Annotated in this window: 108 protein-coding genes and 1 riboswitch (2 of these 109 cut by a window edge); of the genes, 43 read left to right on the plus strand and 65 right to left on the minus strand. The window is 63.4% G+C overall.

What is annotated here, in order from left to right; genetic code table 11:
• Window positions 1-378, plus strand: partial view of an RNA polymerase sigma factor RpoH gene (gene rpoH, locus C0606_17145; protein ID PLX35823.1) — the 3' end only. The gene continues 528 nt to the left of window position 1, outside the view; only the last 378 of its 906 coding nucleotides appear in the window; its start codon lies off the left edge, out of view; its stop codon occupies window positions 376-378.
• A 292-nt stretch (window positions 379-670) separates the two neighbouring features.
• Here rpoH and C0606_17150 read toward each other — a convergent pair whose 3' ends face one another.
• From C0606_17150 to C0606_17160, 3 genes are all read right to left on the minus strand, one after another.
• Window positions 671-1,615 carry an ABC transporter ATP-binding protein gene (locus tag C0606_17150; GenBank protein PLX35824.1) on the minus strand — a complete coding sequence of 315 codons (945 nt, stop codon included), beginning with the start codon at window positions 1,613-1,615 and terminating at the stop codon, window positions 671-673.
• 35 nt (window positions 1,616-1,650) lie between these two features.
• Entirely contained in the window at window positions 1,651-2,418 is a 768-nt protein-coding gene (locus C0606_17155) for an ABC transporter permease (protein ID PLX35825.1), read from the minus strand.
• A 133-nt stretch (window positions 2,419-2,551) separates the two neighbouring features.
• Window positions 2,552-2,673: riboswitch (TPP riboswitch) on the minus strand.
• Between the two features lie 42 nt (window positions 2,674-2,715).
• Window positions 2,716-3,198, minus strand: coding sequence for an AsnC family transcriptional regulator (locus C0606_17160; GenBank protein ID PLX35826.1), 483 nt, complete (start codon window positions 3,196-3,198; stop codon window positions 2,716-2,718).
• Window positions 3,199-3,327: 129 nt separating this feature from the next.
• Between C0606_17160 and C0606_17165 the strand changes: the two genes are divergently transcribed.
• The gene (locus tag C0606_17165) at window positions 3,328-3,747 is read left to right on the plus strand and encodes a DUF2000 domain-containing protein (GenBank protein PLX35827.1); all 420 of its coding nucleotides are present in this window, start codon (window positions 3,328-3,330) and stop codon (window positions 3,745-3,747) included.
• Window positions 3,748-3,780: 33 nt separating this feature from the next.
• Here the strand turns inward: C0606_17165 and C0606_17170 are convergent, their stop codons facing one another.
• The 3 genes from C0606_17170 to C0606_17180 all read right to left on the minus strand — a co-directional run bounded on the left by C0606_17170 (window position 3,781) and on the right by C0606_17180 (window position 8,912).
• Window positions 3,781-5,637, minus strand: coding sequence for a hypothetical protein (locus C0606_17170; protein ID PLX35828.1), 1,857 nt, complete (start codon window positions 5,635-5,637; stop codon window positions 3,781-3,783).
• 43 nt (window positions 5,638-5,680) lie between these two features.
• The gene (locus C0606_17175) at window positions 5,681-6,973 is read right to left on the minus strand and encodes an adenylosuccinate synthase (GenBank protein ID PLX35829.1); all 1,293 of its coding nucleotides are present in this window, start codon (window positions 6,971-6,973) and stop codon (window positions 5,681-5,683) included.
• Between the two features lie 193 nt (window positions 6,974-7,166).
• Window positions 7,167-8,912 (minus strand): hypothetical protein, encoded by a 1,746-nt coding sequence (locus C0606_17180; GenBank protein PLX35830.1) that lies wholly within the window; start codon window positions 8,910-8,912, stop codon window positions 7,167-7,169.
• A 128-nt stretch (window positions 8,913-9,040) separates the two neighbouring features.
• Here C0606_17180 and C0606_17185 point away from each other — a divergent pair, with 128 nt between their 5' ends.
• Window positions 9,041-9,946, plus strand: a complete 906-nt coding sequence (locus C0606_17185; GenBank protein PLX35831.1) for an EamA family transporter — start codon at window positions 9,041-9,043, stop codon at window positions 9,944-9,946.
• Between the two features lie 35 nt (window positions 9,947-9,981).
• On the opposite strand, the gene C0606_17190 is transcribed toward C0606_17185, so the two are convergent.
• The 7 genes from C0606_17190 to C0606_17220 all read right to left on the minus strand — a co-directional run bounded on the left by C0606_17190 (window position 9,982) and on the right by C0606_17220 (window position 19,006).
• A complete protein-coding gene (locus C0606_17190) occupies window positions 9,982-11,349 on the minus strand; it encodes a cation diffusion facilitator family transporter (GenBank protein ID PLX35832.1) in 1,368 nt (455 codons plus the stop codon).
• 159 nt (window positions 11,350-11,508) lie between these two features.
• Window positions 11,509-12,819 carry a hypothetical protein gene (locus C0606_17195; protein PLX35833.1) on the minus strand — a complete coding sequence of 437 codons (1,311 nt, stop codon included), beginning with the start codon at window positions 12,817-12,819 and terminating at the stop codon, window positions 11,509-11,511.
• A complete protein-coding gene (locus tag C0606_17200) occupies window positions 12,794-13,318 on the minus strand; it encodes a chemotaxis protein (protein ID PLX36010.1) in 525 nt (174 codons plus the stop codon). Before C0606_17200 ends, C0606_17195 begins: the two co-directional genes overlap by 26 nt.
• A gap of 376 nt (window positions 13,319-13,694) precedes the next feature.
• On the minus strand, window positions 13,695-15,281 hold the full coding sequence (locus tag C0606_17205; GenBank protein PLX35834.1) for a phosphoglycerate dehydrogenase: 1,587 nt from the start codon (window positions 15,279-15,281) through the stop codon (window positions 13,695-13,697).
• 102 nt (window positions 15,282-15,383) lie between these two features.
• The gene (locus C0606_17210) at window positions 15,384-16,559 is read right to left on the minus strand and encodes a phosphoserine transaminase (GenBank protein PLX35835.1); all 1,176 of its coding nucleotides are present in this window, start codon (window positions 16,557-16,559) and stop codon (window positions 15,384-15,386) included.
• Window positions 16,560-16,714: 155 nt separating this feature from the next.
• Window positions 16,715-17,257, minus strand: coding sequence for a hypothetical protein (locus C0606_17215; protein PLX35836.1), 543 nt, complete (start codon window positions 17,255-17,257; stop codon window positions 16,715-16,717).
• Between the two features lie 339 nt (window positions 17,258-17,596).
• Complete coding sequence (locus tag C0606_17220) at window positions 17,597-19,006, minus strand: hypothetical protein (GenBank protein ID PLX35837.1); 1,410 nt, start codon at window positions 19,004-19,006, stop codon at window positions 17,597-17,599.
• A gap of 365 nt (window positions 19,007-19,371) precedes the next feature.
• Here C0606_17220 and C0606_17225 point away from each other — a divergent pair, with 365 nt between their 5' ends.
• Window positions 19,372-20,715 (plus strand): phosphoglucosamine mutase, encoded by a 1,344-nt coding sequence (locus C0606_17225; GenBank protein ID PLX35838.1) that lies wholly within the window; start codon window positions 19,372-19,374, stop codon window positions 20,713-20,715.
• A gap of 3 nt (window positions 20,716-20,718) precedes the next feature.
• On the opposite strand, the gene C0606_17230 is transcribed toward C0606_17225, so the two are convergent.
• The gene (locus C0606_17230) at window positions 20,719-21,636 is read right to left on the minus strand and encodes an EamA family transporter (GenBank protein ID PLX35839.1); all 918 of its coding nucleotides are present in this window, start codon (window positions 21,634-21,636) and stop codon (window positions 20,719-20,721) included.
• Between the two features lie 337 nt (window positions 21,637-21,973).
• Here C0606_17230 and C0606_17235 point away from each other — a divergent pair, with 337 nt between their 5' ends.
• On the plus strand, window positions 21,974-22,729 hold the full coding sequence (locus tag C0606_17235; protein ID PLX35840.1) for a porin family protein: 756 nt from the start codon (window positions 21,974-21,976) through the stop codon (window positions 22,727-22,729).
• A 249-nt stretch (window positions 22,730-22,978) separates the two neighbouring features.
• Here C0606_17235 and C0606_17240 read toward each other — a convergent pair whose 3' ends face one another.
• The 13 genes from C0606_17240 to C0606_17300 form a co-directional block, all read right to left on the minus strand.
• Window positions 22,979-24,913, minus strand: coding sequence for a cell division protein FtsH (locus C0606_17240; GenBank protein PLX35841.1), 1,935 nt, complete (start codon window positions 24,911-24,913; stop codon window positions 22,979-22,981).
• Window positions 24,914-25,051: 138 nt separating this feature from the next.
• Entirely contained in the window at window positions 25,052-26,383 is a 1,332-nt protein-coding gene (gene tilS / locus C0606_17245; GenBank protein ID PLX35842.1) for a tRNA lysidine(34) synthetase TilS, read from the minus strand.
• A gap of 4 nt (window positions 26,384-26,387) precedes the next feature.
• Entirely contained in the window at window positions 26,388-27,410 is a 1,023-nt protein-coding gene (gene ygbF / locus C0606_17250) for a tol-pal system protein YbgF (GenBank protein PLX35843.1), read from the minus strand.
• 263 nt (window positions 27,411-27,673) lie between these two features.
• Window positions 27,674-28,162 carry a peptidoglycan-associated lipoprotein gene (pal, locus tag C0606_17255; protein ID PLX35844.1) on the minus strand — a complete coding sequence of 163 codons (489 nt, stop codon included), beginning with the start codon at window positions 28,160-28,162 and terminating at the stop codon, window positions 27,674-27,676.
• A gap of 146 nt (window positions 28,163-28,308) precedes the next feature.
• On the minus strand, window positions 28,309-29,646 hold the full coding sequence (gene tolB, locus C0606_17260) for a Tol-Pal system beta propeller repeat protein TolB (protein PLX35845.1): 1,338 nt from the start codon (window positions 29,644-29,646) through the stop codon (window positions 28,309-28,311).
• A gap of 70 nt (window positions 29,647-29,716) precedes the next feature.
• Entirely contained in the window at window positions 29,717-30,730 is a 1,014-nt protein-coding gene (locus C0606_17265; GenBank protein PLX35846.1) for a cell envelope biogenesis protein TolA, read from the minus strand.
• Between the two features lie 2 nt (window positions 30,731-30,732).
• Window positions 30,733-31,185, minus strand: coding sequence for a protein TolR (tolR, locus tag C0606_17270; GenBank protein PLX35847.1), 453 nt, complete (start codon window positions 31,183-31,185; stop codon window positions 30,733-30,735).
• 3 nt (window positions 31,186-31,188) lie between these two features.
• Entirely contained in the window at window positions 31,189-31,902 is a 714-nt protein-coding gene (tolQ, locus tag C0606_17275; GenBank protein PLX35848.1) for a protein TolQ, read from the minus strand.
• 238 nt (window positions 31,903-32,140) lie between these two features.
• Entirely contained in the window at window positions 32,141-32,623 is a 483-nt protein-coding gene (gene ybgC / locus C0606_17280; GenBank protein ID PLX36011.1) for a tol-pal system-associated acyl-CoA thioesterase, read from the minus strand.
• A gap of 20 nt (window positions 32,624-32,643) precedes the next feature.
• Window positions 32,644-33,024, minus strand: coding sequence for a hypothetical protein (locus C0606_17285; GenBank protein ID PLX35849.1), 381 nt, complete (start codon window positions 33,022-33,024; stop codon window positions 32,644-32,646).
• Window positions 33,021-34,073: a Holliday junction branch migration DNA helicase RuvB gene (locus C0606_17290; protein PLX35850.1), complete on the minus strand. Its 1,053-nt coding sequence runs from the start codon at window positions 34,071-34,073 to the stop codon at window positions 33,021-33,023. The genes C0606_17285 and C0606_17290 overlap by 4 nt, the downstream gene beginning before the upstream one ends.
• Window positions 34,070-34,552 (minus strand): hypothetical protein, encoded by a 483-nt coding sequence (locus tag C0606_17295; GenBank protein PLX35851.1) that lies wholly within the window; start codon window positions 34,550-34,552, stop codon window positions 34,070-34,072. Before C0606_17295 ends, C0606_17290 begins: the two co-directional genes overlap by 4 nt.
• Entirely contained in the window at window positions 34,549-35,166 is a 618-nt protein-coding gene (locus C0606_17300) for a Holliday junction branch migration protein RuvA (GenBank protein ID PLX35852.1), read from the minus strand. Before C0606_17300 ends, C0606_17295 begins: the two co-directional genes overlap by 4 nt.
• 242 nt (window positions 35,167-35,408) lie before the next feature.
• Here C0606_17300 and C0606_17305 point away from each other — a divergent pair, with 242 nt between their 5' ends.
• Entirely contained in the window at window positions 35,409-35,915 is a 507-nt protein-coding gene (locus C0606_17305; protein PLX35853.1) for a hypothetical protein, read from the plus strand.
• A gap of 27 nt (window positions 35,916-35,942) precedes the next feature.
• On the opposite strand, the gene C0606_17310 is transcribed toward C0606_17305, so the two are convergent.
• Complete coding sequence (locus C0606_17310) at window positions 35,943-36,440, minus strand: crossover junction endodeoxyribonuclease RuvC (GenBank protein ID PLX35854.1); 498 nt, start codon at window positions 36,438-36,440, stop codon at window positions 35,943-35,945.
• A 197-nt stretch (window positions 36,441-36,637) separates the two neighbouring features.
• On the opposite strand from C0606_17310, the gene C0606_17315 reads away from it, so the two are divergent.
• Window positions 36,638-37,168, plus strand: a complete 531-nt coding sequence (locus C0606_17315; GenBank protein PLX36012.1) for an HPP family protein — start codon at window positions 36,638-36,640, stop codon at window positions 37,166-37,168.
• Window positions 37,169-37,286: 118 nt separating this feature from the next.
• Complete coding sequence (locus C0606_17320) at window positions 37,287-38,033, plus strand: sulfite exporter TauE/SafE family protein (protein ID PLX35855.1); 747 nt, start codon at window positions 37,287-37,289, stop codon at window positions 38,031-38,033.
• Window positions 38,034-38,036: 3 nt separating this feature from the next.
• Here C0606_17320 and C0606_17325 read toward each other — a convergent pair whose 3' ends face one another.
• The 6 genes from C0606_17325 to C0606_17350 all read right to left on the minus strand — a co-directional run bounded on the left by C0606_17325 (window position 38,037) and on the right by C0606_17350 (window position 43,483).
• Window positions 38,037-39,773 carry a hypothetical protein gene (locus C0606_17325; protein PLX35856.1) on the minus strand — a complete coding sequence of 579 codons (1,737 nt, stop codon included), beginning with the start codon at window positions 39,771-39,773 and terminating at the stop codon, window positions 38,037-38,039.
• Between the two features lie 279 nt (window positions 39,774-40,052).
• Window positions 40,053-40,799 carry a YebC/PmpR family DNA-binding transcriptional regulator gene (locus C0606_17330; GenBank protein PLX35857.1) on the minus strand — a complete coding sequence of 249 codons (747 nt, stop codon included), beginning with the start codon at window positions 40,797-40,799 and terminating at the stop codon, window positions 40,053-40,055.
• Window positions 40,800-41,001: 202 nt separating this feature from the next.
• Window positions 41,002-41,823, minus strand: a complete 822-nt coding sequence (locus tag C0606_17335) for a TIGR00282 family metallophosphoesterase (GenBank protein ID PLX35858.1) — start codon at window positions 41,821-41,823, stop codon at window positions 41,002-41,004.
• 12 nt (window positions 41,824-41,835) lie between these two features.
• Window positions 41,836-42,399 (minus strand): 5-formyltetrahydrofolate cyclo-ligase, encoded by a 564-nt coding sequence (locus C0606_17340; protein ID PLX36013.1) that lies wholly within the window; start codon window positions 42,397-42,399, stop codon window positions 41,836-41,838.
• Between the two features lie 379 nt (window positions 42,400-42,778).
• Entirely contained in the window at window positions 42,779-43,156 is a 378-nt protein-coding gene (locus C0606_17345) for a cell division protein ZapA (protein ID PLX35859.1), read from the minus strand.
• Window positions 43,157-43,201: 45 nt separating this feature from the next.
• Window positions 43,202-43,483: a hypothetical protein gene (locus tag C0606_17350; protein ID PLX35860.1), complete on the minus strand. Its 282-nt coding sequence runs from the start codon at window positions 43,481-43,483 to the stop codon at window positions 43,202-43,204.
• A gap of 378 nt (window positions 43,484-43,861) precedes the next feature.
• Here C0606_17350 and tkt point away from each other — a divergent pair, with 378 nt between their 5' ends.
• The 9 genes from tkt (at window position 43,862) to C0606_17395 (ending at window position 55,957) form a co-directional block, all read left to right on the plus strand.
• On the plus strand, window positions 43,862-45,856 hold the full coding sequence (gene tkt / locus C0606_17355) for a transketolase (protein PLX35861.1): 1,995 nt from the start codon (window positions 43,862-43,864) through the stop codon (window positions 45,854-45,856).
• Window positions 45,857-45,974: 118 nt separating this feature from the next.
• Complete coding sequence (gene gap / locus C0606_17360; GenBank protein ID PLX36014.1) at window positions 45,975-46,982, plus strand: type I glyceraldehyde-3-phosphate dehydrogenase; 1,008 nt, start codon at window positions 45,975-45,977, stop codon at window positions 46,980-46,982.
• Window positions 46,983-47,161: 179 nt separating this feature from the next.
• Entirely contained in the window at window positions 47,162-48,355 is a 1,194-nt protein-coding gene (gene pgk, locus C0606_17365) for a phosphoglycerate kinase (GenBank protein PLX35862.1), read from the plus strand.
• Window positions 48,356-48,692: 337 nt separating this feature from the next.
• Entirely contained in the window at window positions 48,693-49,850 is a 1,158-nt protein-coding gene (glf, locus tag C0606_17370) for a UDP-galactopyranose mutase (protein ID PLX35863.1), read from the plus strand.
• Window positions 49,810-51,567, plus strand: a complete 1,758-nt coding sequence (locus C0606_17375) for a hypothetical protein (GenBank protein ID PLX35864.1) — start codon at window positions 49,810-49,812, stop codon at window positions 51,565-51,567. The genes glf and C0606_17375 overlap by 41 nt, the downstream gene beginning before the upstream one ends.
• Window positions 51,568-51,581: 14 nt before the next feature.
• On the plus strand, window positions 51,582-52,478 hold the full coding sequence (locus C0606_17380; GenBank protein ID PLX35865.1) for a glycosyl transferase: 897 nt from the start codon (window positions 51,582-51,584) through the stop codon (window positions 52,476-52,478).
• A gap of 3 nt (window positions 52,479-52,481) precedes the next feature.
• Entirely contained in the window at window positions 52,482-53,273 is a 792-nt protein-coding gene (locus C0606_17385) for a hypothetical protein (protein PLX35866.1), read from the plus strand.
• A 301-nt stretch (window positions 53,274-53,574) separates the two neighbouring features.
• Complete coding sequence (locus C0606_17390; protein ID PLX35867.1) at window positions 53,575-54,804, plus strand: hypothetical protein; 1,230 nt, start codon at window positions 53,575-53,577, stop codon at window positions 54,802-54,804.
• Between the two features lie 175 nt (window positions 54,805-54,979).
• Entirely contained in the window at window positions 54,980-55,957 is a 978-nt protein-coding gene (locus C0606_17395; protein ID PLX35868.1) for a hypothetical protein, read from the plus strand.
• 100 nt (window positions 55,958-56,057) lie between these two features.
• On the opposite strand, the gene C0606_17400 is transcribed toward C0606_17395, so the two are convergent.
• Window positions 56,058-56,732 (minus strand): hypothetical protein, encoded by a 675-nt coding sequence (locus C0606_17400; protein ID PLX35869.1) that lies wholly within the window; start codon window positions 56,730-56,732, stop codon window positions 56,058-56,060.
• Window positions 56,733-57,010: 278 nt separating this feature from the next.
• Window positions 57,011-58,111, minus strand: a complete 1,101-nt coding sequence (locus C0606_17405) for a hypothetical protein (GenBank protein ID PLX35870.1) — start codon at window positions 58,109-58,111, stop codon at window positions 57,011-57,013.
• Window positions 58,112-58,497: 386 nt separating this feature from the next.
• Here C0606_17405 and C0606_17410 point away from each other — a divergent pair, with 386 nt between their 5' ends.
• The 7 genes from C0606_17410 to C0606_17440 all read left to right on the plus strand — a co-directional run bounded on the left by C0606_17410 (window position 58,498) and on the right by C0606_17440 (window position 64,651).
• Window positions 58,498-59,142 carry a thiamine phosphate synthase gene (locus tag C0606_17410; protein ID PLX35871.1) on the plus strand — a complete coding sequence of 215 codons (645 nt, stop codon included), beginning with the start codon at window positions 58,498-58,500 and terminating at the stop codon, window positions 59,140-59,142.
• Window positions 59,139-60,119, plus strand: coding sequence for a hypothetical protein (locus tag C0606_17415; protein PLX35872.1), 981 nt, complete (start codon window positions 59,139-59,141; stop codon window positions 60,117-60,119). Before C0606_17410 ends, C0606_17415 begins: the two co-directional genes overlap by 4 nt.
• A 156-nt stretch (window positions 60,120-60,275) precedes the next feature.
• Window positions 60,276-60,839, plus strand: a complete 564-nt coding sequence (gene efp / locus C0606_17420; GenBank protein PLX36015.1) for an elongation factor P — start codon at window positions 60,276-60,278, stop codon at window positions 60,837-60,839.
• A 99-nt stretch (window positions 60,840-60,938) separates the two neighbouring features.
• Window positions 60,939-61,733 carry an inositol monophosphatase gene (locus C0606_17425; GenBank protein ID PLX35873.1) on the plus strand — a complete coding sequence of 265 codons (795 nt, stop codon included), beginning with the start codon at window positions 60,939-60,941 and terminating at the stop codon, window positions 61,731-61,733.
• A 100-nt stretch (window positions 61,734-61,833) separates the two neighbouring features.
• Window positions 61,834-62,829: a flagellar motor protein MotA gene (locus C0606_17430; GenBank protein PLX35874.1), complete on the plus strand. Its 996-nt coding sequence runs from the start codon at window positions 61,834-61,836 to the stop codon at window positions 62,827-62,829.
• Window positions 62,830-62,832: 3 nt separating this feature from the next.
• On the plus strand, window positions 62,833-63,861 hold the full coding sequence (locus C0606_17435; protein ID PLX35875.1) for a hypothetical protein: 1,029 nt from the start codon (window positions 62,833-62,835) through the stop codon (window positions 63,859-63,861).
• Window positions 63,862-64,000: 139 nt separating this feature from the next.
• Window positions 64,001-64,651 carry an acetyltransferase gene (locus C0606_17440; protein ID PLX35876.1) on the plus strand — a complete coding sequence of 217 codons (651 nt, stop codon included), beginning with the start codon at window positions 64,001-64,003 and terminating at the stop codon, window positions 64,649-64,651.
• 42 nt (window positions 64,652-64,693) lie between these two features.
• Here C0606_17440 and C0606_17445 read toward each other — a convergent pair whose 3' ends face one another.
• A complete protein-coding gene (locus tag C0606_17445) occupies window positions 64,694-66,610 on the minus strand; it encodes an ABC transporter (protein ID PLX35877.1) in 1,917 nt (638 codons plus the stop codon).
• Window positions 66,611-66,940: 330 nt separating this feature from the next.
• On the opposite strand from C0606_17445, the gene C0606_17450 reads away from it, so the two are divergent.
• On the plus strand, window positions 66,941-67,162 hold the full coding sequence (locus tag C0606_17450; GenBank protein ID PLX35878.1) for a 50S ribosomal protein L31: 222 nt from the start codon (window positions 66,941-66,943) through the stop codon (window positions 67,160-67,162).
• 126 nt (window positions 67,163-67,288) lie between these two features.
• Here the strand turns inward: C0606_17450 and C0606_17455 are convergent, their stop codons facing one another.
• Together C0606_17455 and C0606_17460 are read right to left on the minus strand one after the other, a co-directional pair.
• Window positions 67,289-67,837, minus strand: coding sequence for a DUF1465 domain-containing protein (locus C0606_17455; protein ID PLX35879.1), 549 nt, complete (start codon window positions 67,835-67,837; stop codon window positions 67,289-67,291).
• A 484-nt stretch (window positions 67,838-68,321) separates the two neighbouring features.
• Window positions 68,322-68,516, minus strand: coding sequence for a DUF1192 domain-containing protein (locus C0606_17460; protein PLX35880.1), 195 nt, complete (start codon window positions 68,514-68,516; stop codon window positions 68,322-68,324).
• 158 nt (window positions 68,517-68,674) lie between these two features.
• Here C0606_17460 and C0606_17465 point away from each other — a divergent pair, with 158 nt between their 5' ends.
• The 3 genes from C0606_17465 to C0606_17475 all read left to right on the plus strand — a co-directional run bounded on the left by C0606_17465 (window position 68,675) and on the right by C0606_17475 (window position 71,106).
• Window positions 68,675-69,682, plus strand: coding sequence for an NAD(P)H-quinone oxidoreductase (locus C0606_17465; protein PLX35881.1), 1,008 nt, complete (start codon window positions 68,675-68,677; stop codon window positions 69,680-69,682).
• 256 nt (window positions 69,683-69,938) lie between these two features.
• Window positions 69,939-70,160, plus strand: coding sequence for a hypothetical protein (locus C0606_17470; protein ID PLX35882.1), 222 nt, complete (start codon window positions 69,939-69,941; stop codon window positions 70,158-70,160).
• Between the two features lie 238 nt (window positions 70,161-70,398).
• A complete protein-coding gene (locus C0606_17475) occupies window positions 70,399-71,106 on the plus strand; it encodes a DUF1013 domain-containing protein (protein ID PLX35883.1) in 708 nt (235 codons plus the stop codon).
• 144 nt (window positions 71,107-71,250) lie between these two features.
• Here the strand turns inward: C0606_17475 and C0606_17480 are convergent, their stop codons facing one another.
• A complete protein-coding gene (locus tag C0606_17480; GenBank protein ID PLX35884.1) occupies window positions 71,251-72,039 on the minus strand; it encodes a dehydrogenase in 789 nt (262 codons plus the stop codon).
• Window positions 72,040-72,225: 186 nt separating this feature from the next.
• On the minus strand, window positions 72,226-74,133 hold the full coding sequence (gene prpE / locus C0606_17485) for a propionyl-CoA synthetase (protein PLX35885.1): 1,908 nt from the start codon (window positions 74,131-74,133) through the stop codon (window positions 72,226-72,228).
• Between the two features lie 299 nt (window positions 74,134-74,432).
• Here prpE and C0606_17490 point away from each other — a divergent pair, with 299 nt between their 5' ends.
• Window positions 74,433-75,188 (plus strand): hypothetical protein, encoded by a 756-nt coding sequence (locus C0606_17490; GenBank protein PLX35886.1) that lies wholly within the window; start codon window positions 74,433-74,435, stop codon window positions 75,186-75,188.
• A 1,334-nt stretch (window positions 75,189-76,522) separates the two neighbouring features.
• Here the strand turns inward: C0606_17490 and C0606_17495 are convergent.
• On the minus strand, window positions 76,523-78,445 hold the full coding sequence (locus tag C0606_17495) for a phenol 2-monooxygenase (protein PLX36016.1): 1,923 nt from the start codon (window positions 78,443-78,445) through the stop codon (window positions 76,523-76,525).
• A gap of 190 nt (window positions 78,446-78,635) precedes the next feature.
• On the opposite strand from C0606_17495, the gene C0606_17500 reads away from it, so the two are divergent.
• Together C0606_17500 and C0606_17505 are read left to right on the plus strand one after the other, a co-directional pair.
• A complete protein-coding gene (locus C0606_17500) occupies window positions 78,636-79,100 on the plus strand; it encodes a MarR family transcriptional regulator (GenBank protein ID PLX36017.1) in 465 nt (154 codons plus the stop codon).
• Window positions 79,101-79,204: 104 nt separating this feature from the next.
• Window positions 79,205-80,845, plus strand: a complete 1,641-nt coding sequence (locus tag C0606_17505) for an acyl-CoA synthetase (protein PLX35887.1) — start codon at window positions 79,205-79,207, stop codon at window positions 80,843-80,845.
• 202 nt (window positions 80,846-81,047) lie between these two features.
• Here the strand turns inward: C0606_17505 and C0606_17510 are convergent, their stop codons facing one another.
• A complete protein-coding gene (locus C0606_17510) occupies window positions 81,048-81,215 on the minus strand; it encodes a DUF465 domain-containing protein (GenBank protein PLX36018.1) in 168 nt (55 codons plus the stop codon).
• Between the two features lie 247 nt (window positions 81,216-81,462).
• On the opposite strand from C0606_17510, the gene C0606_17515 reads away from it, so the two are divergent.
• The 5 genes from C0606_17515 (at window position 81,463) to C0606_17535 (ending at window position 85,014) form a co-directional block, all read left to right on the plus strand.
• Window positions 81,463-81,669 (plus strand): hypothetical protein, encoded by a 207-nt coding sequence (locus C0606_17515; protein PLX35888.1) that lies wholly within the window; start codon window positions 81,463-81,465, stop codon window positions 81,667-81,669.
• 96 nt (window positions 81,670-81,765) lie between these two features.
• On the plus strand, window positions 81,766-82,266 hold the full coding sequence (gene purE, locus C0606_17520; GenBank protein PLX35889.1) for a 5-(carboxyamino)imidazole ribonucleotide mutase: 501 nt from the start codon (window positions 81,766-81,768) through the stop codon (window positions 82,264-82,266).
• Window positions 82,267-82,276: 10 nt separating this feature from the next.
• The gene (locus C0606_17525) at window positions 82,277-83,377 is read left to right on the plus strand and encodes a 5-(carboxyamino)imidazole ribonucleotide synthase (GenBank protein PLX35890.1); all 1,101 of its coding nucleotides are present in this window, start codon (window positions 82,277-82,279) and stop codon (window positions 83,375-83,377) included.
• A gap of 192 nt (window positions 83,378-83,569) precedes the next feature.
• Entirely contained in the window at window positions 83,570-83,794 is a 225-nt protein-coding gene (rpsU, locus tag C0606_17530) for a 30S ribosomal protein S21 (protein PLX35891.1), read from the plus strand.
• 353 nt (window positions 83,795-84,147) lie between these two features.
• Entirely contained in the window at window positions 84,148-85,014 is an 867-nt protein-coding gene (locus C0606_17535) for a GlcNAc transferase (protein PLX35892.1), read from the plus strand.
• Between the two features lie 23 nt (window positions 85,015-85,037).
• On the opposite strand, the gene C0606_17540 is transcribed toward C0606_17535, so the two are convergent.
• The 8 genes from C0606_17540 to C0606_17575 form a co-directional block, all read right to left on the minus strand.
• Window positions 85,038-85,460, minus strand: a complete 423-nt coding sequence (locus C0606_17540) for a hypothetical protein (protein ID PLX35893.1) — start codon at window positions 85,458-85,460, stop codon at window positions 85,038-85,040.
• Window positions 85,461-85,549: 89 nt separating this feature from the next.
• Window positions 85,550-86,941, minus strand: coding sequence for an NAD synthetase (locus C0606_17545; protein PLX35894.1), 1,392 nt, complete (start codon window positions 86,939-86,941; stop codon window positions 85,550-85,552).
• 12 nt (window positions 86,942-86,953) lie between these two features.
• Entirely contained in the window at window positions 86,954-87,418 is a 465-nt protein-coding gene (locus C0606_17550) for an NAD synthetase (protein PLX35895.1), read from the minus strand.
• A gap of 2 nt (window positions 87,419-87,420) precedes the next feature.
• Window positions 87,421-88,560, minus strand: coding sequence for an NAD(P)(+) transhydrogenase (Re/Si-specific) subunit alpha (locus C0606_17555; GenBank protein ID PLX35896.1), 1,140 nt, complete (start codon window positions 88,558-88,560; stop codon window positions 87,421-87,423).
• A gap of 12 nt (window positions 88,561-88,572) precedes the next feature.
• The gene (locus tag C0606_17560) at window positions 88,573-88,833 is read right to left on the minus strand and encodes an aa3-type cytochrome c oxidase subunit IV (GenBank protein ID PLX36019.1); all 261 of its coding nucleotides are present in this window, start codon (window positions 88,831-88,833) and stop codon (window positions 88,573-88,575) included.
• Between the two features lie 287 nt (window positions 88,834-89,120).
• Window positions 89,121-90,479 carry an ABC transporter ATP-binding protein gene (locus C0606_17565; GenBank protein ID PLX35897.1) on the minus strand — a complete coding sequence of 453 codons (1,359 nt, stop codon included), beginning with the start codon at window positions 90,477-90,479 and terminating at the stop codon, window positions 89,121-89,123.
• 104 nt (window positions 90,480-90,583) lie between these two features.
• Entirely contained in the window at window positions 90,584-91,168 is a 585-nt protein-coding gene (locus C0606_17570; GenBank protein ID PLX35898.1) for an oxidoreductase, read from the minus strand.
• Window positions 91,169-91,377: 209 nt separating this feature from the next.
• A complete protein-coding gene (locus C0606_17575) occupies window positions 91,378-91,815 on the minus strand; it encodes a 4-oxalocrotonate tautomerase (GenBank protein ID PLX35899.1) in 438 nt (145 codons plus the stop codon).
• Window positions 91,816-91,941: 126 nt separating this feature from the next.
• Here C0606_17575 and C0606_17580 point away from each other — a divergent pair, with 126 nt between their 5' ends.
• On the plus strand, window positions 91,942-92,832 hold the full coding sequence (locus C0606_17580) for a LysR family transcriptional regulator (GenBank protein PLX35900.1): 891 nt from the start codon (window positions 91,942-91,944) through the stop codon (window positions 92,830-92,832).
• 7 nt (window positions 92,833-92,839) lie between these two features.
• On the opposite strand, the gene C0606_17585 is transcribed toward C0606_17580, so the two are convergent.
• Window positions 92,840-94,687, minus strand: coding sequence for an oligoendopeptidase F (locus C0606_17585; GenBank protein PLX36020.1), 1,848 nt, complete (start codon window positions 94,685-94,687; stop codon window positions 92,840-92,842).
• A 228-nt stretch (window positions 94,688-94,915) separates the two neighbouring features.
• Here C0606_17585 and C0606_17590 point away from each other — a divergent pair, with 228 nt between their 5' ends.
• From C0606_17590 to C0606_17600, 3 genes are all read left to right on the plus strand, one after another.
• Entirely contained in the window at window positions 94,916-96,406 is a 1,491-nt protein-coding gene (locus C0606_17590) for a sigma-54-dependent Fis family transcriptional regulator (GenBank protein PLX35901.1), read from the plus strand.
• Window positions 96,407-96,455: 49 nt separating this feature from the next.
• Complete coding sequence (locus C0606_17595; GenBank protein PLX35902.1) at window positions 96,456-98,234, plus strand: peptidoglycan-binding protein; 1,779 nt, start codon at window positions 96,456-96,458, stop codon at window positions 98,232-98,234.
• Between the two features lie 421 nt (window positions 98,235-98,655).
• Complete coding sequence (locus tag C0606_17600) at window positions 98,656-100,272, plus strand: ATP/GTP-binding protein (GenBank protein PLX35903.1); 1,617 nt, start codon at window positions 98,656-98,658, stop codon at window positions 100,270-100,272.
• Window positions 100,273-100,374: 102 nt separating this feature from the next.
• On the opposite strand, the gene C0606_17605 is transcribed toward C0606_17600, so the two are convergent.
• The 3 genes from C0606_17605 to C0606_17615 form a co-directional block, all read right to left on the minus strand.
• Entirely contained in the window at window positions 100,375-100,635 is a 261-nt protein-coding gene (locus C0606_17605) for a DUF2312 domain-containing protein (protein PLX35904.1), read from the minus strand.
• 167 nt (window positions 100,636-100,802) lie between these two features.
• On the minus strand, window positions 100,803-101,111 hold the full coding sequence (locus C0606_17610; GenBank protein PLX35905.1) for a DUF1244 domain-containing protein: 309 nt from the start codon (window positions 101,109-101,111) through the stop codon (window positions 100,803-100,805).
• Between the two features lie 74 nt (window positions 101,112-101,185).
• Entirely contained in the window at window positions 101,186-102,013 is an 828-nt protein-coding gene (locus C0606_17615; GenBank protein PLX35906.1) for an N-formylglutamate amidohydrolase, read from the minus strand.
• A 98-nt stretch (window positions 102,014-102,111) separates the two neighbouring features.
• Here C0606_17615 and C0606_17620 point away from each other — a divergent pair, with 98 nt between their 5' ends.
• From C0606_17620 to pyk, 3 genes are all read left to right on the plus strand, one after another.
• On the plus strand, window positions 102,112-103,020 hold the full coding sequence (locus C0606_17620; protein ID PLX35907.1) for an EamA/RhaT family transporter: 909 nt from the start codon (window positions 102,112-102,114) through the stop codon (window positions 103,018-103,020).
• A 239-nt stretch (window positions 103,021-103,259) separates the two neighbouring features.
• Window positions 103,260-103,709 (plus strand): hypothetical protein, encoded by a 450-nt coding sequence (locus tag C0606_17625; protein PLX36021.1) that lies wholly within the window; start codon window positions 103,260-103,262, stop codon window positions 103,707-103,709.
• Window positions 103,706-105,142: a pyruvate kinase gene (pyk, locus tag C0606_17630; GenBank protein PLX35908.1), complete on the plus strand. Its 1,437-nt coding sequence runs from the start codon at window positions 103,706-103,708 to the stop codon at window positions 105,140-105,142. The genes C0606_17625 and pyk overlap by 4 nt, the downstream gene beginning before the upstream one ends.
• 82 nt (window positions 105,143-105,224) lie before the next feature.
• On the opposite strand, the gene C0606_17635 is transcribed toward pyk, so the two are convergent.
• The 10 genes from C0606_17635 to C0606_17680 form a co-directional block, all read right to left on the minus strand.
• Window positions 105,225-106,214 (minus strand): alpha/beta hydrolase, encoded by a 990-nt coding sequence (locus tag C0606_17635; GenBank protein ID PLX35909.1) that lies wholly within the window; start codon window positions 106,212-106,214, stop codon window positions 105,225-105,227.
• A gap of 87 nt (window positions 106,215-106,301) precedes the next feature.
• A complete protein-coding gene (locus C0606_17640) occupies window positions 106,302-106,937 on the minus strand; it encodes a hypothetical protein (protein ID PLX35910.1) in 636 nt (211 codons plus the stop codon).
• A gap of 52 nt (window positions 106,938-106,989) precedes the next feature.
• On the minus strand, window positions 106,990-107,115 hold the full coding sequence (locus C0606_17645) for a 50S ribosomal protein L36 (protein ID PLX35911.1): 126 nt from the start codon (window positions 107,113-107,115) through the stop codon (window positions 106,990-106,992).
• A gap of 192 nt (window positions 107,116-107,307) precedes the next feature.
• Window positions 107,308-108,618, minus strand: a complete 1,311-nt coding sequence (locus C0606_17650; protein PLX35912.1) for an HlyD family type I secretion periplasmic adaptor subunit — start codon at window positions 108,616-108,618, stop codon at window positions 107,308-107,310.
• A 3-nt stretch (window positions 108,619-108,621) separates the two neighbouring features.
• Window positions 108,622-110,331: a type I secretion system permease/ATPase gene (locus C0606_17655; protein ID PLX35913.1), complete on the minus strand. Its 1,710-nt coding sequence runs from the start codon at window positions 110,329-110,331 to the stop codon at window positions 108,622-108,624.
• Between the two features lie 275 nt (window positions 110,332-110,606).
• Entirely contained in the window at window positions 110,607-111,353 is a 747-nt protein-coding gene (gene fabG, locus C0606_17660; GenBank protein ID PLX35914.1) for a 3-oxoacyl-ACP reductase, read from the minus strand.
• A gap of 81 nt (window positions 111,354-111,434) precedes the next feature.
• Window positions 111,435-112,868, minus strand: a complete 1,434-nt coding sequence (locus C0606_17665; GenBank protein ID PLX35915.1) for an aldehyde dehydrogenase — start codon at window positions 112,866-112,868, stop codon at window positions 111,435-111,437.
• Entirely contained in the window at window positions 112,865-113,887 is a 1,023-nt protein-coding gene (locus tag C0606_17670; GenBank protein PLX35916.1) for a peptide ABC transporter ATP-binding protein, read from the minus strand. Before C0606_17670 ends, C0606_17665 begins: the two co-directional genes overlap by 4 nt.
• Window positions 113,884-114,870 carry an ABC transporter ATP-binding protein gene (locus C0606_17675; protein PLX35917.1) on the minus strand — a complete coding sequence of 329 codons (987 nt, stop codon included), beginning with the start codon at window positions 114,868-114,870 and terminating at the stop codon, window positions 113,884-113,886. The genes C0606_17670 and C0606_17675 overlap by 4 nt, the downstream gene beginning before the upstream one ends.
• A gap of 2 nt (window positions 114,871-114,872) precedes the next feature.
• Window positions 114,873-115,343: the 3' portion of a peptide ABC transporter permease gene (locus C0606_17680; protein ID PLX35918.1), read on the minus strand. Its footprint extends 381 nt past the window's final position; 471 of the gene's 852 nt are visible here — the last part of the coding sequence; its start codon lies off the right edge, out of view — the gene reads right to left on this strand; it ends in the stop codon at window positions 114,873-114,875.

Below are 115,343 nucleotides of genomic sequence, written 5' to 3' on the forward strand. Positions count from 1 at the left end.
AACCGCCGCCTCGGTGGCGACGCCTCGCTCAACGCCCCGATCCGCCAGGAATCGGAAGGCGGCGAATGGCAGGACTGGCTCGTCGACGAAAGCGAAAGCCAGGAGAAGATCCTCGCCGATCAGGAAGAACTCGACATCCGCCGCACCATGCTGCGTGAGGCGATGGACGTGCTCAACGATCGCGAACGCCGCATCTTCGAGGCCCGCCGCCTGTCGGAGGACCCGCTGACGCTGGAAACCCTGTCCGAAGAGTTCGGGGTCAGCCGCGAGCGTGTCCGCCAGATCGATGTCCGCGCCTTCGAGAAGGTGCAGAAGAACATGCAGGCGCAGGCCGCCGCCATGAACAAGCGCGCCGTCGAGGCCCGCCCGTCGGCCTGACCGGGCGGCGCCCCGCCGCCCTGCCTGCCCCTCTTCTCGGATCACTCCCGGGTCATTGTTGCTTGCGTCATCCTCCGGCTTGACCGGAGGATCGGCCAGCGATGAGCACAGCCCTGGTGATCTGGCGCCGTAGACATGGCGGTTCCCCAAAGTGCTCTCACTCGGACGCTGTGCACATTGAGAGCGATCCTCCGGTCAAGCCGGAGGATGACGGGGAGTGAATGGTGCAACGCCACTCCCCACAAAAAAGGCCGGCTCTTCAGCCGGCCTTTTCGTTTGTCGTGCGGTAGCCTTATTTCGGCATCACCGAATAGGACGACACCGGCAGCGCTTCCGGGATCAGCCCGGCATCCTTCATGAAGGTCGCAAAGCGCGCATAGCGGGCGGCATCGAACGCCGCCGGGCTCTTCGAGAAACGCGGCAGCGTATCGGTGAAGGCCTGACGGTTGAGCTCGTCGTCGAGGTCCGGATGCGCCGCGATAAAGAGCTTCCAGGCCTCTTCCGGATGATTGGTAAGGAAGATCGTCGCCCGCTCCACAGCCGACAGGAACGCGGCAAGCTTCGGATCGTCGAGCCGGTCCTCACGGGCGATGAAGATCAGCTCGTCATAGGGCGGCACGCCATGCTCCTCGAGGAAGAAGGCCTTGCCCTCGTGCCCCTCGATCCTGAGCTGGGTGATCTCGAAATTGCGGAACGCGCCGATTACCGCGTCGACATTGCCGGAGATCAGCGACGGCGACAGCGAGAAATTGATGTTGACCCGCTCCACGTCGTCGAGCGTCAGCCCTTCGGTCTTCAACACGGCGGCAAGCAGCGCATCCTCAAAGCCGGCGACCGAAAAGCCCACCTTGCGGCCCTTCAGATCGGCGATCGACTTGACCGGCCCATCGGCCAGCAAAACGAGCGAGTTGAGCGGCGTCGCGACGATGGTGCCGAAGCGCTTCAAGGGAAGACCTTCGGCGACCTGCTGATAAAGGTTTGGCTGGTAGGAGATGGCCACATCGCCCTCACCGGCAGCCACGAGGCGCGGCGGCGCGCTCGGATCGGCCGGCGGCACCAGCGTCACATCGAGACCGGCATCGTCGAAATAGCCGGCCTGCTTGGCGATCACCAAAGGCGCGTGATCGGGATTGACGAACCAGTCGAGCAGCACCGTAAGTGGCTCGCCGGCCCGCGCCGGCAGCGTCGCGAACAGCGCCATCATCAGCGCGGCGAGAAGAGAAAGCGGTCGAGCCATCAGGCAACCTTTCTGTTGGGAGGAAATTGCGGAAGTCATCGGTTTTCCGGCATCCAGGGAACGAGGCGCCGTGTCGCCGCCTCAACAGCGAAACGCACGGCCAGCGCCATCACGACGAGAAGAAAAAGCGCGGCAAAAACGATGTCGGTCTGCATGCGCGCATTCGCCTGCACCATGACGAAGCCGAGCCCCTTCGACGCGCCGACCCATTCACCGACGACGGCGCCGATCGGCGCCACGGCCGCGGCAAGCCGCAGACCCGACACGAGAGAAGGCAGCGCCGCCGGCACACGGATGAGCCGCAGCGTCTGGCCCGGCGTCGCGCCCGACAGATGCGCCAGATCGATCAGCCCGGCATCGGTGCGGTTGAGCCCGTCATGGAAGGCCGAGACGACCGGGAAATAAATGATCAGCGTCGCCATCGCGATCTTCGAGGCAAGCCCGTAGCCGAGCCAGATCACCAGCAGCGGCGCAATGGCAAAGACCGGCAGCGCCTGACTGGCGATCACCAGCGGCATGACCAGACGACCGGCGCGCGGCAGCCGGTTCATGGCAAGCGCGGTGATGACGCCGAGCACGGCGCCAAGCCCTAGTCCGAGCAGGATTTCGATAAGCGTGATGCCGGCATGGCCGAGCAGATAGCCCGCGCGGCCGACGAGCACGGAGAACACCCGCTGCGGCCCCGGCAGCAGATAGGCCGGCGGCGAGAAAAGCGTCGTCAGCAGCGCCCAAACGCCGACCAGAACGGCGATGCCGAGAATGATCCGCGCCGTCGTCGCGGCGGCTGGAGCGAACTTACCCATCGCGCCCCTCCGCACACGAAACCGCCCGGCCACGCGCGCCAGCAGCGGTTTTCAGATCGGCAAGGCAGAACGACATGACGGATCCCCGGCACGAGCGGCAAACTGACAATGCGATCCGGGGAATGGTTCGGTTCTGAGCGAACGGTTCCGTCCCTTCGCCGGCATGACCCGGATCAGGTTCGAAGGGATCGAGACTGTGTCCTTAGCGGACCGGTCCCATCTCAGCTCTCGCAAAGAGCGCCCCTCGGAACGAGCCCGAACCATGCGCGAAGGATGAGGGCTTGGCAAGCCCCGCGGTCACGATCCGGCGAAATTCAACGGATAACCGCGAAACGGCTTGATCTCCTTCAACACGAAGGTGGTCTCCATTTCCTTGATACGCGGCAACCGGCGCACCACCGTCATGGCGAAGTCGGCATATGTGTCGAGATCGGGCGAAACCACCTGCAACAGAAAGTCCGTATCGCCGGCAATGCTGTAACAGGCGACGACCTCGTCAAGCTCGGCGACCTTGCGGGAGAACTCCTCCGCCTCGCCCTCGCTGTGGCTGTCTATCCGCACGCGGATAAAGGCAAGCACCCCAAGCCCGATTTCGCGCCTTTCGACCTCCGCCCGATAGCCCGTGATGACCCCACTGTCTTCCAGACTGCGCACCCGGCGCCAGCACGGCGAGGTCGACAGGCCCACGGCCTCGGAGAGCCCCTGATTGGTGGCGCGGCCGTCTTCCTGCAGCGCCGTCAGGATTTTGATGTCAACTGGCTCAAGTCTCTGCGAAGGCATGTTTTACCCACTAATTGAATATTGACGGTAAGACCTACCTTTTTCGTCAAAAAATGGGAAGGAAAAGGCAAGGCCTACCCACGACTGGCACTTATCCTCGCCAGCAGAGTCGACCACACCGAGGATGCCATGAAAACGTCGGACATTCGCCTTGCCATCATCGTCAATCCGGACCTGCCAGCCGGCCTGATCGCCAACACCGCTGGCGCGATCGGCATCGGTCTCGGCGCGGCCTTGCCGGCTCTCGCGGCCGACAGGCTCACCGATATGGAAGGCCGCACCATCGAGACAAGTTCGAACCGCCCGGTCCCCATATTGCAGGCGGACGGCGACACCATCCAGGCACTGCTGCTGAAGGCGATCCCGCAGGACGGCATCCGCGCCGTCGTCCCCTTCCCCGCTTTCGCCCGCGCCCTGCACGCCTACGAGGACTACACGGCAACATTCCCCTCGCGCGACCTGGCGCACGAAGCGATCGACGGGCTCGGGCTTGCCGGACCATCGAAATGGGTCCGCTCGCTCACCGGGTCGTTGAAGCTGTTGAGATAGGAAAGAAGAGCGCGTTGCCGATCTTTGCGACGATCAACCGGCGGCCCAGGCCTCGAACGCCTGCTTGAGCATACGGTCGCCGGGAGCGCCCTTTTCCAGCGTCAGGATCGCCCGTTTGCCGTTCTCATAGAGAATAGGAATGTCGATCCAGCCGCGATCCTTGAGCAAGGACTCGTTGCGCTGTTCCTCTTCCGCGTCTTCCGAAAGGGCGATCCAGAACAGATTGTCGAGCACCCGCGCCGAAGCACCGCGCAGGGCGTCGCCCCGCGCTTCCTCGGTGGTCTTCATGATCAGGCCCGGGACATTGCCGATCCCCTTGCCGCGGAAATCGTCCGGCAGGTTGAACTTGACCTCGATCCAGTGACTCGCGGGCATCGCCTTGTCGGCATTCGGCCGCAGCCTGATCTCAACCGATGTCGACTGGGTCGGGATATCCGCCGTCGCCACCAGCACGGTATTGACGCCGGCGCCCGACGTCGAAGGTTCCTCGACCAGCGACCACACCACCTGACCGCGATAAGCCTGGCCGGAGCTGCCCGCCGTCGCACCTTCCTCGTAAAGGATGGCCCGCTGACCGACGAGACCAGCCTCACCACCAGAGGCCCGTTCCGCCACTGGCTCTGCCGCAGGCTGGGCTTCAGCCACGGGCTGTTCTTCCGCCGGCTGTGCTTCCGCCGCAGGTTGTTCTGGGACGGGGGCCTCTTCCGCCGGCGGCTCTTCCGTCGTTTGCTCGCTCGCTGGCGGTTCCGCCGCGGGCGCTGCTGCCGGATCTTCGGCGACCGGATCGCCATCGACCGTCGATTCCGAGGTCGGCCCGACAACCCGCACCGTCGGCACCGCGCGGGCATCCGTCGCCGGACCGCCATCACCCGCACCCGGCAGGCGATCGGTGATCTTGGGCGCCAGCGACTCGTTCGTGTCGGCATCGGCCGGCGGCGTTTCCTCGTTCGAGGACGGCGTCGCCGTCTCCTCGATCGTGCTGTCCGGCCCACTCGGGAAGAAGTCGTCGCGCTGGGCATAGAGCCACGCGGCAACGGCGATCAGAACGAAGGCAACGACACCGACGGCAATCAGCCACATACCGCGCATCGACATCGGCTCACCGCCGACATCGCCGGCAAGCGGCGCGCCATCATCGAAGTCATCGTCCGTGTCGTCATCACCTTCCGGCGCGGCCAACTGGGGCTCCGCCGCAACCTCGGCTTCCTCGTCTTCGACCTGCGCCCGCCGCCCGAAGGTCGGCTCCTTGCGCGCATCATCGTCGACGCTCTCGTCTTCGTCCTTGGTTTCCTGATAGAGCGCGCGGCGCGCCGACCGTGTCGCTTCCGCACTTGCCGCTCCAAGCGTCGAGGCATCGGCCACGGCCTTGCGAAGAAGATTGCGGCCGTTGGCCGGCTTTTCCTCTTCCGCGACAGTCTCCGCCGGCGCCTCGTCCCCGCTGGCGGCTTCAACAGCCGGCGCTTCGTCCCGAGTAACCGCAGGTTCATCCTGCGCGCCCGCCTGCCCGGCCTCGTTCGCGGCCTCAACCGGAGCGTCCGTTGCAGGTGACGTCGTTTTCGCCGCGGCTTCCTCCCCCTGCGCGCTCGCTACAGGCGGAGCTACTTTTTCGGCGGCCGGCTTCTCCGGTTTCACTTCGGCGCGCGGCGACGACAGGCTGCTCGCCGAAAGTCCGAGGCTGGCACGCGCCGCCTCGGCCTCGACCTTGCGGATCGATTCTTCCAGCGTCAGCCGCTGCGCAGTGATTTCCGAAGCACTGAGCGGCGGATTATAGTTCTGCAATTGCGAGACAAGCGCTTTGCGGGCTTTTTCATAGACCGCACGCCGGGCTTCACCGGTGTTCTTCGGCAGCGCCGAAATCGCTTTCTTCAGAATTGCGTAGTAATCCGCCATACCATCACGCTCAGACAGCCCGTTCGACCGTTACTTCTACGGCTTAGTCCTGAAACGGGTCTTGCACAAGAATTGTGTCATCCCGTTCCGGACTCGTCGACAACAAAGCAACCGGTGCACCGATCAGTTCCTCGATGTGGCGGACATATTTCACCGCCTGCGCAGGAAGATCGGCCCAGCTCCGGGCGCCTTCAGTCGATTCTTTCCACCCTTCGAGTGTTTCGTAAATCGGCTCGACGCGCCACTGTGCCGACTGCGCGGCCGGCAGATAGTCGATTTCCTTGCCGTCGAGACGATAACCGACACACACCTTGATTTCCTCGAGCCCGTCGAGAACATCAAGCTTTGTCAAGGCGATACCGTTTATGCCACCGGTCCGGATCGTCTGCCGCACGAGCACGGCATCGAACCAGCCGCAACGCCGCGCACGGCCCGTCACGGTACCGAATTCATGGCCGCGCTCGCCGATATACTGGCCAACTTCGTCCTTCAGCTCGGTCGGGAACGGCCCTTCGCCGACACGCGTCGTATAGGCCTTGGTGATGCCGAGCACGAAGCCGACGGCGCCCGGGCCGATGCCCGAACCGGTCGCGGCCTGACCGGCCACCGTGTTCGACGACGTCACATAGGGATACGTGCCGTGATCGATATCGAGCAGCGCGCCCTGCGCACCCTCGAACAGGATTCGCGCGCCAGAGCGGCGTTTCGCATCGAGCAGCTGCCACACCGAATCCATGAACGGCAGCACCTTGTCGGCGACCGAGGCAAGCTCCTCGTAGATCGTATCGACTTCGACTTCCGGCTCGCCGAGACCACGGCGGATCGCGTTGTGATGCGCCAGCAGGCGGGCGATCTTGTCCTTCAGCGTCGAGAGATTGGCCAGATCCATCAGCCGGATCGCCCGGCGGCCGACCTTGTCTTCGTAAGCCGGGCCGATGCCGCGGCCGGTCGTGCCGATCTTGCCCTTGCCGGCGGCCGCCTCGCGCATCTGGTCGAGATTGCGGTGCACCGACAGGATCAGCGTCACGTTCTCGGCAATGCGCAGATTCTCCGGCGTGATCGTCACGCCCTGCGCACCGATACGGCCGATCTCGTCGATCAGCGCGTGCGGGTCCATCACCACGCCATTGCCGATGACGCCAAGCTTGCCCTGACGCACGACGCCCGACGGCAGCAGGCTGAGCTTGTAGCTCACACCATCGATCACCAGAGTGTGGCCGGCATTATGACCGCCCTGGAAGCGCACCACGACATCGGCGCGTTCGCTCAACCAGTCGACAATCTTGCCCTTGCCCTCGTCGCCCCACTGGGAACCAACGACCACCACATTCGACATTGAAACCTAACTCCTTGCCCCGTTTGCCCGTTCAAGACATCCCCTATTGGATTCAGGACGGGCGCGCGACTATAGCGGGTCGCATCGTCGGTGACGACCCCTCAGAACCGTTCGGCAGCAGCTTCCCACCACAAAGTTGAACCTCCGGCAGGGGTTATCCCGCCGGAGGCTCTAATTCAACGCTTTGAAGCGCTTAACGCAAGCCGCGATCCGACCAGATGATCTTTTCATCGGCCGGCCAGCGGACCTGATAGCCGACGAGGATCTCGCGGCTCTCATTCGCCTCATAGGTATCGGCCCACACCACGATACCGCGCCGGTCGTCCGGGTTGGTCCGCGTCGGCTTGGTCATGTCGGAGCTCGGCTCGATCTTGATCTTCTCGTTTTCCGACTGCGGCAGGCGATCCTCGATCTCGATGTCGATGGGACCCGCATGGCGGTTGACGACGGTGATCTTGAAGCGGCGCTCCTCGATCTTGTCCGAACTCAAGAGGCCGCGTTCGCCTTCCTTGCGCACCAGCACCTTGCGCTCGACAACAACCGCCGGATCGGAACCGAAGCCGAACTCGGCCTCTTCCTTCGGCGCGACCAGACCGATCCGCGCCGTGCCGACGAAAACGCCGTCGCGGAACAGCTGGACATCGCCCGGCAGGATTGCGCCCGTTCCCTCATTGGGGAACCGCACCGACAGATAGGCGGTCGTGTCGCGTTCCGGCACCGCGCGCACCAGCACCTTCGGCGTGATGTCTTCGCTGCCGATCCGCACCTTCTTCTCGGTGCCGTCACCGCCAACCGAGGTGCGTCCCGGCACGACGTAGACGACGTCGAAGCCGCGTGTCTCGATCACGGCGCCGCGCTCGCGCGCCATCACCGGCGCCGGTGCCGGCTCTTCCATCACCGCATCAGCGGCGGCACCGACTTCCATCTGAGGCCGCGCCATCTTGCGCACTGACATCATCTCCGGCCGCGGCATGTCCGGCGCAATGCGCACCAGCAGCGAGGGCAGCGTCGGCGCGGTGGTTCCGCCGCCCGGACGTGCGGTCGACAGCTCAATCTGCGCGTCGTTCCAGTCCTCGCCGCTCCACTGGCGGATCACCGCCCGGCGCACCAGATCGAGCTTCGGATCGGCGCCTTCGAGCGTGAGGCGAGCGTCATAGATCGGCGTCCACGACGCATCGTAGGTTCCGTAGCGCAGCGTCAAATTCGCCGTCGTCTCGGCATCGGCCACAACCGTAATCTGAGCTTCCATGGTCGGGCGATCCGCCGGCCACAGCTTCTCGCGCTCGCGCTCGAGCCGGGCGATTTCCTCCGCCGCGTCCTGATCGCGCTTGCGTGTCTGGCGCAGGGAATCCCGCAAACCGGAGAGTTCGCCACCGACCGACGTCAGAAGGCCCTTCCAGTCGCCATCACCACCCTCGCGCTTGGCGCTGAACAGATCGCGCGGCGCTTCCTTGGCAACCGCCTGCACATAGAGAATCTGATCGTCGAGCGTCGCGATCTTGTCCGCCAGCTCGACCCGTTCGGCCTGCAGTGCCTCGATATCGTCGTCGAGATCGGTCTTGCGGTCGCCCGGCAGCGGATCGACGCGCCGCGTGTCAACCGACACGATCTCGAGCCCCGCACCGGCGCTGCCTTCTACACGCACCGAATTCTGGTCGAGACCGATCGGCAGATCGGGCACCGAAATCACCGATTCGCCTGCCTTCAGCGGAACCGACAACAGCCGCGAAACGGTCGCGCCGTCGGGATAGACCTCGACCGCATCGATGCGCGACGTACCCGTCACCGGCTCAGCTGCAAACGTTGCTCCGTCAGCGGCGAATGACGCCGCCCCCGCGACGGACAGAGCCAAAATCATTGTGCGCACCATGGCAGCAAACTCCCTCTTTCCGCCGGAACGCGTCCGGCAGTTCAACGATCTGGTCACCCCGCACCGCATAGTGCCGGGAAATACGGCAATTATCCGGTATCGCACGGATTTTGCGCTGATTGCTTATCGTCAAGGAACCTGCGACAAGGTCGCATGCTTCTTTTCCTAGCTATTCGGCAATCCGAGTCGGCGGCTTCATGAGCGAAACGAAACCCAAGGCCGGCTTCGCATTCTTCGATCGACCTTACCTGCTCCTCGCCCTGACCGCCCTGTTCTGGGGCGGCAACGCGGTCGCGGGCAAGGCCGCCGTCGGCGCCGTGCCGCCGATGCTGCTGACCGCCATTCGCTGGTTCCTGACCAGCCTCATCCTGTTCGCCTTCGCCAGGCCTTACCTCAAGCGGGACTGGCCGGTTCTGAAGGCCCATTGGCTGCGCCTGTTCCTCACCGGCGCGCTCGGCATGGCGACCTTCAACCTGCTGCTCTACAACGCCCTGCACCATACCTCGGCGATCAATGTCGCGATCGAGCAATCGGGCATGCCGATGATCATCGTGCTGGTCAATTTCCTGCTGTTCAGCGAAGCCGTCAGCCGTGGTGTGGCCATCGGTGTCATCCTGTCGATTGCCGGCGTTATCGTCACCGCCACGCACGGCAATCCGACCACCCTGTTCGACCTCAACCTCAATTATGGCGACGCGCTGATGCTGGCCGCCGTGGCCATATACGCGCTTTATTCCGTCACGCTGCGCCACCGCCCGAAACTGCACTGGATGAGCTTCATGACGGCACTCGCGCTCGCCGCCGTCATCACCGCACTGCCGTTTGCGATCTACGAATACATGCAGGGAATTGTGTTCACGCCGAACACCAAGGGCTTCGTCCTGATGGTCTATGTGACGCTGTTCCCGTCACTGTTGTCGCAAATCTTCTACGTGCGCGGCGTCGAGCTGATCGGCGCCAACCGGGCCGGACTGTTCGTCAATCTGGTTCCGCTGTTCGGATCGGTTCTCGCCGTCATCTTCATCGGCGAGCAGCCCGCGCTCTACCACGCCGTCGGCTACGCCTTGATCCTTGCCGGCGTCTACGTCGCACAGCGTTCCTAGACCCCGCACCGACCCAGCACCGGGCCACACTTCGCTCAGTCGTGATCGGCCGGTTCGGCGTGGGCAATCACGCGCCGCACCGAGGGCCGCCGTTCGCGGAACGCACGTTCGAGATCGTCGACAGCGTCGTGCACCGCTTCGACGGAAAGCCCGCGTTCCACACAACAGTGGAATGTCACGAACAGCCCGTGATCATTGCTGCGCACCCGCACCGCATGCACATCGCTGATGAGAGGCTGCTTCGCGGCAAGCGAGACCAACACGCCCTCGACATCGGCACGCACCGTCTCGTCCGCATCCAGTCCGTCGACACCCGACAGATGCGCCGGTTCGATATGGCTTTCGACCTCGACATCCTCACCGAGTTCCTCGCTGATCGCCTCTTCGAGAGCGGTCGCGATGTCATGGGCCTGGGTGAACCGCATGCGGCCGTCCAGTTCGAGATCGAGGCTGACCGAGAGCTTGCCCGCCACATGCTGGACGGTCAGGTGATGGATCGCGAGGCCGCGCCGGTTGGCGATCAGCATCACCTTGTCGAACACCGTCTCGTCGTCGAGCGCAACGGGACGCGCCGTCACGGTCACGTCGGCATTGGGGAAGGCATCCTCCACCGCCTTGACGAACTGCGCCTTGATCCCGGTGACCCGGTCGAAGGGCAGCGTGCGCCGCACGTCGACATCGGCATCGACGAACACGGTATCGCCGACCGGTCTTATCCGTGCCCGATCGAGCCAGAGGATACCCGGCGTTTCTTCCGCGATGCGGGCAACCGTTTCCATCGCACCTTCCGGCGCCGTGTCGATCAGCGTGTCGATGGTCCGCCGGCCGAGCCGGTAGCCGGCCATGGCGACGAAGACCGCGACCGCGAGCGCGGCCAGCGCATCGGCAGCCGGGTAGCCCGCCCAGGTCGCGCCAAGGCCAATCAGGACGGCCGACGAACTCCACATATCGGAGGAAAAATGCAGCGCGTCGGCGGCCAGTGCCTCGCTGTGGGTCGCCTTGGCCGCCCGTGCCAGCGCCCGCGAGCGGTTGAAGTCGACCACGATCGACACCGCGATGACGCCGACCGCCCACCAGGTCACGGTGACGTCGGTCGCATCACCCAGGAGCCGGTGCGCGGCTTCATAGACGATCCACACGCAGGTCAGGAACAGGAGCCCCGTCTCGATGAGCGCGGTCACGCTCTCGACCTTGCCGTGGCCGAAATGATGCTCGCTGTCGGCCGGCTTGTCGCTGATGCGCACCGCCATATAGGTGATCGCGGTGGCGCCGACATCGAGCAGGCTGTGCACGGCTTCCGACAGGACGCCGAGACTGCCGGTCGCGACACCCACGATCGTTTTGCCGATTGTCAGACCGATGCTGGCAAACAGCGACGCCAGCGCGACTTTCTGCTTTTCCATGTCCGTCCGGGAGTAACGGGTTCACGCGCGACAGCGGGATCGCGCTCTCATTCGCGCTTCCTTTAACATGCCCGAACGGGCGGCAACACCACTGGCGAAAAAACAAACCCCGCCGGAAACATCCGGCGGGGTCTCTGGATACTCGCGAACGGACGCCGATCAGACGGCGCGGCGCAGCTCGGCGAGGAATTTCTCCACTTCCTGCCCGAGCGTTTCGGACTGGCTGGCGATCTGGCCGGCGGCGCCAAGTACGCCGTCCGCCGCCTGGCGCGTCGATTCCGTCTTCGAGGAGACGGTCTGGATGCTCGACGCCACTTCCGAGGCGCCCTCGGCAGCACCGGCCACACTGTCGGCGATCTCATGGGTCGCCGCCGTCTGCTCGTCGATCGCGCCCTGCACCGACTGCGCAATGGTGTTGATCTCGTTGATCGTCTTGCCGACCTCGTCGAACCGATCCACCGCCTCGTCTGTCGCCGACTGGATGCCGGCGATCTGCGCCGATATCTCCTCGGTCGCCTTTGCCGTCTGGCTGGCAAGTTCCTTCACCTCGGCCGCGACGACGGCAAAGCCCTTGCCCGCTTCCCCGGCGCGCGCCGACTCGATCGTCGCGTTGAGCGCCAAAAGATTGGTCTGGTTGGCGATTGCCGTGATCAGGTCGACGACCTGCTCGATCCGGCCGACCGCGTCGGCAAGCCCGGTGAGGCTCACCTTGGTTGCTTCGATGCCCGACACGGCGCCGTCGGCAATCTCGGAAGAATGTTTCACCCGTGTGCCGATCTCGCCGAACGACGCGGAGAGTTCCTCCGTTGCCGAAGCGATTGTCTGCACGCTGGCAGACGCCTCTTCCGCCGCCGCCGCAACCGTGACAGCCTGTTCGCTGGTGTTCTCCGCCGTCGTCTCGAGTTCCGTCGCCGTATCGCGCAGCTGGCCGGAATACTGACCGAGATTCGCCACCACCCCGTCGACATTATCCTGAAACACCGCGGTGATACGCTGAACCAGGCCGACCCGTTCGCCGGAGTGATCGACAAAGCGGTTGATGACATTGGCGCCGCGCAAATAGGAGCCATGCAAACCGTTGGTGAAGATCCGCCGCCATGACTTGCCCTGATCGAGCGCGGCCATCGCCGCCGTCAGCTCGCGGATGTAGCAGTCCGAATGGTCGATCAGCCCGTTGACCGACCAGACCAGCCGGCCGATCGGCCCGGGCTCGTCGATCCCGCTGACCCGGCGCTCGAAATCGCCGCGCGAAACGTCGACACAGACGCCGCGGAAGACGTCTAGTTTGGAGACGATCCTGTTGACCTGCAGGACGCCGAAAACCGCCCCAAGCACCGTGATCGCGGCAGCAGCGCCGGCCACCGCCGCCGGCAGCGCGACAACGAAGGCATCGGCTACCAGAACGGCACCGCCGATACCGGCAACGCCAAGCGCCAGATAGAGCTTAGAGAACGTGGACGAGTTGCTCATAGGGCATCCCCTTCTGCCGGCAGATATCGAGCAACATCGCGGTGGAGGCGGCCATACCCTCCTTGCGGTTCCCGTGCTTTGCTTCTTCCTCAAGCAGCGCCTTGTAGAGCGGCGTGATCACCTCATCGACGACACGCCGGTTCGGCGCGCGCCGATTGGAATGGTAGCCGACGATGGTGCCGTCCTCGGTCCGGCTCGGCGTGACATGGGCAAAGACCCAGTAATGCGCGCCGTCTTTGGCGAGATTGACCACATAGGCAAAGATCTCGTTGCCCTCGGCCAGCGTGTCCCACAACAGCTTGAATACGCAGCGCGGCATGTCGGGATGCCGGATCAGACTGTGCGGCGCGCCGAGCAGTTCGCGCTCGGAATAGCCCGCCAGCCGCATGAAGACATCGTTGCAGTAGGTGATCGTGCCCTTGAGGTCTGTTTTCGAAACGACGATCTCGTCCGCACCGAGATGGCGCTCGACACCGGTGGGGGTAACCGTCCGAAGCAGCTTGCGCCGAACCGGTGCAGCAGTCTCCTGCCCTTGCGTGAAAGGTATGAACCTCATGAACGCTGCCTTATTGTTTGCTTCTTGCAGACATGTCAGCAACATTTGGAAAACAATTGGTTAAATTTCCTCGCTCTACGTGGTTGCCCGAAATAGTGACCGAGTCTTGGCCAAAAGCTGGACTTGGAAATGTCACTTTATTCGATGCGAACTGCGTAATAACCGAATAAAAATGATGTAATACGCATCATCCGAGAAAAGAGCAGTAAATTCCTGATCATTTCGCGCCGGACAAAAGCAAAGGGGGCGGAAAACCGCCCCCTCGCCAGATCAGAAAGTCTTCGTGCCGACAGCCAAAAACACTGCCTGCCAAAATACCTTAAAACTCCAGCGGAACCGCCTGAACGACACCCTGCAGCGCAAGCACTTTCTCGCGAACGTCCTCCGAAAGCGGGCCGTCGATCTCGATCAGGCAGATCGCATCGCCGCCGCGGTCCTTCCGGCCAAGCGCAAAAGTGGCAATATTGACGCCGGCTTCGCCGAGCGCGACGCCCAGACGACCAACGAAGCCCGGCTTGTCCTCGTTGGTGATGTAGAGCATGTGCGGACCGAGTTCGGCGTCCATGTTGATGCCCTTGATCTGGATGATGCGTGGCTTGGCGTCGGCAAACACCGTACCGGCCACCGACCGCTCCTGGCGCTCGGTGAGGATGGTGAGGCGGATGTAGCTCTCGAACATGCCGGCCTGCTCGCGCCGCACTTCCTCGATCTGGATACCGCGTTCGCGCGCCATCGCAGGCGCCGAGACCATGTTGACCGACTGCAGCAGCGGACGCAGCACGCCGGTCAGAGCAGCCGCCGTCAGCGCCTTGGTGTTCATGTCGGCGACGGCACCTTCATATTCGATGCGGATGCCGCGAATGCCGGTGGTGGTGAGCTGGCCGGCAAACGAGCCGAGCTGGTCGGCGAGCTTGACGAACGGCGTCAGCTTCGGCGCTTCCTCGGCGGTGATCGACGGCATGTTGAGGGCGTTCTGCACCGCGCCGCTGACCAGATAGTCGGCCATCTGCTCGGCGACCTGCAGCGCGACGTTCTCCTGTGCTTCCGAGGTCGAGGCGCCGAGATGCGGCGTGCACACGACGTTCGGCAGCTCGAACAGCTCGTTTTCCTTCGCCGGCTCGACCTCGAACACGTCGATGCCGGCGCCGCCAACCTTGCCCGAGCGCAGCGCTTCGGCGAGGTCTTTTTCCACGACCAGACCGCCGCGGGCGCAGTTGATGATGCGCACGCCATCCTTCATCTTCGCGATCGCCTTGGCGTCGATGATGTTGCGGGTCTTGTCGGTCAGCGGCGTGTGCAGGGTGATGAAATCGGCGCGGCGGAACAGCTCGTCGAGCTCGACCTTCTCCACACCGATGTCACGGGCGCGCTCCGGCGACAGGAACGGGTCGAAGGCGATGACACGCATGCGCAGGCCGATAGCGCGTTCCGCCGCGATCGAGCCGATATTGCCGCAGCCGATGACGCCGAGCGTCTTGGCGGTCAGCTCAACACCCATGAACTTCGACTTTTCCCACTTGCCGGCCCGCGTCGAGGCGTCGGCGGCGGGCAGTTCGCGAGCAAGCGCGAACATCATCGCAATCGCGTGCTCGGCGGTGGTGATCGAGTTGCCGAAGGGCGTGTTCATCACGATGATGCCCTTCGCCGTCGCGGCCGGAACGTCGACATTGTCGACGCCGATGCCAGCGCGACCGATCACCTTCAGATTTTTCGCCGCGGCGATGATCTTTTCCGTCACCTTGGTGGCCGAGCGGATCGCCAGGCCGTCGTAACGGTTGATGATTTCGGCGAGTTTGTCCTTGTCCTTGCCGACGTCGGGCAGGAAATCGACCTCAACGCCGCGATCTTCGAAGATCTTGACGGCGGTCGGGGACAGCTTGTCGGAAATGAGTACTTTCGGTGCCATGTGTCGTCACTCCTGACGCGCCGGTCGCCGGCAGCGTCCTAAAGAAAGAGAATTCGGGGGAAGCGGAGCGGCCGGCGGCCGCCCCGAAAAGATCGGTCGCCGTTACGCGGCGGCTGCCAGCGACGCCTTGGTCTCGGCAAAGGCCCAATCGAGCCACGGGGTCAGCGCGGCAAGATCAGCCGCCTCGACCGTCGCGCCAGCCCAGATGCGCAGGCCTGACGGCGCGTCGCGATAGGCGCCGATGTCATAGGCAACGCCCTCGGCGTCGAGCTTCGACACCATCGCCTTGGCAAAGGCTGCCTGCGCGTCAGAATCGAGCGCGGCCACATCCGGATCGGAGATGACGAGGCAGACCGACGTGTTGGAGCGCGTCTCCGGCACCTTGGCAAGGAAGTCGACCCACGGGGTCTTGGCGACCCAGTCGGCGAGCACCTTGGTGTTGGCGTCGGCGCGGCCGACGAGACCGTCGAGGCTGCCGACCGACTGCGCCCAGTTGAGCGCGTCGAGATAGTCTTCCACGCACAGCATGGACGGCGTGTTGATCGTCTCGCCCTTGAAGATGCCCTCGATCAGCTTGCCGCCCTTGGTCATGCGGAAGATCTTCGGCATCGGCCAGGCCGGCGTATAGCTCTCGAGCCGTTCGACGGCGCGCGGCGAAAGGATCAGCACGCCATGGCCGCCCTCGCCGCCGAGAACCTTCTGCCAGGAGAAGGTGACGACATCGAGCTTGTCGAAATCGAGACGCTGGGCGAACGCGGCAGAGGTCGCGTCGCAGATCGTCAGGCCCTCGCGGTCGGCGGCGATCCAGTCGCCGTTCGGGACGCGGACGCCCGACGTCGTACCGTTCCAGGTGAAGACCACGTCGCGGGAGAAATCGACCGCGCTGAGATCCGGCAGATCGCCGTAGCCGGCCTTCAACTCGCGCACATCGGCGAGCTTGAGCTGCTTGACCACGTCGGTGACCCAGCCAGAACCGAACGATTCCCAGGCGAGCATGTCGACGCCGCGTGCGCCGAGCAGCGACCAGAGCGCCATCTCGACGGCGCCGGTGTCGGACGCCGGCACGATGCCGATGCGGTAATCCGCCGGAACCTGCAGGATTTCACGGGTGAGGTCGATGGCGCGGGCGAGCTTCGCCTTGCCGACCTTGGCGCGATGCGACCGGCCAAGAGGCGCGTCGGTAAGCGCCGCGGGCGTCCACCCGGGGCGTTTTGCGCAAGGTCCAGAAGAAAAACGGGGATTGTCCGGCCGTTGGCCGGGCTTCAGAATATCTGTCATGTAACTACCCTCTCAGATAGGCGCCCCTCGTTGGGGAGGGGTGTCCCACTGGCGGGAATACGCTGAGCCCGATTTGTCGTCAAGCGACATTTTCGCATGTGCGAACGACGTGGGCTTAGACTTTGGGGGGAGAGGGTCGGCGCGATTCTCGGTTACTAGCAGGCACCAAGGCGCTTCGCAAAAACCGCCAAGTTGCTCGCGAAGTCAGGCCTACGCAATCGGCCACCAATTCGTTTTAACTCGTGACTATAAATACAATAAAATTGATGACCATAGCCGCCCAATTGAGACAAAACTATTTTCTTATTGCACACTTCTTCTTGTATGCAATTTTCAACTCGTTCAAAAAAATCGGTGATAACGAGTATTTCCATATCAAGAGAGGGAGACTGCTTAGGTCTCTCCTGCCCCCACTTCACCAACAACTCACTCAAGAACGAATATGTCACTGTATTCTCAGGCATCTTGGATAGGTCGTACTGCGCCCAAAATTCATAGAGCGCCCTTCTGGAAGAAAGGTGCGTTTCGTTGTTGAAATCACGAACCAAATCTAGAGATGCCTCAATCTTTTTGTTTTCAATCTGGTCAAGATAAGTCGACCAGCCCACTCCCAACGTAACAACAATCGCGGCATTTGCAGCGATACTAGATATTTTGGCAGTGATATCTAGAAGTTGCATTTCAATCACACGGAACATTACGGGGAATTAAAGCAAAATCGCCATTCGAAACCACGTCTCCCTCATCGAGGCAGCGCAAATCCTTTCGTGAAAAAACGAGGACTTCATCCTCTCTTGCTTTTCCACTATCAGCCCCTGGCAAAAAACTGCTTTTCTGCGACTTCTCCAATGCGGCTGCCGCATCATTCCTCGGGCAGTCTTTTACATATATCAGAATCGGAGCATCAGGGAGCGCGAGAAATTTTCCAGTATTCTTGACGATACATTTTGCGTCATCGGCACGAACAATCCAATAGGCGTCATCTGCCAGAGCCGACGAACATAATGCGCAAAGCGTCAAAACAAATATCGCCATCTTCATTTTTGCACTCTCTTCAATACAAATGGCTCGTTATACTCGGTATTCCTGTTTCGAATAAATCTGCAGCGTTGGTCCGAATACCTCACGGCGCTTCTTAAAAACAATTCATAGGTATTGACATTGACCGTTCCCGCCACTGCCAATTTCAAGCGGCCACACTCTCGATCGAAAAGATTTATATTTCCAAATATTCTTAGACCCTCAATTCTGCCCGCAAAAAACCTCATACCACTTCGTGCGCCGAGCTTCTTCCGATCGGCAGCTACCTGCTTAAAATATAGAATGACTTTCTTGTCGTCATACACCAGTGAGCGCAAGGTGTTGCCGTCCCAGCGCCACGCGCCGGCCTGAAGCCATTGACCGACAAGCTGTGAAGCCGAACGTGCTATTTTTCCGGGCATCCGCAAGTCTCGAAGCCTCATATAGCCAGGCTGAACCTCGAACCATGAAAGCTTCTTCGTACCATTGTAATAGGCGCCTCCCGTATCATGCAGATCAACTTTGCACTCAGGCCCCATTTCCATCCCAAAATTGAGCGTCGTGAGTTTTCGCGCCCTGTCATATGCGGTATTTGTCAGTGAAAAGGTCTGATATGAAAACTCACTTATACTCGGCTTTGTAAGATTTTCGGCGTTTACAGAGTCAAGAAGCATGTTCGTATCAATCGGACCCTTCCAATAATAATTGTTGATACAGGCGACCTGTGCGTCTCGTTTCTTAAATTTGAATTTCCTTGGGCCGCCGACCAATGAAATCCCCCAATTGCCAGCTTTCCCCACTGTATCTACGTAGACAAATTCTGGTGCTTTTGTCCGCAAAATCGCATTCGCGAGTTCCACGTTCCAGCGGGCATCGATTGCCAGAACGACAATCTTTGCAGCCGCTTGGATTGCAGTGTCGTAAGCATTTTGTAGAAATTTCGCGCGAGCCTCCACAGGAATCTTTCTAACCTGTTCCGTATCAATAAAAGGGGCATGAAAGCCGACGGTTGCAAGGTAATGCATCTTCCGTCTTGGCTCAAAATACCCATCGCCGTGGTATTGCGACCCGGCCATGAAAATGAATGCGCACGCCGAAAGACAAACAGCGTCTTTATCAACATATGTACCTATGAATTTGCGGCGAACAAAATTGGCGATGTCGATGCCCGCCAGAAAATTTCCGCCCTGGCTATTCAGGTGCAGAACCACGGGACCATCGCATACCTTCGGGCGATTTTCGTGGAACTCTTGGAACCGCTTGGCGTCATCCACACCGATTTCCCCTTCCAAGAAAACGACGCGGTAGGATTCTCCGATTATCACGCCACCATTGACATACTTCCCACAACGGAAGGTCGCAGCATCGGCGGGGGCAACGCTCCAGACCAAGAGTACAAATACAATCAGTTGAAAGAGCGAGCGCATTGGCGGTGCACCAGGATTGTTCGACACGCGACAAGCCATAATCATGGGTTTTATCGTCACAACGCTACAATCATTTCGTTATTTCGACAAATCTGACGCCGCCGCGCGCCGCCGACCAGAACGAAGCAGGTTTAGGCCACGTGTTTCTAGGCACCTAAGCCCCCGTAACATTTGCAAACCATTTTTGAACGCTCCTGTGTCACATTCCGGGCTATCAGGTAGGCGACAAGCGCCGGCGAGCGGAGACGCAGACGCATCCGCGCGCCAGGCGCATCGCGAATTTTCCCGTTGCGGCAAGAGCCCGGGACATTCGTGAGCGGAGGCCCCCATCGGGGCGGAGCAGGGCCATCGGGACGGAGCAGGGAATGAGTCGGAAATTCTTCGGAACGGACGGGGTGCGCGGGCGCGCCAACAAATGGCCGATTACGCCGGAAATGGCGCTGAAGGTCGGCATGGCGACCGGCCTCGTCTTCACCCGCGGCAACCATCGCCACCGGGTCGTCATCGGCAAGGACACCCGCCTGTCGGGCTACATGATCGAGACCGCGCTGGTCGCCGGTTTCACCTCGGTCGGCATGGACGTGTTCCAGCTCGGCCCGATGCCAACCCCGGCGGTCGCAATGCTGACGCGCTCGCTGCGCGCCGATATCGGCGTCATGATCTCCGCCTCGCACAATCCCTATCATGACAACGGCATCAAGATTTTCGGCCCCGACGGCTACAAGCTGTCCGACGAGATCGAGGCCGAGATCGAGGATTTGCTCGATCAGGACCTGACGCGCCGGCTGGCCGACGCCGCCGAGATCGGCCGCGCCAAGCGCATCGACGGCGTGCACGACCGCTATATCGAATTCGCCAAGCGCACCCTGCCGCGCAATCTGAGCCTCGAGGGCATGCGCGTCGCCATCGACTGCGCCAATGGCGCGTCCTACCGCGTCGCCCCGGAAGCCCTGTGGGAACTCGGCGCCGAGGTGATTCCGATCGGCGTTTCCCCGAACGGCTTCAACATCAACGACAAATGCGGCTCGACCGCGCCCGACGCGCTGTGCGCCAAGGTGCACGAGGTCCGCGCCGACATCGGCATCGCGCTCGATGGCGACGCCGACCGCGTGCTGATCGTCGACGAGAAGGGGCAGGTCGTCGATGGCGACCAGCTGATGGCCGTCGTCGCCCAGTCCTGGCACGAGGACGACCGCCTCGCCATGCCCGGCATCGTCGCCACCGTGATGTCCAACCTCGGGCTGGAGCGGTTCCTGACCGGCCTCGGCCTCACCCTCGACCGGACCCAGGTCGGCGACCGCTACGTCGTGGAACGCATGCGCGAGGCGGGCTACAATATTGGCGGCGAACAGTCCGGCCACATCATCCTGTCCGACTTCGCCACCACCGGCGACGGCCTCGTCGCCGCGTTGCAGGTGCTCGCCGTGGTCAAGAAACTCGGCCAGCCGGTCAGCGAGGTCTGCCACCGCTTCGACCCTGTGCCGCAGCTTTTGAAGAACGTCCGCATCGCCGGCGGCGATCCGCTCGGCAACGCGACGGTGCAAAAGACCATCAGCGCGGCGGAAGAACGCCTCGGCAAGGCCGGCCGGATTCTGATTCGCCCGTCGGGCACCGAACCGCTGATCCGCGTCATGGCCGAGGGCGACGACGAAACCCTCGTGCACGAGATCGTCGACGAAATCGCCGCGGCGGTGGAAAAGGCGGCGTAACGCTTACCCCGCGCGGCGGCGCGAGCCGGCAATCGCGATGCCGGCGAGTACCAGCCCAAGGCCGGCCAGATCGGCGAGCGTGAAGCGTTCGCCGAGCATCACCACGCCGACGAAGAGCGCGAACACCGGCACCAGATAATTGCTCATGGCGACGAAGCTCGCGCCCGCGCTGCGCACCAGCGCAAAGACGACGATGAGCGCCAGCGCCGTCGGGAAGATGCCGAGCACGGTGACCGCGGCAAGCCCCGCCGCGCCGGGAACAGCAGCTTGCGGCCCCTCGAGCAGCAGCGCGACCGGCAACGCCATCACCACACACATGATGAGAACGCCGGCGCCGCGCGGCAGGTCCGGCATTTGCGGCAAAAGCCGCAGCGATACCCCGTGCACCGCATAGCCGAGCGAGGCAAGCACGATCGCCAGCACGCCGAGCGTGCGCTCATTGTCGAACTCGAAGGCAAGCAGCGTCGACGGCCCGATCAGCATGATGACACCGGCGAAACCGGCAACGAAGCCGATCGCCTTGCGCACCGTCATCGGCTCGTCGGGAAGAAGCAGCGCGGCCAGCAGCATGACCAGCAGCGGCACGGCGCCCATGAGAATTCCGGCAAGCGCGGAGGGAACGAATTGCGTGCCCCATGAGATCATGAAAAACGGCATGACGTTGCCGCAAAAGGCGAGCCAGGCGCAGCTCGCCCAGGCGCCAAGCGACACAGGCAACCGCCCGCCGCGCGCGATCAGGACCGCCCATAGGATCGCCGCGCCGATCGCCGTGCGCTCGGCAACGATCCACACCGGCGGGATTTCCCCGACCGCGATCTTGGTCAGCGCGAAGGACGATCCCCACACCACGATGAGGATGGTGAGGTCGACCCAGTCACGGCCGTAAGAGCGCATCGCTGTTGGATCCGGCGGCGTCGCCATGAGTCCCTCATTCCTTCGCCACGCCGGACTTATCCGACACGGCGGCAAAAAGACCTGTCATCCCTATCCGATTGCCCCCGCCGGCGGGAGCCCGAATTTGTCAGGGAAGCCATGCAGCCACGCATCGCGCGGGCAAACCCCGCCACCGACCCCGCCACCGCCCAGGGCGAGAAGCATTTACCCTTCGTTTACGAGTATTAATTCAAGTCAATACTTCGTTAACATTAATATTCATGGTTAAAAAACGCAGTTAATCGCACCTTAAGATTTCCCGACCATACTCACCCTCGGCGTAACAATCCCGTCCGAGGCGTTTCGACGGGGCTCAGTGAGTAAGATGGAAGGGAAAACCATGGGCAGCCTTAAAAAGACGGCGCTGCTGGCAACAGCCGCCCTGATGGCCGCATCAACGGCGCACGCAGCAGACCTGCTGGATCCGCCGATTTTCAATCACACGCCGGAGATCATTCCGGCTGAAGTCGGCTCCAATTGGTATCTGCGCGGCGATATCGGCTACAGCGTCAACCGCGCCCCGTCGGGCCGCGTTGTCGGCGGACCGCTGTTCAACGAGGGCGTCGACAACACCTGGATGGCCGGCATCGGCTTCGGCTACCAGTTCAACGAATATTTCCGCACGGACGCGACGCTGGATTACCACCACACGTTCGATTTCACGGCGACGACCCCGTGCGCCGGCGCCTGCGTGAACTCGCTGCACAGCGCCGACATCAGCGCCTGGACCCTGATGGCCAACGCCTATCTCGATTTCGGCACCTGGGAAGGCCTGACGCCCTATATCGGCGCCGGTATCGGTGGCGCCTACGTCTCGGTTGACGGTCATTCCGTCCGCACCCCGGGCGTCGGCACGGTCAACTACTCCGGCGGCGACCGCTGGGCGCTTGCCGCAGCCGCCATGGCCGGTGCGTCCTACACGATCACCGACAATTTGCTGCTCGACGCCGGCTACCGCTATCTGTGGATCGACGGCGCCAAGAGCGGCTCCGCGGTCGGCGGCGTGGTTCCGGGCAACGTCAACTACGACGACCTGCAGTCGCACGAACTTCGCCTCGGCCTGCGTTACCTGATCGACTGATCACGAGCACGCCAGAGACGACCAAGGACTGCCCAAAGCGCGGTGGTGCCTTCCCGGCACCATCGCGTTTTCTTGTTCACGGGCGCTGGCGACGCCTCGCTTGTAACGACCAGGCACGCACCGAAAAGAGAGGCGTTCTCGCCTTCCCTTCCCCGTCCTGCCAAACAAAAAACCCGGCGCGGAGGTCCGCACCGGGGTTTGTGTTTTCAGCATCCGCCACCCGTCAGGCAGCGGAGGAAGGCGATCCGATCAGCCCTGCGGCTGCGGTTCCATGCCGCCCGAGTCGGAGCTTTCGTCGCCCTTGGGACGCGCACCGCCGGTTTTCGGCACCGCCGACGAGCGACCGCCGCCGACCGAATCCTCGCCGCCATCATCGCGATGCGGCGGCTCGCCCTTGAGCAAATTGCCGATTTCGGCGCCCGACAGTGTCTCGTATTCGAGCAGGCCCTTGGCGATGGTGTGCAACTCTTCGAGATGCTCCTTCAACACCGTATTGGCCTTCTCCTCGGCCGTGTCGATGATGCGGCGCACTTCCTCGTCGATCAGCTTCGCCGTCTCCTCGGAATTGTTCTGGTGCTGGGTGACGGAGTGGCCGAGGAACACCTCTTCCTGGTTTTCCTTGTAGCGCAGCCGACCGAGCTTCTCGCTCATGCCGTATTCCATCACCATGGCACGCGCCATGTTGGTCGCCTGCATGATGTCGTTGGAGGCGCCGGTGGTGACGTTCTCCTTGCCGAAGATGATCTCTTCCGCGACCCGACCACCGAACATCATCGCCAAACGGGCTTCCATCTCGACCTTCTTTATCGACAGGCGGTCACGTTCCGGCAGGTTCATGGTCACGCCGAGCGCACGACCGCGCGGGATGATGGTCACCTTGTGCAGCGGATCGTTACCCGGAACGCGCAGGCCGACCAGCGCGTGGCCCGCCTCGTGATAGGCCGTCAGCTTCTTTTCGTCCTCGGTCATGGCAAGCGTGCGCCGTTCGGCACCCATCATCACCTTGTCCTTGGCGTCCTCGAACTCGGCCATGGTGACGAGCCGCTTGCTGCGCCGTGCGGCCAGAAGCGCGGCCTCGTTGACGAGGTTCATCAGATCCGCGCCCGAGAAGCCCGGCGTACCGCGCGCCAGCACCTTGAGCTCGACGTCCGGCGCCAGCGGCACCTTGCGGACGTGAACCTTGAGGATGCGCTCGCGGCCGATGACATCCGGATTCGGCACGACGATCTGGCGGTCGAAACGGCCCGGACGCAGCAGCGCCGGATCGAGCACGTCGGGGCGGTTGGTCGCGGCGATAAGGATGATGCCCTCATTCGCCTCGAAGCCGTCCATCTCGACGAGCAGCTGGTTCAGCGTCTGCTCACGTTCGTCGTTACCGCCGCCGAGACCGGCGCCGCGATGACGGCCGACCGCGTCGATTTCGTCGATGAAGATGATGCAGGGCGCGTTCTTCTTGGCCTGTTCGAACATGTCGCGGACACGGCTCGCGCCGACACCGACGAACATTTCGACGAAGTCCGAACCCGAAATGGTGAAGAACGGCACATTGGCTTCGCCGGCGATCGCCCGCGCAAGCAGCGTCTTACCGGTGCCCGGAGGGCCGACCAGCAGCACGCCGCGCGGGATGCGTCCGCCAAGGCGCTGGAACTTCTGCGGATCGCGCAGGAACTCGACGATTTCCTCGAGGTCTTCCTTGGCCTCGTCGACGCCCGCCACATCCTCGAAGGTGACGCGGCCATGCGCCTCGGTCAAAAGCTTCGCCTTCGACTTGCCAAAGCCCATCGCCTTGCCGCCCGATCCCTGCATCTGCCGCATCACGAAGAGCCAGATACCGATGATCAGAAGCATCGGGAACCAGGTGATCAGCGTGCCGATCAGCGAGAAGTTCTCGCCCACCGGTTTCGCCGTGATGGTGACGTTCTTCGTCCGCAGTGAGTCGATGTAGGACGCATCACGCGGCGCATAGGTCTGGAACGTCGTTCCGTTCGTCAAATGGCCGGAAATCTGCTGCTCCTGGATCGTCACATCCCGGACGTTGCCACGGTCGACATCGGCAAGGAATTCGGAAAACGCGATCTCCTTTGCACCGGACCGCTGTCCCGGATTCTGAAACAGTTGGAACAGGGCGATCAGCAGCAGGCCGATGATGACCCACAGGGCGAAATTCCGGAAATTCGCGTTCATATTCATTCCCTAGATGGAGTCGGACCGGAGGAACGACGCGTCCGCAACAAACGTCAAACACCTCAACCAGCCGCTAAAATAGGTCTCCGCCGGTGGATTGCCAAGGGAGCTATCCCCGTTTCGACCTTTAACTTCCCATTATCCTAAACCCGCGCGGGCTTCTCCCGCGCCACCAGCGCCGGCAAGCGGTGCAATCGGCTCGAAACGCGCAACGGGAGCATCCCGCCCGCCGATCGACGCCACGGGGACGCCGGCCGCAGCGACAACGTTCTCGCCGATCCACAGTGAAGGAACCGTTTCGACAGCCCGTTTCGGCCACTCACCGCCCGTTTCCGCATCCAGCTGGCAACGGCCGTCGAGCCCAAGCGCACGAAGCGTAAGTCGCTCATTGACAACGGGTTCCTGCAGCGACACGCGAAACCGCCGATCCCAGATGACCGGTTCGGCGCCGCTCAGGTCACACTCTTCGAACCCGTCCCGGCCCGCTTCCCGGTAGATCCACACAGCACCGCACGCACGCTCGACCACCGCCCCGCCGAGCGTACGGCACACCCTTTGCGCCGCCGTGTCGGTGAGGCTGTCGAACAGGCCTTCGAGAGCGTCGAGCCGCGGGGTGTAGCGTTGACCGCCGGCAAAACGGATCGCACGGGCAAGAAGCCGAAGTGCGATTTCCTCGCGCGCCGCCGCCAACGCTCCCGGTCTGAGACCAACGAATCCACCTGGATGCACCAGCGCGCTGTCGGCCAGGAACCCATCGACCAGCGCATCGAGAGCATCGGCCGCGCGCCGCATATGGCGCGCCGTCCCGGCCAGCCGTTCAGCCGTCAGCCCCTCACCGGCAAGCGCCGGCATCAGGCCCCGCATCCGCACCCGGGCGTAGCCCGCATCGGTGTTGCTCGGGTCCTCGCTCCAGCCAACGCCGGCGTCGAGCAGAGTTGCCCGCAAACGCGCACGCGAAACACCGAGCAGAGGCCGCAGCAGCGTGATGCCGTCGAGCATGCGCTCATCTGCCATCGCGGCAAGCCCCGCGACCCCGCTGCCGCGCGCAAGCCGCAGCAGGAACGTCTCCGCCTGATCGTCGAGATGATGCGCCATGACGAGCGCCGAAAGATCGTGCCGCCGCGCCGCCTCGGTCAGAAGCTCCAGGCGCGCGTTGCGAGCCAACGCCTGCACATTGGCGCGCGGCTTTTCACCCACCCAATGCAGTGTTTCGTGCGGAAGACCGAGCGCATTCGCCTGTTCCGCAACCGCGCGCGCCTCGGCGGCAGCCTCCGCCCGCAGCCCATGGTCGACAGTCAACACCACACAGGCCGGCGCGGCTGCCTCTAGCAGAGCGAGCCAGCGGGTAGCCAGATGCATCAAAGCAGTCGAGTCGGCACCGCCGGAAACCGCAAGCCCGATCCGCCCGAAACGCGAAAGCGGCGCAAAAAGCGCCGCCAGCTCGTCATCACGGATCGGTTCGTCGGTCACTACCTCAACACCCGGACTTGCGCTGCTCCGACTGAGCCCGCGCGCGCACCGCCCGCGAAGCGTTCGGGTATTTGCGCAGCATCTCGGAATAGGTGGCACATGCCGTTCCGGTTTCGCCGAGACTGGCGAGCGACTGGCCGAGCTTCAGAAGTGCGTCAGGCGCCTTTTCGCTTTGCGGATAGGTGTTGTAGAGCGCCAGGAACTCGCGCGAGGCTTCCTGATAGCGCTGGCGCGAGAACAGGGTTTCGCCAAGCCAGTATCTGGCGCTCGGCACCAGCGCGTCGCTCGGATAGCTGGCGAGAAAATCACGGAAACCGGTTTCCGCCTGGCCGTATTCGCCGCGCAGCACGTAGCCATAGGCCACGTCGTAGGCGTCGCGCGGGTTCTGCGGATCGACGCGGGCGATCTGCTGGCCGCCGGTCAGGTCGGTCGGGCCGCTGTCGATCACGCCGCCAATGGCATCACCGGACCCCACGCCGGGAACCGGGTTACCGCCAAGCGTGTCGCCGCCGAAACTCTGCCGTCCACCGGCCAGCGCCGACAGATCGAGCGGCGCACCGATGACCGCGCCGATCTGGTCCTGCTGGTCCGCGGGAAGATCGTTCGCCGAAACCGTGCCGAGAAGCTGCGGCGGTGCCGTACCGGCGCTGAAGCTGTTTGCCGAGCCACTGGCATCCGCCGTCGCCGGTGCCGATGGGCGCGACGGAGCCTGCGAGCGCTTGCGCCCGCCGCTGCCTTCCAGTTCCTGCAAGCGGTATTCGGTATCTTCCTGCATGCGCCGGATCTGGTCCTGCAACTGCATCAGCCGGTGGTTCAGTTCCTCCACCTGGCCATTGAGCTGGCGCATCTGCGCCTCGAGGGTGTCGATCCGGAGCGACTGCGCAGCCGTCTCGCGGCTACCGCCGCTCTGGTTGCCGAAGATCACGCGCGCATTGTCCGCCGATGCCGTACTAACGAACGCGGTTGCCACGGCACCTGCCGCCAGCGCCGCGATCATTGTCTGTCGGGTACGGATCATCAAAACCATATCGTCCTCGTCTCGAGCATCTTTCCGCAAGTCCGGCGCGGTGAAGCGACTAAACCATGCAGGCAGTCGAAAATACAGAGCCTCTCGCGCGAAACCGCCACATCGAGCCCCGCACGCACCTCGTCAAGAAAATCATCCTGCCATGTGACGCCTGAGTTCGACGAAACTATGACCTGCCTCTGTATTCATGGTGCGGCAAAAAGAAAACGGCCGGCCCGGAACACCGGACCGGCCGTCAAAACTTCGTGAAACGCTGATGCCGGTTAGCTGCCGGCGCCGTTCAGCGTCGTCACCGCACGGCGGTTCTGCGTCCAGCACGACGCGTCGTTACACACCGCGACCGGGCGCTCCTTGCCGTAGGAGATCGTCCGCAGACGGCCCCGGTTGACGCCACGGCTGACCAGATAGTCGCGCGTTGCCGCGGCACGGCGGGCGCCGAGCGCGATATTGTATTCGCGCGTGCCGCGTTCGTCGGCATGACCTTCGATCACCACCGAATACTGCGAATAGCGGCTCAGCCACGCGGCCTGCTTGTCCAGCGTCGCCGTCGCCACGCCCGTCAGCTGCGAGCTGTCGACCTCGAAGAACACACGGTCTCCGACATTGACGACGAAATCCTGAGCCGTACCCGGGGCAGCACCGCCGGCCAGATCGTCGATCTGCTTGTTCCCTGCGCAAGCGGCAATCGTGCCGGCCATCATGGCCACGGCAACGAAGCGTCCCACCTGCCGGAAACGCAATTCACTCAACATCCCGATTTACTCCTCGTATCCCCCGGGCCTTTGCCATGGTTACTGGCAGTTTGGTTAAGCCGGGGTTCGCAAAATTGGTTAGCCGATCGTTAACGGCCCTGCCGTCGAGCGACCCTGTGGTTTGACGACCCGCAGGATCGCCGCCGTCAATTGAGCAGCGGCGACCATGCCGGGTCGGACCCGAACGAGGGTGTCGGCACCCGCTGTTCGTTATAACCCGTCAGATCAATCGACCACAATTGTGGCCCTCCTTGGGCGCCCGGAACATCGCGGAAGAACATCAGCACGCGGCCGTTCGGAGCCCAGGTCGGTCCTTCGTTGTGATAGCCCTCGGTGAGGATGCGCTCGCCCGACCCATCCGGCTTCATCACGCCGATCAGGAACTTGCCGCCCGACATCTTGGTGAAGGCGATGAGGTCGCCGCGCGGCGACCAGACCGGCGTCGAATAGGAGCCGTTGCCATAGCTGATCCGCTTCGCGCCGCCCCCGGAACCACCCATCACATAGAGCTGCTGGCGGCCGGCACGATCGGATTCGAAAACCACCTGCGAGCCGTCCGGCGAGTAGGACGGACCGGTATCGATCGAGGCCGAATTGGTCAGCCGCGACACCTTCCGCGAACCGAGTTCGAGCGTGAACAGGTTGGCGTTGCCGTTGTCCTGCAGGCTCATGATCACCCGCCGCCCGTCCGGCGAGAAGCGCGGCGCGAACGTCATGCCCGGGAAATCGCCGACAAGCTGGCGGCGGCCGGAATTGATGTCGAGCAGATAGACCCGCGGCTGGCCGCCGGCATAGGACATATAGGTGATGGTCTGGCTCGACGGGCTGAAGCGTGGTGTCAGAACGAGGTCCGAGCCGTTGGTCAGGAAGCGCACATTGGCGCCGTCCTGGTCCATGATTGCCAGTTTTTTGACCCGCTTGTTCTTCGGCCCTGTCTCGTCGACAAACACCACGCGGGTATCGAAATAGCCCTTCTCGCCGGTCAGCCGTTCATAGATCGCATCGGCGATGATATGGGCGATGCGCCGCCAGTTGTCCGAGGCGGTGAAATATTGCTGGCCGGTCATCTGCTCGCCGGCGAACACGTCCCACAGGCGGAACTCGACCTTCAGTCGGCCATCGCCCTGGCGCGCCACCGAACCGGTGACAAGCGCCTGCGCGTTGATCACCCGCCAGTCGGCAAAACGCGGCGCCGTGTTCGGGTTCGACACCTTCTGGATGAAGGATTTCGGGTCGAGCGGCTTGAACAGCCCGGACCGGCGCAAATCGGCGGAAATCACGCTGGTGATATCACGCGCCACGCCGGCATCGCTGCCACGGCCGACGAAGTCCGGCAACGCGATCGGCATCGGCTCCAACCGGCCCTGGGTGATGTCGATCTCGATCAGCGCGAAGGCTGGCGTCGTCGCCACCACGGCAAGTGCCGCCGCCGCAGCCACACGCCGCGCGCCACGCGCAATCGCCGCCCGTGCCGAGGCCGCCATCCCGGCAAGCCATGATCCGTTCGCATATCCCGCCAAACCGACCATCCGTCCCTCCTGTGCTCGCATCTCGCTATCCGCCGAACAGTTCGCGCGGATCGAAGGTAATATTGATTTCATTCCAGGCATCGAATTTTTCCACCGGCATCTGATAGGGCTGACAGCGCAGCACCGCCCGGCGCGCGCTGTCTGCAGCGGCGCGGAAGAAGGGGTCGGAACCGGAGTTCAGCACCTTCGGCGGGTTGGCGACGCTGCCGTCGCGATTGAGAAACACCTTCAACTGAACTTTCAGACCCTCCGCGCTGGTCGCCCCGATCGGCGGATTCCAGCAGCGCGAGATCTGCGCGCGCAGCGCATCGAGCTCCGACTGCGTCATGCGCGCATTGTCATTGCCCGTACGGCTGCCGAGCGAGGCCGGCCGCGCATTGCCCTGGTTGCCACCACCCGACGGCGTCGTCTTGTTCAACAGCGCAGAGATCTTGTCCGGGTTGAAGTCCTTCTTCTCGGTATTGGCCGTTTCCTGCCGGTCCTTGCGGTCGTCGGCCTTGGCAACCTTGGTCGGACGCGGCGGCGTCGGCTTCGAGCGCGGAATGGCTGATGGCGGCAGCGGCTCGGCAACCTCGGCAGCGGCCTCGGCAGGCGCCGGTTCGGGTTCCGGCGTCGGCGTGGGCTCAGGCTCCGCCTGCGGCACCGGTTCGGGTGCCGGCGGTTCGGGCGCGGCCTCGCGCACCGGTTCGGGTTCCGGTTCCGGCTCTGTCGCCGGCGGCGGTTCGGCAGTCGCCGGCTGCTGCGAAGGCGTCGGTTCAGGTGCCGGCGGCTCCGGCGACGGCTCGTCGGTCGGACCGACCGGTTCCGGCGTTGCGTCCGGCTCGGGCGGCGTCTCGACACGCGCCTCCGACGGCTGTTCCTTTGGCTCGGCGGTCTTGATGCCGCGCTGAAGGTCGGTGATTTCGGCGATCGTCACGAGATCGACGGGCAAGGCATCGACCGGCGGCACCGCAAACGGATCCGCCTGCGGCAGGGCCACCAGACCCCACAACAGCACCACCGTATGGCCGACGGTCGATACGACGAGCCCGACGCGCATGATCAGCCGCCCTGCTCTTCCAGCGTAACCAGCCCGATCCGCTTGAATCCTGCCGCGCTGATCCGGCCCATCACCTTCATGATGGTGCCGTAGTCGGCATCCTGATCGCCGCGCACATAGATGCGCTCTTCATAGCCGTTCTGCGCGATCGCCATCAGCTTGGCGACCACCTCGTCAGCCTCGATCGGCGTTTCCTGCATGAAGATCTCGCCGCTGCCCTTGATCGAGATGGTGATCGGCTCGGTGTCGCCCTCCATCGGTTTGGCCCGCGTTTCCGGCAGGTCGATGGGCACGCCGACGGTCAAAAGCGGCGCGGCGACCATGAAAATGATCAGCAGCACCAGCATGACGTCAACGAGCGGCGTGACGTTGATTTCGCTCATCGGCGCCGAACGGCGCCGGCGTCCACGACGCCGTCCGCCACTGCCGCCCGAGCTTTGCAGTCCTGCGCCCATGGCTCAGCTCCGCTCGTCGATCTGCCGCGACAGGATGGCGGAAAACTCGTCCGCGAAGGCTTCCATGCGCGAACCGAGATGGTTCACCTGGGAGGAAAACTTGTTGTAGGCGATGACGGCCGGGATGGCGGCGAGCAGCCCGAGCGCGGTCGCGAACAGCGCTTCCGCGATACCCGGCGCGACGACCGCGAGATTGGTGTTCTTCGACGCCGCGATCGCCTGGAAGCTGGTCATGATGCCCCACACCGTGCCGAACAGGCCGATGAAGGGCGAGGCCGAGCCGACCGTCGCCAGCACCAGAAGCCGCCGCTCGAGCGTTTCCATCTCGCGCGTGATCGTCACGTCGAGCACCTTGTCGACGCGCATGTTGAGACCGCCGATGGCAGGCCGTCCGCCCTCGTGGCTGCGCTTCCACTCGCGCATCGCCGCGACGAACACCGCGGCCAGACCGTTGTTGGCCCGCGCCGACAGCGTCCGGTACAGCTCCTCGAGCGACTGGCCCGACCAGAAGATCTTCTCGAACCGGTCCATCTGCACCTTGGTGCGCGTGTACAGGATCGACTTGTCGACAATGATCGCCCAGCACCACACAGATGCCAGAAGCAGCCCGATCATCACGATCTTGACGACGATATGCGCGTCCCAGAACAGGCTGATCAGGGACAGGTCGCCAACAGGGGCGGCAATCGCCGACTGGGCCACATCCATCGGATTCATCTTGGAGAACCTTTCATCCGTCTAGCAATCGAACGAGCAATCAAACCAGAACCAAAGTCCCCGGCGTCTCGTTTGCCGATCACTTGCTCGGGCCGCCTGGCAATGACAAGTCGTACTGCGAATGCAGGCGCCTCTCTGACCGTTAATTTTGTCAAAACTAGGAACTACGGCCTGAGGCAAAGGTCTGGCGGCACACCGGATCGAGCAAGACATTGTCAGGGTTAATGTAGCCTTAAGATTACGGATTCGGGCCCGGGTTTGAAGGCTTTTCGAGCCGGGCGCGAAGTTCGGCGGGCAATCGCACCGGCCGTCCGCGCGCATCGATGGCCGCCGCCGTCACCGCCGCGGCGATCAGAATGTCGCCACCGCGCGACACCGTCTGATCGATGAAGAAGCGCGCGCCGCGGATCTCGCGCGACCAGGTCGTCACCGTCAGCACGTCGTCGATCCGCGCCGGCGCGCGGAAATCGATCTCCATATGGCGGACGACGAAGGCAACCGCTGGCGGGCCGTCGCCATCGGCCAGTTCGTTATGGTGCACGCCGAGCAGACGCAGGAAATCGGAGCGGCCGCGCTCCATGAATTTCAGATAGTTGGAATGATAGACGACGCCGGAGAAATCGGTGTCCTCATAGTAGACGCGCACCGCCAGAACATGCCGCCCGTTCTCGATCCGCCCGGCCAGATCCGGCCATTCGTCCGGCACGCCATCTGCACTCATCGCACCCTGTCCCATACCGCTCAGTCGTCGGCGCGCAGCCGCGCCTCAAGCTCCGATTCCATCACCGACAGCGCCCGTCCGCGCAGGGCCGACGCCGCGAAGTGATAGTAGTTCACCCGGCACACGACATCGGTATGAAGGGCCGTCCGTCCGTCGTCCTCGAGATCGACCCAGGCGAGGATCGGCATGTCGTATTTGGTCGCGTCGGCGCACACCCAGTGCTTGTCCGACAGCACCATCACCATTTCCTTCAGCCCCGGCAGCTCGAGCCGCATCGGCGACCCCCAGCGGCCGCGCGCACGCCGCCACAGATTGTAGGTCGCAGCCGCGATCCGGTCCGGCCTCCTGGCCATCACCGGAATGTCGGCAAGCCGTTGGTCCATGTCGATCAGGGTCTTCAATCCTCCCCGTCGGATCCGTTCGAGAACGTCTGCAACAGGTCGTATTGTGCCGCATTGCCGGCCGGCATGGCCAGCCCGAGATGGGAAAAGGCGCGCGGCGTCAGCAAGCGTCCGCGCGGGGTGCGCTGCACGAAGCCCTTCTGAATGAGGAACGGCTCGACGATTTCCTCGATCGCATCCCGCGGTTCCGACAGGGCGGCTGCAATCGTGTCGATGCCAACCGGGCCGCCGCCGAAATTCTCCGCGATCATGGTGAGATAACGCCGGTCGAGCATGTCGAGCCCCATTCCGTCGACGTCGAGCCGGCGTAGCGCCGTATCCGCCGCCTCGCGGTCGATGGCGTCCTTGCCGGCAACGGAGGCAAAGTCGCGCACCCGCCGCAGCAGCCGCCCGGCGATACGCGGGGTACCGCGCGAACGGGTCGCGATCTCGCGCGCGCCATCCTCGGTCATGCCGATGCCCATGATCCGCGCGCCGCGCTTGATGATGTGTTCGAGTTCAGCGACCGTGTAGAATTCGAGCCGCACGGGGATGCCGAACCGGTCGCGCAGGGGTGTCGTCAGAAGCCCGAGCCGGGTTGTCGCGCCAACCAGCGTGAATTTCGACAAATCGATCCGCACCGAGCGCGCCGCCGGGCCCTCGCCGATGATCAGGTCGAGCTGGAAATCCTCCATCGCCGGATAGAGGATTTCCTCGACCGCCGGATTGAGCCGGTGGATCTCATCGATGAAGAGCACATCGTTCTCTTCCAGATTGGTCAAAAGCGCCGCGAGATCCCCCGCCTTGGCGATCACCGGGCCGGAGGTGGCGCGGAAATTGACGCCGAGTTCGCGCGACACGATCTGCGCCAGCGTCGTCTTGCCGAGCCCCGGCGGGCCGACGAACAGCACGTGATCGAGCGCGTCGGAACGGCTGCGGGCCGCCTCGATGAAGACTTTCAGATTGGATCGCGCCTGCGCCTGACCGACGAAATCGTCGAGCGTTTGCGGCCGCAGACTGGCGTCCGCGTCTTCCGGGCGTTCGTCGGCGCTGATGAGTCGGTCGGTCATAGGCTCCATTCCAACGCGATCTCGTCCCGCATGGGAAGCCCGTCGCGACCGGTCAAGGGGATATCGGGATGTCTCTGGCGCGCTTCGTCGAGGCTGCCGGGGGTAAGCGCAACGATCCGCCCGCCCCGCTTCTGCAGGAAACGTAGCGCCTCCGTCGCGTCATTGCCGATGACGGCGCGCAGCCGCGCACAGCCGCGTTTCCTCGCCTCGAACAGGAGATGCGCGACAAGCGCGGTGCCCGCCCCCTCGCGTGTATCGAGGCTGTCGAGCGACAAGAGCCGGCAGGTGTCACCCTCGACGATGAAGGTTGCGAAGACCTTGGTCAGTTCCTGCTTGTCGCGCCCGCGCACAGCTTCGACCGCGTCCGGCGCGTAGACTTTCCCCTCGGCATAGAGCGGCGCAGAGCCGCGCCGCTGGCGCAGGAAGGATGCGATCCGTCCGGCATCCGTCTCGGCAACGATGGTCAGCGCTGCCGTCACTTCGCCAGTTCCTTGAGCGCCAGCCGGATCAGCGTCTGCGTATTTGCCTCTTCGCCAGCCTCACGGCGCGCAGCCGCGACCGCCGCGCTCGCCTGCACCTGCGCATAGCCGAGATTGACGAGAGCCGAGACGGCATCGGCGACAGGCTGCGGCGCGCGCTTGTCTTCCAGATCGCCGGCAAGCTGCACCAGACCCGGATCGACATCGGCAAAGCCCGGCGCCTTTTCCTTCAGCTCGGAGCAGATGCGCTCGGCAACCTTCTTGCCGACCCCCGGCGCGCGCGAAATCTGCGCGGTGTCCTTCAACGCAATCGCCGACGCCAGATCGCCCGGCTTCAACACACCGAGCACGGCGAGCGCCACCTTGGCGCCAACGCCCTGCACCGTCATCAACAGGCGGAACCATTCGCGCTCGCTCGCCGACAGGAAGCCGTAGAGCCGGATCATGTCCTCGCGCACCACAGTCTCGATGGAAAGCGACGCCGCCTCCCCCGCCGACGGCAGCGACTGCAGCACGCGGGCCGGGCAGAACACTTCGTAGCCGACCCCGCCGACATCGAGGATCACGGTATCGTCGCCGAAACTGTCGACGATGCCTTTCAGTTTTCCAATCATGACGTGCCGATCAAGAGGCCGAAGCCGGGTGAAGCGAAAGCGCGAAACGCGCCGCCAGCTTCGTTCGCGCGTGAGAACATGTCAAGAACGAAAGCTTTCTTTGCACAGCCTGCACCCGTCCCGCAGCGAGCCGAAATCGATCCGGCAAATGCAGTTTTCATTCCACCGGGACATTCCGCGCACTTGCCAAACGCGACACAATCGAACCCGATACGGTGCTGGGGTGAATGGGAGGCATTCACATGCGCACGATTTGGTTTGCGGCTCTGTTCCTGGCGGCAGGCGCCACCGCCGCCACCGCGCAATCGCTCGATGGATTCCTGGGCGGCATGCTCAACGGCTGCCAGATGTCGTCGGAATTCGAGGACTTCACGCAGTCGCTCGCCGACGAGGCGGCCGGTAGCGGCATGATCCGCGTTCCGCCGCGGGTCAAGGATGCCATCGGCGGCGCCGATATCCAGGACCGCGAGGATCACTATCTGATCTCCGTGCCCGTGACCGCGACCTGGAAGGGTCTGCCGCTGAGCGGCATCACCTATTTCCTCGGCAAGGAAAACGGCATTTACGGTTGGCAGGTACTGTTTGCTGCGACGGCTGAACAGGTCGACGCGACGTTCGGCGCGGACGAAAAGCGCTCCCGCGCAATATTGCTGAAGAACGACCCAATGGGAGCGTTTTCGCCCGACAGCGTCAAGATCGGCAAGACGTCCGACGGCGTGCCCTACTTCCTCTGCGATCTGTCGAACTGAGAATACCTTCCGGCCACCATCAGACCGTCAGCCCGCGCGGCCAAGGACCTTCCTGTGCTGCGCGTGGCAGAGCGCAATTGCCAGCGCGTCCGCCGCGTCGTCGCTGTCGAAGGTCGCCTTCGGCAGCAGCATCTTGACCATCATGCGGATCTGCTTCTTGTCGGCATGCCCGACGCCGACAATGGTCTTTTTCACCGCGTTCGGCGCGTATTCGGCAACGCTCAAGCCGGCCTGCGCCGGAACCAAGAGCGCGATGCCGCGCGCCTGACCGAGCTTCAGCGTCGCCGCCGCATCCTTGTTGACGAAGGTCTGCTCGACGGCGGCCTCTTCCGGCGCGAAGCGCTCCAGAACCACGCTCAGCTCCCGATGCAGCACCAGCAGCCGCGCGGCGAGTTCACCGTCGAGCGGCGCCTTCACCGTGCCCGCATCGACGAAGGTCAGCAGCGAGCCGGTCACCTCGATTACGCCCCAGCCTGTGCGCCGAAGCCCCGGATCGATACCGATGATGCGAGTGGTCGTGGTCATGCCTGTCCGAAAACCGTTGCGGCCGAATCGCCCCAGTGTAGTCCCGAAACCGGTCTGCGAAGTTTCGCGGCAAAACGCAATTCGCCGGAACAGCCTCAAGAAAGTTCGATCTTCGTACGCAAAGGGACTGGCGCAATTTCCAAATGCACAATAACAAGGCAACGAAGATGAATTATTGGGCAGGATTCGCCGCTTCCATGACCGAGCCGCACCGCAAGCAGCATCGTCACTCGCCGCGCCCGCCCGTGTCGCAGATGATCCGCAGTCTCGTGGGCGCGCTGCTCGGCATTGGCCTCCTTGCCGCCATCGACCAGTTTTTCCTGAGCGACGCCGATCTGACCTTCGTCATCGGTGCTTTCGGCGCCACCGCCGTGCTCGTCTTCGGCGCGCCATCGAGCCCGCTCGCCCAGCCCTACAACGTCGTTGTCGGCCACATGATATCGGCGGCAATCGGCGTGGCGGCCTTCAAACTCGTCGGCGACGCGAACTGGTTTTCCGCCGCCCTCGCCGTTTCCTTTGCCATCGTCGCCATGCAGGCGACCCGCAGCGTTCACCCGCCCGGTGGTGCGTCCGCGCTGATCGCCGTCGTCGCCTCACCGCAGATCCACGCGCTCGGCTTTCTCTACGTTCTGTATCCGGTTGCGCTGGGCGCCGTCGTGCTGGTCTGCGTCTCGCTCGTCTCCAACAATCTGTTCAACGACCAGCGCTGGCCGATTTTCTGGTTCTAATACCTATCCGGTACGGCGAAGCCTGATACAACGGAACGCACGGAGCGGCTTGCCGAGCCGCAATTGTCCGAATGCGCACCCGCAAACGCCACAACCCTTAAGACCGGACACCACACCCATGTCGTTCGTTTTCGAACCGGCTTTTGCCGTTCTCGCCCTTGCCGTCGTCACGGCGGGGTTGGTGCGCGGATTTTCGGGGTTCGGCACCGGGCTTATCTTCATGCCGGTCGCCTCCAGCGTCATCGACCCGTTGATGGCCATCGTCATCGCCTGGGCGATCGACACGCTGCCGACCGCGCCGATCGTCATCCCGGCGCTGAAGCGCTGCACGTGGAAGACCATCCGCCCGATGCTGGTCGGTGCTTTCGTCGCCCTGCCGCTCGGCGTCGCCGCGTTGCGTTATGCCGATCCGGTTCCGGCGCGCTGGGCAATCAGCCTGCTGACCCTCGGCTTTGCGCTCGTGCTGTGGTCCGGCTGGCGCTACCGCTCCAAGCCGCCGACGCCGCTCGTGCTTGGCGTTGGCGCAACGGCCGGCTTCCTTGGCGGCTTTGCCGGCATTCCCGGCCCGCCGGTGATCCTGTTCTGGATGTCGAGCGCGGCAGCGGCCATCGCGCGTGCCAACATCATCGTCTTTTTCGCCGTGCTGACGGTGTTTTCGGGCAGCAACTACTTCCTGCAGGGCCTGTTCACGAAAGAAGCGCTGCTGCACGGTCTTGCGCTGGCGCCGATCTATTTCCTCGCATTGGTCGCCGGCAACAAGCTGTTCCCCTACGCCGCCGAGGAAACCTACCGCCGCATCGCGTTCTCGCTGATCATCCTGTCGGCGATCATCGGCCTTCCGGCGCTCGATGCAATTTTGCGGTAATCACTAGCGGAACTCGCCCACCCGCTTGATGCGGTAGGCCGCCTCGCCGATCTCCATGCCTTCGGTCGCGACAGAGAACGAAACTCCGAGCGGGTGACTGCCGATCTCGGCCAGATCGATCCGCTCAAGCGTGAAGCGATCGGCGCGGAAGGTTTCCGGGACAGCCGCCCCCGACACCCGCGCAAGAAAGTCTTCGGCAAACACAATGGCGCCGTCGAAATCGACCGCTTTCAGGTTCGCCCCGGAAAAATTCGGCCGCAGCAGCAGCGCGTTTCGGAACGTGCTGCCGGCGATCGAAGCATCGCGGAAGTCCGGCTCGATCAGCGCTGCCCCGTCGAAATCGATCGCCAATCCGTTGACGCGCGCGAAGGTCGTGCGGATGACCATCGAACCGGCAAAGTCCGCGCCGGCCATGTTGGTTTCCATCACCGGCACGGACGGGTCGCCGCGATAGGGCTCTTTCACCTGATCATGCGGAATGCCGGCGAAGTCGCAAGCGTTGAGCGTCGCGTTGCGGAACCGCGCGTGCTCCAGCTCCGCCGCGCCGAAACGCACCGAATTGAGCTGCAGCCGGCTGAAATCGGCAAAACGCAACCGGGCGAAGGTGAACGACATCAGATTGACGACCGGCACACTGACCTGTGCGAAGGAGAAATCCGCGCCACGGAAGGAGAGCAGCTCGGTTTCGTAGATCCCCGTCTCGAACAGCATGGCGATGACCATGCCGCGCTCCGGGCTGACCGGCCGGTCGATCAGTTCGGTTTCGTAGGATTGACCCTTCAACGCCTTGCGCTGGGCGTCGGCGAGAATTTCCGGACGGCGCGCCAGTGCCAGCCCGTTCAGCGCGTCGGTATCGCGCGCGTCCACCGACCCGCCCTGAAGATAGCGATAGGGCCGCGCAGCCTGGGTCGCCGCCACCATGCGCGCCCGCAGACCGCTCGAAAGGTCTCTCAGAAACACCACCGGGGTTTCCTTGTCGTCCGCCTGTTGCCGCGCGACTTCCTCGGCAAGGTCCGAACCAATGTCGAGCAACGACGGCAGGATGCCGGCACTGCGCTGCGCCTCGCCAAGTTCGATCTGGGTGCGTAGCAGATCGTTTTGCTGGCCAAGCCCGGTGACCTGGCTCGCGCCCAACTCGTTCTGCCGCACCAGAAGGGCATTCTGCTGATCGAGACGGACGAGTTGGCTGGCGATGAGTTCGTTCTGACGGAAAAGAAGCGCGGTGCCCGCCAGCGCCGCAAGCGCCGCAAGCAGCCCGGTCAGCGAGGCGATCAGCCAGCGCCGCGACGACACCCACGCCCAGCGCGCCAGGATCAGCTTGACCAGTTCCTCCGCCGCATCCGCCGCCTCCGACGGCTGGCGTTCGGCGATGTGCCGCGTGGTCTTCGTCAGCGGCCGCGCGAACTGGTCGAGCGTGGTGACGGAAATCCCGAACAGGTATCCGAGAATGCGCCGGCGAAAGAGCAACAACAGCATGCCGAGCATGCCGACGAAGGCGACGAAGATCAGCACGAAGGTGATGATGAGGCCGGCGTTCTCGGTCAGGAATTCCGAGCCGATGACAGCCAGCGGAAAGCCGACGCAAATGCCGAGCACAAAAAGCACAAGGCCGAGCCCGACCGCATCGCCGCCACGTCGACCGCGAGGTCCGCGCGAACCACCATTCGGCCCACCGCCCTCGTCGCCCGAGCCACCGCCTTTGCCGCCGTTACCGCTAACCTGCGTTTCGTCGTCCGACACCGCCCCAGATCCGCCCGTTGTCCACCCTGTAGCCCTGTTCGCCGCCACCCGGCGAAGCCGGCCGCGCGACGAAGTCATGCAGACATTTTATTGGTGAGAAAACAGGAAATGCCACATGCCGAGGGCGGTCTGCGCTCCAGAACCCCGGCTCAACGCATAACAATCGCGTGATGCCGGCCTCCACGCATCACAGCCCCCTGCAAAACCGGTCCCGAATGCAAGAAGGGCGGACCATCAGGCCCGCCCCTCGAAATTCCAGCCACGATGCGCAGCAGCGGATTACAGCTCCAGCTTCGCCATAACCTCATCGGAAATTTCAAAATTGGCGTAGACGTTCTGCACGTCGTCGTCATCTTCGAGAACGCCCAGCATCTTCATCAGCGTGCCGGCCTTTTCCTCGTCCACCGGATTGAGATTCTGCGGCTTCCAGATCGCCTTGACGGATTCGGCCTCGCCGAGCGAGTCGGCGAGCGCAGTGGAGACTTCGCCGAGGGATTCGAAAGCGCAGATGATGGTGTGGCCGTCTTCGTCGGACTGCACGTCGTCGGCGCCGGCCTCGATGGCGGCTTCCAGCATGGCGTCGGCATCGCCGGCTTCCGGCTTGTAGACGATCTCGCCGACGCGATCGAACATGAACGCGACCGAGCCGGTTTCACCGAGCGCGCCGCCGTTCTTGGAGAACGCCGCACGCACGCTCGACGCGGTGCGGTTGCGGTTGTCGGTCAGCGCTTCGACGATGACGGCAACGCCGCCCGGGCCGTAGCCCTCATAGCGCACTTCGTCGTAGCTCTCGGCATCGCCCGCCTGCGACTTGTTGATCGCACGCTCGATGTTGTCCTTCGGCATCGACTGCGCCTTGGCGTTCTGGATTGCCAGCCGCAGGCGCGGATTGGAGTCCGCATCCGGCCCGCCGACCTTCGCGGCGACCGTGATTTCCTTCGACAGCTTGGAAAACAGCTTGGAGCGGACGGCGTCCTGCCGCCCCTTGCGATGCATGATGTTCTTGAATTGTGAATGTCCGGCCATACCCGTCTCTCGTCAGTGGCGGTGACGCCGGAAACCCGGACAGAGGCAGCTCGCGCCTCCCGCGCTATGGGGGCTCAAACCCCAGTTCGCGGCGTAACCGAAAGAAATCTGCCCGCGCTTATAGAAAACGCAGCGCCGGAAATCCAGCCATTCGGCGCGTTCTATTGATCGGCCTGCAAACAATACCGGTGTTTTCGTGCGCTCAGTGCCAGAAAGGCGGCAACGCCTGTTCGAGTCGTCCGCCAAGGCGAAGCGGCGCGATATGGGTCGCAAGGCCCGACGCGTCGTCGATCTCGATGGCGACACCGGCCACCGTCGCCTCGCCGTCGGAGGGCGAAAACCGGCTACGCGGGATCTTCTTGGTGAAGCGGTTGACCGGCTCTTCCTTGTCCATGCCGAGCACGGAATCGTAGTCGCCGCACATGCCGGCATCCGACATATAGGCGGTCCCGCCGGTCAGGATCTGATGATCGGCGGTCGGCACATGGGTGTGCGTACCGACGACCGCGCTGGCGCGCCCGTCGACGAAATGCCCCATCGCCTGCTTTTCGCTGGTCGCCTCGGCATGCATGTCGATGAACACCGCATCGGCCTGTTCGCCGAGCGGACAGGCGGCAAGCTCGCGCTCAACGGCGGCAAAGGGGTCGTCGAGACCGTCCATGAAGACACGGCCAAGCGCATTGACGACCAGCACGCGCGCGCCGTTTCGGGCGATGAACAGCCCCGCGCCGCGGCCTGGCGTGCCCGCCGGATAGTTCGCCGGGCGCAGGAACCGGTCCTGGCGCTCGATAAAGACAAGCGCCTCGCGCTGATCCCAGACATGATTGCCGCTCGTGACCACATCGGCGCCGGCATCGACGAATTGCTGGCAGATATCCTCGGTGATGCCGAAACCGCCGGCGGCGTTCTCGCCGTTGACGACGACGAAATCGAGACGATGCTCGGCGATCAGCCCCGGCAACCGGTCGATCACGGCCACACGTCCGGCCCGTCCGACCACGTCACCGAGAAACAAAAAACGCATCGAGTCGTCTCCTCAAGTCGCCGCAGGCGCGACGATACCGTTCTCCGTCAAAACCATGTCGAGCGGCTCGTCGTGCGGTTCGGCCGGAATCTGCGGCACTTCCTGACACGAAAAGGCCACGCCGATCAATCGCGGTCTCCGACCGGCCTTCTGCAGACGGTCGATCGCCCGGTCGTAGTGCCCCGCGCCGTAGCCGATGCGCTGCATGGCGACATCGAAGGCGGCCAACGGCACCAGCATGACGTCCGGGTCAACCGTCTCGGCATCTGCCCCGGGCGCCAATGTGCCGAATCCGCCGGCAACAAGGGGCTCCCCCTCGCGCCAGCGGCGGAACACGATGGTCTCCCGGTCGACGACAGCAGGAAGCGCCAGCTCGGCGCCGAGCGCGGCAAGCGCCGCCATCAGCGGACGCGGATTGATCTCGTCGCGGATCGGCCAGAAGCCGGAAACGATCTTGCCGGCAACCGGTCCAAGCTCGGCGGCTCTCGCGGCAAGCGTGGCGACCGCCGCATCGCGACCGGCCGCCTCGATCGCGGCCCGTCGTCCGAGCGCCGCACGGCGCAAATCGGCCTTCAGCGCTTTGCGGTCGTCGGTGTCTGGCGAGCGTTCGGGCAAGGCAATCGCAGGGTCTGGAGAGCAAACCACGCCGGGAAATGCCCGGCGGTGAAAAATGCAAAAGCTGGCGAAGCCACCTCGGCCGTGTGAATTGACGATCCCGGGAAACCTACAGTGTAGGTGGGCGCCGTTTGAAAAAGCCCACGGGCCTAATCAGGTACAGCTCCCATTAGGATCGATAAGGCCCCGGGGATAGAATTCCGCACGCACCGCGCAGCAACGCCAAAACCTCATATAGGCCTCGCCGGCACGAAACGCCAGCATGTCGTGACATCGCGAGGACACGCCACCGGCGCGCCTCCACAACACTTTGATATCCAAGGAAATACAGCGCTGCGGCTTATCCCGCGACCGGCTTCTCGCCCTTGCCGAGATTGGCGGCAAGCGCGGTGATACGCCCGGCGGCCGCATCGAGACGCTCGGCAATCGCCTTTTCCGCCTCTTCCTGCCGGTTGATGATGCTGGTGCGGGTTTCCTTCATCGCCTGCAGTTCGGCTTCCAGGTCGCGCAGCTTGCGCTCCGCCTCGACGAGCTGGTCGAGCGCCATGATGCCCGCCATCACGGTGAGCCGCTGATCGCCGATCTCGCCGAAGCTGCCGCGCAGTTCATCGACATAGCCGTCGAACCGGCGCGCCAGGCCGAACAGCCGCTCTTCCTCGCCGTCGTCGCAGGCCATGCGGTACTGCTTGCCGTTGATGGTTACGCTGACCTGCGCCAAATCCCGCTCCCGTCCCTATTCCCCGAAGCCGCTGCTGGCAGCCCGTCAGCCGTCATGGGCCTCGAGCACCGAACGGACCGATTCCATCGCCGAAACGAGACGTCGCGACACCTCGCGATTGGTCTCTTCCAGCCGCGTCGAACGCGCCTGCTCGGTATCGAGATCTTGCGCCAGCCGCGACCGATCCTCGCTGAGGCGCTGCAATTCGTCATCGATGCCGGAAAAACGCTGATCCATTTCGAGGCGCAGCTCGACCGCCTCCTCGAGAGCGTTGAGAGCTTTTTCGAAACGCTGCAATGCCGATTGCACCCGCGACGTCTCCGCCATCAAAAAACCCTTTCGCTTCCGCGCTGTTCCACCGCAAAGACCGGAACCAAAGGTCCGCCGCATCCCCCGGACCGCCGTTCCCCGCCTGTCCGACGGGCCCGCTCGACGGCAGAAAACCGGCCGCAATGAGTATCGAAATCGACCGGAAAAAAACGCGGCGATGTTAGGCACCGCGTCGCGCAAGCGTCAATGCCAACTTCAGGCTCCACACAGGAACCATCGTCGAACACGTTGACTCCGCACCCTGTCCTGTTATCAGTCGGTGGGCTTTGCCCAAGGGTGGACGCGGGGCCTCGTGGGTCCATCCGGCGTCCGAGGCAGCTTCGCAGACTCATCGAGTCGTCCTGCGACCGCCATCGAGCATCCCGGGAGATTCGGATGACCGACTTCGCCAAACAAGCCCGGATGGCCAACGCGATCCGGTTCCTCGCCGCTGATGCCGTCGAGGAAGCCAAGTCCGGACATCCCGGCCTGCCGCTCGGCGCCGCCGACATCGCCACCGTCCTGTTCACCCGCTTCCTCAAATTCGATCCCACCCATCCGAACTGGCCCGATCGCGACCGCTTCGTGCTGTCGGCCGGCCATGGTTCGATGCTGCTCTATGCCGCGCTCCATCTGCTCGGCTACGAAGACTTCCCGATCGACGTACTGAAAGCGTTCCGCAAGCTCGGCAGCAATGCCGCCGGCCATCCCGAATTCGGCCATGGCGCCGGCATCGAAGCCACCACCGGCCCGCTCGGCCAGGGGCTCGCCACCGCGGTGGGCATGGCGCTCGCCGAGCGCATCATGAATGCGAATTTCGGCGACGACATCGTCGATCACCACACCTATGTGCTCGCCTCCGATGGCGATTTCATGGAGGGCATCAGCCAGGAAGCGATTTCGCTCGCCGGCCATCTGCGGCTTTCCAGGCTGATCGTGCTGTTCGACGACAACCAGGTATCGATCGACGGCCCGACCTCGCTGACCTCGTCCGACGACATCATGCGCCGCGTCGAGGCCTCCGGCTGGACCGCCGTCAGCATCGACGGCCATAGCGCGCAGGAGATCGCGACCGCGATCGAGAAAGCCCGCGACAACAGCCGCCCGACGTTGATTGCCTGCCGCACCACCATCGGATATGGCGCTCCGGCCCTCGCCGGCAGCGCCGCAGTCCATGGCTCCCCGCTCGGCCCCAAGGAAATCGGCGACCTGCGCAAGGCGCTCGACTGGGACGCCCCACCCTTCGAGATTCCCGCAGATGTGCGCGATGCCTGGCGCATTGCCGGCCTGCGGTCGGGCCACGCCCGCAAGGAATGGAAGAAGCGCTTCGAGGCCCTCGACAACGAGACCCGTGGCGAGTTCGAACGCCGCGTGCGAGGCGACCTGCCGGCCGGGCTTGCCGACGCGACGCGCGAGATCAAGGGCCGCTTCCTCTATGAGGAACCCTCGCTTGCGACACGCAAGGCCTCGGAATTCGTGCTCGACGACATCACCACCCGTATCCCCGACATGATCGGCGGATCCGCCGACCTGACCAGCTCGAACAACACCCGCGCGAAGAACATGACGGCGATCGAGCCGGGCAAGTTCGCGGGCACCTACATTCACTACGGCATCCGCGAACACGGCATGGCCGCCGCCATGAACGGCATGGCGCTACACGGCGGCCTCATCCCCTATGGCGGCACGTTCCTCGTCTTCTCCGATTACTGCCGCGGCGCCATGCGGCTCTCCGCGCTGATGAAGCAGCGGGTGATCTACGTGCTGACCCATGATTCGATCGGCCTTGGCGAAGACGGCCCGACCCACCAGCCGGTCGAACATCTGGCCAGCCTGCGCGCGATGCCGGGCATCACCGTCTTCCGCCCCGCGGACCCGACCGAGACGGCGGAATGCTGGGAGCTGGCGCTTGAGGCCCGTGACCGCCCGAGCGTTCTCGCCCTGACGCGCCAGGCGGTACCGGCGGTACGCAGCCAGTACGACAACGAAAACCGCTCGGCCCGCGGCGCCTATGAAATCGCTGCAAGCGCCGACGATGCCATGGTCAGCCTGTTCGCTTCCGGCTCCGAGGTTGCCATCGCCCTCGCGGCCAAACAGCTGCTCGACGAAGCCGGCATACCTGCGCGAGTTGTCTCAGTCCCCAGCTTCGAGCTTTTCGAAGTGCAATCGAACGACTACAAATCGGAATTGATCGGATCGGCTCCGATCCGTGTTGCCGTCGAAGCGGCGGTTCGCATGGGGTGGGACCGGTTTATCGGAGAGAACGGAATATTCGTCGGCATGACGGGCTTTGGAGCCAGCGCGCCGGCGTCGGATTTGTACCAGTATTTCGGGATTACGCCGCAGCAGATCGTTGAAAGAGTCCGCAATACTCTGGAAGCGGCAGAATGACGCGCCCCGGACGGAATGAATTGTCACCACGCTTCTGCACATAGATAAGCATGTCATATAACATCTTGTGAATGTGTTCGAAGGTGGATCGCGCCACCCAGCCATGAGGGAGTGAATGATGGTCGTAAAAGTAGCAATCAACGGTTTCGGTCGTATTGGACGTAATGTTCTTCGGGCGATCGCGGAATCTGGTCGGACCGATATCCAGGTCGTGGCCATCAACGATCTAGGCCCTGTCGAGACCAATGCCCACCTCGTGCGTTACGACTCCGTGCACGGTCGTTTTCCCGGCACCGTGACGGTTGACGGCGATTCCATCGATGTCGGCGGCGGGCCGATCAAGGTCACCGCGATCCGCGATCCGAAGGAACTGCCGTGGGGCGAACTCGGCGTCGACGTGGCGATGGAATGCACCGGCATCTTCACCGCCAAAGAAAAGGCCTCGATGCACCTCGAAGCCGGCGCCAAGCGCGTTCTCGTCTCGGCCCCGGCCTCCGGCGCCGACAAGACGATCGTGTTCGGCGTCAACCACGACTCGCTGACCGCCGACGATCTCGTCGTCTCCAACGGTTCGTGCACCACCAACTGCCTGGCGCCCGTCGTCTACACCCTGAACAACGCCATCGGCCTTGAAAAGGGCTTCATGACGACCATTCACTCCTACACCGGTGACCAGCCGACCCTCGACACTCTGCACAAGGACCTCTATCGGGGCCGTGCCGCGGCGATGTCGATGATCCCGACCTCGACCGGTGCCGCCAAGGCGATCGGCCTCGTCGTGCCGGAACTGAACGGCAAGCTGGATGGCGTCGCGATCCGCGTCCCGACCCCGAACGTCTCGGTCGTCGACCTGAAGTTCATCGCGTCGCGCGCCACCACGGTGGAAGAAGTCAACGAGGCCATCAAGGCCGCCGCCGACGGCCCGCTGAAGGGTGTGCTCGGCTACACCTTCGATCCGAACGTCTCGATCGACTTCAACCACGACCCGCACTCCTCGACCTTCCACATGGACCAGACCAAGGTCTTGGACGGCACGCTGGTTCGTATCCTGTCCTGGTACGACAACGAGTGGGGCTTCTCGAATCGCATGAGCGACACCGCCGTCGCCATGGCGAAGCTCATCTAAAACGCAGCGCGCGGGGGCTTTGCGGCCCCCGCGCCCGCACGTCACGCGAACCTGCAGCCGCGGCCGCAGCTCGTTCGCAAGATTGGTTCGGCGCGGGCATTCCCGCCGCGAATTTCCGGCACGGCCGGTTCGCGCGGCACGCAGGAATGCCGGCCCCACCAAGTCAGGAGCATCCCGACATGTCCGCTTTCCGTACCCTCGATGACATGGACCTCGCCGGCAAGCGCGTGCTTGTCCGCGTCGACCTCAACGTCCCGATGCAAAACGGCGCCGTCTCCGACGACACCCGCATCCGCGCCGTTCTGCCGACCATCAACGATATTTCGGCCAAGGGCGGCAAGGTCATCCTGCTGGCCCATTTCGGCCGCCCGAAGGGCGAGCGCAAGCCGGATATGTCGCTTGAGCCGATCGCGGTTCCGCTCGCCGAACGCCTCGGCAAGCCAGTTGCCTTCGCTTCCGACTGCGTCGGCGAACCCGCCGCGACCGCAATCGCCGCGATGAACGACGGCGACGTCCTGCTGCTCGAAAACACCCGCTACCACGCAGGCGAGGAAAAGAACGACGCCGACTTCACCAAGGCGCTCGCCGAGAATGGCGACGTTTATGTGAACGACGCCTTCTCCGCCGCGCACCGCGCGCACTCCTCGACCGAGGGCCTCGCCCATCTGCTGCCGTCCTGCGCCGGCCGCGCCATGCAGAAAGAGCTCGATGCGCTCGAAGCCGCGCTTGGCAAGCCGGAACGCCCGGTCGTCGCCGTGGTCGGCGGCGCCAAGGTCTCGACCAAGATCGACCTGTTGCAGAACCTGGTTGCACGGGTCGACGCACTGGTCATCGGCGGCGGCATGGCCAACACCTTCCTCGCCGCTGACGATATCGACGTCGGAAAATCGCTGTGCGAGCATGACCTTGCCGACACCGCCCGGGCGATCCAGGTGGCTGCCGAAAAGGCCAACTGCAAGCTGGTGCTTCCGGTCGACGCCGTTGTCGCCGCCAAGCTCGAGAACGGCACCGACACCGATGTCGTCGCCGTCGACGCGATCCCGAGCGATCAGATGATCCTCGACGTCGGCCCCGATACGCTGGCTGAAGTGATGAAGGCCTTCGACGGCGCCAAGACCGTGGTCTGGAACGGCCCGCTCGGCGCTTTCGAGTTCTCGCCGTTCGACCGCGCCACCGTTTCCGCTGCCCGTCACGCGGCCTCGCTGACCTCGGCCGGCAAGCTCTTGTCGGTCGCCGGCGGCGGTGACACGGTCGCGGCCCTAAACCACGCCGGCGTCGGCGACAAGTTCTCCTACGTCTCGACGGCAGGCGGCGCCTTCCTCGAATGGCTCGAGGGCAAACCCCTGCCGGGCGTCGACGCGCTGCGCAAATAAGCCGGACGCGGCAGGCGAATATCAAAAGGCGGGCTCAGGCCCGCCTTTTTCATGTCCATGTTCCCGCGCATGAGAAATGACCCGTATGCAACCCGTTGGACCTTGACGTCGCGGGACCAAAGTTAGAGGAATGGGGCCGCGGATTGCAGCGCAGCATGGGTTTGCGCGATTGCCCGCGCCTGCTGGCTGATCCGAGCGGCAGGGTGGGAGTTGCGCGGACGGGAAACCAGATGCCCGGAGGCCCAAGCCCGGGACGTGCGCGTCAGCAATGGCCAGCATGAACATTGGTCGACTGTTTGTGTCGATCGGCAGTCGAAGACAGCTAGGAACGACCTTCATGAAACGCATCTGTATCGTCGGAGCCGGGTTCAGCGGCGCTGTCATTGCGCGGGAACTGGCCGAGGCCGGTCATCAGTGCCTCGTCATCGACGAACGCGAGCACATCGCCGGCAACTGCCACACCGAGCGCGACGAGACGAGCGGCGTGATGGTCCACAAATACGGGCCACACATCTTCCACACCGACAATGAAGAGGTCTGGGACTACATCCGCCGCTTCACCGAGATGATGCCCTATGTGAACCGGGTGAAGGCGATCAGCGGCGGCAAGGTCTATTCGCTGCCGATCAACCTGCACACCATCAACCAGTTCTTCGGCACCACCTTCTCGCCGGCCGAGGCCGCCGCCCATATCGAGAGCATCGGCCGCACCGACATCGAGGATCCGCAGACCTTCGAGGAACAGGCGCTGCGCTTCGTCGGCAACGACCTCTACCAGGCCTTCTTCCGCGGCTATACCCGCAAGCAGTGGGGCGTCGAGCCGACCGAGCTGCCGGCGTCGATCCTCAAGCGCCTGCCACTTCGCTTCAGCTATGACGACAACTATTTCAACCACCCCTTCCAGGGCATGCCGAAGGAAGGCTACACCGAGATCGTCGCCAAGATCCTCGATGTCCCCGGCGTCGAGCTGCGTCTCGATACCCGCTTCGAGGACCTCGACGAAGAGTTCCGGCACATCGTCTATTCCGGCCCGCTCGACCGCTATTTCAACTACGATCTCGGCCGCCTCGGCTACCGCACCCTCGACTTCGAGCGTGTCGACGCCGATGGCGACTTCCAGGGCACCGCGGTGATCAACTACTGCGACTACGAGGTGCCTTTCACGCGCATCGCCGAGCACAAGCACTTTGCACCGTGGGAAGCCAAGAGCTTCGACAAGACGGTCGCCTTCCGCGAATACAGCCGCGCCTGCGGGGAAAACGACATCCCCTACTATCCGATCCGCCTCGTGCAGGAGAAGGAAATGCTGGCGAAATACGTCGCCCGCGCCGAGCAGGAAAAGGGCGTGACCTTCGTTGGGCGCCTTGGTACGTATTCCTATCTCGACATGGACGTGACGATCGCGCGCGCATTGCAGACAGCACAACACATCAAGGACGGGTTGACCGAAGGCGATGGGCCGAAGGCCTTCGTGCCCGGCCACATGTCGTTCTGACGATACGGGGCCAGACGAGCGTCAATTCATCCAGGCCGGAAAGACCCGGTCAGTCGGACGGGGGAATAAAGTGAGAATTATCGACCGCCAGAGCCTTTTCCCGCCGGAGCTCGAACAGCACCGCGAGCGATTGGAAAAGCGGATTTTCGACGATGCCCTCGTCTACAGCATCCTCAATCTTTCGCAGCGGACCGACCTTTTCTACTTCAAGGAAGACAACCAGTCGAAGGGCAACCCGGCGATCTTCGAGACCGATCAGCTCCCCGACCGGATTTTCGTCGACGAAGGGCTGATCTATCACGTCTCCGCCGACAACAGCGGCTTCCAGCCGAACGACCACACATCGAACCACGTCCGCAAGAACCTGCTCTACGTGACGCTGCCGTTCCCGATCGATCCGTTTTTCCAGACCGAGGACCAGACGGTCAAACAGAAGCTGGTAAACCGGCTGCTGCACACCCGCCCGATGTTCGCCGACACCCAGCACCAGCGTCTGATCGACCGCTTCATTTCCCGCCGCCGCGCCAAGCACCGCCATAACCCGCTGAAGCGCAATCATTACCAGATCGCGCGGCGTGAAGACATGACGCCGACCGGCCGCGGCGACATCAATCCCGACAACAAGCCCGTCGCCGTCATTGCCCTGCACTGGCTCGATACCGGCGGCGCAGAAAGCTGTGGCATCGACGCGATCCGGGCGGCGAAGGAAAAGGGCTATTACACGATCTGCGTGACCGACAAGCGCGGCAAGGAAACCCATGAGGAGATGGTGCGCGATATCGCGGATCACACCTTCTGCCTGAACCGCCTGTTGCCGCGTCCGCATTGGCGCCGGTTCTATCTGTCGCTGTTCCACTATTTCGACCCGGAGATCCTGCACCTGCATCACTGCAACACGATGTACGGCGCGCTGCCGATGATCAAAACCTTCTTCCCGAAGACGAAGGTGGTCTCCAGCACCCACATCATCGAGCATCGCGACGGCGGCTATTGCCGGATATCGGGGGTGTTCAAGAACTACATCGACATGCAGCACATCATCAGCAAGGAGCTGCACGACTATTACGCCGACCAGTTCGGCATCGCCGATGACAACATCCGTCTCGGTTACCTCATCAACAAGGACCACGCGCACGAGTTCAAACCGCCGCGCCCGCACGAAGAGATCGCAAAGGAACTCAAGATCCTGTTTGTCGGCCGCATGGTGCAGCAGAAACGGCCCTTCATTCTGGTCGACCTGGCCTACCGGCTGACCCAGCGCAAGGTGAACTTCTCGGTCACCATGGCCGGCTCCGGACCGCTGAAGAAAATGACCGAACGCTACTGCGAACGCGCCGGTCTCGGATCGAAAATCAACTTCCTCGGCAACGTCGCGCACGCCGACGTCCTCAAGCTGATGGAAGACCACCACATCATCGTCGTCCCGTCCGAAAACGAAGGACTGACGCTGATCGCCTACGAAGCCGTACTGAGCGGCCTGACGGTCATCTCCACCGAGGTCGGAGCGCAGCGTGAGATCGTGGCCGATCCGCTGCTCGTCCCGCGCCACACCAAGGCATGCGCCAACCAGCTTGTTGATAAAGTGACCCGGCTGGTAAAAGACAAGGCGTTCTACGATGAAATGAACGCCGAGCAGGCCGAAAAGGCCAAGGCCATCCTCGCCTCTCCCAATTACGCCGACGTGTTGGCGGAAATCTACGATCAGCCCGCCCGCTGAACAGGACCGGACCCTTGCAGAAAACAACTGTCACCGCCGTTATCGTGACGTTCAATCGTCTTGAGAAGGTCAAGCACACGATCGACCATGTGCTGGCACAGACCCATCCGATCGAACAGGTCGTCATCATCGACAACGCGTCGACCGACGGTACGGACGAGTATCTCGCCGAACTGGCCGCCAACAATCCGAAGATCCAGAACATCCGCTCCAAGGAGAACACCGGCGGTGCCGGCGGCTTCAACAAGGGCATCAGGGAGGCCTACCAGACCGGGGCCGACATGATCTGGGTCATGGATGACGATTGCTACGCCTATCCCGACGCGCTGGAAAAGCTGGTCGCCGGATATGAAGGCGCGGCCGAGAAATCCGGCTTCGTGCCCGGCTTCGCCTGCTCCCTGGTCAAGTGGCATGACGATCTGTGCGAGATGAACATCCCCGAACCGGTCTGGGACTGGCCGCGCCATTATGACCCCGAGAAGCGGCAGTACATGCTGATCAAGCACTGCTCCTTCGTTTCCGTCCTCATTCCACGGGGCAAGGTCAAGCAGGTCGGGCTGCCGATCTCGGAGTTTTTCATCTGGTTCGACGACGTCGAGTACACCAAGCGGCTCGCCAGAGGCTATCCCGGCATCTACGTTCTCGACAGCCTGGTGCACCACGACCTCGAGAAGAACGAAGGCGTAAATTTCGGCTTGGTCAACAAGGGTAACCTATGGAAGTATCGCTACGGCGCGCGCAACCAGGCCTACTATCACAAGACCCTCGGGTTCTGGGATTGGTTTTCTTACGCGGTCAACCGCAACATGCAGATGAAGCGCTACAAGCTTCCGCTGTCTTTGCGCTGTGAACTGAACAAAGCAATGATCAATGGCCTCTTCATGAAGGTCAAAAAAGAAACCGTGGAATAAATTATGAGCAATCTTCAGTGCCAGACCAGCTTCGACGAACTGTTCACGAACACCCATGATTTCATTCACGCGGGTCTCTGGCAGCCTTATTACGTTCACATCTATGTTCATCTGCCAAAAACGGCCGGCATGGCTTTCGGCAAGGAAATGCGCAACCACTATCCGCGCAAGAAACTCGTTCTTCCGCTTCCTTGGGACCAGATCGGCCCCATCTGGCACGAATATCTGAAAGCCGGCGGCACACCGGAAGGTCGTCGCATCGAATTCGTCTACGGTCACCTGACCTACGACCACATCCGCTACATCTACCGCCTCGACACGCCGAGCGTGACGACCTGCTTCATCCGCGATCCGCTGAAGCGCATCCTGTCGGAGTACAATTACTCGACGTCGCCAGCGCATCCGCCGCACAAGGACTTCAAGCGCAACTTCCCGAATTTCGAGAATTTCGCGCTCACTTTGAAGCCCAACATCATGGCCGAGAAACTCGTCGGCCCCGTCTACAACATCGACGAGTACTGGACGAAGCTGCAGAGGACCTACAATTTCATCGGCCTGCAGGAACAGTTCGACCTGTCGCTCGCCTGCCTGCGCGGTTCCCTCGGCTTCGGCTACGAACTGCGCGACACCAGCAAGGTCAACACCGCCTCGGCACGCACCTCGACTGGTTTTGAGGATGTTCCGCAAAGCGTGATAGAGGAGCTGTCGGAAAAGCACCGCCTCGATCTGGAAATCTTCGACATGATCCAGAGCAAATACGACGAACTGGCGGCAAAACTGCTGGCAGCGAGATAGTCCCGGCCCGCAGCCGGAATCGCCGCTGCGCCATCGCCACGCGAGACAGCGCACGAGCCGAAGCAAACAATCGGAATTGACGGTTTTGCCGCGCGGGGACCGGTATTTCGCCCGCGCGGTTTTCATTGCGGCCGGTCGAAACTCGAAATGCCTTCCGCTTCGGGCCTTTCTTTGAACAGAAAGGCGTGGTGAATTGAACGCCTGAATCGTCTGTTTATTACCGTAAGGGACCAGCCTGCCGGAGCGGCAGCATCCGACACCGTGACAGCAAACCTGTCGTGCACCCACAACAGCCTCGGAGATGGCAAACATGCATCCGGAACCGGTCAGCATTCTCGAAACGCGCCGCGCGCGTACAAGTGCCACTCTCCTGCTGCTCGCCGCGCTGTTTACGCTGATCGGTGCCGCCACGGCGTTCGCGCAGGACTTCCGGGGCATCCATTACGCCATTGCCAGAAATGCGCTGCACGGCCCTCAATGGACCAGCAGCTGGCGCCAGACAGACGACTGCACCCTGCAGAAATCCTGTCAGATACAGTTCGACGATCGCCTCAGCGTCGTCTTCCTGCGATACAAATGGGCGGTCCTCAATCCGGCCGAAAACAGCTACCGCTTCGATGAAATCGGCCGCCAGCTGGACGAAATCACCGCGGCCGGGAAAAAGGTCTCGATCGTCATCATGGCGGGCAAATACACCCCGGCCTGGCTGATGCGAAAAGGCGTGCTGCACCACCGCATTCCGCTCACCGTGCATGCGCGGGAAAAGCAGGAAGGGAGCGCACAGCAATGGGTTCCCGCACCCTGGGACCCGGCGTTCATCGAGGAATACGGCAAGGTTCACCGCAAACTCGCACGTTTTCTGCGCTCGAACCCGCGTTGGTATGACGCCGTCGTGCTGGTGAAGGTCGCCGGCATTGCCGTCCATTCGCCGGAAATCCGTCTGAACGGGCCGAAAGCATTCGTCGGCAAGAGCGGCGGAGATCCCAGCCGCCGCCAGCAGCAGTTTCAGATGAACGCCAAGCTATGTGAAGCCTGGCTGGAAATCGGCTACTCCGAAGACAAGGTCCTCCAGGCGAGCCGGCGTTTGACGTCCGTGGTCGATCAGGCGTTTCCCGACAAGCCGCTCGGCATGGCCTTCGTCCCGGGATCAAGGCGCTTTCCGACCATCAAGCAGGGATGGCGCTGCGCACCGCGGGCAAAGAACCGAACCCTCAACAAGATACTGAGACAATTCGTATCGGATTATAACCGTCGCGCCGTGATCAACTCCACGATCTTTCACACCGGTGGCGGGTATCCGCGCATCCTCGAATGGGCGAAGTCGAACGGCGCGCATATCGGACTGCAGCTCAACGCCCAGCGCCTTGGCTGCCGCAACCCGGCAAGTCGATGCGACGCAGGCGAAATGGCCGCGGCCCTCAACGAGGCGGTCAGGCTTGGCGCCTCCTTCGTTGAAGTGCACAACGGTAACATCCAACGATACCGCACGCTCCTGTCGAAGACCGACAAGGCACTTCGCGGCAGACGTTAAACCACGGCGTCAGCGGCAACAAATCGCCTTCCGGGCCCGAAACGGTCTTTGGAAAACCGTCCATTTTTGCTATGCCACTGCTGCCACGACCGCAATCGCGACCGTGGTCCTGCGAAATATCGCCGTCAAATCGGACAGCGCACACCGGGAATTTGTTGAGAGTTAGGGAAGAGTCATGCCGAAACGTATTTGGCTGCATATCGGAATGCACAAGACCGCATCCACGTTCCTCCAGAATTTCCTGTTTGCCAATCCGCAGGCCATCAACCCGCACGGCTTCCTCTATCCGGCCCCCAACACCCCGACCAAGGCGCACCATCCGCTGGCGCGCGCCACCTATCAGAACTACGACGAGAGTTCCGCCGCGGCCCTTTGGGCGCCGACGATCAAGGAGATCGAGGAGAGCCCGCACACCGACGCCATCATCAGCTCCGAGCAGTTCGAATGGCTGTCCGCGCCGGCACGGCTGAAGAAGCTCGTTCCGTCCGACATCGAGATCAAGGTGGTGGTCTACGTCCGCCGGCAGGATGCCCAGATGGAGTCGCGCTACCAGCAGCGGCTGCAGAACAACGACGATCTTTCCAAGACATTCGAAGAGTTCTTCAGAACGCTGAAACTCGCGTCACTCGATCTCGACAGCTTCCTGACGCCGTGGGAACAGCAGTTCGGCCGGGAGAACATCCATGTCCGCCGCTTCGAATTCGAGAGATTCCCCGAAGGAAAAATCGAGCTGGATTTCCTCAGGACCCTCGGCATTGAAGAGGTGACGGAAACCAATCTGCCCAAGAACATGGTCTTCGCGAAGAACGCGTCGTTGCGCAAGGACTGTGCCGAGGTCATGCGCTTCGCAAACGCGAAACGCCTGGAGGCAGACGTCCGCAAGCGTCTTGCGGGTCGTATGACGCGCGTTTCCAGCCTGTTGCAGAAGATCAGCCCGGAGCCGAAATTCAGCTACATGACGGAAGCGATGCGCAAGGAAATCCTGGCCAAATACGAGAAGTCGAACCAGGCCGTCGCGCAGCGCTATTTCGGAACGGACGACCTGTTCAACGACAAGCTGCCCAACCACCCGGTCTGGGATCCCAAGAGCGTCGACAAGCGGACCTTCATCGAACTCTATCTGCCCCAGTTCATGCAGGACCTCAAAGGCTGATCGATCGTCCCGCCAGGACGCCGACTGCCCTCGCCCTTGCGTCGCCATCGATCTCGCGGCGCTGCCAGGTCGATCGGACCCGGCCGGCGATGAATGCTCGCTAGTGAGTCAGACGCTCGGCCAGCTTTTCATGGGCGAGCTCGAGATTGAGCGGCTCGCCAAGCTTGTCGAAAAGCGGCTGCAGCGTCTTTGGGTCGGCAACGGTCTGCTCATAGAAGACGTGGTGCGAGAAGTCCGGGTGTTCCTTGGCGAACTCCGCGAAACGCTCATCCATCTTCAGGACGAGTTTGCGCACCTTTTCCGGTGGCTGGTTCGCCCACCATTTGGACTTCATGACATCGTCGACATTGCGCGAGTTGAAGACAAAAAACGCATTCGGAAAGGCTCGCCTGATGAACATCAGGAACGCATCGAAGTCGTCTTCCGCCTGCGTATAGCGAATTTCCTTGAATCCGACCCAACGGCATCCCTCGGGCACCTGCAGGACCTCTTCGAGGAAAACTCGGGCAAGGCGGTGCTCAAAGCGCTTGGGAACAAGCCCCGACGCGCCGTACCACGGATCGTTCGCCGGCCGCTCCTTGCCGCCCTTTTTCGCCCTGGACCGCCTCACCGACTTGGCGGCCTGGAACAACCCCATCAGCGCGTTGTAATTCTCGCCGAGGATGTGTGAGTCGGGAATGGACTGAAGCAGGGTCTGCAGAAGCGTCGAACCCGACCGGCCATAGGTCACGATGAAGATCGTGCCCTTGAGTGCGTCCAGTTTTCCTCGTGCCATTTTCTTACGCCAATTCCCTGTTCTCTGCCGACGGCAGCCACAAGGCCACCTGCCCCCGCACGTTCCGGGAGCTTCGAAACACACCGCTTCGGCAAATCCATCCCGTCGAATGGCGGGGTTACCGAAATTTCTCCGACTTTTTAGAGCATCGGACACCCAATTGGAACAATTGGCGTCGACAAAGCAGCGGCAAAACAAACGGATAATGCGCCATCGCGGCAGCGGCACGGGCCGGCTCTTGCGGGATATTCCCCCGGCATGTCACACGCCCGACGCCGTCACTTCTTGAACCGGCCAACGAAAACGGAATGGGCGTTTTTCAATTTGCGCACGGCGACGGGAAAGAAAGGCTCCTTGTCGCAGACGAATGAATAAAAAAGCCGGTTCAGCTTCGCCGGCGCATCGTCGAAGCGACCCTCGATACCGCGGTCCCGCAGTTCCTTGTCGAGGACGCCGAGGTCGACATCGTCGATATCCCGAAGCCAGGCTAGGATCTCCGCGGCGTTGCCTTTCCGTTGTTCCGAAACACCTGCGAACGCGATGCCGAAACGCGCCTTCAGATAGTCCAGCTGCGAAGTGTCCGCGACGCCGGAAAAGCGGCTGGAGTCGATGCGCTCGCCATCCTGATAGAGCTCGCCGAGGCGGTTCACCATGTTGTTGCGCGCAAAGGCGACAACCTCGTCGCCCTGATTGCAGTCATTGGATTCGTTGAAGGCAACCACCAGCTTCAGCGCCGGCAGCGTCAGGCTCGCATTGGAGCTCTTCTCCGAGACGCGTCGGAAGTCCAGTCCGCAGACTTCGCAGAAATCCTCGACGACGTTTCCACCACGCAAGGCGTCTCTGGAGAAGCTGCGGACGATCAGATCACTCCCCGGCAGGAGCGAGGCGAACTTGTGAAGCGCGCGCCTGTATTTCGATGGCACGATGTCCGGAAACGTCGTCGTTCCGCTCTGCACCTTCTGCTGCCAGAACGAGGCGGCGTAGGAAACCGGATCGCGCACATAGCAAATGACCTGAACCCGTTCGACATGGGAGTTCATAAACGCGATCAGCTCGGCTTTGTCGTCATTCGACATCATGCTGACGCCTTCGCCCGACAACACCAGCGTCTCGCGGTTCTTGCGCCCAAGATCTCTTTTCAGGACATCGAGGAAGGCGGCACGCATCCCTTTGATCGCGTCCTTGCGAACCCCCCGTTTGCGCCATACGTGATAGCCGTCAGAGTCCTTCGAAAAGGCCGTGATGATCGGAATCGAATGATTGAAACCGTCGAAACGCCCGTAGAAAGCCTTGCCGTCGTCATAACCTTGCAGGGACTGCTGGATCGACGTTGAGCCCGTCTTGTGCATGCCGATATGCAGAATGACGGATTTGACCATGAAACCCCCGCAGAATTGGACGCAACGCCGCGCAGCTTGCCCTCGCCGACGTCGCTTTACCCGCGTGCCGAACGGCGCACCGTGGACCGACACCATGCGCCAGTTGATCGAGGGATCGCAAATCTGCCCGACAGGACAAAGTGGAAAGCCTCGAATTGGCCTTTTTGGATATCTATACCAGACACCGAACGGCCCTCACAGGACCGCATGGCATCTGCGCGGCGACTGCCGTAAACCAACCCGCTCCGTTCAGCGAGCAAGCGCTCTGGCTCTTTGTCGCAAAGCCCGGTAAGACCGGGGACCCGACAAGATCAGGGGCAACGCCGCTGCGGCCCTGACCGAACGGGAGCCGAAGCGCCCCGAACGAACGAACGAATGCGCAGAAAATGACCGACGAGATCTACCGCCCCCGCCTGTTTCTGGTCACCCCCCGCCAGCTTGAGCTTGAAGTTTTCGCGCCGCGCCTTGAGGCCGCGCTCGCAGCCGGCGACGTCGCCTCGCTGCTGATCGCGCCGGACGCGGTCGACGACGCCTTGCAGGAAATCGCCGAAAAGCTGGTTCCGATCGCGCAGGAGGCCGGCGTCGCCGCCCTCATCCGCAACGACACCCGCATCACCGGCCGGGTCAAGGCCGACGGCATCCATGTCGATTCCGGCGAGGAGGATCTCAAGGAAGCCATCGAACGCTTCCAGCCGCGCCACTTCGTCGGCGCCGGCAACCTGGCCAACCGCCATCAGGCCATGCTCGCGGGTGAACTCGGCGCCGACTACGTTTTCTTCGGCCGCATCGATCACGACGAACGCCCGCATGCCCATCCGCGCGATCTTGAATTCGCTGCCTGGTGGAGTGAGGTGTTCGAGCCGCCCTGCGTTGTGCTGGCAGGTTCCGACCTCGCCGACTTCGCGGCCACCGCCGAGAGCGGCTCCGATTTCATCGCCCTGCGCAACGCCGTCTGGGATCATGCCGACGGCCCGGCCGCCGCCGTCGCCGCCGCCAATGCGGTGCTCGACCGCATGATGGAGGACGTATGACGCATCCGTTCCTGACGGGCGCGCGCGCAGGCGTTCTGGCCATCGCCGCCGGTCTGGCGTTCCAGCTCTCGGCGATGGCGGCAGAAACACCCGCTCCGAAAGCCTTCGAGTTGCCGCTGACGGCCGCAACGCCCGAGGCTCCGGGCCCGGAGCCGGATCTCGCCTATGGCGCCTATCAGCGCGGCTTCTACCTGACCGCCTTTCACTACGCGACGCAAAGCGCGGCGGCCGGCAATGCCGCCTCGCAGACCCTGCTCGGCCTCATCTACGAGCAGGGCTACGGCATCGCCCGTGACTTCAAGAAGGCCGCCGAATGGTACGAAATCGCCGCCACCAGCGGCGATCGCGAGGCCCAGCTCCTGCTCGGCCTCATGCATCTCGACGGCCGCGGCGCGGAAAAGGATATCGGCAAGGCCGCAACGCTGTTTGAGAAGGCGGCGGCACAGGGCCAGACCGCGGCGATCTACAATCTCGGCCTCATCTACCTGAACGGAACGGCCCGCCCGCGCGATCCCGCACGCGCCGCAGAGCTGTTCGAGAAGGCAGCCGAGGCCAACAACACCGACGCCCGCTACGCTCTTGCCGTGATGCTGTCGGAAGGCACCGGCATCAAACGCGACGACGTTCGCGCCAGCGACCTGTTCGCCATCGCCGCCCAGGCCGGTCACATGGACGCGCAGGTCGAATACGCAATTCGGCTGGCCAACGGCAAGGGAACGGCGCAGAACGACAAGGCGGCGGTCGCGTGGTTCCGCCGCGCCGCCGGTAGCGGCAGCCCGATCGCCCGCAACCGCCTCGCCCGCATGCTGGCCACCGGCCGCGGAGCCGACATCGATCCGATCACCGCCTCGGCCTGGCATCTGCTCGCCCGTGCCACCGGCCTGTCGGATCTGTGGCTCGACGGCATCTATGAAAGCCTCTCGGCGGACGACCAGAAGAAAGCCCGCGAGAAGGCTGTCGAACTCGGCCGGCACTGACCTGCCGGCCCGACCTGGACCGGTTGCGCCCTCACGACGCTTGAATTTCGCCCGGTTTTGTGGTGCACAGGCGCCGATACGACTTTCAACCGACGATCCCGGCACGCGCGCCGCCTGGCCGCGGCGGTCTGTCGTCCGTACTTCCGGATGGAAAACATGAAGATCAATGGCAACGAAATCCGCCCCGGCAACGTGATCATGCACCAGGACTCGCTGTGGGCCGCCGTCAAGGTCCAGCACGTGAAGCCCGGCAAGGGCGGAGCCTTTGCGCAGGTGGAGCTGAAGAATCTCCTCGACGGCCGCAAGCTCAACGAGCGCTTCCGCTCCGCCGACACCGTCGAGCGCGTCCGCCTCGAGCAGAAGGACTTCCAGTTCCTCTACGCCGAGGGCGAGATGCTCGTCTTCATGGATTCCGACACCTATGAACAGATCGAGCTGCAGACCGACTTCGTCGGCGACCGCGCCGCCTTCCTGCAGGACGGCATGACCGTGACGCTCGAAATGCACGAAGGCCGCCCGATCGGCATCACCCTGCCGCAGCACGTCACGCTCGAGATCACCGAGGCCGATGCCGTCGTGAAGGGTCAGACCCAGTCGTCGTCCTACAAGCCGGCGGTGCTCGAAAACGGCGTCCGCCTGCTGGTGCCGCCCTTCGTGTCAGCTGGCGAAAAGGTCGTCGTCGACACCAACGAAGTCGCCTATGTGCGCCGCGCCGACTGATCCGTCCCGATAGTGAATGGTTGACGGCGCTCGCGCCGTCGCCCCTTCGCCGGCAAGCCGCGCCGGCGTCCCCCTGCTGTTACGAAAGAAGAAGCTGCCATGCCCCGCTCGGCGCTTATTAATGTCATGGTGCAGGCCGTCTCCAAGGCCGGCCGCTCGCTCACCCGCGATTTCGGCGAGGTCGAAAACCTGCAGGTCTCGCGCAAGGGACCGGCCGATTTCGTCACCGCAGCCGACCAACGTGCCGAGGACATCCTGCGCCGCGAATTGCAGAAGGCCCGCCCGAACTACGGCTTCCTGATGGAAGAGTCCGGCGTCATCGAGGGCAATGACGGCATCCACCGCTGGATCATCGATCCGCTCGACGGCACCACCAACTTCCTCCATTCGATCCCGGCCTTCGCCGTCTCCGTTGCGCTGGAAAAGAACGGACGGCTGGAAGCGGGCGTCGTCTACAATCCGATCAGCCAGGACCTGTTTACCGCCGAACGCGGCGGTGGCGCCTATCTCAACGACCGCCGCCTGCGCGTTGCCCAGCGCAAGGATCTGCATGACTGCGTCATCGCCACCGGCATTCCGCATCTCGGCCGCGGCGACCACGGGCTGTTCCTGAAGGAACTTGCCGGAACGATGACCGAAGCCGCCGGCGTGCGCCGCTGCGGCGCCGCCTCGCTCGATCTTGCCTGGGTCGCGGCCGGCCGTTTCGACGGCTATTGGGAACGGGATCTGAGCGCCTGGGACGTCGCCGCCGGCATCGTGCTGGTGCGTGAAGCGGGCGGCTTCGTCACCGACCTCGACGACCGCGACAAGATGCTCGACAACGGCTCCATCATCGCCGGCAATGAAGACGTTCACCGCAAGCTTCTGGCGGTCATAAAACAGGCGCGCGACTGAGCTATCAGACCGGAGTCGGAGTGTCCGCGGAGATTTGGCGTTTTTCTCAATCGCCAAATCGCGCTATCACTGATGCCGACTCAAACGGTTTGATTGCGTTATGGCCAAAGATCTCGATCCTTATAAGCTCTCCAGCCCGAGTGTTTTTCTTATCCGAATGATCATGTTTCTCGTGATCGTCGGCTTCGTATTGCTGATTCTGTACCGTCAGATCATTGAGGCCTTCATGAGCAACCCGGGTCTCAACGGGCTGATCATCGGTGTCGGATTGATCGGCATCGGGATCGCCTTCCGCCAGGTTGTCCGCCTTTTTCCTGAAGTGCGCTGGGTCAATGATTTCCGCATCGGCGATCCCGGCCTCGAGGTTCGGCGCCCGCCGGTTCTGCTGGCGCCGATGGCGACACTGCTCGGCGACCGGCTCGGCGAAACCATGATCTCGACGCAGACCATGCGCTCGATCCTCGACTCGATCGGCATGCGCCTCGACGAGGCGCGCGACATCTCGCGCTATCTGACCGGCCTGCTCGTCTTCCTCGGCCTGCTCGGCACCTTCTGGGGCCTGCTGCAGACCGTGAGCTCGGTGGCCAGCACCATCCAGTCGCTCAATGTCGGCTCCGGCGATGCCAACGTCATCTTCGAGGACCTCAAGACCGGCCTGGAAGCCCCGCTGTCGGGTATGGGCACCGCCTTTTCGTCCTCGCTCTTCGGTCTGACCGGATCGCTGATCCTCGGCTTCCTCGACCTGCAGTCGGGCCAGGCGCAGAACCGCTTCTACACCGATCTGGAAGACTGGCTGTCAACGGTCACTGACCTCACCCCGGAAGAACTGGCCGACGGCGGCATGGCCAACGCCTCGCTCGAAGGGTTGCGGGTCGCAATCGAGCGCATGGCGCGCTCCGGCGGCGACGCTGGCAGCAACCGCGCCGCGACACAGGCAATGGCCAACCTCGCCGAAGGCATTCAGGGCCTCGTTCAGCATGTCCGCTCGGAACAGGCGATGATGCGCGAATGGGGCGAGGCGCAGGCCGAACAGCAGGCCGAGGTGAAGAAACTGCTTCAGGCCCTCATCGGGGCGGCATCGAAGGTGAAGGAATAGGCTGTGGCGATCGCGCGTTCGAGACGGCGCGAATATCGCGCCGATTTCTGGCCAGGCTTCGTCGATGCGATGGCGACGCTGCTGCTTGTCATCATCTTCCTTCTGTCGCTGTTCATGCTGGCGCAGTTCTTCCTCAGCCAGGAAGTGACCAGCCGCGACACCGTGCTGAACGAGCTGAACGCGGAAATTGCCGCCCTCAAGGAAGCGCTCGCACTCGGCCAGGCGAACAATTCGAGCCTGACCGAAACGCTCAGCATCTTTGAAGCCAACCTCGCCGAGAGCGAGGCCGAGCGCAACCGCCTCGCCGGTCTGCTTGCCTCGCAGTCGGGCGCGGCGAGTGCTGCCGGCGACAAGGCCAATACGCTCGAATCGCAGATCGACGCCGAAAAGCGCATCAGCCAGCGCGCGCTGGCCCAGGTCGAACTGCTCAACCAGCAGATCTCGGCGCTCCGCCGTCAGATTGCCGCGCTTGAAGCGGCTCTCGACGCCTCGGAAAGCCGCGACAAGGAATCCCAGGCCAAGATCGCCGACCTCGGCAAACGCCTCAATGTGGCGCTCGCCCAGCGCGTTCAGGAACTGTCGCGCTACCGCTCCGACTTCTTCGGCCGGCTGCGCGAAATCCTGTCGCAGCGTTCCGACATCCGCGTCGTCGGCGATCGCTTCGTATTCCAGTCCGAAGTGCTGTTCTCCGCCGGCGATGCCAACGTCGCCGAGGCCGGCCAGACCGAACTCGACAAGCTCGCCGAGGCGATCATCGAGCTCGGCAGCCAGATCCCCGACGAGATCGACTGGGTGCTGCGTGTCGATGGCCACACCGACAAGCGCCCGATCGCCTCGAGCCGCTTCCCCTCGAACTGGGAACTCTCGGCCGCGCGCGCGATTTCCGTGGTCAAATACCTGATCGAAAAGGGCGTGCCACCCAAACGGTTGGTTGCTGCCGGCTTCGGCGAGTTCCAGCCGCTTGAAGACGGCGAGACCGACGAGGACTATGCCAAGAACCGTCGCATCGAGCTGAAGCTGACGCAGCGGTAAAGGCGGCAACGCCGGGTGAGTCGGAGAGCGGGACGATGATCAAGTAGGGCGGCCTGTTACCAGGCCTCGAGAACCAAATACTTGCCGAGCCTGCCCGCACCACGAAACGGGCGGAAACAGATCGTCAAAGGTCCCCGCCATGCCCCTTGATCCCGCTACCCGCTTTCCTGTCACGTTGCCGGATGGGCGGACCATCGAGACCACGGTCTTTCTCAAGGCCGTCCTCGACCACCCCCGCATCGAAGCCGGTAGTTTCAGCTACTACAGCTCGCACGCACCGCTCGACGACATCGCGAGCGCCATTGCGCCTTACCTCTATCCGCACAGCAACGAGAAACTGACGATCGGCAACTTCGTTCAGATCGCCGCGAGCGTAACCTTCATCACCTCGTCCGCCAACCACCCGATGGGTGGCGTGACGGCGTTCCCGTTCCGTATCTTCGATCCGGCAACCATTGGCGACTACGCCGACCTGCCGTTCAAGGACACGGTCGTTGGCAACGATGTCTGGATCGGAAGCGGCGCAACCATCATGCCCGGCGTCACGATCGGTGACGGCGCGATCATCGCGGCGGCATCCGTCGTCACCCGCGACGTCGCACCCTACGTGATCGTCGGCGGCAACCCGGCCGAAGTCATCCGCAAACGCTTCGATGATCAAACGATTGCCGACCTGCTTGCGCTGCGATGGTGGGACTGGCCAATCGACGTGATCATGGCGCACCTGACCGCTCTTGAGAGCAGCGATATCGCAGCCCTGAAGGCCATCGCCGCCAAGGCCCAGTCCTAGCCGCCGTCAGAGACAGAGAAGCCCATGCGGCACCGCGTAGGGCTATTCGGACGCTTCACCCGCGTCGCTTGCCGTCGCGTTGCCGTTGCCGTTCCAATTGCCGTTGAGCGCGGCGGCACCGGTCTCGAACTGCAGGCGGGCGAGGCGCGCATAGAGCCCGCCCTTGCCGACGAGGCTCGTGTGATCGCCCTCTTCGACTACCTGGCCCTTTTCGAACACGACAATGCGGTCGGCCTTCAGCACGGTGGCGAGCCGATGGGCGATGACCAGCGTGGTGCGGCCCTTCATCAGCTCTTCAAGCGCTTCCTGCACCTGCGTCTCGCTATGCGCATCGAGCGACGAGGTCGCCTCGTCGAGCAGCAGAACCGGCGCGTCTTTCAGGATCGCGCGTGCAATGGCGATCCGCTGGCGCTGACCGCCGGAAAGCGTCACGCCGCGTTCGCCGACCATTGTCTCGTAGCCGTCCTGCATTTCGGAAATGAAGTGATCGGCGTGGGCTGCCTTGGCAGCGGCGCGGACCTCATCATCACTTGCTCCCGGCCGGCCGTAGCGGATGTTGTCGGCAATGCTTGAGGCAAAGATCACCGTGTCCTGCGGCACCAGCGCGATGCGCCCGCGCACGTCGAGCGGATCGGCCTCTTTCAGATCGACCCCATCGAGCTTCACGGTCCCGAGTACCGGATCGTAAAAGCGCAGCAGGAGGTGGAACAGCGTCGACTTGCCAGCGCCCGAGGGGCCGACAACGGCGACCGTCTCGCCCGGCTTGATCGCGAGACTGATACCGTTCAGCACCGGCGAATCCGGATGGCTCGGATAGGCAAAGGAGACCGAGTCGAAGCCAACCTCGCCGCGCCCCGGTTGAGGCAGCGCGACCGGTTTTGCCGGCGCGGTGATCGCCGACGGGGTGTGCAGCAGTTCGGAAATGCGTTCCGCCGCGCCCGACGCCTGCGCGATCTCGCCCCAGACCTGGCTCAACTCGCCGAGCGCGCCCGCGGCGAACACCGAATAGAGCACGAACTGGCCGAGCGCACCCGGCGTGATCCGCCCGTCGAGCACGTCCTTGGCGCCGATCCACAGCACCCCGACGACACTGCCGAAGACAAGGAAGATCGCAAAGGCAGTAAGAATGGCGCGTGCCTTGGTCGATGTGCGCGCCGCATCGAAAGCCCGATCGACGGCAGCCGAGAACTTTTTCGACGCGAAGGCCTCGTTGGTGAAGGCCTGCAGGGTGCGCACCGCGCCGATCGCCTCGCTGGCATAGGCGGTCGCATTGGCAAGCATGTCCTGCGCCAGGCGCGATTTCTTGCGCACCGTGCGGCCGAACGCGATGATCGGAATAACGATGAACGGAATGGCGATCAGCACAAAGCCCGACAGCCGCGGGCTGGTGATCACCATCATCGAGGCGGCACCGATGAACAGGAACAGGTTTCGCAGCGCGATCGAGGCGCTCGCGCCGACGGCAGCCTTGATCTGCGTTGTATCCGCAGTCAGCCGCGACACCACTTCGCCCGACTGGGCCGTGTCGAAAAAGGCCGGGGAAAGCTTCGTCACATGGGTGAAAACGTCAGCGCGCAAATCCGACACGATCCGCTCGCCGAGCCAGGTTACGAAATAGTAGCGGCTGGCGCTGGCGGCGGCGAGCGCGCCGGCGACAATCAGCAGCATGCCGAAGTAATTGTCGATGAAGCTCGGATTGGTAGCCGAGAAACCGAAATCGATCATGCGGCGCACGGCAAGCGGCACCGCAAGCGTCGCCACCGAGGCCGCGACCAACGCGATGAACGCGGCCAGCACCATGACGCGATAGCGCATAACATAGGGGAACAGCGCCGCCAGCGGCCGCACCGATCGGCTCGACGCGCGTTCCGACGATATGCCGTTTTCCGTTTCGACTGCTTGTTTTTTTCTACGGGCCACGATTTCCCCCTGAACCCTCTTGCCGCCGGGTGCGTTCATCACACCATTTCGCAAAGAGGATCGGTCTTGTTCGGTCTTCACGGCGCTTTCCGCGCCACATGGCGGAAAAAACGCAAAATTTCGCGCCCTTCGCTTACCCCCTCGCGCCCGTGGTGACAATCCCAACGGACAAATCGACGGAATTCGGCGAAAGATTGCCGCCGGGACTTGTGCACCGGTCCCCTCTGGGCTATAGGCTTTCGCCGATTGATGGCGATCTGCGCCGCCTTTTTTGGGACGCGGATCGTTTGTGTATTCCCTCATTCGCCGGATGAGACGCGCCGACAAGCGGCCGAGCGGCCATCTGCAATGAACGAAAGGACCCGTCCCATGAAAAAGGACATCCATCCCGATTACCACGAGATCAAGGTGCAGATGACCGACGGTTCCGAGTTCGTGACCCGTTCGACCTATGGCAGCGAAGGCGACACCCTGCATCTCGACATCGACCCGACCACCCACCCGGCGTGGACCGGCGGTTCGCAGCACCTCATCGACCGTGGCGGTCGCGTGTCGCGCTTCAACAACAAGTTCAAGGGCTTCCTCGGCTAAGCCAGGGAACCTGTCTCGACCGGCCGCCGCGTTCGCCGCTGGCGCCGGAAAACGAGGCCGACAAAGAAAAACCCCGGTCGTTTCGGCCGGGGTTTTGTTTTGCCTGAATTGTGACGGTCGCTGCGATCAGTCGTCGCTGCCGGTCCCGAAAGCCTGGCTGAGCCGGCCGAGCTGCGCGGCAACCGGATTGACCGCTTCGCCGCTCGTGGTCGCGTCCTGGCCCTCGTAGATGCCCGAGTCGAGCACCCGGATACGGTCCTGCAGCCGCGACGAGCGCATGACCAGATCCTTCAGGCTCTGAGGCAGCTCTTCCCAACCGGCGCCGTCCTGCGCGCTCGCAAGCTTGTCGAGGCGGATCTTGGATTTCTCCTGGCTCGCCTGCTCCAGCGTCATCTCGCCTTCATTGACCGCGCGCTGCAAGAGAAGCCAGGACGCAAGCTGCATCAGCCGCGTCGTCAGCCTCATCGACTCCGTCGCATAAGTCAGCGAGGCTGCCCGCGACAGGCCCTTGGACTCCTCGCGGCCCTCACCGTCGAGATAGGCAGCCGTCTCTTCGACAAGCCCCATCCCTTCCCGAAACAGGGACATGAAGGCTTCCGATGCCGCCAGCCGGTCCGCGAGGCGGATGGCTGAAGCTTCTGTCACCGGGTCGGTTTGCTTCGTGTTGTCACTCATACTGACGCAGTCCGCTTTCTTCTACGCATGCACGCATCTCCGCCCGCTCTCCATCCGGTTCGGAAATGGCACAAGCGGGCGCTCACGGCGAAATCTCCGCAATCATCGTGCCAGAAGAGGGCAAAGCTGTGAATGCCACTCTAGCATTCAGGACTGAATCGGCGATTAAGGTAAAAAAAGAGCCGCGCGAAGCGGCTCTCAGGAGTTAACAGGGAGGCGTCAAACAGAGTGGACAGGAGCCACTCAAGATCCAGATGACTGGATGTGTTTAGTAATAAGTTGGAAAGCTTAACAAAGCGTTAATTTGGTTAATTTACTTATTTCACTACGATTCTAGGAAAATAGTGAGAAAGAAAGCTGCGCTGCAACAACATGGATCTGACGCCATCTTTCAGAGATTGGGAAAGCAAGTAGCCGCCATCAACTTCACACAGTCGTGATCGGCGCCTTTGCCGCTCTCCCGCACAGCCCAGCCGGACGCCCGCTAGCTCTTGAAAAAGGCATCCGCCGCCGAGCGCGACTTTTCCTTGCCCGCGATTTCGCGCTCCACCCGCTCGATCTCGTCGCGCAACAGTGCCAACCGATCCTCGAGCTCGGCCACCGAGAGCTGCGACAGGTCCTGCCCGACCTCATGCGTCACCGGCCGCTTCACCGGCCTGTCATCATCGAATAGTGCCATATCGGACCTCTTCTTCCCGCCTTCGCGTGCTCGCCGCACGCGACCGCAAAATCTTTACCGCCTTCCGGGCGAGCGGGACCCGAAACAGGTTCCCACCTTCAAAAACTCGAACTAGTTTACACGCCAACGACACCCTGAATCGAGCGGAAGGACCAGCCATGACCGGTGCCACCCCTGAAACCATGATCGCGATCGGCATCAGCGAACCCGGCGGCCCGCAGGTCCTCGTGCCGGAGAACCGCCCGGTGCCGCACGCCTATGAAGGCGAGATCCTGATCAAGGTCGCCGCCGCCGGCATCAACAGACCCGATGTGCTGCAGCGCCAGGGCCTCTATCCGCCGCCGAAAGGCGCTTCCGACATTCCAGGGCTCGAGGTGGCCGGCGAGGTCGTCGCACTCGGTCGCGGCGTCGACCGCTGGCAGGTCGGCGACCAGGTCTGCGCCCTCGTCACCGGTGGCGGCTACGGCGAATACTGCGTCGCCAACGAGGCTGCGACGCTGCCCGTCCCGGAAGGCCTGTCGATGGTCGAGGCCGCTGCCCTGCCGGAAACCTTCTTCACCGTGTGGTCGAACGTCTTCATGCGCGGCGGCCTGAAGCTCAACGAGACCTTCCTCGTCCACGGCGGCACGTCGGGCATCGGCACCACCGCCATCCAGCTCGCCAAGGCGTTTGGCGCCACCGTGCTCGCCACCGCCGGCAGCGAGGAGAAGTGTGAGAAATGCCGTGAACTCGGCGCCGATCACGCCATCAACTACCTGACCACCGATTTCGTCGACGCGGTGAAGTCGGCCACCGGCGGCCACGGCGCCGATGTCATCCTCGACATGGTTGGCGGCGACTACATCGAGCGCAACTACTCGGCCGCGGCCATCGAGGGCCGCATCGTTCAGATCGCCTTCCTCAACGGATCGAGCGCCGAGGTCGATTTCCGCCGCCTCATGCTGAAGCGCCTGACCCATACCGGCTCGACGCTGCGCGCCCGCGAGATCCCGTTCAAGGCCTCCGTTGCTGCGGCTTTGAAGCAGAAGGTCTGGCCGCTGATCGAAGCCGGCAAGGTCCGCCCGGTGATCGACTCGACCTACCCGCTTGCCGACGCCGCTGCCGGCCACGCGCGGATGGATTCCGGCAAGCACATCGGCAAGATCGTACTCACCGTCGGAACCTGACGAGACCGCCCCGGCGAGTCCGTATTTCGACGCCCCTCAGACCCCTGCCGCATCCCCAATGCGACAGGGGGGTGCGGTGCATGTGTCGCAGGCGAATATACGTAGTTTCCCTTGAGCGGCGCGCCGCCAGCCCATAAAAATTGATCTAGATCAAATCAGCAGAAAGTGTGCCCCGCGGCCGGAAATACGTCCGGCAGCGAACGGAGGGGCTTTGCCAAATCAAAGTCGAAAGCAACGCAACCAAGGAACGCCAATCATGACTGCAGCAACACTGACCGAACGCCTTCCGCTCATCGGCTGGAGCGTCCGCGGCCTGCGTACCGGCAAGACCGAGTCGCAAGTCCTCTTTGCCATCAACTGCTTCCTCGCCTGGATGTTCGCCATCGCCTATTTCGGCTACCCGGCATTCTTCGGCGCGGTTCTCCTTTCGGTGCCGGTGATGTTCGCAATCATCATCCGCATCACGCTCGGCAAATAGGTTTTCCGACAGCAAAGCCGCGCGGGTAACATGCCGGCAGCGCGACTGAGCGAACAGAAAACGGACTTTCAAGAACCCCGGCAAAGCAACCTGCCGGGGTCTTTTGTCGGCAACACTGCATGGTGAATTGCAAAACCGCCGATTCGCCCCTATATTCCTGCCATTCCCAGTCAGATTTGACGAATTTGCAGCTTCGCCCGGGAACCGAGCGGCGAAGCGCAGTGGAGGAGTTATTGCAATGGCGAACACGCCCCTGATGCCGAAGGCAACGGCCGTCTGGTTGGTCGACAACACAGCGCTGAGCTTCGATCAGATCGCCGCTTTTTGCAGACTTCACCCGCTTGAGGTGAAGGCGATTGCCGACGGCGACGCCGCGCAGGGCATCAAGGGTCTCGACCCGGTTCAGACCGGTCAGCTGACCCGCGAGGAAATCGAGAAGGCGCAGAAGAACCCGGCGCACAAGCTGTCGCTGGCCGACCCGAAGGTTCGCGTGCCGGAATCGCGTCGCCGCGGTCCCCGCTACACGCCGGTGTCGCGCCGCCAGGACCGCCCGAACGCCATTCTCTGGCTGCTGCGCAACCATCCCGAGTTGAAGGACAGCCAGATCATGCGCCTCGTCGGCACCACCAAGCCGACGATCCAGTCGATCCGCGAACGCACCCACTGGAACGCCGCCAATCTGACGCCGACCGATCCGGTCGCGCTTGGCCTGTGCAGCCAGATCGAACTCGACCTCGAAGTCGAGAAGGCGTCGAAGAACCTGCCGCGTCCGATGGAAGGTGCGACCCTGCTGTCGGTCGACGAGTCGACCGCGCCGGATCCGTTCGCGATGATCCCGGGCTCGACCGTCGAGGAAGAGCCGGAAGAAGAAGAGCTCGACGCCGCACTTGTGTTCGCCAAGCTGAACGCCATGAAGGACGAGACGCCGGAGGAAGACGAGGAGTAAGCCTCGCCCCTGTCGCCCCCTAACGCCCCGAAACGCAAAGAGCGCGGCCCGCCCGCGCTCTTTTTTGTCCGCACGCACGAAAAACAAAACCCCGGCGAGGTGTCGCCGGGGTTTCGATCCGTACAGTGACGATTTCCGGGGCGCTCAGGCCTCGTCGACGGGCACCGTGTAATTGAGCGGCAGCCGACCGCCATCCGCATAGAGCGTCTGCCCGGTCATGTAGCTGGCCGCGTCGGACGCCAGGAACGTCGCGATCGAGGCGATCTCGTGCGGCTCGCCGATCCGCCCCATCGGCGTGCGCGACAGGATGCGGTTGCGCGCCGTCGGGTCGGAATTCACCGAAGACAGCATCTCCGTCATGATCGAGCCCGGGCCAATCGCGTTGACCCGGATGCCGTAGGGTGCCAGCGACAGCGCCATCACCTTGGTGAGCTGGTTCACGCCGCCCTTCGAAATCGAATAGGGCACCTGGTTGGCGATCGCGAACACCGCGTTGATCGACGACATGTTGACGATCGCGCCCGGTGCGCCGCCTTCCTTCACGGTCTCGACCATGTGCCGTGCAACCGCCTGGCCGGTCAGGAACATGCCCTTCAGATTGACCCGCAGCACGCGGTCGAAATCGGCTTCTTCAAGCTCAAGGAAATCGGCGCCATGCACGATGCCGGCGTTGTTCGCCAGAACGTCAATCGCGCTGTAGCGGTCGAGCGTCGCGGCCACCAGATTGCGCACGTCGAGCCGCTCGCCGACGTCGCAATGCACGAAGCTCGCTTCGCCCTGCCGGGACAATTCCTCGGCAGTCGCCACGCCCGCGTCTTCGTCAATGTCGGAGACGATGACCCGCGCGCCTTCGGCAACGAAACGGCGGGCAATGGCGTAGCCGATGCCGCGCGCGGCGCCGGTCACGATGGCGACTTTGTTTTCAAGGGTCACGATGTGACCTCCCTCGGTTCGGATTGGACGATGCCTCTATACCTGAACGGCGCCCGTCCGTGACCCCTCGGCGCGAAAATTTCCGCGCTATTCACATGCCCCGCGACCACGACAGCAAAAAGCCCGGCCGCATCCAAAGGGACACGGCCGGGCAATTTCAGAGGCTTGCGCCTGGGCGGACCGGCGTCAGACGCCGATGCCGTGCTCTTTCAGCGCTTCCTCGATTTCGTCGAGAATGCCCGGATCATCGATCGTCGCCGGCATCTTGTATTCCTCACCGTCGGCGATCTGGCGCATCGTGCCGCGCAGGATCTTGCCGGAGCGGGTCTTCGGCAGGCGGTCGACAGTGATCGCTATCTTGAAGGCGGCAACCGGGCCGATCTTCTCGCGCACCAGCTTGATGAGCTCCTTCTCGATCTCCTCATGCGACTTGGTCACACCCGACTTCAGCACCACGAAACCGCACGGCATCTGGCCCTTCAGCTTGTCGGCGATGCCGATGACGGCGCATTCTGCAACATCGGGATGGCTGGCGAGAACCTCTTCCATGCCACCCGTCGACAACCGGTGGCCGGCGACGTTGATGATGTCGTCGGTGCGCGCCATGATGAAGAGATAGCCGTCCTCATCCATGTAGCCCGCGTCCGCCGTCTTGTAGTAGCCGGGGAACTCGGCAAGATAGGCGTCGTGGAAGCGCTTCTCGGCGTTCCACAGCGTCGGCAGGCAGCCCGGCGGCAGCGGCAGCTTGACGACGATATTGCCGAGCGAGCCCTGCGCGACCGGATGGCCGGCATCGTCGAGCACCTGCACGTCGTAGCCCGGCATCGGCACGGTCGGCGAACCGTACTTGACCGGCAGCATGCCGAGCCCAACCGGATTGCCGGCGATCGCCCAGGCCGTTTCCGTCTGCCACCAGTGATCGATCACCGGCACGTTGAGCATCTTCTCCGCCCACTGGATGGTGTCCGGGTCGGCGCGCTCGCCGGCCAGGAACAGCGTGCGCAGGCTGGTCATGTCGTACTTGCCGATGAACTCGCCATTCGGGTCGTCGCGCTTGATGGCGCGGAAGGCCGTCGGCGCGGTGAACAGCGCCGAGACGCTGTGTTCCGAAATGACCCGCCAGAAGGTGCCGGCGTCCGGCGTGCCGACCGGCTTGCCCTCGAACACGATGGTCGTGCAGCCATGCAAGAGCGGCGCGTAGCAGATATAGGAGTGGCCGACGACCCAGCCGACATCCGACGCGGCCCAGAACACCTCGCCCGGCTCGATGCCGTAGACACCGTGCATCGACCATTTCAGCGCCACCATGTGACCGCCATTGTCGCGCACGACGCCCTTCGGCTGACCGGTGGTGCCCGACGTATACAGAATGTACAGCGGATCCGTTGCGGCGACCGGCACGCACGGCACCTCGCGGCCCGCCGCATCGGCCTCGTCGGTCAGCGCGCCGAGATCGAAATCGCGCCCCTCGATGAGGTCGGCGGTGACTTCCTCGCGCTGCAGGATGAGGCAGCTCTCAACCTTGTGGCTGCTCAGTTCGATGGCGCCGTCGAGCAGCGGCTTGTAGGGGATGACGCGGCCCGGCTCGATGCCGCAGGAGGCCGAGACGATCATCTTCGGCTTGGCGTCCTCGATGCGGGTCGCAAGCTCGTTCGCCGCGAAGCCGCCGAACACCACCGAATGCACCGCGCCGAGGCGGGCGCAGGCGAGCATCGCCATGACCGCTTCGGGGATCATCGGCATGTAGATGATGACGCGGTCGCCCTTCTCGATGCCCTTGTCCTGCATGACGGCGGCCATCGCCTGAACCCGCTCGAGCAGTTCGGCGTAGGTGTAGCTCGCCTTGCGGCCGGTGATGGGAGAATCATAGATCAGCGCGGCCTGGCCCGGGCGGCCCCGCTCGACGTGACGGTCGAGGCAGTTGTAGCAGGTGTTGCACTCGGCGCCGACGAACCAACGGCCATAGGCGCCTGCGTCCGCATCGAGCACCTTGTCCCACGGCTTATACCAGTCGATTTCCGCCGCGGCCTTCGCCCAGAACTCTTCCGGGTGGGCTTTCCAGCCTTCATAGATCTCGTTGTACTTGCTTGCCATTCAGTGATCCTCCCGTCTGCGCGGTGCGCAGCGTTGCCTCCCCTGTTGCGCGTAGCGCAGAGTCTTTCCATCGACCGGCGGAATGCAAGTCGACCTTCGGCGATATCAGTGGAAGCCCTTAGCGGCCTGCCGTCGCATGGGGCTGCCCGACGCAAGCGCGTGCCGCCGCCCTCATCGCGCTTGACTTCGCCGCGCGCGCGCCCGATCACCAACCATACTCAGCCACGCGAAACGGGCAAAGCCAAGCGGATGAAAAGGCGATCACAAATGCGCATGACAGCCGCAACGGGCGCCAGCCGATGATCCCCGATCCAACCTTCTTCGCCGTCGCCGTTCCCGCCGTCTTCCTTGTCGGCCTGTCGAAGGGCGGCTTCGGCGGCTCGATCGCGCTTCTCGCCGTGCCGCTGATGGCGCTCGTCGTGCCGCCCCTGAAGGCCGCAGGCATATTGCTGCCGATCCTGGTCGCGATGGATATCGTCGGGCTGATCGCCTATCGCCGCACCTATGACACGCGCGTGCTGAAGGTGATGATCCCGTCAGCGATCGTCGGCATCGGCATTGCCTGGATGGCGGCGGCCTACATCACCGACGCCCATGTGCGGCTGATCGTCGGCACCGTCGGCGTGCTCTTCACGCTCGACTATGTGCGCGGCGGCGGCCTGAAGCGCCCGCCCGCCGGCCACAACCCGAAAAAGGGCACCGTGTGGGGCATCGTCGCCGGCATCACCAGCTTCGTCAGCCACGCCGGCGGCCCACCCTATCAGATGTACACGCTGCCGCTGAGACTGGAGCCGGTGCTCTTTGCCGGCACCGCGACGGTGTTCTTTGCCGCCGTCAACGCGGTGAAACTCGTGCCGTATTTCGCGCTCGGCCAGTTCTCGACCGAAAACCTCGGCCTCTCTCTGATGCTCCTGCCGCTCGCGCCGGTCGCCGTGCTGAGCGGCGTCTGGCTCGTCCGCCGCGTCCCCGCCGGCCCGTTCTACCGGATCACCTACGCCGCGGTCTTCATCGTCTCACTGAAGCTGATCTGGGATGGCATGCAGGGCGTGGTGTGAGGAGGCGAAGCTTCAAACGCTCTGTGAAGGTCAAACCACCATTGTTACCGTCACAAGTTTGCGCTCTTACAAAGCCCTCGAACGCTCTTAGCCGCCAACAAATAGCCTCTTGAAAACGCATCAATTTAGGCCTTTACATCCGCAATACGCCAATTAAAACTAGTCGACGCATATGCGCAAACTCTGCAACCTATGTTGAAAGAAAATGACGCGTGATCTTTTCGTGGCAAAATTCGAGGGCGGCAAAGCCGACGAACACAAGTTGCCAGCCTATATGGCATCAAAGAGTCTTTACGGAATTTCCCGCAGTCTATTATTGATAACGAACTATCTCGAAGAAGGGAAAATACGTCACAGAAGTTTTGACCCAAAAGCATTCGAACTCAATATATTGACGCAGAGAAAGGGCAGCTACGAAACCGTATTTGAGATTGCGTCAGATCCAACCGCTTTGGCAATATATGCAGGGACTATTGGAGGCGTCTCCTCTCACTTTATCGTTAAGTTTATCGAAAGCATTATCAACAGAACGATTGGCCATTTGGCGGATCCAGAAATTGAAGAATTGGAGGCAAAAGGCAAGTTGGCATCAGGGGACCTAACCGCCCTCACCGAAGCAGTCGAACCTGCCCTGCGCTCAACACATGAAATAATCGGAAACGGTGTAACGAATATAACTATAATAAATGGCGACAGGAATATCGTAAAATACAATCAGAAAACGAAGAACTACGTAAATCAGAGCAAAAAAGACAATATTCCAAGAATTAAATTATTTAGTATTGCAAGCTTTAACGCAAATTCTGGAAACGGACGCGCGTATGATTACGATGAATGCAGGACAATCCCCTTCTTGCTATCTAACGACGCTGACAGAGCAACAATTAATTCTGTATTAAAAAGCATGAGTTCCTATGCAATGCATAGACGTCTTGGCGACGAACTAAAATCTGCTATTGCCTTCAAATATAGAGTATATGAGTCAATAGACGGACGCGTAAAGAAAATACTATTAGACAAGGCACGAGACAGCATTCACATGCTATAGTTCATTGGAATAAAATGCCTAAGAAGTTGAGAAGAAATATTTTGCAATAAGTTTTACGCGCCTATTTTTCTAACAATTTATTTGAGAATTTCAAAAAGACATTTTCTTCCTGAACAAGACTTCATCGCCCCCTCCACAAACAAAAAACAAAGCGCCCGGAGTTTCCCCCGGGCGCTCGCATCAATCCGCTGATCGTGTTCGCTCAGCTTTTCTTTTCACGCGTATTCTTATCCGAAAATCGGTTCCCACTGTTCGCTCCCGCGGACCTTCGGTTCGGGAATACGCTCTACTTCTGCTCCAACAAAAACCCGTCGAAGAAGGCGGCGAGGTCTGCATAGCCGTCGAGCGGCAGGATTTGCGCGATATACTGGTCGGGGCGCACGACGATCATGCAGCCCGTGTCGCGGTCGATGCCGCGCATGTCGAAGATGTCGCCAACGCCCTTGTGGTCGACCGCGAAGACCTTCTCGTGGTCCTGCAGGCCGAGCTTGCCTTTCAGCGGCTTCAACAGCGCCGGCATGTCCTCATAGGCGAGCTCGTCGAAGGTCTGTTGGAACACCGCGCGCAGATCGATCACCGCGTCCATGTTCTCACCTTCCTTGGTGTACTTCACCACCGGCGAAGCCGGATCGTTCTCCAGCCAGTCGGCGAGCTTGTGGATCGCCGAACCCGGCGCCGAGCTGTCGGCCTTGCCGGCAAAGGCGTAGATCCGCCAGCGCCCGTCGGCCTCCGCCGCGTGGCCGAGCTGCATCTGCTTGGCGTCCGACACCCGCACCACCGGCGCGGAATGGAAGCGGCGGCCGATCTCCTCGCCGCTCGCCAGCGCCTGATGCGTCGGCGCGGCGATCAGCGCGGATTCGTTGTATTTGACCGCGAGCCCGCCGGTGAATTCCAGATTCTCGATGAACTGCTTCTGGAAGCGCGGCATGTCCGAACCGTCGAGCTCGGACTGGCCCGGAGGGGCGGACATGATGCGCGCCCATTCGTGGTCGGTGTCGACCAGGCGCTTGGCCTCCGCCCAGCGCTCGGCGGAATAGCTGTGCAAGAGGCTCGCGTCGGCGCGGCCCTGGAACACATGCGCCAGCTTCCAGCCGAGATTGAAGGTGTCCTGCATCGAGACGTTCATGCCCTGCCCGGCCTTCGGGCTGTGGGTGTGGCAGGCGTCGCCCGCGGTGAAGACGCGCGGCATGCGGGTTGCCTGCTCGCCGGCCGGCACATCGTCGAAACGGTCGGTCATGCGATGGCCGATTTCATAGATCGACCACCAGACGATCTCCTTCACGTCGATCGTGTAGGGCTGCATGATCCGGTTCGCCGCCGCGATCATGTGCTCGGCGGTGAAATTGCGGTTGGCGACGCGCTCGTCGGCGTTCAGCTTGTCGAGCTCCACATACATGCGGAACAGATAGCCGCCCTCGCGCGGCAGGATCAGGATGTTGCCTTCCTTCGCTGAGGTGATCAGGCACTTCTGGCGCACATCCGGGAAATCGGTGTTGGCGAGGATGTCCATCACGCCCCAGGCCTGATGCGCCGCGTCGCCATGCAACTCGCCGCCGATCGCCTTGCGCACGGTGGAACGCGCGCCGTCGCAGCCGACCACATAGTTGGCCCGCACGGTAATCGTCTCGCCCCAGTTCACGCCGGTGTCTTCCAGCGTCACCGTGACCGGGTAGTCGTCGGTCGTCGTGTCGATGGTGAGGTCCTTGACCGCCCAGTTGTAGTCCGGCTCGATCCGCGCCGGCGCGTCCTTCATCACGTCGAGGAAAAGTGCATGCAGCCGCGCCTGGTTGATCAGGATATGCGGCATCTCGGAGGAATCGTCTGCAACGTCCTGCACCCGGCCGATGCGCTTGATATGCGCCGGGTTCGCCGGATCCGGCGTCCAGAACGTCGTCTGGTTGACCCAGTAGCTCTCGCGCTTGACCTTGTCGGCGAAACCGAACGCCTGGAACATCTCCATGGTGCGCGTGTTGATGCCGTCGGCCTTGCCCTTGACGATGTTGCGCGGGCTGCTCTCAACGATCATCGTGTCGATTTCCGGGAACTGGGCGAGCTGCGCGGCAAGACAGAGGCCGGCGGGACCGGTGCCGGCGATCAGCACGTCGACCTTTTCCGGCATCGGCGCGCAATCGCTGCGGTCACGGCGGTTCGGCGCCGCATTCTTGACGTCGGGATCGCCCCCGCGGAAACCGTCCACATAATACTGCATGGTCATTTCTCCCTCGCCTGCGGCCGACCCGTGTCGCGCGTCCAATCGGCACCGCCTGTTCTGATCGAGGAAATAATATTTGTACATATTAGTTTTCGTCAACGAAAAAAATATGTGTACAAATTAAATCACGGAACATACTGTAAAGATGCCGCTTTTCGAGGCGTGCGAACGGCATGGAGGGCTGACGATGAAAGCATACGGCATGGCGGGCCATGTGATCCGGCGGCTGCATCAGCTCTCGACGCACGTCTTTTCAAAGCGCATGGCGGACGTCGGATTCGACCTGACGCCGGTCCAGTTCGCCGCCATGGACGCGGTCATCGCCCGGCCCGGCATCGATCAGGCCGGCATCGCAGCCGCCATCGCCTACGACCGCGCAACCATCGGCGGCGTCATCGACCGCCTGGAGCAGAAAGGCTTCGTCGAGCGCCGCGTCTGCAAGCGCGACCGCCGCGCCCGCGAGGTGCGTCCGACGAAGAAGGGCCTTGCCGCGTTCGAGGAAATCCTGCCGGTCGTCGTCGCGTTGCAGGAGGATATCCTCACCGGCCTCGACGACACCGAGCGCGCGACCTTCCTCAGGCTTGCCGAAAAGGCCATCGGCACACCGCCCGAGGGGCAACCGGAAACCCCCGAAACATCGAAGCCGGCATAAATCCCGGTCTCCGCGCCGGCGTTCCCCAACAGTCCGATTGCAGTCGGACGCGGCTTGGGTTTTAGTCTCGGCAACGAAAATCCATTCGCTGCGAGGAAACACCCGTGTCCGCCAATTCCAATTTCTACGAAGTCGACCTCGACAAGAACGAGGCCAACCATCAGCCGCTGACGCCGCTGACCTTCCTCGCCCGCTCGGCGACCGTGTTCCCCGATCATGTCGCGATCATCCATGGCAATCAGACGACCACCTACCGCGACTTCTATGCCCGCGCCCGCAAGCTCGGCTCGGCACTTTCAAAGCGCGGCCTGAAGAAGGGCGACACCGTCTCGGTGATGCTCGCCAATACCCCGCCGATGCTCGAAGCCCATTACGGCGTGCCGATGTGCGGCGCGGTGCTGAACACGCTCAACACAAGGCTCGATGCGCAGATCATCGCCTTCTCGCTCGAACATGCCGAAACCAAGGTGCTGATCACCGACCGCGAATTCGCCGCCACGGTGAAGGACGCGCTGAAGCTGATGAAGGGCGAGAAGCCGCTCGTCATCGATTATGACGATCCCGAATTCCCGCAGACCGGCGAGAAACTCGGCTCCGTCGACTACGAGGCCCTGCTGGCCGAGGGCGACGCGGACTTCGCCTGGGCCATGCCGGAAGACGAGTGGAACGCCATTTCGCTCAACTACACCTCCGGCACCACCGGCAATCCGAAGGGCGTCGTCTACCACCACCGCGGCGCCTCGCTGCTCGCCGTCGGCAATGTGGTGACGGCCTCGATGGCCAAGCACCCGGTCTATCTGTGGACGTTGCCGATGTTCCACTGCAACGGCTGGTGCTTCCCGTGGTCGATCTCGGTCGTTGCCGGCACCCATGTCTGCCTGCGCTGGGTCCGCCCGAAGGCGATCTGGGACGCGCTCGCCGACCACCGCGTCACCCATCTTTGCGGCGCCCCGATCGTCATGGCGACGATCCTCAACGCGCCGGCCGACGACAAGCGTGAACTCGACCACACGGTCGAATTCTTCACCGCCGCCGCCCCGCCGCCGGAAGCCGTGCTCGCCGCAATGGGCGAGGCCGGCTTCAATGTCACCCACCTCTACGGCCTGACCGAGACTTACGGCCCCGCCGTCGTCAACGACTGGAAGAGCGACTGGGACGCGCTCGATCCCGCCGCCCGCGCCGCCAAGAAGGCCCGTCAGGGTGTCCGCTACGCAGCGCTTGAAGACCTCACCGTCATGAATTCGAAGACCATGGAGCGCGTGCCGGCCGACGGCGAGACCATCGGCGAGGTGATGTTCCGCGGCAATATCGTCATGAAGGGCTATCTGAAGAATCCGACGGCGACCGCCGAAGCTTTTGCCGGCGGCTGGTTCCACTCCGGCGACCTCGGCGTGCTGCACCCCGATGGCTACATCCAGCTCAAGGACCGCTCGAAGGACATCATCATCTCCGGCGGTGAGAACATTTCCTCGATCGAGGTCGAGGACACACTCTACAAGCACCCGGCGGTGCAGGCCGCCGCCGTCGTTGCCAAGCCCGACGACAAATGGGGCGAGACCCCGTGCGCCTTCGTCGAACTGAAGCCCGGCAACGAGACCGTGACGAAAGAGGACATCATCGCCCATTGCCGTGGGAACCTCGCCCACTTCAAGGCCCCGCGCCATGTCGTCTTCACCGAGCTGCCGAAGACGTCGACCGGCAAGATCCAGAAGTTCAAGCTGCGCGAAATGGCCAAGGAAATCTGACCTCGTTCTGCGCCGGTTTGCCAATGAGAAAGGCCTCGCTTTCGGGCGCGGCCTTTTTCTTTGCCGGCGTCGCCGACTCGAGGCCGCTGCGGCGCAAGAATGACAGGTTTTATCGCCCCAGAAACGGCAAAAGCCGCAGCATATCCACTGCGGCTTCCACCAAACCAGCGTTGTCGCGAACGACTGCTGTTATGTCTCGGCGTTATTCGCCTTTCAGCTTCAAAATCTCGTCCTTGAGTACAAGCTTTCGTCGCTTCAGCTCTGCCAAATGGAGGTCGTCATAACCCGGGTGGGAAAGCTCTTCTTCAATTTCTCTTTGCAGCGCCTGATGTTGTTCTTCAAGCTCGACGAGATTTGCTTCTTGAGACATGGGCGTGAATCTCCCTTCTACCTCGGCTTCAATGAAAGAAGTTTGACACAGCGAAGCGGCGCTGTCGAAGGCAAAAGTCAAATCCCCACGGCAAAGTGAAAATTTGTCGCTTTTTTTCGCGCCCCTCGTCGCTGCGCTGCGAAATATGCTAGGCTAAAGACCTTGCCGACCGGTCGGCATCGCGTGATCAAGCGATCACGAGAGATGCTCAAATGGTATCGCTCCAGTATGTCGTGTGGATGCCTGAATGAATGACAACCCCGAGAACGCTCTGCGGTACGAGCTGGCGCAATTGCGCGAGGAACACCGCGACCTCGATGATTCCATCCGCGCGCTGATCGAGACTGGCCGTGGCGAAAATCTGCAGATCCAGCGCCTGAAAAAGCGGAAGCTGTCGATCAAGGACCGCATCTCGGCGGTCGAGGACCAGCTTCTTCCCGATATCATCGCCTGAATCCGGCGCATTTTGGCCGAAACGCCGGCTTGCGGCTTGCCAGAACCGGCCACCTTCCGATAAACGAACGCCTTTCTTGGCGCTTCGGGGGAAACAATGACGAGCGAAAAAGCGGCACCGGTGGCAATCATCATGGGTAGCCAGTCCGACTGGCCGACCATGCGCAACGCGGCGGAAACCCTCGATGCGCTCGGCATCGCCTACGAAGCGCGCATCGTCTCCGCCCATCGCACCCCGCAACGCCTCTACGATTTCGCCACCACCGCGGCCGACCGCGGCGTCAAAGTCGTCATCGCCGGCGCCGGCGGAGCAGCACACCTGCCCGGGATGGCCGCCTCCATGACGCGGCTGCCGGTGTTCGGCGTGCCCATCGAGTCGAAGACCATGAAGGGCATCGACAGCCTTTACTCGATCGTCCAGATGCCGGCCGGCGTACCGGTCGGAACGCTGGCGATCGGCCGCTCCGGCGCCGTCAACGCGGCCCTTCTGGCGGCCAGCGTTCTGGCGCTCAGTGACGACGCGCTCGCCGAACGCCTCGACGCCTGGCGCGCGGCGCAGACCGCCTCGGTCGCGGACATTCCCGTCGACGAAGCCTGAGGAAAGACACATGGCCGCTGAAACCGCCCTCAAGCCCGGCGCCGTCATCGGCATACTCGGCGGCGGTCAGCTCGGCCGCATGATCGCGCTCGCAGCGGCACGCCTCGGGCTGAAGAGCCACATCTTCTGCCCGGACCCCCACTCGCCGGCCTTCGACGTCACCTCGCTCTCGACCTGTGCCGCCTATGAGGACGAGGCGGCCCTTGCCCGCTTCGCCGAGAGCGTCGAAATCGTGACCTACGAATTCGAAAACGTGCCGGAAGCGACCGCGGCTTTCCTTCAGGCTCGCGTTCCCGTCCGCCCCGGCCCGCGCTCGCTGGCAATCTGCCAGGACCGACTGGCCGAAAAGGACTTCCTGACCGGCATCGGCATCGAGACCGCCCCCTATCGCGCCGTCGACAGCCTCGAGGACCTTGTTGCCGCGCTCGACACGCTCGGCACCCCGTCCGTGCTGAAGACCCGCCGCTTCGGCTATGACGGCAAGGGGCAGGCGATGATCCGCGACAAAGCCGACGCGGCAAACGCCTGGGACACGATCGGCAAGGCACCGGCCATCCTCGAAGGCTTCGTCCCCTTCTCCGAGGAATGCTCGGTGCTGGTCGCACGCAGCACGGACGGCGAAATGGCGGTCTACGACATCGCGCTGAACCGACACGAGAACCACATCCTGAAATTTACCACTGTACCGGCGCCGATTGCCGAGGCGACGGCGGAAGCCGCACGCGAGATCGGACGCAAGGCCGCCGACGCCCTCTATCATGTCGGCATGCTGGCGGTCGAACTGTTCCTCGTCAGCGACAACAACGGCGAACGCCTGATCGCCAACGAAATGGCACCGCGGGTGCACAATTCCGGCCACTGGACCGAGGACGCCTGCCTCGTCTCGCAGTTCGAACAGCATGCCCGCGCGGTTGCCGGCTGGCCGCTCGGCAACACCGATCGCTTGGCCGACGTCGAGATGGAAAACCTCATCGGCGACGATGCCGACCGCTGGCCCGCACTGCTGGCCGAAGTCGACGCCCACATTCATCTCTATGGCAAGACGGAGACCCGCCCGGGCCGGAAAATGGGACACGTCAACCGGTTGCAGCGGCGCGGCAGCCCGGCCTGAGCCCCGAACAATAAATCGCACCGCAATCCCGAGGAAATTTAACGGGATCCGCGTTGTAGCTGTGGACACGGCCCGGTGATTCTGCTACACGCCCCACACATGTCGAGCGACGCGGAAGCGGCGCCGAGGATTTTGTCCCGCTTCGGGATAGCCTCACCTGATATCAACGTTACGCAAACACGGGATGGACGCGTGCAAGTACTCGTTCGCGACAACAACGTCGACCAGGCGCTCAAGGCGCTGAAGAAGAAGATGCAGCGTGAAGGCATCTTCCGGGAGATGAAGCTCCGCAATCATTACGAGAAGCCTTCCGAGAAGAAGGCCCGCGAGAAGGCAGAAGCCATTCGTCGCGCGCGTAAGATTGCCCGCAAGCGTGCCCAGCGCGAAGGCCTGCTGACCAAGCGCGCCAAGCGCTAATCGGCATTGCCTGCCCCGGATGGCTGCGTGTGAAAACCACCATCCGGCCCCTCGGAGGGGCGCACGGCTGCAAGCAGCGACAGAAAAGACGAAGCCCGTTCGGGTCCCGAACGGGCTTTTGGTGTGTTTTCGGCAGGCCGATCGAAGGGTGCTAACCGTTTGATTGCGGTGAACGCTCGACGAAGCCGGCGCGGATGCGCTGGTTGTCTGGGTTTGCTTACCTATGCTAAATCAGAGCGATACGCTTGGCTCGCAGCGGCACCTTTGAGCCGACCTTTCGCGATCATGCACGTTTACAGCACTGGGCGAAGCCGCACCGCGTGATGCGGGACGGGCTTCGGGGAAAGACCGTTATGCCGTATCTCGTTTTCCGTCATTCCCGCCGGCCTTCGTTCCGCAACCTGCTGTGTGGAGCAGCGCTTGCGAGCCTTCTTGCCGCCTGCCAGAGCACCGACAGCGGTATCGGACCGAGCTTCACCGCCGACCCCTATTCCGGCTCGCCGGAAAACATCGCCTCACTCTCCGAGGTCATCCAGAACAATCCGAGCGACCCGAACGGCTACAACATCCGCGGCACCGCCTATGGCCGCGCCGGCAAGTTCCAGGAAGCACTGCAGGACTTCAGCCAGGCTGTCCGGCTCGACCCGAACTTCCATCGCGCCTATGCCAACCGCGCCCTCGTGCTGCGCCGCATGGGCCGCAACAACGATGCGCTCGCCGACTACAATCGCGCCATCGCCATCGATCCGACCTACGCCGCCGCCTACACCGCGCGCGGCAATCTCTATCGCCAGAGCGGTCAGGTGGCGCTTGCGACAGCCGACTTCGATCAGGCGATCCGCCTCAACCCGTCCGACACCCGCGCCTATCACAATCGCGGTCTGATCTGGCAGGCGCAGGGCCAGCACCAGAAGGCCATCGAGGACTTCTCAACCGCGATCGCGCTCAATCCGAACGAGCCGGAACCCTATGCCGGCCGTGGCATGTCACGCCTTGCCCTCAACGACATCAAGGCCGCGCTCGAAGATTTCAACTGGGCCATCGACCACGACAAGTCGAACGCCAACGCCTGGGCCGGACGCGGTCTTGCGCTCGAGCAGAGCGGCGAAGGCGGCAAGGCGGCCGGCGCCTACAGCCGCGCCCTTCAGATCGACCCCTCGAACAGCCTTGCACGCGCCGGCATCGGACGCGTCGGCGGCGGCGGCCTGGTGCGCAACTGACGCCGGGCCCGTCCGGACAATTCTCACTCGGTACTGAGGTCCACCGTCTTACCGTCGGCGTCCCAGGCCTGAACCACCGAGCACTCTCTCAGATATTCGTTGTCGCATGCGGCCTTGACCGCAGCGCGTAGCTGTTTCGCGCCAGACCAGCCACACAGATAGTCGTGCCAGTGTAGCCCTTCCTTGTGCTGCATGAAGATGTCGGCCGCCCAGCCCGCCGGATAGCACCAACGTACCCGCAGGCAGTCGCCGGCCTCGACGCCCGGCTCGGCGGCGCATTTCTCGCGCGCGCAGGCAAAGCCCGCCTCCGGATTACCGGCCCGGCAGACACCGGCGGACATTTCCGGCGCGACGACTATCGCAATGCCCTCCTGCGCGAACGCCCCAGCCGGCATCGCCAGCGCCAGAATGCCGGCAAACAGAGCAACAACAGCAGATCTCATCATCGTTCCCTCCCCTCAACGAAAACGGCCCGGAACCGATACAGGTCCCGGGCCGCTTCAATCAGCGTATCACGAGGCCATTGCCCCGCCGATCACATCGCCTTGACGATCTGCTCGGTCATCTTCTTGGCATCGCCCAGCAGCATCATCGTGTTGTCACGATAGAACAGCGGGTTGTCGATGCCGGCATAACCGGACGCCAGCGAGCGCTTGTTGAACATCACCGTACCGGCCTTCCAGACCTGCAGAACCGGCATGCCGTAGATCGGCGAGGACGGATCGTCTTCCGCCGCCGGGTTGGTGACGTCGTTGGCGCCGATGACATAGGCAACGTCGGCCTGTGCGAATTCCGAGTTGATGTCCTCGAGTTCGAAGACCTCGTCATACGGCACGTTGGCTTCGGCGAGCAGCACGTTCATGTGGCCCGGCATACGGCCCGCCACCGGATGGATGGCGTATTTGACCTCGACGCCGGCCTTTTTCAGCTCGTCGGCCATTTCGCGCAGCGCGTGCTGCGCCTGGGCGACCGCCATGCCATAACCCGGCACGATGATGACCTTCGACGAGTTCTTCATCAGATAGGCCGCGTCCTCGGCCGAACCGCGCTTGACCACCCGATCGCCCATGTCGGCGCCCGGACCGGCGGACTCGCCGCCGAAACCGCCGAGGATCACCGAGATGAACGAGCGGTTCATGCCCTTACACATGATGTAGGACAGGATCGCGCCCGACGAGCCGACCAGCGCGCCGGTGATGATCAGAGCCGTGTTGCCGAGCGTGAAGCCGATACCGGCCGCCGCCCAACCCGAATAGGAGTTCAGCATCGACACCACGACCGGCATGTCGGCGCCGCCGATCGGGATAATGATGAGAACGCCGATCAGGAACGACAGGAGCGTGATCAGCCAGAACAGGAACTGGCTCTCGGTGTTCACGAAGGCGACGATCAGAAGCACGATGGCAATCGCCACCGAGGCGTTGATCACATGCCGCGCTGGCAACATGATCGGCGCGCCGCTCATGCGGCCGTCAAGCTTCAGGAAGGCGATGACCGAACCGGTAAAGGTAATCGCGCCGATGGCAACGCCAAGCGACATTTCGACCAGGCTCGCACCGTGAATGGCGCCCGGGGCACCAATACCGAAGGCTTCCGGCGCATTGAGCGCGGCAGCCGCCACCAGCACCGCGGCAAGACCGACGAGGCTGTGGAAGGCGGCAACGAGCTGCGGCATCGCCGTCATCGGGATACGCCGCGCGATCACCGCGCCGGCACCACCACCGATGGCGAGACCGCCAACGATCAGCGCCCAGGCTCCGATCGAGGGATGCGTGTTGAACAGGGTCGTGACGATCGCGATCGTCATACCTGCCATGCCAAGGTAGTTACCCTTGCGCGACGTCACCGGGCTCGACAGCCCGCGCAACGCCATGATGAAAAGAACGCCCGATACCAGGTAGAGGAGCGCCGTGATGCTTGCTGACATCGTTCAGACTCCTCAGCTTTTCTTCTTGTACATGGCCAGCATGCGCTGGGTGACGAGGAACCCGCCGAAGATATTCACACTGGCGAGGATCAGGCCCAGGAAGCCGAGGATACGCGCCCAGAGCGCGCCGTCACCGGCAACGAGGTCGACACCGACCGCGAGCAGCGCGCCGACCACGATCACCGACGAAATCGCGTTGGTGACCGACATCAGCGGCGTGTGCAGCGCCGGCGTCACCGACCACACGACGTAGTAGCCGACGAAGATCGCCAGCACGAAAATCGACAGGCGGAAGACGAACGGATCGATCGCCCCACCAGTTGCGGCATGTGCCGCCGCGCCGGCCACGTCGCCCATCTGGTCGACATAGCCCTGCGCGGCCATCGCCGCTTCGTTGGCCTGCATGGCGGCCTCGCGTGCCGCCTCCGCAGCCTCGCGGGCGCGCTCAAGCGCCTCTGTGGCAGAAAGATTGGCCATGATTACTCCCCTCCTTCCGCGAAGGCAGGATGAACGACGGCGCCGTCCTTGGTCAGGACGGTCGCCTTGACGAGATCGTCGTCCCAGTCGATCGCAAGGGCCTTGGCGTCCTTGTCGATCAGCGTTTCGACGAATGCGAAGAGGTTCTTGGCGTAGAGCAGCGACGCGGTGGCCGCGATCCGGCCAGCGACGTTGAGGTAGCCGACGATCTTGATGTCGCCCACTTCGGCGACTTCACCCGGCTTGGCGCCCTCGACGTTGCCGCCGCGCTCGACCGCGAGATCGACCAGCACGGAGCCCGGCTTCATGCTCTCCAGCATCTCCTTGGAGACGAGGCGCGGCGCCGGCCGGCCCGGGATCAACGCGGTGGTGATCACGATGTCCTGCTTGGAGATGTGATCGGCGACGAGCTCGGCCTGCTTCTTCTTGTACTCGTCCGACATTTCCTTGGCGTAGCCGCCAGCGGTCTCGGCCTGCTTGAACTCCTCGTCCTCGACGGCGACGAACTTCGCGCCGAGCGATTCGACCTGTTCCTTGGCAGCCGGACGCACGTCGGTCGCCGACACCGCCGCCCCGAGGCGGCGGGCCGTGGCGATCGCCTGCAGGCCGGCAACGCCGGCACCCATCACGAACACGCGGGCGGCGGGAACCGTGCCGGCGGCGGTCATCATCATCGGCAGCGCGCGGTCGAAGACCGAGGCTGCGTCGATGACGGCCTGATAGCCGGCAAGGTTGGCCTGACTGGACAGCACGTCCATGACCTGCGCGCGGGTGATGCGCGGCATGAACTCCATGGCAACCGCCGTGACACCCGCTTCCGCCATCGCTTTGACGGCATCCTCGTTGCCATAGGGATCCATGGTCGCGACGACCAGGGCACCCTTGTTGCAGGCAGCGAGTTCATCGGCGTTCGGCCGGCGAACCTTCAAGACGATGTCGGCGTCGGCAAGCGTTTCCTTGAGCGTTTTGGCAAGGGTCGCACCCGCTGCGGTGTACTCCGCATCGGGAATGCGCGAACCCGCGCCCGCGCCGGACTGGACGACGACGTCCCCTCCCAGCGCAATAAAACGTTTCACCGTGTCGGGCGTGGCCGCGACACGGGCTTCGATCGGATCGCTTTCCGTCGGGATGGCGATTTTCATGGCATATCCGTGTTAGGCGACGGTGAGAATGATGAGGACCACGCCGAGCGCGAAAACGAAGGCGGAGGGAATCCAGCCCTTGTGCCCGAAGGGAAGTCCGATTGCGGCAGCCACGATCGTGGCAATCAGAAGCAGGGACGCCAGCGTCCCGCCCATGCTTCCGCCGAACCCGACGAGAACGAGCGTAAGGACAATATTCAACAGCGCCACGACGGACAGTTTGATGAGCGCGATGAAGCGATCGTAAGTCCGTTCGTGTTCGGCATAATCCATTGGGTTATTTGCGGTGTCGATCATCAGCTGCATTCCTCCCCTTCTGCAGTTGGTGGACCGACGCCTTTATAACAGAGCACGGCGCTGCAGCAACGCGCAGATGGGCGATTTCGCGCCAACAGCGACCAATTTACGAGACGACGGGAAAAATCGTCGACAACCGCCCCGCGAGCGGGCGGGTTTTAACGTCGATTCAAGGAGCGCTACCGCGTGTTCAGCCTGAGCGACACCCGCTTGAGGCGTTGAGCAAAGCAAAAGTTCCGCGAGCGAAAAAACGAGCGATAGACCTAAATTATCTCGTCGTCGAGGCCGGCAGCCGTGAGCGCCGCCTTCTGCCGTTCGGCCACCGCGCCGATATCGAAGTCGGCGATCTGCTCGTTGAACATCCGGTAGAAGTTCAGCTCCGCATTGAGATGCAGGAAGACGCCGCCAAGGCCGATCGCGGCGCGGTCCATGAACACGAATTCCTGCGGCACGGTCACCGGGCCCTGCTCCTTCAGCGCCTGATGCACCCGGAACGCCTCCTTGCGGCCATACGCCGCCGGACTGATCCCGTCGGCGATGCTGCGCGTGCGGTCATCGAGCAGCGGACCGTAGATGAACCGCGCCCAGATGTTCAGGATATCGATCAACTCGTTGGTCAGGCCCGTGAAGCCCCAGCGCTCATAGGCCGAGACGATGCGCTCGCGATCGTCTTCCAGGAGCCCGCGGTAAAGATCGACGACGCCGGCGACGAAGCTCGGCGGGAAAACGCGGATGCAGCCATAATCGAGCAAATTGATGCCCGCCGGCGCGCCGTCCTCCTCGAACACCGTGTAATTGCCGAGATGCGGGTCGCCATGGATCACGCCGTAATGGCTGAACGGATACCACCAGGCGCGGAACATCGCCTGCGCGATGGCGTTGCGCTCTTCGAGCGAATGGTCCGCATAGTCGAGCAGCGGCTGGCCGGTCAGCCAGTTCATGGTGAGAAGCCGCCCGGTCGAGAGGTCATCCTCGATCACAGGCACGCGGATGCGCGGCTCGTCGGCGAACAGCGCGCCATAGAGCGCGGTGTGCTTGGCCTCGCGGCGATAGTCGAGTTCTTCGCGCACCCGCGCGCCGATCTCCTTGGCGATCTCGCTGGTGTCGATCGCCGGGCGCATGCGCCGGTGCAGTGAAAAGACGATGCCGAGCTGGTTGAGATCGGCTTCCACCGCCGAGGCCATCTCGGGGTATTGCAGCTTTACCGCCAGCGCCCGCCGGTCGAGCGACACCGCCTTGTGCACCTGGCCGAGCGAGGCGGCAGCCGCCGGATGATGCTCGAAGGAGGCGAATTTCGTCTGCCAGTCCGGCCCGAGTTCGGCCTGCATGCGCCGCTTGACGAAGGCCCAGCCCATCGGCGGCGCATTGGCCTGCAGCTTGGCGAACTCGACCGCATATTCCGGCGGCACGGCATCGGGGATGGTGGCGAGCAACTGCACCACCTTCATCAGCGGGCCCTTCAGCCCGCCGAGCACGGTGGCAAGTTCCGTAGCATTGCGGCCGTGGTCGGTGTCGCCGAACAGCCGCGCGCCGGCGATCTTCGCCGCCAGCCCACCGACATTGGTGCCGACCTTGGCATAACGCCGCACGCGGCCGGTCAGGCGGTTCTTTTCGCGATCCATGGATGCGCCGATCTCGTTTGCGAAACAGATATCCAGATCAGATATCGCAAAGCGATGACGATACAAGGATCGCCGGCGATAGCGTGAACGAACGGTTACGCCGCTCAGCGGAACGCCGGTCCGTGGATCCACACCGACAGCGAGGCGCGGCGGCCATACGTTACCGGCGCCACCCGGTGCGGTACGAAACTGGCAAAAAGCACCGCATCGCCCTGACGCCGCGGTGCGGCCACCGCGCGGCCGGACGCGTTCAGTTCCAGCGCCCCGCCCTCGTAAGCATCCGGATCGGAGAGCTGCACGACCATGGTCAGCTTGCGGCGCGCGGCGAGTTGGCCGTCGCCGATGTCGCTGTGCCAGTCGTAATGGCCCGTGACCTCGGCGGAATAATGCGCGACCTGCAGCCGTTCGCCGAATTCCGTCAGGTCGAAATGGAAGTGCCGCCGGTTGGCCGAGGCGACCGTATCGACGACACGGTCCATCACCCAGCGCCCGCTGCCGCGATCATCGAGCCAGGCGATATCGGCACGGCGAATGTTGTGGTGGACGACGCCACCGACGAGCCCGCCATCATCGGTCAGCTCTGGACGCCCAAGCGCTTCGATACGCGAGCATTCCTCAGCCGAGAAAACTCCGGGAACGGCCAGCACGAAAGGCCCGGAAACACCGGATTCCAGCGCGCCAATATCCATCGGCACCTCCCACCGGATCCGCCACGGCAAGGCATGTGCGCCCTTTGCGGAAAGCCGGCCACCAGATTGTACGAAAACAGCTCGGGCAGCAGGCGGCGTTTTTCACACGCCGCGCGCCCGTTTCGTTTTCTTTAGCCGGTTTTTCCGCCTCGGCAAGCGGATTCTCGTGGCGAACAGGCGCATCGGCACCGGCCGCCGCGCCCACCGGCTCAAAGGGCGACCGCGCTACGACGAGACAGCGGCGCGCCAGTTGCCTTCATCTTCGCCCGCTCCGCCTGCGAGTACCCGCCATAGCCCCAGGCCACCGCCGGGACCTGCACCACGCTGACATAGCTTACCGGCTCGATCGGACCGGTCTCTTCTTCCAGGAAACGGAACGCGGCAGCGATGAAATCCGCCATCTCTCCCGCCGTGTTGGTCCCCTCGGTGACCCGGATATCAAGGCTGAACGCGGTCAGCGCCGTCTCGCCGACTGGGCGCGCGGCAACGAAGAAATCCTGCGGCTCCACCGCGTTGATCACGACGGCGGTCGCCTCCGGCCGCTTGCCGAGCAGATCGGCGCCAAGGCCGGTGAGACCGGTCGCCAGCCGGCGGCGGTCGAGGGAAACTCCGGGAGCGAGCGCAATTGTGAGGTTCAGGATCGGCATGTCTTTCTCCAGCGATTTGGGGGCGCCGTCCCGAACCGGAAGTCCGGGCGGCCGATGGAGGGATCATGCGGCTTCCCTATTCATGAATAAATGTTATGATGAATATATCAGAGATTACTATTCGAAATGATCATGCAGTCGCTCGACATCGACCTCCTGCGCGCCTTCGCCGCCATCGCCGACCTCGGCAGCTTTACCGCCGCCGCCGATGCGCTGGACGCGACCCAGTCCGGCATCAGCATTCGTATCCGCAAGCTGGAAGAGCGGCTCGGACGCCCGGTGCTCGCCCGCTCGCCGCGCCGCATCGAACTGACCGCCTTAGGCCAGACGATGCTGCCGCAGGTGCGCGACCTGCTGGCGCTGCACGACGGCATGATCGCCGCAACCCGCGAACAACCCGCGCCGCGCCGTATCTCCGTTGGCCTGAGTGAACATGCGACCGGCATCCACCTGCCGCAGGTGCTCGCCATGCTGTCGCAAGCAGGCGACGCGGCCGGCACAAGCGGCATAGCGGCCTCGCTCACGCTTGGTCTCACCGCCGATCTGCGCCGGCTCTACGACGACGGGGCGCTCGACATCGCGGTGCTGCGATCGAACCAGCCACGGCCGGAAGAAGAGGTGCTGTTCCGCGATCCGATGGTCTGGGCGGCGAGCGCCAGCGCGCCCCTGCCCGCCGGCGGGCCCGTTCCGCTGATCGCCCTGCCCAAGCCCTGCCAGATCCGCCAGGCGGCGATCGCCGCATTGGATGGCGCGGGAATGCCCTGGGTCGAGGCATTTTCCGGCAACGGCCTGCAGGTGGTTCACAATGCGGTGGCGTGCGGCCTCGGCATTGCGGCAATCGGCCGGCGCAACGTCACACCGGGCCTGCGCATCCTCGGCCCCGAGGACGGCTTCCCACCACTGCCGGAAAGCGCCGTGGTGCTGCTCTGCCGCTCGCCGGACAAGGACGTGCGTGCGCTCGCCCGCCGCGTCGCGCAAACGCTCAAGAAAGCCGAAGGCGGCCGCGCGTTCCCTTGATGCGGCCTCAGCCAGCCTTGTCGATTGCTTCCAGCTCGTCGATCAGTCCTTCGATCACCGACAGCCCCTTGGCCCAGAAGCCGGGGTCGGAGGCGTCGAGCCCGAACGGCGCAAGCAGCTCGCTGTGATGCTTGGTGCCGCCGGCCTTCAGCATGTCGAAATACTTGTCCTGGAAGCCTTCCTCGGCGCCCTCGTAGACGGCGTAGAGCGAGTTCACCAGGCAGTCGCCGAAGGCATAAGCGTAGACATAGAACGGCACATGGACGAAGTGCGGGATGAAGCACCAGAAGGTCTCGTAGCCCTCGCCGAGCCGGATCGCCGGGCCGAGGCTCTCACCCTGCACCTCCATCCAGATCTCGCAGATCCGTTCCGAGGTCAGTTCGCCCTCGCGGCGCTCCAGATGGAACTTGCGCTCGAAGCTGTAGAACGCGATCTGTCGGATCGCGGTGTTGATCATGTCCTCGACCTTGGAGGCGAGCATCGCCTTTCGCGCGGCAACCGATTTGGTCTCGGCGAGCAGCGCGCGGAAGGTCAGCATCTCGCCGAACACGCTCGCGGTCTCTGCCAGCGTCAGCGGCGTCGAGGCCATCAGCGGCCCCTGCGCGCCGGCCAGCACCTGATGCACGCCATGGCCGAGTTCATGCGCCAGCGTCATGACGTCCCGCGTGCGGCCCAGATAGTTGAGCAGCAGGTAGGGATGCGCGCTCGGCACGGTCGGATGGGCAAACGCACCCGGCGCCTTGCCGGTGCGCACCGGCGCGTCGATCCAGGCGGCATCGAAGAACTTGCGGCCGATATCGGCCATCTGCGGCGAGAAGCGCGAATAGGCGTCGAGCACCACGTCACGCGCCTCGTCCCAGCGATACATCCGGTTGTCGCCGCCGGGCAGCGGTGCATTACGATCCCAGTGTTCCAGCACCGGCTTGCCGAGCCACTTCGACTTCATCGCGTAGTAGCGGTGCGACAGCCGCGGGAAGGCGTCGCGCACCGCACTCACCAGCGCGTCGACCACTTCCGGCTCGACCCGGTTGGCCAGATGCCGCCCGCCGGCAACATCGGTGAAGCCGCGCCAGCGATTGGAGATTTCCAGATCCTTGGCGATGGTGTTGAGCACCAGCGTGTTGATGCGCATGTTCTCGCGATAGGTGGTCGCGAGTGCATCCGCCGCCGACTTGCGCTTTTCCTCGCTGGCGTCCTGCATCAGGTTGCGCGTTGCCTCAAGGCCGAGCTTTTCGCCGTCGACATCGAAGGTCAGCCCCGCCGCCGTCTCATCGAACAGCCGGTTCCAGGCGCCCGTGCTGGTCACGCTCTTTTCGTGGAACAGCTGCTCGACGCGATCCTCGAGCTGATAGGGCTTTTCGGCGCGCAGATCGTCGAGCCAGGGCCGGTAATGAGCGAGGCCCTCATCGGCCATCGCCGCCTGCAGCGTCGCTTCCTCGATACGGTTCAGTTCCAGCTCGAAGAACAAGAGATGCGCGCTCGCCGTCGTCACCTTCTCCTGCACGTCGCCATAGAACTTCGCGCGCTGCGGATCGGTGGTGTTGCCGGCATAGAGCAGCCCGGCAAACGACATCAGCCGGCCCATGCGTTCCTGCAGTGCCTCGTAGTCGCGGATCATAGCGGCAAGCTTCGCGCCGCCATCGGCCTCTTCGAGCGCACCGGCAAGCGTACCCTTGTGCGCTTCCTCGAACGCCTGCGCGCCGTCAAGCATCGCCGCGAGATCCGCCTTGACCGCGTCGCTGTCCGGCGCCGGGTAGAGGTCGGCCAGATCCCATTCGGGAAGTGCGCCGAGATCGGTCGCCACAGCCGACTGCGCTCCGGCTGCCATCCGCGTCTCGTTGATCCAGCGGTTCATCACACTCATCGCATCATTCCCTGTGGCCCAAGCGCGTTACGCGCCGGCATCGTCAGTCTTCGCCCTTGTTCCTAGTGATATCGACCTCTGTGCCCGGCGATCAATGCCCTGCCGCGCCAAACCGTTCGCCGGGCAGCGGTTTGTTAACCGGAAACGAAGAGAATGGCCGAAAATGGGACGGTTCGCCCGGGCTGAAGACCTGACGGCGACACGAGGGGTTCGCCGCTTATGGCCAAACGCATACTCATCGTCGACGACGATCCGATCCAGCGCCGGTTGCTTGAGGAAGCCGTCAGCAAGGCCGGGTTCTCGCCGCTGAGCGTCGACGGAGGCGAACCCGCGCTCGATGTCTTGATGGGCCCCGACGCCGCCGACATCGCCGTCGTCGTGCTCGACCTTGTCATGCCCGACCTCGACGGCATGGGTGTGCTGACGCGCATGCGCGAAGCCGAGATCCGCATTCCGGTCATCGTCCAGACCTCGCAGGGCGGCATCGACACGGTGATTTCGGCGATGCGCGCCGGCGCCTATGACTTCGCCGTCAAGCCGGTGTCGCCGGAACGTCTCGAAGTCTCGATCCGCAACGCCATGAAGGTGAATTCGCTCGAGGGCGAGATCACCCGCATCCGCCGCTTTGCAAGCGGCACGCTGACCTTTGCCGATATCGTCACCTCGAGCCCGGTGATGGACCGGGTGATCCGGCTCGGCGAGCGCGCGGCGGCATCCGCAATCCCGATCCTGATCGAAGGCGAATCCGGCGTCGGCAAGGAACTCGTCGCCCGCGCCATCCAGGGCAGCGGCGAACGCCGCGCCAAACCCTTCGTCACCGTCAATTGCGGCGCCATCCCCGACAATCTGGTCGAGTCGATCCTGTTCGGCCATGAAAAGGGTGCCTTCACCGGCGCCGTCGACAAACATGTCGGCAAGTTCCAGGAGGCCCATGGCGGCACCCTGTTCCTCGACGAGGTCGGCGAACTGCCGGCCGACATCCAGGTCAAGTTGCTGCGCGCCCTGCAGGAGGGCGAGATCGATCCGGTCGGCGCCCGCAAGCCGGTTCGCACCGATTTCCGGCTGATCTCCGCGACCAACCGCCGGCTCATCGATCTGGTCAAGGAAGGCAGCTTCCGCGAGGACCTCTATTATCGTCTCAACGTCTTTCCAGTCTGGATTCCGCCGCTGCGCGACCGCCGCGAGGACATCCCCGAGCTGGCGCGCCACTTCATCACCCGCTTTGCCGCCGAAGAGGGCAAGCGCCAGATCACGGCGATCTCGCCGTCCGCCGTCGCCATGCTGCAGGCCTATGACTGGCCGGGCAATATCCGCCAGCTCGAAAACGCGATCTTCCGCGCCGTCGTGCTGTGCGATGGCGCAACATTGACCGTCGACGAGTTCCCGCAGATCGCCCAGCAGGTCGGCACGCCGCCGGAAATCGATACCGGCGCCGGCGACGCTGCCGCCGCGCCCGCCACGACACCCGCGCGCGACACCGCGCCCGCCATCGCCGCCTACAATGGCGACGCGCCTTTCGGGTTCCTGCGCGCACTCGACGACGATGGCCATGTCCGCCCGCTCGATCTGGTCGAGGCCGACATGATCCGCCTCGCGCTCGACCACTATCGCGGCCGCATGGCGGAAGTCGCCCGCCGGCTCGGCATCGGCCGCTCGACCCTGTATCGCAAGGTCAGCGACTATGGTCTTGATTCGGAAGCCGCCGAATAAGTGACTGGCGTCACATCATGGCCACGGATTTTCAGTCACATAATTGTTCATGGCGCGTTCAGCGCCAGTATTGGAAAACGGTAGCGACAATCGGCGCCGGGCGCTGAAGATGGCAGATGGGAGATCGCAGATGAAACGGCATGGACATCTCGGCCTGTTGGCAATGACCGTCGCAACGGTTGCGCTGGCGAGCCCGGCTGCCGCAGTGCCCGATCTCGGCGCGATGCCGCATCTCGCCCGCACGCTCGCCTACCATATCCCGCTCGCCGATCCGATCGCCGAGGAAATCCGGCTCGACATCACCCAGGAAGAACTGAGCCGCAAGACGGCAGATGACACCGCCTTCCGCGCCCTCGCCAAGTTCTACGAGGAACGCAACTGGGCACCGGCCTGGACCGACAAGAACGGCTTCACCGCCGGCGGCATGACGCTCATCGAAGCGATCGCCAACGCCGATGAAGACGGCCTCGACCCGTCGGCCTACATCCTGCCGCAGACACGCTTCACCGCCGCCCACAAGGCCGAGCCGCGCATACTGGCCGTGGCCGAGCTGACGCTCGTCCGCGCCGCGCTCGCCTATGCCCACGATGCCCAGGGCGGCCGCTTCAAGCCGAAGTCCATTTCCGGCTACATCAATGCCGAGCCGACCTTCCCCGAGCCGCTCTCGGTGCTCGAGGCGCTTGCCCGCGCGCCGCGCCCGGCCAATGTGCTCGTCGCCTACAATCCGCCGCATATGGGCTCCCGAAAGCTGAAGGAAAAGCTTGCCGAACTGCGCGCCACCGAGGCCGTCGCTGAAAAACCGATCCGCGTGCCCGCAGGCGCCGCGATGCGACTTGGCATTTCCGACAAGCGCGTCCCGCTGCTGCGCAAGCGCCTGTCCGTTCCCACGCCAACGACCCGTGTTGCCGCCGCCGAAACCGTGCAGACCGACGCCGCCCCGGCCAACCCGGATCCGCTGGTGTTCGATGAAGCGCTCGACACAGCGGTGCGCGAATTCCAGAAGACCGCCGGCCTCAGCCCTGACGGCATCGTCGGTCCGAACACGCTACGCCACCTCAATGGTCCGGCCGACGCGAATCCGGTCGCCGACATCGTCGCCAATATGGAGCGCTGGCGCTGGCTGCCGCGCAAGCTCGGCCGCTTCCATGTCCACGTCAATATCCCCGAGTATCTTGTCCGAGTGAACAAGAACGGCCGCACCGTCCACCAGACCCGCGTCGTCGTCGGCAAGCCGACCAACCAGACGCCGATCTTCTCCGACGAGATGGAACACATCGTCGTCAATCCGTACTGGAACGTGCCGGTCTCGATCGCCCGCAAGGAAATGCTGCCGGGCATCCAGGCCAATCCGGGCTCCTATTTCGCCCGCCGCGGCTACGAAGTGGTCTACAACGGCCGCGTGATCGATCCGACCGCCGTAGCCTGGACGCCGGAAAACGTCCGTAAGGTGCGCATCCGCCAGCGCCCCGGCGCGCGCAATGCGCTTGGCCGCATCAAGTTCATGTTCCCCAACCGGCATTCGGTCTATCTGCACGACACGCCCTCGAAGAGCCTGTTCCAGCGCGACGCGCGCGCCTTCAGCCATGGCTGCGTGCGCGTCAACAACCCGCTCGACTTCGCCGACGCGATTCTCGCCGACAATGCCGACTGGAACTCGACGCGGATCAAGAAGCTGTTCGGCCGTTCGGAACGCCGCATCGACCTGCCGCGCCACATTCCCGTTCACATCACCTATTTCACCACTCTGGTCGACCAGAACGGGGAACTGCGCACGTTGCGCGACATCTATGGCCACAACGCCAGGGTCAAGGCGAAGCTCGGCCTTTAGGCTCGGCGTCCGTTCGGCCTGACCGCACGGTTGACAAAACGCACCACGACACCAGATCAGAATCCCGATGACCCGGCGCCCAAAGCGCCGGGCCATTGGCATTTTGACGGGCTTTTCGTGAAACCGCACTTGGTGTAAAAGACGGGCAGATTGAACCAGCGTTGCTGCCTTGCAGCATCCCGTGCGGTTGATCCCGGGATGTTGAGGTGAGTACTTACGCGCCCGCGACAGCGGCGTCTTAACCCAATAGGAAAACAGCACTTGCCCCGGAAGCGCCAAGATTTCATCTTACACCGCGCCTCGGTAAACGCTCGTTAACCTAATTGGGTGTAAACGGTTGATGTTGGGGTGCGTCCGCGCGCAAGGCGTGGAAAAACTTGCGGGACGTAAATTGTCGACAAAGTCACACAGTTTGCTTGCTATGGTCATGAGTGGATCAAGGATCGCGCTCGCGGTATTCGGTGTTCTCGTCTCGGTCATGCTGCTTGGCATGCCGCAGGCATCGGCCGAAACGCGCACGCTGCATCTCTACAATACCCATACGCATGAGCGCACGGCGATCACCTTCAAGAAGAATGGTCGCTATGTTGCTTCCGGGCTCCGCCAGCTCAACCGCTTCCTGCGCGACTGGCGGCGCAACGAGAGCATCAAGATGGATCCGGAACTGTTCGACCTCATCTGGGAGGTCTATCAGAAGACGGGCGTCAACAAGGACATCCACGTGGTGTCCGGCTATCGCTCTCCGGCCACCAACAACATGCTGCGCAAACGCTCGCGCGGCGTCGCCAAATTCAGCCAGCACACGCTGGGCAAGGCGATGGACTTCTTCATTCCCGGCTACGATTCCTACAAGATCCGTGTGATCGGTCTGCGCCAGCAGGTCGGCGGCGTCGGCTATTATCCGCGTTCGCGCAGCCGGTTCATTCACCTCGACACCGGCCGGGTGCGCCATTGGCCGCGCATGACCCGCAGCCAGTTGGTCAAGGTCTTCCCGCGTGGCGAAACGCTGCACGTGCCGTCCGACGGCAAGCCGCTGCAGGGCTACAGCACGGCCCTGGCGCGCGCCAAATCCGGCAAGCGTGCCCGCACCGCGACCGTCGTTGCCTCGGCCTCCAGCTCGCGCTCGGCAGCCCGCTACACCAGCGGTGACGACGACATCGTCCGCCAGAAGGGGTCCGGCAAGGGCTTCCTGTCCGCCCTGTTCGGCGGTGGCCGCGACGAGGAAGAGGATTCCATCCAGCCCGAAGAATCGGCAGGTCCGGTTCCGCCGGCAACCGTCGCCAGCCCGTCGAAGGCCGTCGCCGATACATTGCCCGGTTTAGAGCAGACGCCAACTCCGGCCGCGGCCCCCGAGCCGGCGCCCGAGCCGGCGCAGGAAACCCTGGTCGCTTCCGGCCCGGCGCCGAAACCGCGCTCCAAACCGCTCGCGCTTCTGGCAAGCGCGGAAACGACCCCGCAGGTCGAGGGTGGCGAAGCAATCATCGCCATGGTGCCGCGCAACAAGCCGGTGTTCCAGCAGATCGCCTCGGCCTTGCCGCCGGCGGACGACGCAACCGCTTCGATCCCGTCCGACAAGCCGACCATCGACACCAATGCCGCGGCCGTGCTGGGCTATGGTCCGGCAGTGCCGACGACCAAGCCGAATTCGGTGCTCGACGCGACCCGTCAGTTCGCAGCCGTCGACAGCGCGACCGACGTTCCGTCGCCGCGTGACCGTCCGCAGCGACTTGCGGCCCGCGCCGAGAGCGGACTGCCCAGCGGCAAGTCGGATCGTCAGATGGTCGCCAATACCGATGCAGTCGGTTCGATTTCCGGCAGCCGCCTTCGCAGCCGCCTGTTCGTCGACGCCAAGACCACCCGGACGATGTCGTTCGCCAATTTCAGCCACCCGGACCAGCACAGCCTCGCCGTGCTGATGGCAAAGCCGAACCGCGCACTTGCCAACGGGTTCGTCCCCGAGACGGCCGACGAAAGCCTGCAGTCGACGGTGTTCACCGGCTCGGCAATCGGAACGCTCACGGTCGTGCGGCTCTACTGAGCTCGACACGCAATCCGACATGAAAAAACCGGGCTCCGTTGAATCGGAGCCCGGTTTTTTTGTTGTCCGGCTTCAATGCCGATCCATTGAACGGCATGCGCCCTATTCGTCGGCGGGCGCCACCATGCCAAGCGCGTGCATGTAGAGATCGAGCATCGCTTCCTGCTCCTCGCGCTCGGCCTGCTCCTGCTTGCGCAGCCGTACGACCTGGCGAATGACCTTGGTGTCGAAACCGGTCCCCTTGGCCTCGCCGTAAACTTCCTTGATATCGTCCGCGATCGCCTTCTTGTCTTCTTCGAGACGCTCGATCCGTTCCACGAAAGCCCGCAATTGTGCTGCCGCGATTCCGCCCGGCTCCGCCATAGCCTGAAACTCCTGCAATCCTGTTGTCCCGACCGGTAAACCGGCCGCATGCGAGAAACGATACGCAGCCCGGCCCGGACTGCCGCCACCCGTTCGGGTGGCAAGTGGTGCCCGATGCCGCCGGATCGGTCAAGACCGAAAGCCGGCAGTCGGAGTGGTCCAGCCGGTTAGTGGTCCTTCGGCCGGCTGATCTCGTAGGCGGCGAGCTGCTCGGCCGTCGCCTCGGTCTGATAGCGCGCCTTCCAGTCGTCATAGGGCATGCCGTAGACGATCTCGCGCGCGCCGGCCTTGTCGAGATCAAGGCCCTTCTCGTTCGCCGCGTCCTGATACCAGTTCGACAGGCAATTGCGGCAGAAGCCAGCCAGATTCATCATGTCGATATTCTGCACGTCGGTGCGTTCGGCCAGATGCGCCACCAGCCTGCGGAACACGGCTGCTTCCAGATCGCGTTGGGTCGTCTCGTCGAATTCGGCCATGGCCTCCCCCTCGTTGTTGTGACGCCCGCACCTTTTCCGTCCTGAAGCGCGGAGCGATTTGGGTGAAAAATCTCCTAGCCCGCGGCAGAGCCGTAGACGTGAATATCGTTCATCCCCGGCAGGGCGAGGATTTCTTCTATGATCGGCGCCAGCCGGTCGGCCCATTGCTCGACGCCTTCATCGTCGGAAATGAGATCCTGGCGCACCTCGATCAACGCATGTGCGATGCCTCGAACCGTCCCGTGCCGGTAGAGCGAGTCGTTCTTCAGCGCGCCCGTATAGGGTTCGTTGTCGCCAACGACGAGGCGCGGATCCTCGCGCAGCTTCTCGATCAGCGGCAGCGCGAAGCGCGGATCCTGATCCCAAAGGACGCCGGCGTGCCAGGGCCGGGGCCAGCCTCGCCAGACCGGCGTGAAGCTGTGCACGGAAAACACCGCCGGCGGCTTGCCCGCCGCAATACCGGCGTCGATCGCCGCATCCACCGCGCCGTGATAGGGCGCGTAGAACCGCTCGACGCGGCGCTGTTTCTCGGCTTCGTCGACCTTCGCGTTGCCCGGCAACACGACGCCGTCCGACAGCCGCATCACCAGCGTTGGATCGTCGGCGCCCCGGTTCGGGTCGATCAACAGGCGCGAGAAGGTCGACAACACCGCCGGCGCGCCAAGGCGGGCGGCAAGCGCCCGCGTCAGCGCCGCCGAGCCGATGTCGTAGCCGATATGGCGGCTCAGCTCCTCACGTGTCGTCCCCAGCGTTCCATACTCGTTCGGCAGCGCGTTCGAGGCATGATCGGCGATGATCAGCAGCCCGCGGTCGGCAGGGCCGGCCACGATTTCAAACGGCACAAAGTCCTCAACGTCCGGAACGGAACGATCCGTCTCACGGTCAACGAGCGTTTCAAGCATGGAAGAAATAATAGTGACCTCCAGGGCGACTTGCCATACGAAGAGATATCTTTTCCCAATGGTGTTGCAAAGCGAGCCGAAGGACGTTTTTGCCCCGCATGTCTGCGCCCGAACAAACGTCCCGAACGCCACCCGCCTCGTTTCACATCGTCGCCTTCCTGGCGCTGATCGCCGGTGCCGTCGCCATGGGCATATCGCCCGTTTTCGTGCGCCATGCCGAGGTCGGCCCCTATGCGAGCGCCTTCTGGCGTGTCGGCCTCGCCTTGCCGCTGCTGTGGGCCTGGGCAGCACTTGAGGAGCGCAACGCGGGCCCCGAGCACACCGCCACACCGTCCTGGACAGGCGCACATGTCCTCGCCGGTCTGTTCTTTGCCGGCGATCTCTTCTTCTGGCATCTCGCCATCATGAACACGACGGTGGCCAACGCCACCTTCCTCGCCACCATGGCGCCGGTCTGGGTGCTGATCGGCTCCGGCCTGTTCATCGGTGAAAGCGTGTCGCGCATGATGTTCGCCGGCCTCGTGCTATGCCTGATCGGCGCCGGCACGCTCGTCGGCACCAGCTACGGCTACGCGCCCGAGCGCCTCATCGGCGATTTCTACGGCATCGCCACCTCGCTGTTCTTCGGCGCCTACTTCCTCGCCGTCCGCGTCGCCCGGCGCACCGCCCGGCCCGGCCTCGTGGTGTACCGCTCATCGCTGGTGACGGCGGCTGTCCTCTTTGTCGTCGCGCTCATCATGGATGACGGCTTCCTACCCGACACGATCTACGGCTATGCCGCCCTTCTGGCGCTCGCCGTCGTCAGCCATTCCGGCGGCCAGGGCCTGCTGGCATACGCGCTCGGCCATTTGTCGGCCGCCTTCTCCTCGCTGGTGATCTTCCTCGAAGCACTTGCCGCGGCCACCTTCGGCTGGATCCTGCTCGGCGAGGCCCTCACCCTTTTGCAGATATCCGGCGGCGCGGCGATCCTGCTCGGCATATGGGTCGCCCGCCCGCGTTCACCTTAAGCCCCGTTCCAGACAGCTCCAGTGGGCCTTGCCACGATAGTGTCGCATTTGCCCGACTAGGTGCCTTTAGCCGGCAGGGGAAGCGGCAAACGCGGCCTGCGGTGGCGCGCTCGAGCGGACGATATCGGCGTCCGGTCGTTGACAAGCCCCGCCGACGCCGCAATAACGCGAGAAGACCACAAACCGTTCGAGGCACTCAGACTCCCTTCGATGAGCCTGGTTTGTCGCGACGGATGACAATAAGTCACATGAACCTGAAGTCACGCCTGTCCCTGCTCAGCCTGATTATCGCCGCCGCCGTCGTTTCGGCAGCGCCGGCTTATGCCGATTTCCGTTTGTGTAACAAGACGGTTAGCCGCGTCGGCATCGCGATCGGCTACAAGGACAAGGACGACTGGGTGACCGAGGGCTGGTGGAATCTTCCGCCCGACACCTGCGAGACGCTGGTGCCCGGCCCGTTGATTTCGCGATTCTATTACATTTATGCCATAGACTACGACCAAGGTGGGGAATGGAGCGGTAAGGCATATATGTGTACACGCGAAAACGAATTCACCATCCGGGGCATCGCCGACTGCGTTGCCCGCGGATATGAGAAGACCGGTTTCTTCGAAATCGACACCGGTGAACAGCGTAGCTGGACCGTTCAGCTGACCGAACCCTCTCAAGAGGGGACGGGCGGTCAATGAAGCGTCTTCGTCGCACCAAAATCCTCGCCACTCTCGGACCAGCAACCTCGAACATCGAGGCCATCGAGAAGTTGTCGCGCGCCGGTGCGGATGTCTTCCGCATCAACATGAGCCACACCTCGCATGACGCCATGCGGGAGCTGGTCGAATCGATCCGCAATGTCGAACTGATGATCGGCCGGCCGATCGGCATCCTGGTCGACCTGCAGGGTCCGAAGCTGCGCGTCGGCACATTCGAGAATGATTCCGTCGAACTCGTCGCCGGCAACAAATTCCAGCTCGATTCCGATCCCGCGCCCGGCAACGAAACCCGCGTGCACCTGCCCCACCCCGAAATCCTCGAAGTGCTTGCCGCCGGCGACCGCCTGCTGCTCGACGACGGACGCCTGCGTCTGGTCACCGAGAGCTGCGACGGCAAGACGGCCGTCGCCCGCATCGAACAGGGCGGCACCTTGTCGAACCGCAAGGGCGTCAGCATTCCCGACACCACGATCAGCGTCAGCGCCATGACGCCGAAGGATCGTTCCGACCTCGATGCGGCGCTCGCCGAGGGCATCGACTGGATCGCGCTGTCCTTCGTGCAGCGCCCGGAAGACGTCGCTGAACTGCGCAAGATCACGCGTGGCCGCGCCGGCGTGCTCGCCAAGATCGAGAAGCCGCAGGCGCTCGTTCAGTTGAACGACATCATCGAGCTGTCCGATGCGCTGATGGTGGCGCGTGGCGACCTCGGCGTCGAGATGCCACTGGAAAAGGTGCCCGGCCTGCAGAAGCAGATCGTTCGCGCCGCGCGCCGTGCCGGCAAGCCGGTCGTCGTCGCGACCCAGATGCTGGAATCGATGATCGAGTCGCCGGTGCCGACCCGCGCCGAAGTGTCCGACGTCGCCACCGCCGTGTTCGAAGGCGCCGATGCGATCATGCTGTCGGCCGAGTCGGCCGTCGGCGAGCACCCGGCAGAGGCCGTGCGAACCATGGGCAAGATCGCCTACGAGGTCGAGCAGGACCCGAACTTCATGAACATCCTGCGGGCCCAGCGCACCGACCCCGAAGCGACCGGTGCCGACGCCATTGCGGCCGCCGCGCGCCAGATCGCCGAAACACTCAATCTGGCGGCGATCGCCTGTTACACCTCGTCGGGAGCCACCGCACTTCGCGTCGCCCGCGAGCGGCCGTCGATCCCGATCATCGCGCTCTCTCCCGTCGTCTCGACCGCACGCCGCCTCGCCCTCGTCTGGGGGCTCTATTGCGTAGCCGGCGAGGACGCACGCGACGAAAGCGACATGGTCGACCGCGCCTCGCGCACCTGCTTCCGCGAGGAATACGCCAAGCCCGGCCAGCGCATCATCATCGCAGCCGGCGTTCCGTTCGGCACCCCCGGGTCGACGAACATGCTGCGCATCGCCTTCGTCGGCTCGGACGGCGAGACCGGTATCTAGATCAGGTCTCGAACACCGATGAACCTTTCGATCCGGCGCCCGCGAGGCGCCGGTTTCGTTTCGGCATCCAGATGGCCTGACGCTAACGCCCTTCGCCCAACAGATAGCGGTCCACCACCCGGTCGACGGCAGCGACGATATCGTCGCTACGGGTGTGGTGTGGCATATGCCCCGCCCCCTCCAGAACCGTCAGCCGCGCGCCCGGAATATCGCGCTGCAGCCCGGTCGAATGGATATGGGCGTAGACGACGCCGTCCGCGTCGCCGGTCAGGATTTCCGTCGGCGCGGCTATATCGCCGTAACGCCCCGACAGCTCGCGCACATAGTCGAGCAGATCGGCGACGTCCTCGGCATTGGCGCGGAAGTTGCCCGGCCGGAGCACCAGAGGCACCCGCGTCCGGCCACCGTAATCGTCGGGCGGCACTTCCGGCGCAAACACCGAGCGGATCGACGAACCGAAGATGCTCAAGCCGACCGGCATGGTCAGCGTATGGGTAAACAGTCGTCCGACCAGCGGTCGCGAGGCCAGCCGGTAGTACCAATGGATGCCGCCGTCCCAGGGATGTGTCGCCGCCGCGAGAAACACCAGGCCGGCCGTTTTTTCGGGATGGTGCACGCCGAAGGCGGCAGCTACCGAACCGCCCCAGGAATGCCCGACCACAACGGCCCGCTCGATCCCGCGTGCCGCAAGCAGCCCGGCAAGGATGTCCGCCTGCACCACGGGAGAAGCGTCGTCACGACCGAGCCGCTCGCTCCAGCCGTGACCCGGCCGGTCGAAGAAGGTCAGCCTGTAGCGCCCGCCAAACGCCGCCGACAGGGCCACCATCGGCTCATGCAGATTGCCGCTCGCGCCGTGGATGAACACCACCGCCGGCAACTCCGTTCCGCCCCCGATCGCACGCTCCGCCGTCGCCGGCATGTCGACGACGTGAACCTGGCGCCCATCGACATCGATCAGGTGACCGCTCGCCGGATAGAGACGCGCGATCTTGCGCGCCTGGAAGGCGGTATAGGCGGCAAGGGCAGCAAACAGCGCCGCAACGACGAGAGTGATTACCAACGGTAATGACATGGCCGACCGTCTTGGGAATGGTCCGATAGGAAAGCGGCACGAGCGGCGAAAGGGAGGCGCTTCGAAACCCGTGACGATCCTGAAAGCTTACAGCGGCACGCCCTCGACGTCTTTCGACAAATCGCGTTCGTGCTTGGTGGCGGTCTCGTTATGAGGATAGATCGACAGCACCTTGCGATAGGCCTTGAGCGCCGCCGGCTTCTCCTCGAACTTCTCCATGATCAGGCCGAACCCGATCAGCGCCCCGTAGTGGCGCGGCTCCAGCCGCAGTGTCTGCTCGATATCGTTGAGCGACAGGTTGAGTTCGTCGAGGAGATAATAGACCGTCGCACGCTTGTTCCAGCCTTCGACGAAGTCCGGCGCGAGAAGAACCACCGAATCGAGCAGATCGAGCGCCAGCGGATAGTCTTCCGCGCTGACCGCCAGAAGTGCCCGCTCCATCAGCAGGGAAACGGTCGGGCTGTTGCTCGTCACCAGTTCGCGATTGATCCGCCCGGCGACGCTTTCGGCCTCATCGGCGGTGCGCGCCTCGGCAAGGGCGGCAAACAGCGTATCGAGATGGCTTTCGGCTTCGCTCGCCGGGCCGGCCTTTTCCATTTCGCGCGAGGCGGGCACCTCGAGCAACTCCTTGGCAGCGGCCGGCAGGGACAGCGCCAGCAGCGCACACGGAATCAGAAACAGGCGTGCAACAACAATCATGCCGGCAATAATAATCGCCGGCATGCATCCTGCAAAGAGGCAGATATTGGTAACGCGGCGTCGGCCGCGAAAAGGCTCAGCCCTGGCGGGCTTTGAAGCGGGGGTTCTTCTTGTTGATGATGAACACCCGGCCTTTGCGGCGAACCAGACGGTTGTCGCGGTGACGCGCCATCAGAGCCTTGAGCGAGTTCTTGACTTTCATCGTCTTCTGTCCCGATCGTTCGTATCCCCTCACGCGTTGCCGCGAAGTCTGACGCTCGTCGCGCCGCGTATCGGGAAAACAAAAAGAGCATGCCTTCGGCACGCCCGAAAAAATCTCGCGGAAAATAGGGGCGAACACCCGTCAATGTCAACTGCCGCGATGACGCGACAGCCACCCCTTTTCGACAAATCCTTATTGTTCGCGGAAAGTCCGCCGCAACTGATCGCTCAGCGGCTTCACAAGATAGCTGATGACGGTGCGTTCCCCGGTCCGGATGAACACTTCCGCCGGCATGCCGGGCACCAGCCGCTTGTCGCCGAGTCGCTTTTCCTCGCCCTCGTTCAGGCGCAGCCGCGCGGTGAAATAGGAAACGCCCGTCTTCTGGTCATGCGACAGATCCGGCGAGACCGTCATCACCGTGGCGTTCAACTGCGGTGTCGTGCGCTGATTGAAGGCCGAGAAAGTGATCACCGCCGGCTGGCCGTCCTCGATCTGGTCGATATCGGTCGGCGAAAGCCGCGCCTCGATGATCAACGCATCGGTCTCCGGCACGAGCTGCAGGACCGTCTCGCCGCCCTGGATGACACCGCCGACGGTGTGAACCGCCAATTCGTGCACGAGGCCGGAAATCGGCGCGCGGATCTCGATACGGCGAAGCTGGTCCTCCGCCGCGATCCGCCGTTCTTCCAGCGAGGCGATCTGCAATTGCACTTCCTGCAATTCGCGCAGCAGCGATTCCTGGAAGTCGCGCTTGATCTGCAGGATCTGCAATTCGGTCTCCGAGATCCGCCCCTTGTTGACGGCGATTTGCGAGGTCAGCGCCCCGCTCTCGCCCTTCAGCCGGGCGGCGTCGCGTTGCAGGGCGATGATGCGGGTAATCGGCACGTGCCCCTTCTTGTGCAGCTCTTGCAGGCCGACCAGTTCTTCCTCGATCAGCCGGCTCTCGTCGTTCTTAGCGACCTTTTGGGCTTCCAGCCCGTCGATCTGCTCGTTGAGCTGCTCGATACGCTGACGAAGCTGCTCGACCTGCCCTCTCTGCGTCGTCAGCCGGGCGGCAAACAACGTCTTTTGCCCGTCGAGCACGCGCTGAACTTCGCTATTGTTTGCCCGGGCAAGGAGTTCGGGCGGGAAGGTGATCTCGGTCACCTCGTCTCGTTCGGCCTCAAGCCGCGCACGCCGTGCCTTTCGCTCGGAGAGCTCCTGCATGACGATACCGAGATTGGCCCGCACCAGCGTTTCGTCGAGCCGGATCAGCAGATCGCCGGCCTTCACCCGGTCGCCATTGGCAACGAGGATCTCACCGACGATGCCGCCCTCGCGGTGCTGCACCCGCTTGGTGCTGCTTTCCACCACGACCAGACCGGACGCGACGACGGCACTCGACACGCGCGCCATCACCGCCCAGCCGCCGATGCCGCCGATCAGCAGCACGAGGACCAGCATGCCGAACACGAGATATCGGCGGATCGACGCTGCCATCGATAGGGATTTCGTTGTGCTCATGATCTAACCGGTCGCCCCGACCTGCTGGGTGCGCTGCTTCATGACCTGCGCAAGGATTTCATCGCGCGGACCAAGCGCGACCTGACGGCCGTTGTCGATCACCACGAGACGGTCGACCGCGACCACCGCGCCGGCGCGATGCGCAATGATGACGACGATGCCACCACGCTCCTTGACGCTGCGTATCGCGTGAGTGAGCGCCGCCTCGCCATCGCCATCGAGATTGGAATTCGGCTCGTCGAGAACGACGAGGAACGGATCGCCGTAGATCGCGCGGGCAAGCGCGAGCCGCTGGCGCTGGCCGGCGGAGAGCACCGCCGCGCCCTCGCCCACCTGGGTGTCGTAACCGTCGGGCAGACGCAGTACGAGCTCATGCAGGCCAGCGAGCTTTGCCGCCGCGATCACCGCTTCCGAAGAGCGGTTCGGATCGAAGCGGGAGATGTTGTCGGCAACCGTTCCATCGAACAGCTCCACATCCTGCGGCAGATAGCCGATGTGGCGACCGATCTCATCGTCCGCCCATTGATCGCGCGGCGCGCCGTCGAGCCGAACCGAGCCGCGCGCAACCGGCCACACACCGACAATGGCACGCGCCAGCGTCGACTTGCCACCACCGGACGGCCCGATAATACCGAGCGCCGTTCCCGCCTGAACGGTGAAATCGGCGCCGGTCAGCGTCGGCGTTTGCGCACCCGGCGGCACCATCGTCACGGCTTCGACCGAGAGGTAGTTTTTCGGTGCCTCGAGCGCCATGCGCTCGGGTTCATGGAAATCGCCGAGCACTTTCTTCAGCCGCGTATAGGCCTGATGCGACTGCACCAGCGAGCGCCAGTTCGACACCGCCTGTTCGACCGGCTGCAGCGCCCGCGTCATGATGATGGAGGCCGCGATCATGGTGCCGGGCGAGATCACCTGCTGAACCGCGAGATAGGCGCCGACGGCAAGAATGAGGGACTGCAGGAACAGCCGGAACACCTTGGTAACGACCGAAAACCCGCCGGTGCGATCGCTCGCGACCGCATGCGCGGCGGTGTATTTGTCGCTGATGCCGCGCCAGACATTGCCGACCGCGCTGATCATGCCCATGCCGCGCAGCACTTCGGCGTTGCGCCGCGCCGACTCTGAGAAGGCCGAGCGCTTGCCCTGCAGCGTGCCAGCCTCGCGCAGCGCGTTGCGCGTCATCATGTCGGTCGTCAGCGCAATGATGAACAGGAACACGCCGCCGGCAATCGCCACCGCGCCAAGCATCCAGTGGAACAGCAGGATGACGGCGAGATAAACCGGCATCCACGGCATGTCGAACAGCGAGGTGATCGCCGGGCTGGCGAGGAACTGGCGCACCTGATCGATATCGCGGATCGGCTGGATCACATCGCCGCGCGGGCCCGCGACCAGCGGCATCTCGGTATAGGTCTTGAACGCCGCCATGCCGAGGTCTTCGTCGAACCGATGACCGATACGCACCAGCACCCGCTGGCGGATGAATTCCAACAGGCCGAGGAAGGCGTAAAGGATGACCACCAGCATGGTCAGCGCGAGCAGCGTGGGAATACTGCGGCTGGTCAGCACGCGATCGTAGATCTGCAGCATGAACAGCGGCCCGGTCAGCATCAAAATGTTGATGACCAGGCTGAAGGCGCCAACGCCCCAGAATGCCGTGCGCGCCGAGCGCACGACCTTCGACACAATGTTTTCGTGTATTTTTGCGGCCATGCCCGCCCTGACGTCCCGAAAATTAAAGAAACAACGCCGACTCGCCCCCTGCTAACGCGCGGCCTGCCTTGAACGCACGTTATATAGGAATCGGGGTCTTATTTGCAGGTAAAGCAGCAAGGGAACCGAATTGTTACCCCACCAACGGTGAATTGAAGAAAGATCGAGCCAGACGCAAAGGAATTGCCGGAAAATCGGGCGATTCCGTGAATTCAAGCAAATTCAGATACATAGGAACTTCTTCCCGACGCAAAACGAGCGGGAAAATATCTCGCTTAGATGCACCGACCGCCGTCGACCTCAAGCGCCACGCCGGTCAGGAACTCCGCCTCGCTGGAGCACAGGAACAGCGCCGCATTGGCGATATCGACCGGCTGGCTGAGCCGTCCGAGCGGCACGCTCGCCTGGAACTGCGCCCGCTTCTCAGGCGTGTCCTCGCCCATGAAGAGATGCAGCATGCCGGTTTCGCCGGCCACCGGGTTGAGCGCGACGACGCGGATCTTGTCCGGCGCGAGTTCGACAGCCAGCGACTTGGTCAGCGTGATCGCCGCGCCCTTCGACGCGTTGTAGACGGCGAGATTGGGCCGCGGCCGCACCCCCGCTGTCGAGGCGACATTGAGGATGACGCCGCCGCCACGCGCCCGGAAGCGCGGGATCACCGCATTGGCGCCGAGGTAGATCGCCTTGACGTTGACCGCGAAGATGCGGTCGAACTCGGCTTCCGAAACCTCGGTGACCGGCTTGTTGCGATGAGTGAAGCCGGCATTGTTGACGAGGATATCGACGCCGCCCCATTCGCGCTCGGCTGCCCAGATCATCGCCTCGACATCGTCGGCGCTGCTGACATCGGCCTTGTGGAAGATCGCCTTGTCGCCAAGGTCCTCGGCAACGCGATTACCGGCCTCTTCATTTAGGTCGACGATGACGACCCGCGCGCCCTCGGCAACGAACCGGCGGGCAATCGCCTCGCCGAACCCCGACGCGGCGCCGGTAATCACGGCGATCTTGTTTCCCAGGCTCATCCTCAACCCCCAACGCAACAGCACCAATGTTCCTGCAGCATGACGCGGCGCAGCGGCGCTGGCAACGCCTTTACGCGCCGCTCAGCCGTGCCGGATCGCCACCGTCTTGGTGACGGAGAAGCCATAGAGCGCCTCGAAGCCCTTCTCGCGCCCGTGCCCGCTCGACTTCACGCCGCCAAAGGGCAGTTCGACGCCACCTCCGGCGCCGTAATTGTTGATGAAGACCTGACCGGCCTTCAGCTTGCGGGCGAGCCGCATCTGCCGCCCGCCGTCGCGGGTCCATACACCGGCGACGAGGCCGAATTCGGTACTGTTGGCGACCGATAGCGCATGCGCCTCATCACGCACCGGAATGACGGCGAGCACCGGCCCGAACACCTCGTTGCGGGCAAGCTCCGCATCGCCCGGCACCCGCCCGACCAGCACCGGCGCCGCGTAGTAGCCGCCGGCCGGCGCGGCATCGTCGACGCTGCCTTCAGCCAGCACCTCGAGCCCAGCTTCCTTGGCGCGGGCGACGAAGCCGTCGACCCGCATCTTCTGGCTTTGATTGATCAGCGGCCCGCAATCGAGATCGGCAAGCGCCGGCCCGACCCGCAACCGCGAGAAAGCCGAGACCAAGCGATCGACAACCTCGTCATAGATCGCCTCTTCGACCAGGATGCGGCTGCCCGCCGAGCAGGTCTGGCCGGCATTCTGGATCGCCGCATTGACGAGGAACGGCATCGCCGCGTCGAGATCGGCGTCGGCGAACACCAGTTGCGGCGACTTGCCGCCGAGTTCGAGCGTCACGGGGATCGTGTTCTCCGCCCCCGCCTTCTGGATCAGCTTGCCGACCTCGACCGAGCCGGTAAACGAGATGTGCTGGATGCCGGGATGATGCGCCAGCGCCGCGCCTGCCTCCTCGCCAAAGCCGGTGACGATGTTGATCGCGCCATCGGGGAAGCCCGCCTCGCTCGCCAGCTCGCCGAACATCAGCGCCGTCTGCGAGGCATCCTCGCCCGGCTTGATCACCGTCGCATTGCCCATGGTGAGCGCCGCACCAACGCTACGGCCGATGATCTGCATCGGATAGTTCCACGGGATGATGTGGCCGGTGACGCCATGCGGCTCGCGCAGCGTCATCACCGTGTAGCCGTCGAGATAGGGAATCGTGGTGCCGTGCACCTTGTCCGCCGCCCCACCGTAGAACTCGCAATAGCGCGCTAGAGCGACCGCGTCGGCGCGCGCCTGCTTCAGCGGCTTGCCAACGTCGCGCGCTTCAAGTTCGGCGAGCTTGTCGACATTGTCGCGCACGATATCGCCGAGGCGGGTGATCAGCCGGCCCCGTTCGACCGCGGTCAGCCTGCCCCACTCATTGTCCATGGCGATATGCGCCGCCGCCACCGCTGCGTCGATATCGTCTGCCGTGCCGCGCGCCAGTTCGGCGAACACCTCGCCCGTGCTCGGGTCGACGACCGGAATGGTCTCGCCGCCGGACGAATCGATCCACGCTCCGCCGATCAGGTTCTTGGTCATGCTTGTTCTCCCTCAGGCGTGCGTTGTTCGGCGAAATGGCAGGCGACCCTGCGGCCGCCATTGTTGGCGTCGCCGGCGTCCCGGAGCAAGGGCTCCTTGACCCGGCAGCGCATTTCGGCAATTGGACAGCGCGGTGCAAAGGCGCAGCCGCCGACGGGCTCGTCGGCCCGGTCAGGCTCGATCAGGTCCGCCGCCTTCGTTCCTGCCGCGTGCAGCCGCCGCGCCGGATCGGCCACCGGCACCGCATCGATCAGCGCCCGCGTATAGGGATGCGCCGGCGCGGCGAAGACGTCAGCGGTCGGTCCCGTTTCGACGAGCCGCCCGCGATACATCACCGCGAGATCGTCGGTGACGAGACGGACCACATGCAGGTCATGGCTGATAAATACATAGGTCAGGCCGAGCGTTTCCTGCAGATCGGCCATCAGGTTCAGCACCTGCGCCTGCACCGAAACGTCAAGCGCTGAGACAGGCTCGTCGGCGACGATCAGATCCGGCCGCGTGATCAGAGCACGCGCAATCGCGATACGCTGCCGCTGACCGCCGGAAAACTCGTGCGGATATTTGTCGGCGTCGCGCTCCGACAGGCCGACGGAGGCGAGCGTCTCGATGACGCGGCGGCGGCGCTCGGCACGCGGCGTGCCGGGTTCGAGCCCGATCAGCGGCTCGGCGACGATGCGCCCGACCTTGTGGCGTGGATCGAGCGAGCCGTAGGGGTCCTGAAAGACGATCTGCACATGGCGCCGCATCGCCCGCAGCTCTGCCTTCGACAGCGCGAAGAGCTCCTTGCCGTTGAGATGCACGCTACCCTCGGTCGGCTGCTCCAGCGCTAGGATCGCACGGGCAAGCGTCGACTTCCCACAGCCGGACTCGCCGACGAGCCCGAGAGAACGGCCCCGGCGAATGACAAGATCGATCCCGTCGAGCGCACGGAAGACCGGCGCCGGCGCGAACAGGCTCTCACGCGGCAGCGTGTAGTCGCGCACCAGGCCGGAGACACTGACGAGGGTGTCGCTCATCGCACTCCTCCCAGGCCCAGCGGATGGAAGCAGGCCGTCGACTGATCGGGCGAAAACGCGTCCATCACGGGTCGATCCGCGCATTGCGGCGACCGCCGCGAACAACGCGGCGCGAAGGCGCAGCCAGCCGGCTTCTCGCTCGGATCGGGCACCTGCCCGTCGATGGCGGCAAGGCGGGTTCGTTTGCCTGCAACCACCTCAAGCGCATGCGGCGAGGCCGCGAACAGCCCCGCGGTATAGGGATGGCGCGGCGCGGCAAAGACCGCCGCCGTTGAGCCTTCCTCGACGATCCGCCCGGCATACATCACCGCCACCCGGTCGGTGGTTTCGGCGACGACGCCGAGGTCGTGGGTGATCATCATCAGCGCCATGCCGGTGTCGTCGGCGATCTCCGCAATCAGCGCCAGGATCTGCGCCTGAACCGTCACGTCGAGCGCCGTCGTCGGCTCATCGGCGATCAGGAGGTCCGGCTCACAGGCAAGCGCGATGGCGATCATCACCCGCTGCCGCTGCCCGCCGGAAAGCTGGTGCGGATAGGCATGCGGCGAGAAGCGCGGTGCCGGCAGGCCGACCCGATCAAGCAGCCGCCGGGCGCGGTCCTCCGCCTCGCCCCGCCCGAGCCCCAGATGGATGCGGATACCCTCTGCGATCTGCGCCCCGATCGTGTGAACAGGGTTCAGCGCCGTCATCGGCTCCTGAAAGATCATCGCGATCCGCGCCCCGCGCATGTCGCAGAGCCGGTCCTCGTCCCAGCCGAGCATGTCGTCGCCATCGAGCCGCACCGCGCCGGTCGCGTGTGCGGCACGCGGCAACAGCCCCATGATGGCGAGCGCCGTCATCGACTTGCCGGAACCGGATTCGCCGACAAGGCCGAGCGTGCCGCCCCGGTCGAGCGACAGCGCCACATCTTCTAGAATGCGCGCCGGGCCGCCATCCGTTGGAATGGTGACGGAGAGATCGCGGATGTCCAGGAGATGCGCCATGGTCAGCGCTCCCGCCGCAGGCGCGGGTCGAGCACGTCGCGCAGGCCGTCGCCCAGGAGGTTGAGGCCGAGCACGGAGAGCGTGATCGCAATGCCGGGATAGATCGCGAGATGCGGCGCGACATAGATCAGCGTCTGCGATTCCTTCAGGAGCCGCCCCCAGCTCGGATCCGGCGGCTGCGCGCCAAGCCCGAGATAGGAGAGCCCGGCTTCGGCGAGGATGGCGAGCGCGAACTGGATCGTCGCCTGCACGATCAACACGCCGGCAATGTTCGGCAGCACGTGCTCGAGCGTGATCGCGACCGGCCCGCGCGCCGAGGCCCGCGCCGCCATGACGTAGTCGCGCTTCCACACCGGCAGCGCCGCGCCGCGCGTCAGGCGGGCAAACACCGGGATATTGAAGATGCCGATGGCGATGATCGCGTTGACCGCGCCGGGGCCGGCAAGCGCGGTGATCATCACCGCCGTCAAGAG

This window comes from Hyphomicrobiales bacterium (assembly GCA_002869065.1).
In the GTDB taxonomy this organism is placed as follows: Bacteria; Pseudomonadota; Alphaproteobacteria; order Rhizobiales; family Rhodobiaceae; genus Rhodobium.

Bases quoted from the DNA above. Each gene is read 5' to 3' on its own strand.
- C0606_17445 (PLX35877.1), bottom strand. From the start codon at position 66,610: ATGAACGCACCCGGCGGCAAGAGGGTTCAGGGGGAAATCGTGGCCCGT.
- C0606_17190 (PLX35832.1), bottom strand. From the start codon at position 11,349: ATGGAAAAGCAGAAAGTCGCGCTGGCGTCGCTGTTTGCCAGCATCGGT.
- C0606_17465 (PLX35881.1), top strand. From the start codon at position 68,675: ATGACCGGTGCCACCCCTGAAACCATGATCGCGATCGGCATCAGCGAA.
- C0606_17220 (PLX35837.1), bottom strand. From the start codon at position 19,006: ATGCGCTCGCTCTTTCAACTGATTGTATTTGTACTCTTGGTCTGGAGC.
- C0606_17570 (PLX35898.1), bottom strand. From the start codon at position 91,168: ATGGATATTGGCGCGCTGGAATCCGGTGTTTCCGGGCCTTTCGTGCTG.
- C0606_17460 (PLX35880.1), bottom strand. From the start codon at position 68,516: ATGGCACTATTCGATGATGACAGGCCGGTGAAGCGGCCGGTGACGCAT.
- C0606_17155 (PLX35825.1), bottom strand. From the start codon at position 2,418: ATGGGTAAGTTCGCTCCAGCCGCCGCGACGACGGCGCGGATCATTCTC.
- C0606_17450 (PLX35878.1), top strand. From the start codon at position 66,941: ATGAAAAAGGACATCCATCCCGATTACCACGAGATCAAGGTGCAGATG.
- C0606_17315 (PLX36012.1), top strand. From the start codon at position 36,638: ATGACCGAGCCGCACCGCAAGCAGCATCGTCACTCGCCGCGCCCGCCC.
- C0606_17645 (PLX35911.1), bottom strand. From the start codon at position 107,115: ATGAAAGTCAAGAACTCGCTCAAGGCTCTGATGGCGCGTCACCGCGAC.
- C0606_17610 (PLX35905.1), bottom strand. From the start codon at position 101,111: ATGGCCGAATTCGACGAGACGACCCAACGCGATCTGGAAGCAGCCGTG.
- C0606_17300 (PLX35852.1), bottom strand. From the start codon at position 35,166: ATGATTGGAAAACTGAAAGGCATCGTCGACAGTTTCGGCGACGATACC.
- C0606_17210 (PLX35835.1), bottom strand. From the start codon at position 16,559: ATGACAGATATTCTGAAGCCCGGCCAACGGCCGGACAATCCCCGTTTT.
- C0606_17150 (PLX35824.1), bottom strand. From the start codon at position 1,615: ATGGCTCGACCGCTTTCTCTTCTCGCCGCGCTGATGATGGCGCTGTTC.
- C0606_17620 (PLX35907.1), top strand. From the start codon at position 102,112: ATGTCTGCGCCCGAACAAACGTCCCGAACGCCACCCGCCTCGTTTCAC.
- C0606_17350 (PLX35860.1), bottom strand. From the start codon at position 43,483: ATGGCGGAGACGTCGCGGGTGCAATCGGCATTGCAGCGTTTCGAAAAA.
- C0606_17615 (PLX35906.1), bottom strand. From the start codon at position 102,013: ATGCTTGAAACGCTCGTTGACCGTGAGACGGATCGTTCCGTTCCGGAC.
- C0606_17490 (PLX35886.1), top strand. From the start codon at position 74,433: ATGATCCCCGATCCAACCTTCTTCGCCGTCGCCGTTCCCGCCGTCTTC.
- C0606_17160 (PLX35826.1), bottom strand. From the start codon at position 3,198: ATGCCTTCGCAGAGACTTGAGCCAGTTGACATCAAAATCCTGACGGCG.
- gap (PLX36014.1), top strand. From the start codon at position 45,975: ATGGTCGTAAAAGTAGCAATCAACGGTTTCGGTCGTATTGGACGTAAT.
- C0606_17185 (PLX35831.1), top strand. From the start codon at position 9,041: ATGAGCGAAACGAAACCCAAGGCCGGCTTCGCATTCTTCGATCGACCT.
- C0606_17430 (PLX35874.1), top strand. From the start codon at position 61,834: ATGGCCAAAGATCTCGATCCTTATAAGCTCTCCAGCCCGAGTGTTTTT.
- C0606_17500 (PLX36017.1), top strand. From the start codon at position 78,636: ATGAAAGCATACGGCATGGCGGGCCATGTGATCCGGCGGCTGCATCAG.
- tkt (PLX35861.1), top strand. From the start codon at position 43,862: ATGACCGACTTCGCCAAACAAGCCCGGATGGCCAACGCGATCCGGTTC.
- C0606_17665 (PLX35915.1), bottom strand. From the start codon at position 112,868: ATGACCAAGAACCTGATCGGCGGAGCGTGGATCGATTCGTCCGGCGGC.
- C0606_17170 (PLX35828.1), bottom strand. From the start codon at position 5,637: ATGGCGGATTACTACGCAATTCTGAAGAAAGCGATTTCGGCGCTGCCG.
- C0606_17585 (PLX36020.1), bottom strand. From the start codon at position 94,687: ATGAACCGCTGGATCAACGAGACGCGGATGGCAGCCGGAGCGCAGTCG.
- C0606_17180 (PLX35830.1), bottom strand. From the start codon at position 8,912: ATGCGGTGCGGGGTGACCAGATCGTTGAACTGCCGGACGCGTTCCGGC.
- C0606_17675 (PLX35917.1), bottom strand. From the start codon at position 114,870: ATGGCGCATCTCCTGGACATCCGCGATCTCTCCGTCACCATTCCAACG.
- ygbF (PLX35843.1), bottom strand. From the start codon at position 27,410: ATGGTTTTGATGATCCGTACCCGACAGACAATGATCGCGGCGCTGGCG.
- C0606_17415 (PLX35872.1), top strand. From the start codon at position 59,139: ATGACGCATCCGTTCCTGACGGGCGCGCGCGCAGGCGTTCTGGCCATC.
- C0606_17560 (PLX36019.1), bottom strand. From the start codon at position 88,833: ATGGATTATGCCGAACACGAACGGACTTACGATCGCTTCATCGCGCTC.
- C0606_17475 (PLX35883.1), top strand. From the start codon at position 70,399: ATGGCGAACACGCCCCTGATGCCGAAGGCAACGGCCGTCTGGTTGGTC.
- C0606_17655 (PLX35913.1), bottom strand. From the start codon at position 110,331: ATGGCCGCAAAAATACACGAAAACATTGTGTCGAAGGTCGTGCGCTCG.
- ybgC (PLX36011.1), bottom strand. From the start codon at position 32,623: ATGAGTGCAGATGGCGTGCCGGACGAATGGCCGGATCTGGCCGGGCGG.
- pyk (PLX35908.1), top strand. From the start codon at position 103,706: ATGAAGCGTCTTCGTCGCACCAAAATCCTCGCCACTCTCGGACCAGCA.
- C0606_17515 (PLX35888.1), top strand. From the start codon at position 81,463: ATGAATGACAACCCCGAGAACGCTCTGCGGTACGAGCTGGCGCAATTG.
- C0606_17395 (PLX35868.1), top strand. From the start codon at position 54,980: ATGCCGAAACGTATTTGGCTGCATATCGGAATGCACAAGACCGCATCC.
- glf (PLX35863.1), top strand. From the start codon at position 48,693: ATGAAACGCATCTGTATCGTCGGAGCCGGGTTCAGCGGCGCTGTCATT.
- tolB (PLX35845.1), bottom strand. From the start codon at position 29,646: ATGGCGGCCTCGGCACGGGCGGCGATTGCGCGTGGCGCGCGGCGTGTG.
- C0606_17565 (PLX35897.1), bottom strand. From the start codon at position 90,479: ATGGATCGCGAAAAGAACCGCCTGACCGGCCGCGTGCGGCGTTATGCC.
- C0606_17240 (PLX35841.1), bottom strand. From the start codon at position 24,913: ATGAACGCGAATTTCCGGAATTTCGCCCTGTGGGTCATCATCGGCCTG.
- C0606_17335 (PLX35858.1), bottom strand. From the start codon at position 41,823: ATGCGTTTTTTGTTTCTCGGTGACGTGGTCGGACGGGCCGGACGTGTG.
- C0606_17635 (PLX35909.1), bottom strand. From the start codon at position 106,214: ATGTCATTACCGTTGGTAATCACTCTCGTCGTTGCGGCGCTGTTTGCT.
- C0606_17310 (PLX35854.1), bottom strand. From the start codon at position 36,440: ATGACCACGACCACTCGCATCATCGGTATCGATCCGGGGCTTCGGCGC.
- C0606_17390 (PLX35867.1), top strand. From the start codon at position 53,575: ATGGCAAACATGCATCCGGAACCGGTCAGCATTCTCGAAACGCGCCGC.
- C0606_17600 (PLX35903.1), top strand. From the start codon at position 98,656: ATGGTCATGAGTGGATCAAGGATCGCGCTCGCGGTATTCGGTGTTCTC.
- C0606_17425 (PLX35873.1), top strand. From the start codon at position 60,939: ATGCCCCGCTCGGCGCTTATTAATGTCATGGTGCAGGCCGTCTCCAAG.
- C0606_17640 (PLX35910.1), bottom strand. From the start codon at position 106,937: ATGCCGGCGATTATTATTGCCGGCATGATTGTTGTTGCACGCCTGTTT.
- C0606_17405 (PLX35870.1), bottom strand. From the start codon at position 58,111: ATGGTCAAATCCGTCATTCTGCATATCGGCATGCACAAGACGGGCTCA.
- tolR (PLX35847.1), bottom strand. From the start codon at position 31,185: ATGGGCGCAGGACTGCAAAGCTCGGGCGGCAGTGGCGGACGGCGTCGT.
- C0606_17385 (PLX35866.1), top strand. From the start codon at position 52,482: ATGAGCAATCTTCAGTGCCAGACCAGCTTCGACGAACTGTTCACGAAC.
- C0606_17165 (PLX35827.1), top strand. From the start codon at position 3,328: ATGAAAACGTCGGACATTCGCCTTGCCATCATCGTCAATCCGGACCTG.
- efp (PLX36015.1), top strand. From the start codon at position 60,276: ATGAAGATCAATGGCAACGAAATCCGCCCCGGCAACGTGATCATGCAC.
- C0606_17605 (PLX35904.1), bottom strand. From the start codon at position 100,635: ATGGCGGAGCCGGGCGGAATCGCGGCAGCACAATTGCGGGCTTTCGTG.
- C0606_17290 (PLX35850.1), bottom strand. From the start codon at position 34,073: ATGACCGACCGACTCATCAGCGCCGACGAACGCCCGGAAGACGCGGAC.
- C0606_17205 (PLX35834.1), bottom strand. From the start codon at position 15,281: ATGGCACCGAAAGTACTCATTTCCGACAAGCTGTCCCCGACCGCCGTC.
- C0606_17375 (PLX35864.1), top strand. From the start codon at position 49,810: ATGGGCCGAAGGCCTTCGTGCCCGGCCACATGTCGTTCTGACGATACG.
- C0606_17175 (PLX35829.1), bottom strand. From the start codon at position 6,973: ATGTCGAATGTGGTGGTCGTTGGTTCCCAGTGGGGCGACGAGGGCAAG.
- C0606_17230 (PLX35839.1), bottom strand. From the start codon at position 21,636: ATGGCGACGCCGCCGGATCCAACAGCGATGCGCTCTTACGGCCGTGAC.
- C0606_17470 (PLX35882.1), top strand. From the start codon at position 69,939: ATGACTGCAGCAACACTGACCGAACGCCTTCCGCTCATCGGCTGGAGC.
- C0606_17235 (PLX35840.1), top strand. From the start codon at position 21,974: ATGGAAGGGAAAACCATGGGCAGCCTTAAAAAGACGGCGCTGCTGGCA.
- C0606_17400 (PLX35869.1), bottom strand. From the start codon at position 56,732: ATGGCACGAGGAAAACTGGACGCACTCAAGGGCACGATCTTCATCGTG.
- C0606_17575 (PLX35899.1), bottom strand. From the start codon at position 91,815: ATGCCGATCCTGAACCTCACAATTGCGCTCGCTCCCGGAGTTTCCCTC.
- pal (PLX35844.1), bottom strand. From the start codon at position 28,162: ATGTTGAGTGAATTGCGTTTCCGGCAGGTGGGACGCTTCGTTGCCGTG.
- C0606_17265 (PLX35846.1), bottom strand. From the start codon at position 30,730: ATGCGCGTCGGGCTCGTCGTATCGACCGTCGGCCATACGGTGGTGCTG.
- C0606_17545 (PLX35894.1), bottom strand. From the start codon at position 86,941: ATGTCAGCAAGCATCACGGCGCTCCTCTACCTGGTATCGGGCGTTCTT.
- C0606_17535 (PLX35892.1), top strand. From the start codon at position 84,148: ATGCCGTATCTCGTTTTCCGTCATTCCCGCCGGCCTTCGTTCCGCAAC.
- C0606_17495 (PLX36016.1), bottom strand. From the start codon at position 78,445: ATGCAGTATTATGTGGACGGTTTCCGCGGGGGCGATCCCGACGTCAAG.
- C0606_17305 (PLX35853.1), top strand. From the start codon at position 35,409: ATGCGCACGATTTGGTTTGCGGCTCTGTTCCTGGCGGCAGGCGCCACC.
- C0606_17215 (PLX35836.1), bottom strand. From the start codon at position 17,257: ATGTTCCGTGTGATTGAAATGCAACTTCTAGATATCACTGCCAAAATA.
- C0606_17540 (PLX35893.1), bottom strand. From the start codon at position 85,460: ATGATGAGATCTGCTGTTGTTGCTCTGTTTGCCGGCATTCTGGCGCTG.
- C0606_17330 (PLX35857.1), bottom strand. From the start codon at position 40,799: ATGGCCGGACATTCACAATTCAAGAACATCATGCATCGCAAGGGGCGG.
- C0606_17550 (PLX35895.1), bottom strand. From the start codon at position 87,418: ATGGCCAATCTTTCTGCCACAGAGGCGCTTGAGCGCGCCCGCGAGGCT.
- fabG (PLX35914.1), bottom strand. From the start codon at position 111,353: ATGAGCCTGGGAAACAAGATCGCCGTGATTACCGGCGCCGCGTCGGGG.
- C0606_17525 (PLX35890.1), top strand. From the start codon at position 82,277: ATGGCCGCTGAAACCGCCCTCAAGCCCGGCGCCGTCATCGGCATACTC.
- C0606_17650 (PLX35912.1), bottom strand. From the start codon at position 108,618: ATGAGCACAACGAAATCCCTATCGATGGCAGCGTCGATCCGCCGATAT.
- C0606_17670 (PLX35916.1), bottom strand. From the start codon at position 113,887: ATGAGCGACACCCTCGTCAGTGTCTCCGGCCTGGTGCGCGACTACACG.
- C0606_17440 (PLX35876.1), top strand. From the start codon at position 64,001: ATGCCCCTTGATCCCGCTACCCGCTTTCCTGTCACGTTGCCGGATGGG.
- C0606_17595 (PLX35902.1), top strand. From the start codon at position 96,456: ATGGCGCGTTCAGCGCCAGTATTGGAAAACGGTAGCGACAATCGGCGC.
- C0606_17555 (PLX35896.1), bottom strand. From the start codon at position 88,560: ATGAAAATCGCCATCCCGACGGAAAGCGATCCGATCGAAGCCCGTGTC.
- C0606_17510 (PLX36018.1), bottom strand. From the start codon at position 81,215: ATGTCTCAAGAAGCAAATCTCGTCGAGCTTGAAGAACAACATCAGGCG.
- C0606_17580 (PLX35900.1), top strand. From the start codon at position 91,942: ATGATCATGCAGTCGCTCGACATCGACCTCCTGCGCGCCTTCGCCGCC.
- C0606_17410 (PLX35871.1), top strand. From the start codon at position 58,498: ATGACCGACGAGATCTACCGCCCCCGCCTGTTTCTGGTCACCCCCCGC.
- C0606_17455 (PLX35879.1), bottom strand. From the start codon at position 67,837: ATGAGTGACAACACGAAGCAAACCGACCCGGTGACAGAAGCTTCAGCC.
- C0606_17195 (PLX35833.1), bottom strand. From the start codon at position 12,819: ATGAGCAACTCGTCCACGTTCTCTAAGCTCTATCTGGCGCTTGGCGTT.
- C0606_17320 (PLX35855.1), top strand. From the start codon at position 37,287: ATGTCGTTCGTTTTCGAACCGGCTTTTGCCGTTCTCGCCCTTGCCGTC.
- prpE (PLX35885.1), bottom strand. From the start codon at position 74,133: ATGGCAAGCAAGTACAACGAGATCTATGAAGGCTGGAAAGCCCACCCG.
- tolQ (PLX35848.1), bottom strand. From the start codon at position 31,902: ATGAATCCGATGGATGTGGCCCAGTCGGCGATTGCCGCCCCTGTTGGC.
- pgk (PLX35862.1), top strand. From the start codon at position 47,162: ATGTCCGCTTTCCGTACCCTCGATGACATGGACCTCGCCGGCAAGCGC.
- C0606_17225 (PLX35838.1), top strand. From the start codon at position 19,372: ATGAGTCGGAAATTCTTCGGAACGGACGGGGTGCGCGGGCGCGCCAAC.
- C0606_17590 (PLX35901.1), top strand. From the start codon at position 94,916: ATGGCCAAACGCATACTCATCGTCGACGACGATCCGATCCAGCGCCGG.
- purE (PLX35889.1), top strand. From the start codon at position 81,766: ATGACGAGCGAAAAAGCGGCACCGGTGGCAATCATCATGGGTAGCCAG.